This is a genomic window from Paenibacillus sp. J22R56 (assembly GCF_056269375.1).
Genome location: NZ_JBWDNV010000003.1, coordinates 230,686 through 346,028, shown reverse-complemented (window position 1 = coordinate 346,028; position 115,343 = coordinate 230,686). Strand labels below are relative to the sequence as shown.

At 48.5% G+C, this 115,343-nt stretch carries 103 protein-coding genes and 2 riboswitches (2 of these 105 only partly in view); of the genes, 33 read left to right on the top strand and 70 right to left on the bottom strand.

The features are described from left to right. Window positions 1-28 carry the 3' end of an alpha/beta-type small acid-soluble spore protein gene (locus AC0YNT_RS09500; protein ID WP_475804354.1) on the top strand. 254 nt of this gene lie to the left of the window's left edge, so 28 of the gene's 282 nt are visible here — the last part of the coding sequence; its start codon lies beyond the left edge, outside the window; the stop codon is at window positions 26-28. A 37-nt stretch (window positions 29-65) separates the two neighbouring features. Here AC0YNT_RS09500 and AC0YNT_RS09495 read toward each other — a convergent pair whose 3' ends face one another. From AC0YNT_RS09495 to AC0YNT_RS09435, 13 genes are all read right to left on the bottom strand, one after another. Then, on the bottom strand, window positions 66-488 hold the full coding sequence (locus AC0YNT_RS09495; protein WP_475804353.1) for a DUF1284 domain-containing protein: 423 nt from the start codon (window positions 486-488) through the stop codon (window positions 66-68). A 65-nt stretch (window positions 489-553) separates the two neighbouring features. Continuing rightward, window positions 554-880 (bottom strand): MGMT family protein, encoded by a 327-nt coding sequence (locus tag AC0YNT_RS09490; protein ID WP_167281132.1) that lies wholly within the window; start codon window positions 878-880, stop codon window positions 554-556. A 246-nt stretch (window positions 881-1,126) separates the two neighbouring features. Beyond that, window positions 1,127-2,743 (bottom strand): beta-galactosidase, encoded by a 1,617-nt coding sequence (locus AC0YNT_RS09485; protein WP_475804352.1) that lies wholly within the window; start codon window positions 2,741-2,743, stop codon window positions 1,127-1,129. Beyond that, window positions 2,740-5,154, bottom strand: coding sequence for an alpha-L-rhamnosidase-related protein (locus AC0YNT_RS09480; protein ID WP_475804351.1), 2,415 nt, complete (start codon window positions 5,152-5,154; stop codon window positions 2,740-2,742). The genes AC0YNT_RS09485 and AC0YNT_RS09480 overlap by 4 nt, the downstream gene beginning before the upstream one ends. Before the next feature lie 18 nt (window positions 5,155-5,172). Further along, entirely contained in the window at window positions 5,173-6,738 is a 1,566-nt protein-coding gene (locus AC0YNT_RS09475; RefSeq protein ID WP_475804350.1) for a response regulator, read from the bottom strand. Then, window positions 6,713-8,509, bottom strand: coding sequence for a sensor histidine kinase (locus AC0YNT_RS09470; RefSeq protein WP_475804349.1), 1,797 nt, complete (start codon window positions 8,507-8,509; stop codon window positions 6,713-6,715). The genes AC0YNT_RS09475 and AC0YNT_RS09470 overlap by 26 nt, the downstream gene beginning before the upstream one ends. Before the next feature lie 101 nt (window positions 8,510-8,610). Next, complete coding sequence (locus AC0YNT_RS09465) at window positions 8,611-10,347, bottom strand: extracellular solute-binding protein (RefSeq protein WP_475804348.1); 1,737 nt, start codon at window positions 10,345-10,347, stop codon at window positions 8,611-8,613. Between the two features lie 71 nt (window positions 10,348-10,418). Further along, entirely contained in the window at window positions 10,419-11,309 is an 891-nt protein-coding gene (locus AC0YNT_RS09460) for a carbohydrate ABC transporter permease (RefSeq protein ID WP_475804347.1), read from the bottom strand. A gap of 32 nt (window positions 11,310-11,341) precedes the next feature. After that, window positions 11,342-12,310 (bottom strand): ABC transporter permease, encoded by a 969-nt coding sequence (locus AC0YNT_RS09455; protein ID WP_475804346.1) that lies wholly within the window; start codon window positions 12,308-12,310, stop codon window positions 11,342-11,344. 41 nt (window positions 12,311-12,351) lie between these two features. Further along, a complete protein-coding gene (locus tag AC0YNT_RS09450; RefSeq protein WP_475804345.1) occupies window positions 12,352-14,349 on the bottom strand; it encodes a beta-galactosidase in 1,998 nt (665 codons plus the stop codon). A gap of 162 nt (window positions 14,350-14,511) precedes the next feature. Next, on the bottom strand, window positions 14,512-15,231 hold the full coding sequence (locus AC0YNT_RS09445; protein ID WP_475804344.1) for a glycosyltransferase: 720 nt from the start codon (window positions 15,229-15,231) through the stop codon (window positions 14,512-14,514). Window positions 15,232-15,360: 129 nt separating this feature from the next. After that, window positions 15,361-16,905 (bottom strand): DHA2 family efflux MFS transporter permease subunit, encoded by a 1,545-nt coding sequence (locus AC0YNT_RS09440; RefSeq protein ID WP_475804343.1) that lies wholly within the window; start codon window positions 16,903-16,905, stop codon window positions 15,361-15,363. 171 nt (window positions 16,906-17,076) lie between these two features. Then, window positions 17,077-18,444, bottom strand: coding sequence for an aldehyde dehydrogenase (locus AC0YNT_RS09435; protein WP_475804342.1), 1,368 nt, complete (start codon window positions 18,442-18,444; stop codon window positions 17,077-17,079). An 86-nt stretch (window positions 18,445-18,530) separates the two neighbouring features. On the opposite strand from AC0YNT_RS09435, the gene AC0YNT_RS09430 reads away from it, so the two are divergent. Further along, complete coding sequence (locus AC0YNT_RS09430) at window positions 18,531-19,193, top strand: lysoplasmalogenase (protein ID WP_475804341.1); 663 nt, start codon at window positions 18,531-18,533, stop codon at window positions 19,191-19,193. Window positions 19,194-19,364: 171 nt separating this feature from the next. Here AC0YNT_RS09430 and rlmN read toward each other — a convergent pair whose 3' ends face one another. Next, window positions 19,365-20,435, bottom strand: coding sequence for a dual-specificity RNA methyltransferase RlmN (rlmN, locus tag AC0YNT_RS09425; RefSeq protein ID WP_475804340.1), 1,071 nt, complete (start codon window positions 20,433-20,435; stop codon window positions 19,365-19,367). 731 nt (window positions 20,436-21,166) lie between these two features. Further along, window positions 21,167-21,360, top strand: a riboswitch (cyclic di-AMP (ydaO/yuaA leader). Window positions 21,361-21,482: 122 nt separating this feature from the next. Next, a riboswitch (cyclic di-AMP (ydaO/yuaA leader) is annotated at window positions 21,483-21,661 on the top strand. A 117-nt stretch (window positions 21,662-21,778) separates the two neighbouring features. Here rlmN and AC0YNT_RS09420 point away from each other — a divergent pair. From AC0YNT_RS09420 to AC0YNT_RS09395, 6 genes are all read left to right on the top strand, one after another. Further along, complete coding sequence (locus AC0YNT_RS09420; RefSeq protein WP_475804339.1) at window positions 21,779-22,198, top strand: hypothetical protein; 420 nt, start codon at window positions 21,779-21,781, stop codon at window positions 22,196-22,198. A gap of 186 nt (window positions 22,199-22,384) precedes the next feature. After that, entirely contained in the window at window positions 22,385-22,462 is a 78-nt protein-coding gene (gene kdpF / locus AC0YNT_RS09415) for a K(+)-transporting ATPase subunit F (protein ID WP_475804553.1), read from the top strand. A gap of 27 nt (window positions 22,463-22,489) precedes the next feature. Then, window positions 22,490-24,169, top strand: coding sequence for a potassium-transporting ATPase subunit KdpA (gene kdpA / locus AC0YNT_RS09410; protein WP_475804338.1), 1,680 nt, complete (start codon window positions 22,490-22,492; stop codon window positions 24,167-24,169). A 25-nt stretch (window positions 24,170-24,194) separates the two neighbouring features. Further along, entirely contained in the window at window positions 24,195-26,225 is a 2,031-nt protein-coding gene (gene kdpB / locus AC0YNT_RS09405; RefSeq protein ID WP_475804337.1) for a potassium-transporting ATPase subunit KdpB, read from the top strand. A gap of 26 nt (window positions 26,226-26,251) precedes the next feature. Continuing rightward, complete coding sequence (gene kdpC, locus AC0YNT_RS09400; protein WP_475804336.1) at window positions 26,252-26,857, top strand: potassium-transporting ATPase subunit KdpC; 606 nt, start codon at window positions 26,252-26,254, stop codon at window positions 26,855-26,857. Between the two features lie 71 nt (window positions 26,858-26,928). Further along, window positions 26,929-29,250: a histidine kinase gene (locus tag AC0YNT_RS09395; RefSeq protein ID WP_475804335.1), complete on the top strand. Its 2,322-nt coding sequence runs from the start codon at window positions 26,929-26,931 to the stop codon at window positions 29,248-29,250. Here the strand turns inward: AC0YNT_RS09395 and AC0YNT_RS09390 are convergent. Then, complete coding sequence (locus AC0YNT_RS09390) at window positions 29,222-29,911, bottom strand: NAD-dependent epimerase/dehydratase family protein (protein WP_475804334.1); 690 nt, start codon at window positions 29,909-29,911, stop codon at window positions 29,222-29,224. The genes AC0YNT_RS09395 and AC0YNT_RS09390 overlap by 29 nt on opposite strands. Before the next feature lie 105 nt (window positions 29,912-30,016). Beyond that, window positions 30,017-31,069 (bottom strand): NAD(P)/FAD-dependent oxidoreductase, encoded by a 1,053-nt coding sequence (locus AC0YNT_RS09385; RefSeq protein WP_475804333.1) that lies wholly within the window; start codon window positions 31,067-31,069, stop codon window positions 30,017-30,019. Between the two features lie 211 nt (window positions 31,070-31,280). Here AC0YNT_RS09385 and AC0YNT_RS09380 point away from each other — a divergent pair, with 211 nt between their 5' ends. Genes AC0YNT_RS09380 through AC0YNT_RS09370 form a run of 3 tightly spaced genes read left to right on the top strand, consistent with a single transcriptional unit; the run spans window position 31,281 to window position 34,283 of the window. Next, window positions 31,281-32,261 (top strand): iron-hydroxamate ABC transporter substrate-binding protein, encoded by a 981-nt coding sequence (locus AC0YNT_RS09380; protein WP_475804332.1) that lies wholly within the window; start codon window positions 31,281-31,283, stop codon window positions 32,259-32,261. A gap of 4 nt (window positions 32,262-32,265) precedes the next feature. Then, window positions 32,266-33,279 (top strand): FecCD family ABC transporter permease, encoded by a 1,014-nt coding sequence (locus AC0YNT_RS09375; RefSeq protein WP_475804331.1) that lies wholly within the window; start codon window positions 32,266-32,268, stop codon window positions 33,277-33,279. Beyond that, a complete protein-coding gene (locus AC0YNT_RS09370) occupies window positions 33,276-34,283 on the top strand; it encodes a FecCD family ABC transporter permease (RefSeq protein WP_167281153.1) in 1,008 nt (335 codons plus the stop codon). Before AC0YNT_RS09375 ends, AC0YNT_RS09370 begins: the two co-directional genes overlap by 4 nt. Before the next feature lie 331 nt (window positions 34,284-34,614). Here the strand turns inward: AC0YNT_RS09370 and AC0YNT_RS09365 are convergent, their stop codons facing one another. The 12 genes from AC0YNT_RS09365 to AC0YNT_RS09310 all read right to left on the bottom strand — a co-directional run bounded on the left by AC0YNT_RS09365 (window position 34,615) and on the right by AC0YNT_RS09310 (window position 47,035). Beyond that, window positions 34,615-36,270: an FAD-binding dehydrogenase gene (locus tag AC0YNT_RS09365; RefSeq protein ID WP_475804330.1), complete on the bottom strand. Its 1,656-nt coding sequence runs from the start codon at window positions 36,268-36,270 to the stop codon at window positions 34,615-34,617. Between the two features lie 128 nt (window positions 36,271-36,398). Then, window positions 36,399-38,264 (bottom strand): LTA synthase family protein, encoded by a 1,866-nt coding sequence (locus tag AC0YNT_RS09360; protein WP_475804329.1) that lies wholly within the window; start codon window positions 38,262-38,264, stop codon window positions 36,399-36,401. A 51-nt stretch (window positions 38,265-38,315) separates the two neighbouring features. Next, on the bottom strand, window positions 38,316-38,933 hold the full coding sequence (locus AC0YNT_RS09355; protein WP_475804328.1) for a TetR/AcrR family transcriptional regulator: 618 nt from the start codon (window positions 38,931-38,933) through the stop codon (window positions 38,316-38,318). 161 nt (window positions 38,934-39,094) lie between these two features. Beyond that, window positions 39,095-39,829, bottom strand: coding sequence for a polymer-forming cytoskeletal protein (locus AC0YNT_RS09350; protein ID WP_475804327.1), 735 nt, complete (start codon window positions 39,827-39,829; stop codon window positions 39,095-39,097). Between the two features lie 18 nt (window positions 39,830-39,847). Then, window positions 39,848-40,519, bottom strand: coding sequence for a polymer-forming cytoskeletal protein (locus AC0YNT_RS09345; protein WP_475804326.1), 672 nt, complete (start codon window positions 40,517-40,519; stop codon window positions 39,848-39,850). A 17-nt stretch (window positions 40,520-40,536) separates the two neighbouring features. Beyond that, window positions 40,537-41,166, bottom strand: a complete 630-nt coding sequence (locus AC0YNT_RS09340) for a YhbD family protein (protein ID WP_475804325.1) — start codon at window positions 41,164-41,166, stop codon at window positions 40,537-40,539. A gap of 108 nt (window positions 41,167-41,274) precedes the next feature. Further along, entirely contained in the window at window positions 41,275-42,372 is a 1,098-nt protein-coding gene (locus AC0YNT_RS09335; RefSeq protein ID WP_475804324.1) for a glucuronyl esterase domain-containing protein, read from the bottom strand. Window positions 42,373-42,395: 23 nt separating this feature from the next. Beyond that, a complete protein-coding gene (locus tag AC0YNT_RS09330) occupies window positions 42,396-43,634 on the bottom strand; it encodes an MFS transporter (RefSeq protein WP_475804323.1) in 1,239 nt (412 codons plus the stop codon). Further along, entirely contained in the window at window positions 43,634-44,065 is a 432-nt protein-coding gene (locus tag AC0YNT_RS09325; RefSeq protein WP_475804322.1) for a MerR family transcriptional regulator, read from the bottom strand. Before AC0YNT_RS09325 ends, AC0YNT_RS09330 begins: the two co-directional genes overlap by 1 nt. A gap of 190 nt (window positions 44,066-44,255) precedes the next feature. Next, the gene (locus AC0YNT_RS09320) at window positions 44,256-45,224 is read right to left on the bottom strand and encodes a quinone oxidoreductase family protein (protein WP_475804552.1); all 969 of its coding nucleotides are present in this window, start codon (window positions 45,222-45,224) and stop codon (window positions 44,256-44,258) included. A 28-nt stretch (window positions 45,225-45,252) separates the two neighbouring features. Beyond that, window positions 45,253-45,762: a GntR family transcriptional regulator gene (locus AC0YNT_RS09315; protein ID WP_475804321.1), complete on the bottom strand. Its 510-nt coding sequence runs from the start codon at window positions 45,760-45,762 to the stop codon at window positions 45,253-45,255. Between the two features lie 286 nt (window positions 45,763-46,048). Then, complete coding sequence (locus AC0YNT_RS09310) at window positions 46,049-47,035, bottom strand: phosphotransferase (RefSeq protein WP_475804320.1); 987 nt, start codon at window positions 47,033-47,035, stop codon at window positions 46,049-46,051. Between the two features lie 142 nt (window positions 47,036-47,177). Here AC0YNT_RS09310 and AC0YNT_RS09305 point away from each other — a divergent pair, with 142 nt between their 5' ends. After that, window positions 47,178-48,011: a pentapeptide repeat-containing protein gene (locus tag AC0YNT_RS09305; RefSeq protein ID WP_475804319.1), complete on the top strand. Its 834-nt coding sequence runs from the start codon at window positions 47,178-47,180 to the stop codon at window positions 48,009-48,011. Between the two features lie 93 nt (window positions 48,012-48,104). Here AC0YNT_RS09305 and AC0YNT_RS09300 read toward each other — a convergent pair whose 3' ends face one another. The 4 genes from AC0YNT_RS09300 to AC0YNT_RS09285 all read right to left on the bottom strand — a co-directional run bounded on the left by AC0YNT_RS09300 (window position 48,105) and on the right by AC0YNT_RS09285 (window position 52,182). Continuing rightward, a complete protein-coding gene (locus AC0YNT_RS09300; RefSeq protein WP_475804318.1) occupies window positions 48,105-48,962 on the bottom strand; it encodes a M15 family metallopeptidase in 858 nt (285 codons plus the stop codon). Between the two features lie 83 nt (window positions 48,963-49,045). Further along, window positions 49,046-50,143 (bottom strand): sensor histidine kinase, encoded by a 1,098-nt coding sequence (locus AC0YNT_RS09295; RefSeq protein ID WP_475804317.1) that lies wholly within the window; start codon window positions 50,141-50,143, stop codon window positions 49,046-49,048. Continuing rightward, window positions 50,127-50,831 (bottom strand): response regulator transcription factor, encoded by a 705-nt coding sequence (locus AC0YNT_RS09290; protein ID WP_475804551.1) that lies wholly within the window; start codon window positions 50,829-50,831, stop codon window positions 50,127-50,129. Before AC0YNT_RS09290 ends, AC0YNT_RS09295 begins: the two co-directional genes overlap by 17 nt. A 178-nt stretch (window positions 50,832-51,009) precedes the next feature. Next, the gene (locus AC0YNT_RS09285) at window positions 51,010-52,182 is read right to left on the bottom strand and encodes a YhgE/Pip domain-containing protein (protein WP_475804316.1); all 1,173 of its coding nucleotides are present in this window, start codon (window positions 52,180-52,182) and stop codon (window positions 51,010-51,012) included. 179 nt (window positions 52,183-52,361) lie between these two features. On the opposite strand from AC0YNT_RS09285, the gene AC0YNT_RS09280 reads away from it, so the two are divergent. Continuing rightward, a complete protein-coding gene (locus AC0YNT_RS09280; protein WP_475804315.1) occupies window positions 52,362-52,979 on the top strand; it encodes a TetR/AcrR family transcriptional regulator in 618 nt (205 codons plus the stop codon). 35 nt (window positions 52,980-53,014) lie between these two features. On the opposite strand, the gene AC0YNT_RS09275 is transcribed toward AC0YNT_RS09280, so the two are convergent. Then, window positions 53,015-53,935: an aminoglycoside phosphotransferase family protein gene (locus AC0YNT_RS09275; protein WP_475804314.1), complete on the bottom strand. Its 921-nt coding sequence runs from the start codon at window positions 53,933-53,935 to the stop codon at window positions 53,015-53,017. Next, entirely contained in the window at window positions 53,928-54,461 is a 534-nt protein-coding gene (locus AC0YNT_RS09270; RefSeq protein WP_475804313.1) for a hypothetical protein, read from the bottom strand. The genes AC0YNT_RS09275 and AC0YNT_RS09270 overlap by 8 nt, the downstream gene beginning before the upstream one ends. Window positions 54,462-54,692: 231 nt before the next feature. Between AC0YNT_RS09270 and AC0YNT_RS09265 the strand changes: the two genes are divergently transcribed. Beyond that, complete coding sequence (locus AC0YNT_RS09265) at window positions 54,693-55,757, top strand: LLM class flavin-dependent oxidoreductase (RefSeq protein WP_475804312.1); 1,065 nt, start codon at window positions 54,693-54,695, stop codon at window positions 55,755-55,757. Window positions 55,758-55,814: 57 nt separating this feature from the next. Here the strand turns inward: AC0YNT_RS09265 and AC0YNT_RS09260 are convergent, their stop codons facing one another. Together AC0YNT_RS09260 and AC0YNT_RS09255 are read right to left on the bottom strand one after the other, a co-directional pair. Next, window positions 55,815-56,609 carry a phosphotransferase family protein gene (locus tag AC0YNT_RS09260; protein WP_475804311.1) on the bottom strand — a complete coding sequence of 265 codons (795 nt, stop codon included), beginning with the start codon at window positions 56,607-56,609 and terminating at the stop codon, window positions 55,815-55,817. An 11-nt stretch (window positions 56,610-56,620) separates the two neighbouring features. Next, window positions 56,621-57,265 (bottom strand): sterol desaturase family protein, encoded by a 645-nt coding sequence (locus AC0YNT_RS09255; protein ID WP_475804310.1) that lies wholly within the window; start codon window positions 57,263-57,265, stop codon window positions 56,621-56,623. Between the two features lie 158 nt (window positions 57,266-57,423). Here AC0YNT_RS09255 and AC0YNT_RS09250 point away from each other — a divergent pair, with 158 nt between their 5' ends. Next, the gene (locus AC0YNT_RS09250; protein WP_475804309.1) at window positions 57,424-58,629 is read left to right on the top strand and encodes an MFS transporter; all 1,206 of its coding nucleotides are present in this window, start codon (window positions 57,424-57,426) and stop codon (window positions 58,627-58,629) included. Between the two features lie 103 nt (window positions 58,630-58,732). Beyond that, window positions 58,733-59,098: a FlxA-like family protein gene (locus AC0YNT_RS09245; RefSeq protein WP_475804308.1), complete on the top strand. Its 366-nt coding sequence runs from the start codon at window positions 58,733-58,735 to the stop codon at window positions 59,096-59,098. A 43-nt stretch (window positions 59,099-59,141) separates the two neighbouring features. Here the strand turns inward: AC0YNT_RS09245 and AC0YNT_RS09240 are convergent, their stop codons facing one another. The 4 genes from AC0YNT_RS09240 to AC0YNT_RS09225 form a co-directional block, all read right to left on the bottom strand. Beyond that, entirely contained in the window at window positions 59,142-61,130 is a 1,989-nt protein-coding gene (locus AC0YNT_RS09240; RefSeq protein ID WP_475804307.1) for an ATP-binding protein, read from the bottom strand. A 186-nt stretch (window positions 61,131-61,316) separates the two neighbouring features. Continuing rightward, a complete protein-coding gene (locus AC0YNT_RS09235) occupies window positions 61,317-62,912 on the bottom strand; it encodes a histidine kinase N-terminal 7TM domain-containing diguanylate cyclase (RefSeq protein WP_475804306.1) in 1,596 nt (531 codons plus the stop codon). A gap of 74 nt (window positions 62,913-62,986) precedes the next feature. Then, on the bottom strand, window positions 62,987-63,718 hold the full coding sequence (locus tag AC0YNT_RS09230; protein WP_475804305.1) for a class I SAM-dependent methyltransferase: 732 nt from the start codon (window positions 63,716-63,718) through the stop codon (window positions 62,987-62,989). 30 nt (window positions 63,719-63,748) lie between these two features. After that, window positions 63,749-64,648, bottom strand: coding sequence for a LysR family transcriptional regulator (locus tag AC0YNT_RS09225; RefSeq protein WP_475804304.1), 900 nt, complete (start codon window positions 64,646-64,648; stop codon window positions 63,749-63,751). Window positions 64,649-64,767: 119 nt separating this feature from the next. Here AC0YNT_RS09225 and AC0YNT_RS09220 point away from each other — a divergent pair, with 119 nt between their 5' ends. The 3 genes from AC0YNT_RS09220 (at window position 64,768) to AC0YNT_RS09210 (ending at window position 67,989) form a co-directional block, all read left to right on the top strand. Then, window positions 64,768-66,228, top strand: coding sequence for an MDR family MFS transporter (locus AC0YNT_RS09220; RefSeq protein WP_475804303.1), 1,461 nt, complete (start codon window positions 64,768-64,770; stop codon window positions 66,226-66,228). A 106-nt stretch (window positions 66,229-66,334) separates the two neighbouring features. Further along, the gene (locus AC0YNT_RS09215) at window positions 66,335-67,006 is read left to right on the top strand and encodes a response regulator transcription factor (protein ID WP_475804302.1); all 672 of its coding nucleotides are present in this window, start codon (window positions 66,335-66,337) and stop codon (window positions 67,004-67,006) included. Then, window positions 67,003-67,989: a sensor histidine kinase gene (locus AC0YNT_RS09210; protein WP_475804301.1), complete on the top strand. Its 987-nt coding sequence runs from the start codon at window positions 67,003-67,005 to the stop codon at window positions 67,987-67,989. Before AC0YNT_RS09215 ends, AC0YNT_RS09210 begins: the two co-directional genes overlap by 4 nt. 57 nt (window positions 67,990-68,046) lie before the next feature. Here the strand turns inward: AC0YNT_RS09210 and AC0YNT_RS09205 are convergent, their stop codons facing one another. From AC0YNT_RS09205 to AC0YNT_RS09185, 5 genes are all read right to left on the bottom strand, one after another. Further along, the gene (locus tag AC0YNT_RS09205; protein ID WP_475804300.1) at window positions 68,047-70,011 is read right to left on the bottom strand and encodes an ABC transporter permease; all 1,965 of its coding nucleotides are present in this window, start codon (window positions 70,009-70,011) and stop codon (window positions 68,047-68,049) included. After that, window positions 70,008-70,754: an ABC transporter ATP-binding protein gene (locus tag AC0YNT_RS09200; protein ID WP_475804299.1), complete on the bottom strand. Its 747-nt coding sequence runs from the start codon at window positions 70,752-70,754 to the stop codon at window positions 70,008-70,010. Before AC0YNT_RS09200 ends, AC0YNT_RS09205 begins: the two co-directional genes overlap by 4 nt. 192 nt (window positions 70,755-70,946) lie before the next feature. After that, entirely contained in the window at window positions 70,947-71,681 is a 735-nt protein-coding gene (locus AC0YNT_RS09195; protein WP_475804298.1) for a GDSL-type esterase/lipase family protein, read from the bottom strand. A 397-nt stretch (window positions 71,682-72,078) separates the two neighbouring features. After that, window positions 72,079-72,936 (bottom strand): class II fructose-bisphosphate aldolase, encoded by an 858-nt coding sequence (locus tag AC0YNT_RS09190; protein WP_475804297.1) that lies wholly within the window; start codon window positions 72,934-72,936, stop codon window positions 72,079-72,081. Between the two features lie 617 nt (window positions 72,937-73,553). Continuing rightward, on the bottom strand, window positions 73,554-75,527 hold the full coding sequence (locus AC0YNT_RS09185; protein WP_475804296.1) for a YhgE/Pip family protein: 1,974 nt from the start codon (window positions 75,525-75,527) through the stop codon (window positions 73,554-73,556). A 136-nt stretch (window positions 75,528-75,663) separates the two neighbouring features. Here AC0YNT_RS09185 and AC0YNT_RS09180 point away from each other — a divergent pair, with 136 nt between their 5' ends. The 8 genes from AC0YNT_RS09180 (at window position 75,664) to AC0YNT_RS09145 (ending at window position 83,354) form a co-directional block, all read left to right on the top strand. Continuing rightward, on the top strand, window positions 75,664-76,554 hold the full coding sequence (locus tag AC0YNT_RS09180; RefSeq protein ID WP_475804295.1) for an S-layer homology domain-containing protein: 891 nt from the start codon (window positions 75,664-75,666) through the stop codon (window positions 76,552-76,554). Window positions 76,555-76,658: 104 nt separating this feature from the next. Continuing rightward, window positions 76,659-77,309 (top strand): GntR family transcriptional regulator, encoded by a 651-nt coding sequence (locus AC0YNT_RS09175; protein WP_475804294.1) that lies wholly within the window; start codon window positions 76,659-76,661, stop codon window positions 77,307-77,309. A 146-nt stretch (window positions 77,310-77,455) separates the two neighbouring features. Continuing rightward, window positions 77,456-78,433, top strand: a complete 978-nt coding sequence (locus AC0YNT_RS09170; RefSeq protein ID WP_475804293.1) for a metallophosphoesterase family protein — start codon at window positions 77,456-77,458, stop codon at window positions 78,431-78,433. Window positions 78,434-78,468: 35 nt separating this feature from the next. Then, a complete protein-coding gene (locus AC0YNT_RS09165; RefSeq protein WP_475804292.1) occupies window positions 78,469-79,293 on the top strand; it encodes a metallophosphoesterase family protein in 825 nt (274 codons plus the stop codon). 19 nt (window positions 79,294-79,312) lie between these two features. Next, window positions 79,313-80,098, top strand: coding sequence for a tyrosine-protein phosphatase (locus AC0YNT_RS09160; protein WP_475804291.1), 786 nt, complete (start codon window positions 79,313-79,315; stop codon window positions 80,096-80,098). Between the two features lie 34 nt (window positions 80,099-80,132). After that, window positions 80,133-81,497, top strand: coding sequence for an ABC transporter substrate-binding protein (locus tag AC0YNT_RS09155; RefSeq protein WP_475804290.1), 1,365 nt, complete (start codon window positions 80,133-80,135; stop codon window positions 81,495-81,497). Between the two features lie 50 nt (window positions 81,498-81,547). Further along, complete coding sequence (locus AC0YNT_RS09150) at window positions 81,548-82,516, top strand: carbohydrate ABC transporter permease (RefSeq protein ID WP_475804289.1); 969 nt, start codon at window positions 81,548-81,550, stop codon at window positions 82,514-82,516. Window positions 82,517-82,535: 19 nt separating this feature from the next. Further along, the gene (locus AC0YNT_RS09145; protein ID WP_475804288.1) at window positions 82,536-83,354 is read left to right on the top strand and encodes a carbohydrate ABC transporter permease; all 819 of its coding nucleotides are present in this window, start codon (window positions 82,536-82,538) and stop codon (window positions 83,352-83,354) included. A gap of 240 nt (window positions 83,355-83,594) precedes the next feature. Here the strand turns inward: AC0YNT_RS09145 and AC0YNT_RS09140 are convergent, their stop codons facing one another. The 6 genes from AC0YNT_RS09140 to AC0YNT_RS09115 form a co-directional block, all read right to left on the bottom strand. Continuing rightward, on the bottom strand, window positions 83,595-84,413 hold the full coding sequence (locus AC0YNT_RS09140; RefSeq protein WP_475804287.1) for a DUF4358 domain-containing protein: 819 nt from the start codon (window positions 84,411-84,413) through the stop codon (window positions 83,595-83,597). Window positions 84,414-84,441: 28 nt separating this feature from the next. Next, window positions 84,442-85,593: a DHHW family protein gene (locus tag AC0YNT_RS09135; protein ID WP_475804286.1), complete on the bottom strand. Its 1,152-nt coding sequence runs from the start codon at window positions 85,591-85,593 to the stop codon at window positions 84,442-84,444. Between the two features lie 17 nt (window positions 85,594-85,610). Beyond that, window positions 85,611-87,026 (bottom strand): MBOAT family O-acyltransferase, encoded by a 1,416-nt coding sequence (locus AC0YNT_RS09130; protein WP_475804285.1) that lies wholly within the window; start codon window positions 87,024-87,026, stop codon window positions 85,611-85,613. Between the two features lie 6 nt (window positions 87,027-87,032). Then, entirely contained in the window at window positions 87,033-87,521 is a 489-nt protein-coding gene (locus AC0YNT_RS09125) for a DUF4358 domain-containing protein (RefSeq protein ID WP_475804284.1), read from the bottom strand. 167 nt (window positions 87,522-87,688) lie between these two features. Then, entirely contained in the window at window positions 87,689-88,231 is a 543-nt protein-coding gene (locus AC0YNT_RS09120; RefSeq protein WP_475804283.1) for an NADPH-dependent FMN reductase, read from the bottom strand. 87 nt (window positions 88,232-88,318) lie between these two features. Beyond that, window positions 88,319-89,197, bottom strand: a complete 879-nt coding sequence (locus AC0YNT_RS09115; RefSeq protein WP_475804282.1) for a LysR family transcriptional regulator — start codon at window positions 89,195-89,197, stop codon at window positions 88,319-88,321. Between the two features lie 129 nt (window positions 89,198-89,326). Between AC0YNT_RS09115 and AC0YNT_RS09110 the strand changes: the two genes are divergently transcribed. Beyond that, a complete protein-coding gene (locus AC0YNT_RS09110; protein WP_475804550.1) occupies window positions 89,327-90,067 on the top strand; it encodes an SDR family NAD(P)-dependent oxidoreductase in 741 nt (246 codons plus the stop codon). A 4-nt stretch (window positions 90,068-90,071) separates the two neighbouring features. On the opposite strand, the gene AC0YNT_RS09105 is transcribed toward AC0YNT_RS09110, so the two are convergent. The 4 genes from AC0YNT_RS09105 to AC0YNT_RS09090 all read right to left on the bottom strand — a co-directional run bounded on the left by AC0YNT_RS09105 (window position 90,072) and on the right by AC0YNT_RS09090 (window position 95,245). Continuing rightward, entirely contained in the window at window positions 90,072-91,220 is a 1,149-nt protein-coding gene (locus AC0YNT_RS09105) for a Ger(x)C family spore germination protein (protein WP_475804281.1), read from the bottom strand. 14 nt (window positions 91,221-91,234) lie between these two features. Further along, on the bottom strand, window positions 91,235-92,695 hold the full coding sequence (locus tag AC0YNT_RS09100; protein ID WP_475804280.1) for a spore germination protein: 1,461 nt from the start codon (window positions 92,693-92,695) through the stop codon (window positions 91,235-91,237). Next, on the bottom strand, window positions 92,692-93,795 hold the full coding sequence (locus tag AC0YNT_RS09095; protein ID WP_475804279.1) for an endospore germination permease: 1,104 nt from the start codon (window positions 93,793-93,795) through the stop codon (window positions 92,692-92,694). Before AC0YNT_RS09095 ends, AC0YNT_RS09100 begins: the two co-directional genes overlap by 4 nt. A gap of 163 nt (window positions 93,796-93,958) precedes the next feature. Beyond that, window positions 93,959-95,245 (bottom strand): glycosyltransferase, encoded by a 1,287-nt coding sequence (locus AC0YNT_RS09090; RefSeq protein WP_475804278.1) that lies wholly within the window; start codon window positions 95,243-95,245, stop codon window positions 93,959-93,961. A 123-nt stretch (window positions 95,246-95,368) separates the two neighbouring features. Here AC0YNT_RS09090 and AC0YNT_RS09085 point away from each other — a divergent pair, with 123 nt between their 5' ends. Both AC0YNT_RS09085 and AC0YNT_RS09080 read left to right on the top strand, forming a co-directional pair. Next, window positions 95,369-97,900 carry a choice-of-anchor A family protein gene (locus AC0YNT_RS09085; RefSeq protein ID WP_475804277.1) on the top strand — a complete coding sequence of 844 codons (2,532 nt, stop codon included), beginning with the start codon at window positions 95,369-95,371 and terminating at the stop codon, window positions 97,898-97,900. 260 nt (window positions 97,901-98,160) lie between these two features. Beyond that, complete coding sequence (locus AC0YNT_RS09080) at window positions 98,161-99,654, top strand: DHA2 family efflux MFS transporter permease subunit (protein ID WP_475804276.1); 1,494 nt, start codon at window positions 98,161-98,163, stop codon at window positions 99,652-99,654. A gap of 56 nt (window positions 99,655-99,710) precedes the next feature. Here the strand turns inward: AC0YNT_RS09080 and AC0YNT_RS09075 are convergent, their stop codons facing one another. Further along, window positions 99,711-100,679, bottom strand: a complete 969-nt coding sequence (locus AC0YNT_RS09075; RefSeq protein ID WP_475804275.1) for an iron-hydroxamate ABC transporter substrate-binding protein — start codon at window positions 100,677-100,679, stop codon at window positions 99,711-99,713. A gap of 150 nt (window positions 100,680-100,829) precedes the next feature. Here AC0YNT_RS09075 and AC0YNT_RS09070 point away from each other — a divergent pair, with 150 nt between their 5' ends. Beyond that, window positions 100,830-101,351 (top strand): YfiT family bacillithiol transferase, encoded by a 522-nt coding sequence (locus AC0YNT_RS09070; protein WP_475804274.1) that lies wholly within the window; start codon window positions 100,830-100,832, stop codon window positions 101,349-101,351. A 15-nt stretch (window positions 101,352-101,366) separates the two neighbouring features. Here AC0YNT_RS09070 and AC0YNT_RS09065 read toward each other — a convergent pair whose 3' ends face one another. The 14 genes from AC0YNT_RS09065 to AC0YNT_RS09000 form a co-directional block, all read right to left on the bottom strand. Beyond that, complete coding sequence (locus AC0YNT_RS09065) at window positions 101,367-101,744, bottom strand: MmcQ/YjbR family DNA-binding protein (RefSeq protein WP_475804273.1); 378 nt, start codon at window positions 101,742-101,744, stop codon at window positions 101,367-101,369. Between the two features lie 20 nt (window positions 101,745-101,764). After that, complete coding sequence (locus AC0YNT_RS09060; RefSeq protein WP_475804549.1) at window positions 101,765-102,187, bottom strand: SRPBCC family protein; 423 nt, start codon at window positions 102,185-102,187, stop codon at window positions 101,765-101,767. A gap of 188 nt (window positions 102,188-102,375) precedes the next feature. Further along, window positions 102,376-102,951, bottom strand: a complete 576-nt coding sequence (locus AC0YNT_RS09055) for a GNAT family N-acetyltransferase (protein WP_475804272.1) — start codon at window positions 102,949-102,951, stop codon at window positions 102,376-102,378. Window positions 102,952-103,040: 89 nt separating this feature from the next. After that, window positions 103,041-103,478, bottom strand: coding sequence for an SRPBCC family protein (locus AC0YNT_RS09050; protein ID WP_475804271.1), 438 nt, complete (start codon window positions 103,476-103,478; stop codon window positions 103,041-103,043). 113 nt (window positions 103,479-103,591) lie between these two features. Next, complete coding sequence (locus tag AC0YNT_RS09045; protein ID WP_475804270.1) at window positions 103,592-104,077, bottom strand: MerR family transcriptional regulator; 486 nt, start codon at window positions 104,075-104,077, stop codon at window positions 103,592-103,594. Between the two features lie 59 nt (window positions 104,078-104,136). Further along, the gene (locus AC0YNT_RS09040; RefSeq protein WP_475804269.1) at window positions 104,137-106,023 is read right to left on the bottom strand and encodes an FtsX-like permease family protein; all 1,887 of its coding nucleotides are present in this window, start codon (window positions 106,021-106,023) and stop codon (window positions 104,137-104,139) included. A gap of 96 nt (window positions 106,024-106,119) precedes the next feature. Then, a complete protein-coding gene (locus tag AC0YNT_RS09035; protein ID WP_475804268.1) occupies window positions 106,120-106,896 on the bottom strand; it encodes a helix-turn-helix domain-containing protein in 777 nt (258 codons plus the stop codon). A gap of 396 nt (window positions 106,897-107,292) precedes the next feature. Then, the gene (locus AC0YNT_RS09030; protein ID WP_475804267.1) at window positions 107,293-108,189 is read right to left on the bottom strand and encodes a 3-hydroxyacyl-CoA dehydrogenase; all 897 of its coding nucleotides are present in this window, start codon (window positions 108,187-108,189) and stop codon (window positions 107,293-107,295) included. A gap of 110 nt (window positions 108,190-108,299) precedes the next feature. Continuing rightward, window positions 108,300-109,055 carry an SDR family NAD(P)-dependent oxidoreductase gene (locus tag AC0YNT_RS09025; RefSeq protein WP_475804266.1) on the bottom strand — a complete coding sequence of 252 codons (756 nt, stop codon included), beginning with the start codon at window positions 109,053-109,055 and terminating at the stop codon, window positions 108,300-108,302. Window positions 109,056-109,124: 69 nt separating this feature from the next. Beyond that, window positions 109,125-109,913: an SDR family NAD(P)-dependent oxidoreductase gene (locus AC0YNT_RS09020; RefSeq protein WP_475804265.1), complete on the bottom strand. Its 789-nt coding sequence runs from the start codon at window positions 109,911-109,913 to the stop codon at window positions 109,125-109,127. Window positions 109,914-110,205: 292 nt separating this feature from the next. Further along, entirely contained in the window at window positions 110,206-110,850 is a 645-nt protein-coding gene (locus AC0YNT_RS09015; RefSeq protein WP_475804264.1) for a GntR family transcriptional regulator, read from the bottom strand. 156 nt (window positions 110,851-111,006) lie between these two features. Continuing rightward, a complete protein-coding gene (locus AC0YNT_RS09010; RefSeq protein ID WP_475804263.1) occupies window positions 111,007-112,833 on the bottom strand; it encodes a carbohydrate-binding domain-containing protein in 1,827 nt (608 codons plus the stop codon). A 30-nt stretch (window positions 112,834-112,863) separates the two neighbouring features. Next, a complete protein-coding gene (locus AC0YNT_RS09005) occupies window positions 112,864-113,544 on the bottom strand; it encodes a DUF4956 domain-containing protein (protein WP_475804262.1) in 681 nt (226 codons plus the stop codon). Continuing rightward, window positions 113,541-114,281 (bottom strand): polyphosphate polymerase domain-containing protein, encoded by a 741-nt coding sequence (locus AC0YNT_RS09000; protein ID WP_167281569.1) that lies wholly within the window; start codon window positions 114,279-114,281, stop codon window positions 113,541-113,543. The genes AC0YNT_RS09005 and AC0YNT_RS09000 overlap by 4 nt, the downstream gene beginning before the upstream one ends. A gap of 191 nt (window positions 114,282-114,472) precedes the next feature. On the opposite strand from AC0YNT_RS09000, the gene AC0YNT_RS08995 reads away from it, so the two are divergent. Then, the gene (locus AC0YNT_RS08995) at window positions 114,473-115,150 is read left to right on the top strand and encodes a response regulator transcription factor (RefSeq protein WP_475804261.1); all 678 of its coding nucleotides are present in this window, start codon (window positions 114,473-114,475) and stop codon (window positions 115,148-115,150) included. Continuing rightward, window positions 115,150-115,343: the start of a sensor histidine kinase gene (locus AC0YNT_RS08990; protein WP_475804260.1), read on the top strand. It continues 1,096 nt past the right edge of the window; only the first 194 of its 1,290 coding nucleotides appear in the window; the start codon lies at window positions 115,150-115,152; the stop codon falls past the right edge of the window. The genes AC0YNT_RS08995 and AC0YNT_RS08990 overlap by 1 nt, the downstream gene beginning before the upstream one ends.

The following is a 115,343-nucleotide window of genomic DNA, read 5'->3' as shown; positions in this document are numbered from 1 at the left end:
GGAGAAGCTTGCAAAGCGGCAGCCTTAAGCTGCCGCTTTGTTCCGTTCTGGTTGGAGGCGCAGTTTTAAGGCAAGGCTCTGAGCGCTTTCGCCTCTCGCATATGCGCTACCCCTTCTTGACAGAGACCATACGGCTCCCAGGGGCAGTCATAGCACAGCCGATGGATGTCACTTGGCTCGATTGCTTCTGCCACGAGGCTGCAAAGCTCTTCCCAGTGAAGACGGCTTCCGATCGTAAGTCCAAGCACGCCTAATATCTCGCTGTCTTTGCGATACACGCTTGGATTCTGACAGTGGGACGGCTGATCCGTCGGGAACGCAGCACAGATCACATCCGGACCTTCGATGATCTCAATAATCGTTTGCGGCTGCTGGCGCAGCGTCTCGTATACAGTTGTCATATTGGTACAGAAGCTATCTGAATAACCCTTGCCCCGATAACCAAGCAGACAAAACAAATGATGTCCTCTTAATGATATGCTCTGCATTCGATCGCTCCTTCCTATGTTTATGTTAACCTAATTTTATCACATAGGTTAACATATGAGGAGTCCTATAATTCCGGTGCAACATCCGGCTCATAGCGGAAACGAGCAAGATCAATTCGGCCGCTTCGCCCCACCTCTACCCCTTCAGCCTCCAGTAGATGCTGCTGAATCATACGAGATTCATCCTCTTGTATCGCAATCTCTCCTTTTGCATTAACGACCCGATGCCAAGGCAGCTGATGGATGCTGCTTAATGAATGCAAAATCCGAACGACCTGCCTCGCCCCTCTGCTGCTGCCAGCGAGAGCTGCAATTTGACCGTAAGTCATTACTTTGCCTTCCGGGATTTGTTTAATCGTCTCGATAACTCTCATCGTATATGGCTGTAACATGTGTTTCGCCCCCATCCTCTCTGTTCGCTTGCTTTCCTTTTTACTTGTCCATTTATCATACAATGAAAAATGATAAGTTACCTCTTAAGCTGTATCGTTAAGACCTGCTAACATCGTAAAGAGTAACTAATACTCCTCCTATGATGCTTTTTTGGACTATTTTAGAACGCAACGGTATCGTTAAGGGGCAGCGCACAAAATAAAACACCCGACAGCAGGTTGAAGCCCGCTGTCGGGTGTTATTTATTAAGCGTATTCCATAATGCCAGCTAATACGTCCTTCCACTGCTCCGCAGTTGAGTTGCGATGAACAAGCCATGTCTCGCCTTTCCCGCTCTTATGCTTGCGAATCATTACAGTGCCTTCGGTAATTACGTCACCTGCAAAGTTATTTTCCTGCCAGTCGAGCAGCTCGGCGAATAGAAGAGGTACTTCCCGAAGATAGACATTATCCGCATTCTTGCGGAACAAATCGGAGGTAACGATAAGCCTGCCGCCTGCCTGCACGAAAGCAATGAGACGCTCCTCTAGCGCCGCATCATAGATTTGGTGAAGAGGAATAATCAACGTTTCCAGCCCATCCAGCTGCTCGCCTGAGTAAACAACTTCCGTACGAATACCCGCTTCAAATAGATGACGATAGACGTTATGAACGATGTAGTCCGGATAAGCGATTCGGTCAGCTACGGAAAGTTGATAGCTCCATGAGCTGTCGAAATGATAATACACACCAACTGCTGCCCGCCCTGTCTCCGTTAGTTCCGGTTCATGGGCATGTTTCGCCGTATACGACTGTACGACATGATAATTCCGGGAAGGCTCTCCGGTTAACGTCACAAGCTCCGGCTGTCCGCCGCCTTGTTCCTGTCCCCAAGGGAACGGCTTCATCTTGAACAGATAGAACCGGCTGCAGCCCCGCTCACTGACCACATTCATATCCCGCTCCAGCTCCGTAGTTCCGGTACCATACTCCATCATCCAGAAAGGTTTGCCAAGCACGCCGCGGCAGGCATCCGCATAAAAAGCAATCTCATGCGGCTTATTGCTGTAAATATCCATACCCACAACATCCAGATCTGCGAACAGGTCCGGCCAGTTCAGATTATCTCCCCAACAGAACATAAAAGCATTGGTTGTAATAGGTCTGGCCCCAATAAAGGGACGAAGGGCAGCCGCTTGAAGACTTGCAAAACGAACCATACTGTCCGAGGAGAACCGGGCAAAATCCAGCTCCAGGCTCGGGTGCTGCCACATGTTTACGTCTGCGCCAATTGGAGCAGGCAGCGGAACCTGATCGAATCGCTCATAACGCTGCGACCAGAAGGTTGTTCCCCATCTTTCATTCAGCTTCTCAATCGAGCCGTAACGCTCTTCCAGCCAACGATGGAAGGCAATCCTTGCTGGATCACTGAAGTCGTATTTGGTTTCACCGCCAAATTCATTATCCAGCTGCCAAGCAACAACATTCGGATGATTGCCATAACGCTCAGCCATTGCTTCTACGATCCGCAAGGAATATTTCACATAATTGTCCGATGAGTAAGACCGGTGCTGGCGGGCGCCAAAACCAATGACACGTCCCTGTTTATTAACGGGGAGGACATCAGGATGTTTCTCCACCAGCCAGACTGGCGGACATGCCGTTGGCGTACATAGAACAACGTTAATACCGTGTGAAGCGGCTCTTTCAATTGAGGCATCTAGCCATTCCCATTCAAATTGGCCGTCACGGGGCTCGAGCACCGCCCAGGCAAATTCAGCGATTCGAACGGAACGGATGCCCGCCGCTGCTAGTTTGCTATAATCGATATCCCATTGCTCCGATTGTTCATGCTCTGGATAATAAGCGATTCCAAGCTTCATGGTGCAAGCTCCTCTACATGTTCATTTTTCGTAATCTCACATTCACATACAATCGGTCCGGCTTCCGTACAATAAAGCATTTCACCATTAGGCAGCTTGATCTGAACCGGAATCGCATCTGGCCGTTCAACCCGTAAGTTAAACCGACCTTCGTGCATACTCCATGCAATATGAACCGCTCCATGCGGCGTCATTGCACAGCCCGATACCTCCTGCAAGCCGCTAATTCTATGTGCTACCGATATACTCGCGAAGCCAGGAGTTAACGGCTGGACACCAAGCAGCTCCGTCGGGAATTCGTACAGCGGCAGGGCTCCCCAAGCATGACAATCGCTCCGAACCGAGACCGGATCCTCCACCCAGGAGGTCAAATGCAGATCCACCTGAGCTTTCCAGTCATCCCATAAAGGTAACGATCTAGCATACAGCCCGGTCTTCGCCAGCACACGGAACAAATAAAAAGCCATCGCAAACGACACTTTGGCAAGTCCCTTTGTCTCCAATGTCCGTACAGTCAGCTCCTTCGCTTCCTCACCAGTAACCGTATCGGTCAGTACCGCCCATATCTGAGCATGCTGACTAAATGCATCTACACCTGGACTATCCGCGAATAAACCTTGCTCCGCCGACCAGCAATGCTTCCGGACAGCCTGCTGCAAAGCTTCAGCACGCTGACGGTATTCCAGTCCCGTATCCCGCCGCCCTGTTGCTTCATTTATCTCCGCTGCTTTAAGCAGTGCATCTACAACCATCAAATTATAAATCGTATTAGGTCCTGACCTGCCTGAAGGCGGCGCACCAGCGTTAGCACGCCATTCCTCTGTCCAATCCACGAAGGACCAATAAGCTTCCGGCATAATGCCGACCAGCCCAGACTCCGGCTCTATCCGTGCATCAAACCAAGCAAGTACGGCATCCATCGAAGCTCTGTACTGCGCAGCATGCTCCAAATCACCGGTATACCAATAATGATCATGAACCATCATGATCCAGAAGAGAGCAAAACCAGGGATAATCTGACGATTTACAGACGGGTATCGACTTTGCAGCATGCCTGTCGGCAGCAGCGAGCTGTGGAAATCATAGATTGCCTTGCGTGCCAGACGGTCATCCCCGCTTACATAATAGGTAAACAACGCCTGCAGCCTGCTGTCCATTTCATATTGCATTTGCTCATAAAAAGGGGTATCTTCATACGTTTCATGCATGCAGTTGCGAAGCGTATTCAAGCTGATCGTCCATAAAGGCGAGAGTGATGGGTCCGAGCTCTGGAAGGCTGCTCCAACATCCAGCGGATACCCCGTTCTAAGGTAGGTTAAGCCCTCAACAACAACAGGCTCATCAGCCGCCTCTACAGTAAGACGGATAAATCGGAACGCTCTCCGGTGAAAAGGTTCATACCTTTCATGCTCGCCAGCGCGTCTTCCATATCCCGCTATCCGATACGTATCCTCAAATCCATATAATTTCTTACCTTCCGGCTCATCACGTACTCCCTTGTTGCGCTGCCCGTTAGGGAATGGCTCATATTCATAACATTCTGAATACAACAAATACGCTGTACCGCCTGCTCCACCACTAAGTACAAGCTGAGGGAAACCAGCCACTAGCTCGCCTGCATCAAGCTCAAGAACCAAACGGCCGCCTGCAGGCACCTCAATCTCAAGCAGTCCCCCATCTTTCATTGGCTCGCTTGCGTAGACCTTGTCACCACATTCCCCTTGGACGATCGTCTTAAATGCCAGAGTTTCCTCTCTCATGAAAGGAATAGGACGCGGAGTGAGCAGCCAGCTGCTCAAGCCACCGTACATTTTGTCATGCGTCTCCGCCACAACCACTGCAGCCGGCCAGTCTGTATCGGCAAAGGCACCTTCTCTCCAACCATAAGGCCAGTCGGTGCCATCTATCATTTCTCCGCCGCCAATAAAGAGAGTAGCGGTTTCTGGTGCCAGCATCGCCGACTGTGCCGGGATCCGGTGACAATCCCAGCCCGTAAGACCGCTATCCAGCTTCTCTAACTCCGCACCGCTGCGATCCTTCAGGCTGCCCTCCAGCAAAAACACACCACGGTCTTTACGCCATACTGATGCCGGCCCTTTATCCCCTTTATAATGAACGACATGTGCCGCCAGCACATTTGTACCCGGACGAAGGAAAGGTGTTACATCTACCGAATCATAATAATGAACATTAAGATCTCCCTTGCACGGCCCGTATGCAATGGATTGTCCATTTACATACAGCCGGTATCGGCTGTCCGCGGATACATGGATCTTAAGCTGTGAGTCCCCATCTGCCGCAACTTGAAAGCTCCGCCGAAAAAGCACGGTCTCCATAGTCCCATTACCATCCACCGCCTGATCAGGTCCTGCCCAAATCCACTTCGCCGTCCACGCTCTATTCTCGTCCATCTTCTCCTCCGTTTCCCGTCAGCGGGCATTCCGGTAATCGCTTGTACTTACGCCCGTATACGTTTTGAACCGTTTATAAAACCAGTCGAGCTCGCTAAACCCCACTTCCAGCGCGATTTCATATACTTTCTTATCCGTATGAAGAAGCAGCTCCTTCGCCTTTTCCATTCGAACCTGCAGCACATAGTCGTTAAAAGACTGCTCCGTATTGGCTTTGAACAGCTTGCCAAGGTAATTCGGGTTCATATAGATCATGGCGGCCACACTTCGCAGGCTTACATTGCCAGCGTACTGCTCCTGTACGATCTGCTTCACTTCCAGAACGATTTTATTCGGTCTGATTTCCTTCGTCCGCTGCAAGGCATCGAGTACATCTCCACACTTGCTCTCCATAAAACGCAGCAGCTCATCCATCGTCTTGATCCGCATGATCCGCTCGTAATCCCCTAAAGCGGGATCAAACAACCGGTCATGGCTGGCGCCCTGCTCCTTCACGAGACGGAACAGCTGAATAAACAACTCCAATACCGACAGCTTTGCTCGGCCCTCTGATATTTGCTCCGTCTTGAAGCATTCCCACAGTCTGGCTAATGCCCGTAGTGTGTCTGCACGCCGGCTGCTGCGTACCATCTCCAGCACTTCCGACTCCAAAGTTCTGAGCATGTCGGGTTCACCATCTGACTCGGCTTTCCCATGAGGCAGCAGAACCGTTCCTGCTCCCGACAAAAACTTCCTGTCGAGCGCCTCTTCCGCTTCACTCCAGGAATGCTTAATCTCCATGATTGATCCCACGCTTCGGCCAATGCCGATCGTAACAGAGGCTTTGGCGTACCTCATTGTCGAGGATCGCAGAGACTCTGCCCAAAGCCGGCATTCTTCTATGTCCATTTCCTTGGCGTTGCCGCCTAACAGTACGCCGATTCGTTCCTCTGATTCTTCAAATATATAGCCCCGCCCATCTGCTAATTCCTCTGCGATATTGCGGATCGCAAAACGCATGAGCTCGGTATCCCGATCCGGCATTTCGCCGTCAGCAAGGAAATCAAGTTCCAGCAGCAAACAGGCATATCTCTCATGCTGTGAAGGAAGCTCCATCAGCAGAAGCTGCTCCTCCAGCTCTCGGGCAGCTACCTGGCCATGTGCCAATCGGCGAAGAAGCTGATCCCGTCCAGCCGACAAACCAAGCCGCTGCCGTTTTTCCAGAAGCTGCTGCTCGCGCAGCTCTGCAGCAAGCTTTTGCAATAAGGCAATAAGATCTTCCTCATCAACAGGCTTTAGCAAATACTCCTTCACGCCAAGGCGAAGCCCCTCCCGGGCATAGGCAAAATCATCATAGCCGCTTAAGATCACGACCGGTGTATCGGTGAACTCCTGCATCGCCGCCGCCATCTCAAGACCGTTTAAGACAGGCATCCGAATATCGGTAAGCACAAGAGCATAGCGCTGGCTCCGCAGCATTTCTAGCGCCTGCTGTCCATCCTGCGCTTCACCCTTAACCGTAAAACCAAGCTCCTCCCAATCAATCAGATAACGCAGCGATTGCCTCGCCACCGGCTCATCATCCACGATCAACACGTTGTACATCCGGCGTCTCCCCCTGTCCGTCTCTTGGCAAACTCATGGTTACGATTGTCCAGGCCCCAGCCTCGCTGGTAATTTCAAGCCCGTGTCCTTCTCCGAACAGATGCCGCAGCCGGTGCTGCACATTTTGAAGACCGATATGTGCGTCACCTGTAAGACTCTCATCACTATTCAACCGCTGCTGAATTTCTGCCAACCGTTCTAGAGAGATGCCAAGACCGTTATCCCTGATGGTCAGCAGGAGGAGATTCCCGCTCCGCTGCCCGCTAATCCGAATGTGGGAAGGATTTGGACTTAGCTCAATCCCATGGGATATGGCATTTTCAACGATTGGCTGAATACACAGCTTTGGTACCAGGACATCCATCTCTTCTTCCGGCACATCAATCTCGTAGGTAAATTTGTCACCGAACCGGTATTGCTGAATTTGCAGATAGCTAGATATGAAATCAAGCTCCTCCGACAGCCGAATTGTTGGGCCGCCCTTCTTCAGCATCATGCGGAACGACTTCGCAAGCAGGCCAATAACCTTCGCATTCTCCCGGTCACCCGCAATGAGCAGCTTACCTCGGATCATATTAAGCGTATTGAATAGAAAATGCGGATTGATCTGAGTCTGCAGGGCGTACAGCTCCACTTCCTTCGTCCGAAGTGCATTCTCCCTGCGGTCGAGCTCTGATTGATACACCTCACCGATTAGTTCTCGCAGTCTTCGCACCATCAGATTAAACATCTCGCCAAGCTGCGCGACTTCATCACTGCCCTTGACCTCAACAAAGCTATCGAACTTATCACGGTTTAGCCGCTTCATCTTCACTGCCAGCTCCGACAAACGCCGGGTCAGACTGACAGACATGATCGAGATCAGCAGGACGGAAGCTACAAGCGCCATTGCAAAAAGCAGCACGGCCATTGAACGAAGCTGCTGCAGCTTCGCGGATAACTCCTGCGTCGGAATAAAGGCGATCACCTTCATGCCTTTGACAATATTGCGGGAGTCGAGCGTTTGATACAGAATTTGATAGGAATCTTTGTTCATCATCTGATCGAAGCTGCCATTTGTACCGTTCATCACCTGGCTGCCGAATGACAGCTGGCTAATATTCTCGACTGCATTCTCCTTATCACTATCGATCAGCACCGTTCCGTCAGATAACGCGAAGATGACGCGTTTGTTCTTGCTCTCCAGATCCACAAGCTGTGCGAGATTCTTGAGCCGAACCTCCAGCGACACAACACTTGGTGAGTCCCGGTTCACATTGTTGAGCCGTTTGCGGAAGCTGATGACGGGTTCTTTTTTCGGAAAAGTCAGATAAGGCTGCGTCCAGTAACCTCCCGTGTTATTCGTCATCACTTCCTTGTACCAGTCGGAAGAACGGATATCATTGTCGATGAGCTGCACATTGGAGAAAAAGAAGGACGGATTGTCCGTAAACACATCAACCTTCATCACATCGCGGGTCGATTGGATTGCGGATAGAAACGGCTGGAATTGCTCGGAGTATACTTCATAAGCTTCAAGTTGATCGGCGTAACGCTGATCAAGAATCAAGTTAAGCGATGGGTTCAGGAATAAGGTATTGGCCACATCCTCATAGGAGGCAAGCCGGTTATCGAGGTTCTGACTGATCTGAGAGAGGGATAAAACGGCGTTCTCCACGATATGTTCATGCACAAGATCACTGCTTCGCTTAGTCAGCACAAACGTAACGGAGCCGAGTAGAAATAAGACGATGAACAGGTTAGCTAGAATGAGTTTCGTCCGGATTTTCATACATCTTATCCCCCGCCATTAAAGAAAGGTTTATGAACAAACGAGCGTACGCCTTGCACGTGAGTTCAAGGCGTACGCACATGTAATTGGATTTTCCGCGCTTACTCGCTGATGGAAGCTTTAAACTTGGTGTTAAAATCAGCCCATAACTGCGTATAGGCGCCATTCACTTCTTTTAGCCCTGCCTTTTCCATGGTTGACTTCATGCCATCCCAGCTGTTGTCAAAGTCTGCTTGATTCTTCGACATAATGAGCTTCGGCAAGTATTTCTTCCACGCTTCTTCGATTTTCTTTGCCTGCAGACTGATATTCTCCGGCGGCGAAAGCTGCCACAGATAACCTGGCACGACTTCAGCTGGCTGCAGGAAATCCGCCCAGATCTGCTTGCCGTAATGTGACAGAACATCCTTAGTCATGTCGTCATAGATACTCATTTGATAGTCTTTCGTCAGCGGAGTCGCATAGTCACCATCACTCAGCTTGGCGCCGTCGCCAACGTTGAACCAGTAACCGCTCCCCGTTCCGTTGCCCTTAAAGCCTTCTTTGTTAGCATGGTCGGGGTCTGTTCTTCGAGCTTCCAGTTCAGCCGGCAGCAGCGTACGCTTGCCGTCCTTCACTTCATAATGCGTTCCTTCAATGCCCCATTGCGATAAAATCTGGCCTTCATCCGAGAACAGGTAATCCACGAGCTGGATGAAACGTTCCGGATTTTTCGCAGTTTTCGTCACAACCCACTGTAAGCTGCCTGCGAATGTTGGTACAACCGAATTGGATGTATCAACAGTATCCTCTGTGAAATGGAGCGGCAGATACGCGTATTGACGTTCCGGATGACCATCTTGGCGGAACTGTGTTTCGATATCGCCAACCATCCATTTTGGTGCATAAGCGGCTAATACACGGCCTTGCGCCAGCTTTTTCGACAGATCATCCTGCGAGAAGGCTTCTTTGTCATAGAGGCCGTTCTGATAAAGCTTATTAAGGAATCCGTAATACTTTTTGGCATCTTCCGATACCGGGTTATATTCTACGTTGCCGTTCGTGTCGATTCGGAAGTTGCCATGGTCAGGCAGCCCCGAAGCGCTAATAATCGGATTGTTGTACTCAATGTTGACCTGCCAGCCGGTCATCGCACCGGAGAAACCGATTGTATCTTTACCGTCAACCTGAGGATGATTATCTTTGTAAGCTTTAAGGATGTCGTACAACTGATCGAGTGTCTTGATCTCCGGATAACCCGCTTCCTTCAGCACATCGTACTGGACGATAAAGCTGGCGGCAGCATCAGCTTTCGCTTCACGGCTTTTGTTCACACCGTAGATCGACCAGATCTTGCCGTCAGCATCCTTGAGGAGATTAAAGTATTCGCCAAACTTCTCTTTAATGTTGGGGCCGTATTGATCGATTAGATCATTAAGCGGAATAAGTGCACCGCCGTCTTTATACTTTTGTATTTCCTGCGGGCCCATGGCCATAATGTCCGGGTAGTCGCCGGAAGCGAGCCATAGATCTTCCTTCTGTGTTTCATCACCAACGATCAAATCGTATTTCAAGGACACGCCTGTTTTCTCGGTAAAAACTTTCTGGATCGGTGTATCCCAAGTCAGCTTCTCATCTGTCGTATTCATCGAGTACGTGATTGGCTCAACCGGTGCTTTTGTTTCTTCTGTCGTGGAAGCGCCTTCATTTGTAGCGTTAGTCGCCTTCGTATTACCTCCGTTGTTCGAAGCAGACGTATTGTTTCCTCCATTGTTGTTGGAGGAACAGCCGGCCATTACCCCTGTGAGCATGACTGAAGCAGCCATCAGTGTTAACCCTTTTTTCCATGTCTTAGACATTTGGACACCCTCTCATCTTGTCATGATAATATCACCGGATTCAATGATCCGACAACACTAATCTTTGCTGCCTATTCCTTCATGGCAGCGACGGTCATGCCTTTTACAAAATACTTTTGCAGGAACGGATAAACGAGCAGAATCGGAAGCGTGACGATGATCGTCATCGCCGCCCGGATCGTCTCCGGGTTTGTCCTTCTGGCGTCCGTAGCATCGATGTGAGTATTGGCGCTCATAACTTGATTGACGGAGCTGATCAGAATTTTCTGCAGCTCGTATTGCAGCAGGTTCAGGTTCTCGTTGCGGCTGGCGTACAGATAGTTATCGAACCAGGAGTTCCAATGCTGAACAGCGATGTACAGCGTAATCGTCGATAACACAGGCAAGCTGATTTGCAGCACGATGCGGAACAAAATCTGAAAATCCGATGCGCCGTCAATTCTGGCAGACTCTACAATACCTTCCGGCAGCTGCTCGAAGTAACTTCTCATGATGATGACGTTGAAAACGCCGATCAGCAGCGGCAGGATATACACAGCTGCATGATTCATAAGTCCAATGTTTTTAATCAACAGATAAAGTGGAATCAGACCGCCGTTCACATACATCGTAATGATCAGAATGATGTTGTACGTCTTACGGAGGAAAAATTCCTTCCTACTCAGCGCATAAGCTAGCATCGCGGTACAAATGACGCCAAGCGCCGTACCCACAATTGTCCGGACGACCGAACGGATCGCCGCTGCCGCCAGACCATGATTAGCGAAGATCGTGCTGTAGTTCTCCAAGGTGAAGACGCGGGGCCAGATATAGATTGTGCCTTTCAGCGTATCGCCCGCATCGTTCAAGGAGATGGCAGCCAGATTGAGGAACGGGAACAACGTTCCGATTCCAAGCACCAGCAGCAGGATGTAATTGAATGCACTAAAGATGACATCTCCTTTGGACCGCCTGACTAACATGTTCTCTCACCTCCTTGGCAAGCCGGCTTCGCTTAGAACAAACGGCTGCCGGATGTTTTCTTTGCCGTGTAATTGACCAGCAGAACGAGTACAAGACTCACAATTGACTTGAACATACTGACTGCCACGCCGTACGAATAATCACCGATACTGGTTGAATAAGTCAGGGCGTATAGATCGAGCACCTCAGATCGGTTGATGACAACCGGATTGCCAAGCAGGAACTGCGATTCATATCCGCTTTGCACAATCCATCCGACATTCAGAATGAGCAGCAGCACGGCTGTGGGCATAATGCCCGGAATCGAGATGAAACGCATCTTCTGCCACCGCGTTGCCCCATCGACCTCAGCTGCCTCATAGTGCTCCGGATTAAGGCCTACGAGCACCGCGAGGTAGATGATCGTATTCCAGCCAAGCTCCTTCCAGAAGTTCGCTGCCGTATGAATCCACCAGAACCATTTCTCATGACCGAGAAAATATAATGGATCATGGATGAAGCCCAGCTTCAGCAGAACGGCGTTCACGACACCGCCGTCCGGGGAAAGCAGCGTAGCGAATATGTTGGCGATAACAACCCAGGACACGAAATGCGGGATGTACGTCAGCGTCTGAATAACCCGTTTGAAGAAAACAAATCGCACTTCATTCAGCAGTAACGCCAGAAAGATTGCTCCGACAAAGCCCGTGACTAGATTCAGTACCCCCATGACAACGGTATTGCGCAATGCGTTGAAGAACTGGGGATCCTTGAAGAGCAGCTCGAAGTTATCGAAGCCGGTCCATGGAGAATGCCACAGCCCCAACGCTACCTTGTAATGTTGGAAAGCCATGATCCAGCCCCATAGCGGGCCAAAGGAAAATAGCATAACGAGAAGCACGAAAGGCGTTGACATCAAAAGCAGCTGATACTGTCTTCGTATGACGAGGCTTTTGCCCGCCTTCTTCCCGGCCGTTTGGACAATCTCCTGATTCGTTAGTGTATTGGCGGGTTTGGCCATGTTAGTCTCCTTTCTTGACAGCAGGTTGGTCGTTCATCGAACTAGCTAAGCGAAGTAAATACGTACACGCCATAAGCAGGAATGACGGCGGGACCTTCCAGCATACGGTCCGAGATCAGCTCCAGCATTGGTGCTGCCAACTCAATCGCCTGTTCCTCTCCCGCATGATTAATCGCAAAGATAAATCGCTGCGTGCTGCCCGATCTTCGTGCCAGCTCCACCTCTTCCGGCGCCATTACCTCGGTAATCGGACGGATATCGGCAGATTTGCATATTTGTCCCATAAGGCTGCGCATACCATCAGGATCAGCTCCAATGCCAAAATAATAAGCGTTGCCTTGCCCAAAGGAATGACGAGTGGCTGCTGGTGTTCCTGCCATGTAATCCTCACCATACCAAGCAATTGGTTCGGCCTTCTCGGCAGTGATAATGTCATACCAGATCGTTCCGCTTCCGGCATTCTCTTCATCCCTCGTTGTAATCCGGCGGGATTCGCCTTGACGAAGCGTCCCGTAGTCGGTGATGCGGATGCCAAGCAGCTCCCGGAATGCTCCCGGCAATGGGGTATCATCCATTCGGTTGTTCCACAACTTAGTCCCGGCGCGGATATCAAGCACTACCGTACCGCCTGCTGCCGTATAACGCTCCAGCCTTTCGGCAACTCCCGGCTTCGCCATCATATAGTGCGGCAGAACGACCAGCTTATAAGCTTCAAAATCGCAATTATCCGATACGACTTCAACTGGAATCCGATTGTCATAGAAGTGCTTATAATACGCCATAAGCTGTCGGCTATAGCGATGCTCATACGTCTGCGGCTGAATCTCCATCGTCCACTCGTTCTCGTAGGACCTGATAATCGCCACCTCTGCCTGGCTGCCTAAGCCTTCCATGAGAGGTAACAGCCGCTGCAGCTCCTCACCTGTACGTGCCGCTTCCTCATAACGCCGGCCAGGATTGCCGTCATGCGGCAGCAGACCGTGCCAGAATTGCTCGGCTCCGAATAGACAGGTCCGCCAGCGGAAGTAAAGGATGGCATCTGCGCCATGAGCAACAGATTGATAAGTCCATTTGCGAAGCTCGCCTGGCTTTGGTGTTGGGAATAAAATATTACCGCCCGGCGGGCCACTTTGATGCTCCATCACCCAGAAATTCGCTTGCTTGAAGCCGCGGGTAACATCTAGGTTAAGTGCGGTATCCCGAGGGTCAGGCTTATCAGCAAACATCAGATTCGGGTACGTATCCAGCGATGCGAAATCCAGTTCCTTCGACAAATCAAAGTCATCGATTTCATTAAACATGCCCATCATGTTGTGCGTGACTGGCTGGCTCGGAGCGACTGCATGCAAAATGTTTAACTGAAGCTTCTGGAACTGCACAGCCGAATCGGATGAGAACCGGCGGAAGTCCAGCTCCATACCAGGATTGTGAAGCGGAAATACCGTATAGGCAGGCAGCTCGATTTCAGTAAAAGCATTGTAAATCTGGCTCCAAAATACGGTCCCCCACTGCTCGTTCAAGTTATCGATATCGCCATATTTGTTCTCCAGCCATTGTTGGAAAGCGGTGCGGCAGTTGCTGCAATAACAACGTGTGGTATCGGTACAGCCAAACTCATTATCAATCTGCCATGCAACCACATTCTCATGGTGAGCATAGCGCTCCGCCATTGCCGTTACGATCGACTGAACATGGACATGGTAGTTCGGGTTGTTGTAGCAATAGTGTCTGCGATGGCCAAAGCCGCGGACAAGCCCTTTATTATCCTGCATATAAATATCGGGATGACGGTCCATGACCCATTTGGGCGGTGTAGCCGTTGGTGTCCCCAGCACAACCCGAATCCCTTCTGCAGCCAGAATCGACAGACTCTTGTCCAGCCATTCAAAGCTGTACTCACCAGCTCTTCGTTCAAGCTTGGACCAGGAAAACTCCCCGATCCGTACGACATTAATGCCGGCCTCCCGCATCATCTTCGCATCCAACGGCCAGCGTTCTTCCGGCCAATGCTCCGGATAATAACAAACGCCAAAATTCATGTCGTTCTTTCATCTCCAATCTGTGTGCCTGATCTGTTTCTATTATCTAATGAGATAGGCAGCGGCAAAACCCGAGAAGTGAGAGATCAACACCTGACAAACAAGTCTGTTTATACGCAAAAAGAGGCTGCCCCCGGCTAATGGGACAACCTCTTCCTATTATTATGGATTTGCTCGTGGCGCTGCGCTTCCCGCTACCGGACCGTTAAATTTATCAGGGAATTGCTTCACGATGCCCTCGGCTAGCGTATCGGACAACATCATCAGATGCGCCTGTCCTGCATCATAAGCAGCAATATCCTTCTCCCAATCCTTCGCAAGCCTTGCGGTCAGGTTGCCAGCCAGCAGATCCAGATGCTTATCCATCATCTGCTTCAAGTCGGTATAGGCCCAATTCGGATTAGCGCCACTTAGAAACTTCGCGATATCGTCAGCGTTCCGGTACCATTCTTTATTGAACTTCTCGAAGTCTTTCTTGTTGTTGTTTTTAGCTGCTTCGATGACCTTGCCGGCAAGTACGATATGCTCCTTAAGCAGCTCCGCCAGCTTATTGCCAGCTTCTTCACCATAGTAAGGCTTAATGGCATTGCCAATATCCTGCTGATTCCGCAGCAGTCGATTCAGCACCGGCTTGGTGTCCTCGAGCCCTGCAAGCATACTGATCATGGTATTACGTGTCCATACCGCATGATCAATCCATAGCAGCCTTAGATCAGCCTTCAGCTTCTCGGCTGCAGGATTCAGGCATATTCGATGAGCTCCATGCTCACTTGCCTGGCCCGCCTGACTTGCAGCCCAGCCATTTGCCGGTGCAAGACTTAGACTTAGCGCCATAGCAGCGGCAATGACGGTCGTTTTCCAACGTTTGTTCTGTTTCATCATGTTGATTGTTTTCTCCTTCAGGCATGAAATGAGTAGCTTGAACTCGTTATATTGTGAACGTTTCCAGCTATTTCATACCATTTCAGATAAAAAAAAGCACCCGGCTATAAAAGCCGAGCGCTTATAAGTCTATCCTATATGGAGCCCTTCGAGTGCTGACTCCTGCTTTTCTACCGATGTGCTTTCACCTATGTTCTTCTTACCTCTGCGGAGCAGAAGGCCAAGCAGAGCACCAGTAATCGCGACAAACACCATGATGCCAAACGTATAATCAAACGCATCTACAGCAAGGGCCAGCAGTTGCTGAAGCTGCTCCGGATTAGCTTCCGCGGCATTGCCGGAAGTTTGACTAGCAAGCACATCCGGAGATACATTCGCCTCCGTCATCAGAGTTCCGATCCGCTTCGTGAGGATCGTCACTAACAGGGCTACAGCCAGGGAACTGATGACCTGCTGCATCGCGCTGGTAAGCGAGGTTACCCGGCTCACAAGCTCACGCGGCGTCTTATTAATCAGATGAGAGTTAAGCGGCATCATCATAAGCCCCATACCTGCGCCTGCCATAATAAGCGGCAGCAGCAGATCTTCCCTGCCTGTATGAATATCGAGGTTAGAATATTGGAAGATCGCACCTGATACCAGACTCAGCCCGATTACAACGAGCCAGCGAACCCCAATTCGGTCAAACAAATAACCGCCAATCGGCATCATGCAGGCCGATGCCAACGCTTGCGGGAACAAGGTCAGTCCCGTATCAAACGCACCGTATCCACGTCCTTGCTGCAGGAACTGCGGCAAGAGGAAGATTGCGCCAAACAGCGAGAATTGAACGATCCACTGCACCACAATTCCAAACGAAAAGTCGACAGAACGAAATACACGGAGATCAAGCAGCGGATGCTTCACGCGGAGCTCAACAAAGATAAAAGCAATAAGCGCAATACCGCCAACAATAAGTCCGCCGATCGTTTTATCCGAAGTCCAGCTTTCAGCACCTTGGTTAAGACCATAGGACAGCGCTGCGAATGCAAGCGGACCTAGGATCATGCCTGGTATATCGAAGCCGGCAAGTTTCTTGGTATCCAGCTTCGGCAGCTTCCATAGACCAAACAATACGCTGATGATGCCAACCGGCAGATTAATGAGGAATATCCAGCGCCAAGAATGGTATTCGACCAGCCAACCGGAGAGAACGGGTCCAATCGCCGGGGCCAGCAGAATCGGTACCCCAAGCAGCCCCATCACCTGCCCCACCTTATTCGGCGGGCTGAGACGGTAGACATAAGCCATCGCTACTGGAAGCACAAAGCCGCCGCCAAGCCCTTGTATGACACGGAACATGATTAGCATCTGCGGGTCATTCGGAAGCGCACATAGCAGCGACCCCAATGTAAAAAGTACGACCGAGGTCAAGAAAATTGTCTTCGCACCAAACCGGTCAGATAACCAGCCTGCCAGAGGGATAACAGCTGCCTGCGCAAGCATATAGCCCGTTACCGTCCATTGAAGAGTAGGAAGCTGCGTATGGAAATCCTCCACGAGCTTCGACAGTGCCACGTTCATCGCAGTTGTATCGAGAATAACCATAAAGCAGCCTAAAATAATCGCAACAAGCGGGAGAAAAATACTTTTTAATTGAAATTCCTGCTCCGGCTGTGTAGGTGTTTGTTCCATCCGTTCATTACCTCCTCAATTGACTGCTCCATTACGCCAAGGATGTACGGACGAGTGCTGTAAAGTAATGGTTTTGCCTCCCCATGTTACTGAGCAAACCGGGAGAAGTCAATCGAAATTTTGGTAAAAAATAGATATGGGCCTTTCATGCATTTACCGCTATTCCAACCCTTATTTCATCAGTCTCCGAATGATCGCTAGGCCGCCTTTTGCCGACGGATATCGGAATGCGAAATCAAACTTTGTTGTTTGCTTCAGCACGCTTTTCATATGGGAGAACGTACGGAAGCTCTCCTCGCCATGATAAGCGCCTGTGCCGCTCTCGCCTACCCCGCCAAACGGCAAGTAAGGGGTCGCCAAATGCATAAGCGTATCGTTAATACACCCGCCGCCAAACGGTACAGCCTCCGTCACCCGCTTCTGAATCGCCTGATTATCACTGAACAGATACAGAGCAAGCGGCTTTGGTCTCGCATTAATCAGATCAATAGCCTCCTGCAGTTCATCATAGACAAGCACCGGCAGGATGGGGCCAAAAATCTCTTCCTGCATAACCGGCATACTCCAGTCCACATCAGTCAGGACAGTTGGTTCAATACGCTGAGACATTTCATCAACACGCCCGCCTATAGTAATCTCACCATTCTGGAGAAAATCACATAACCTCTGAAAATGACGCCCTGATATGATTCTCCCATAATCCGGATGCTCCAACGGATCTTTGCCGTAAAACTTCGTAACCGACTTGTGCAGGAGTTCTATGAATTGCTCCTTCACGCTGCGGTGCACGAGCACATAATCGGGAGCAATACAGGTCTGCCCAGCATTTATAAATTTGCCAAAGGCAACCCTCTTGGCCGCCAGCTTGAGGTTAGCATCATGATGAACAATGGCCGGACTCTTGCCTCCAAGCTCCAGCGTAACCGGCGTCAAATGCTTAGCAGCTGCCGCCATCACTTGCTTACCTACATTCACACTGCCTGTGAAGAAAATTTTATCAAACGGAAGATCAAGCAGCTCCTTGCTTACTTCAACTCCGCCCTCCATGACGGTAATGTAAGCTGGATCAAACGTATCTTGAATAAGGGAAGACATCACCTCAGACACTGCCGGTGACAGCTCCGATGGCTTGAGCACAGACGTATTGCCTGCAGCGATTGCCCCAACAAGCGGTGCTATCGCCAGCTGGAACGGGTAGTTCCATGGAGCAATAATAAGTGCCGTACCTAGTGGTTCCGGCACGATATATCCTTTACTGCCTATGTGGGTGAAGGCCGTCTTCACTTTGGCGGGCTTCATCCACCGCTTAAGATGCTTTTGCATGAAGGAGATTTCCTTATACACAAGCCCTATCTCGAGCAAAAAAGATTCCTTTTCACTTCGGTTCAGATCCTCGCGAAGAGCCTGCATGATCGCAGCCTCCCGCTCCTCGATCACCTGGCGCAGCTTAGCCAGCTGCCCTAGACGAAACTCCAAGCTCCGGGTTGCACCCGTACGATAATAGGCCTGCTGCTTTTCAAATACTTGTAATCCATTCATCCTAAACCCCGCCTTTTCGATAGAAGACTATGTACTAATAAAAGGAATTTATCTGTGCTATAGTAGGACAAAAGGAGCGATGACAATTGAATAAAATAATGCCAGCACTCATTTTGCTTATGGGCTTGCTTTACATTTTTATCATTCCTTCAGAACCGCATGCCGTCAAGCTAATTTTCAAAAGTATACCGATGCTCCTTATCATCGTTTATGCCTACTTGCAGCCTGGCGATAATGGTAAGCGGTTTCAGCACATCCTGCTCATCGGCCTAATCTTCTGCGTCATCGGCGATGTCACTCTCGACAATTTCATTGTTGGGCTGTCAGCCTTCTTGATCGGACATTTGTTTTATTTGAGCGGCTTCTTCGGGCAATGGCAATTCTCCGTATGGCGGCTTACCGCTATCGTACCTATTGGAGCATATGCCGTTTATATGGGTTATGAGTTACTTGATGCGCTCACTAAATCAGGAGATGGCGGTCTGAAAGGACCTGTCCTTGTTTATGTAACAGCAATTTCCTTAATGAGCTGGTCGGCCATAATGTCCGGCAACAAATGGGCGATAGCTGGCGCATTGCTGTTTATGGCCTCGGACTCCGTACTAGCCTGGAATAAGTTCATCTCGGAGGTTGCGAGCTCCGATGTGATCATTATGACGACCTATTATGCCGCGCAGTTCTGCATAGCAGCCTGTATTGGTCATAAGACCCGCACTGTTCCTAAGCGTAAACGGCTGCACCGTCCTTAGGTCTATGCTTTCGAAGTAAGAATTGCCACAAAGAGCATGTTGAAATTCTTTTAAGAGGAGCAGCATCGTTTCGCGGGTGAAATATAAGCGTAGTATAGAGTAAATTTATACTTTCTTATATTTGAAGCAAAAAGCCATGATCCTCTGATCATGGCTTCTTTTATAGCTGCGTTATCCGACTTTTTCCTTGTTCATCTGCTTACTACGCAGCTGGCCGCAAGCCGCATCGATATCGGCGCCATGCTCCAGACGGACGCTAACGCTAACCCCTTGCTTCTTGAGCGTGTCGTAGAAGCCTTTGATGGAGTCGTTCTCACTGCGCTGGTATTGGCTGTGCTCATCAACCGGATTGTAAGGAATCAGGTTCACATTCACGAGCGAACGGCGGCGGTCACCCACCAGCTCGGCAAGCTCAAGTGCATGCTCACGATGATCGTTAACATCCTTCAGCAAAATATATTCAAGCGTAATCCGGCGGTTCGTCTTCTCGAGGTAATAATCAATCGCCTGCATCAGCTTCTCGATTGGAATGGCCTTGTTAATCTTCATGATCCGCGTACGCAGCTCATTATTTGGTGCATGCAGCGATACGGCAAGATTGACGCCTTGGTCCTTATCAGCAAACTCTCTGATTTTATCCGCGAGTCCGCTGGTCGATACGGTAATATGGCGCGGGCCAATCGCAAGACCTTTGTGATCCTTCACTGTTGTCAGGAAGTTATTAAGGTGTGTGAAGTTATCAAACGGTTCGCCGATACCCATCACAACGATGTGGCTGACCTTCTCGCCTTGACCTGCTTCATCAAGATGAAGCTGAATCTTCATAATCTGTTCCGTAATCTCACCGCTTGTCAGATCTCGGCTCTTCTTAAGCAAGCCGCTCGCGCAGAAGCTGCAGCCGATGTTGCAGCCAACCTGCGTCGTCACACAGACAGATAAGCCGAATTTATGCCGCATCATGACCGTCTCAATTAAGTTGCCGTCATCGAGCTTAAGCAGCAGCTTCACGGTACCGTCCTTCGACACCTGCTTCGTATGCTCAGCGAGTGTCTGAATCGCGAAGTTCTCCTCGAGCAGCTTCACGCAGTCCGAATGGAGCTCCGTCATATCAGCAAAACTCGTAACCCGCTTCCGGTATAGATAGTCCCATACCAGCGAGGCCCGGGATTTTTTATGTCCGTGCTCGCCCAGCCATGCGATTAATTGCTCTAATGTAAATCCATATATGGAAGGTGTACTCATTATTTATCCTCTTTTCACAAACGCGGCCTAAACCGCATACTGACTCCTATTGTCCCAAAATTGTCGGACGAAAACAAGGGGCGATTCCCGCCAATTGACAGAAGCCCGCAACAGCACTATTCGAATAAGACCCCCGGAGGGTCTTATTACTATTTATCTCCAGCAGAACCTTCGAATAAGACCCTGCGAGGGTCTTATTGCTGCCGCAAACCGGCTAGTTCCCCTCACTTTATCGCTTCATTCGCCGTGATAAGGTCCCCAATGGATCTTAAGTCTACTTTATTCAGTTATCGAACATCAGTTAAGGCCCCTTAGGGACCTTAACTCTTCAAAATCCAGCTAGTTTTCCCCCGTTTGACGCTCCATCCGCTGCATTAAGGTCCTCAAGGGACCTTAACCTCGTCGTTTAACCACTCATCGCGCTAGTTAGAGTCCCTAAGGGACCTTAACCTCGTACATCGTGCTTGAGAGGAATATCCTTACCTGGACTGGACCCTTTGAAAAATGCTGGAACCACCTTTTCTCCCTTCTTCATTCATTTTCAAGCAAAGTTTCGGTGCACATTTATCGCAATCAAGAGATACAGAGACTGATAAAGAGCATTCTAGAGTTCGTCTGCGATGTAAACGCTCTAACCAATCTCATTGTGAGAATTAGACAATATGCCGCCTCTATGTTTCATTTACATTAACCTTAGTCAGGCGTAACATACGATTCAGCAAATGAAATGTATGCTTTATTCGCTGAGTTTCCGTCATGGGAAACGGGGGAACCAAACGATAGGCGCTATTGCATCGGTGTGAGAGCTGGTGTGTCTTGCTTATCAGGGGTGAATCCGGGAAAGGCTGCTCACAGCTGGACCTGGTAGGGCGACTCTCACCGTCCGAATCCGTCAGCTAACCTCGTAAGCGAAGAAAATGTCAGCCACGGCACAGCAAGCTTAAAGCTGCGGAGGCATTTTCCAGGTAGAGAGGATGATGTGTTCTTGTGACCTTATGGGGCCGCGGGGGACTTTCCTCTGCGGTCTTTTTCTAATTATATTTGAAAATGTCTTTATCGCTTAATCTCCTTCACAGGGGAACGGGGGAACCAATCGGATGGCATGCTCAAGCAGCTAGCATCCACGGGGTGAATCGCCAGAACGGCTCAAGCGAGCTTTATGGCGTAGGGCGACTCTTACGCCCGAATCCGTCAGCTAACCTCGTAAGCGTAACAAGAGAGGCAACGATGATCGTGAACATAGGTGCGGTTTATTTTCTGCTGCGCTTATAAGCCACGTGAAGAGTCCCTCTTCCGTGGCTTTTTTGTCGTTGATTCCTCTAATAAAAGAGGAGAGAAATAGGATGAACGATTATATTCTCGTATCTGCACCAAATGTACAGGGCGAGGACTTTATTAAACAATTGCAACATCGGAGAATCCCATTTGCAACGATGGTAAATAATAAGGCCGAATATGAGAGAATGCTCGCACTTGATGTGACTACGATCATTGTCATTAGCACAAATGATGAAGCCACATGGCGAGTGCCGGAGCTTCCGATTGGTCGGATTTTCTTATTCGAGAGAAGCTTGAACCTTTGCTGCCGCTACATTCAGATCTGCCGAAGCTGGACGTCGAAATCGATCTGTGTCATTACCGACAGCACAAACCCGCGACTGATCTATAAAGGAATGGGTGCGAATTATGTGGTTCATTCCAGCAGTGGTGAGACTTCTTTTCTCATATCAAATGATTTCATGGCAAACAGCCAAAACGTTTAAAAATTCCATGCTTACGAAGCAATAATTGCTCAATTGGCTAAAATAAGCCATTTGTGTACCAATTCTTAATAAGGAGAGTAGATTTATGCAGGATATCTATATGGTGCTGCTTCTGGCAGCTGTATTCGTACTCTTCGCCGGATTTATGCAATGGTGTGACCGCTCCATTCAGGAGGAGGAGAAACGATGATAATCACACTCTGTCTGGCCTTACTTATCTTTCTCTATTTAGTGTACGCCCTCATTAATCCAGAAAAATTTTAGTCCCTTAAACGATCGCGGGAGGTCAATATGGATATTTTACAGCTTCTTATTGTGATTGGCGTGCTTGTTCTGCTCGTCAAGCCACTTGGCTCGTACGTTTATCACGTCTACTCGAATGAGCCAAACCGAACCGACCGAGTATTCGGGTGGTCTGAACGAATCATTTACAGCGTGATCGGCTTAAAATCGCGAGCAGGCATGACCTGGAAAAAATACGCGCTTAGCTTTCTTCTAACCAATATCGTATTAGTTGCCATCAGCTATGTGATCCTGCGCTTTCAAGGCGGGCTCCCTGGCAATCCGAATAACATCGGCGGTATGGAACAGACCTTGTCCTTTAATACCGTCATCAGCTTCATCACGAATACGAACTTGCAGCATTACAGCGGGGAGACCGGGCTTTCTTACTTCTCTCAAATGGCCGTCATTATGATGATGATGTTCACATCAGCGGCTACAGGCTTCTCGGTTGCGATTGCATTTATCCGTGGTCTGACGAGCAAAGGCACAACAATCGGTAACTTCTTCGAGGATTTCGTGAAGTCGCATACCCGGATCTTTCTGCCGCTGGCTGTGCTTGTCACGCTGGTACTGGTGGCTTTGCATGTGCCACAGACGTTTGATCCGAACATAACCGCAACAACACTAGAAGGAGCCACGCAAAATATCGCGATCGGACCTGTGGCATCCCTAGAATCAATCAAGCATTTAGGTACCAACGGCGGCGGTTTCTTCGGAGTCAACTCGGCTCATCCATTCGAGAATCCAAACCCACTGACGAATGTCATCGAAATTTTATCGATGTGGGCGCTTCCTGCATCGCTGCCTTATGTATTCGGACGATTCGCGAAAAACCGTAAGCAGGGCTGGGTTATATTTTCCGCGATGATGACCTTGTTCCTTGTCTTTCTGGCAACGGTCTATACCGCTGAGCTGCATGGCAATCCAGCACTGAACAATCTTGGTGTGGATGCCTCACAAGGCAGTATGGAAGGTAAAGAGGTACGCTTTGGTATCGCACAATCCGCTCTGTTTACAGCAGTCACAACAGCAGCGACAACCGGTACGGTAAACAACATGCACGATACGCTGACACCAATTGGCGGACTCGTACCGCTTGCCGAGATGATGCTTAACGTCGTGTTTGGCGGTAAGGGTGTTGGTCTCATTAACATGCTGATGTACGCCATACTCGGAGTATTTATCGCCGGACTTATGGTTGGACGTACGCCGGAGTTTCTTGGACGGAAAATCGAGCCGCGTGAGATGAAGCTCATCGCGATCGCCATACTCGCCCATCCCTTTATTATCCTGGTGCCGACCGCTATCGCTTTCCTTACCGACCTAGGCCAAGGCTCAATTAGCAACGCAGGCTTCCACGGCATCTCACAGGTGCTGTATGAGTACACCTCATCAGCAGCAAATAACGGCTCCGGCTTTGAGGGATTAGCCGATAATACACCTTTCTGGAATATTACAACCGGACTGGTCATGCTGTTTGGACGATATATCTCGATGATTGCCATGCTTGCCGTAGCCGGTTCACTGGTCCGTAAGCAGCCTGTGCCAGAGACATCGGGTACATTCCGGACAGATAACGTGCTGTTTACAGGGATTCTTGTAGGAACCGTATTAATTATTGGAGCGCTGACGTTCCTGCCTGCCGTTGTTCTTGGACCAATTGCAGAGTATCTGACGCTTCGCTAACGGATAAGGATGAGGTGAGTAAAAGGTGACTACGAAACGTAAATCTATGCTGGACTCCGCTATTTTAAGCCGTGCGGTCAAGGACAGCTTTATCAAATTAAATCCACTAACAATGATGAAAAACCCCGTCATGTTCGTCGTTGAGGTCGGTACACTTGTCGTACTGCTTATGACATTGCTGCCCGGCTATTTCGGAACAGAAGATCGGGTAGGCTTCAATCTGACGGTGTTTCTTATCCTGTTATTCACGGTACTCTTCGCGAATTTCGCAGAAGCATTGGCCGAAGGGCGCGGTAAAGCGCAGGCCGATTCGCTTAAGAAGAGCAAACAGGACATTACGGCTAACAAAATGGTCGGCAATAGTGTAAAACAAGTCGTATCTACCGAGCTTCGGAAAGGCGATATTGTTATCGTCTCACAAGGCGAGATGATTCCGGGCGATGGCGAAGTCATTGAAGGCCTTGCTTCTGTTGATGAATCCGCCATTACCGGTGAATCGGCTCCTGTTATTAAAGAAGCTGGCGGTGACTTCAGCTCCGTTACCGGCGGTACACGTGTCGTCAGCGACCAGATCAAGGTTCGCATTATGAGTGATCCCGGCGAATCGTTTATTGATCGTATGATCTCACTTGTTGAAGGCGCAAAGCGGCAAAAGACGCCAAACGAACTGGCTCTGAACACCCTGCTTACAAGCCTTACGCTTATCTTCTTGATCGTTGTCGTTACCCTGGCCCCTATCGCCAAATATGTTGGTGTAGAGCTGGATGTGCCCGTGCTGATCGCCCTGCTCGTCTGTCTCATTCCGACCACGATTGGCGGTCTGCTGTCAGCCATCGGGATCGCCGGTATGGATCGCGTAACGCAGTTTAATGTATTGGCGATGTCAGGCAAAGCCGTTGAAGCAGCCGGCGATATTAACACAATGATTCTGGATAAAACCGGTACGATTACATTCGGGAACCGGATGGCCAGCGATTTCCTTCCTGTTAAGGGATCAACCGTACAAGAGCTTGGCGAGTGGGCAGCACTCAGCTCCGCCAAAGACGAGACGCCGGAAGGACGCTCTGTATTAGAGCTGATGAAGACCAAGCAGCTCTCCTACCCAACAGAGCAGATTGAGCAGGCTTCCTTCATTCCTTTTACAGCAGAAACTCGTATGAGCGGTACCGATTTGCCAGATGGAAGAAAAGTACGTAAAGGCGCCGTTGATGCCGTTAAGAAATGGGTATCGTCTCTAGGGGGTACGATCCCAGCCGATCTCGATTCCACCGGTGAAGCTGTTGCTGTCCTTGGCGGAACACCACTTGCTGTTTCCGTTGATAACCGGATTCTAGGTATTATTTATTTGAAGGATACCGTTAAACCAGGCATGCAGGAGAGATTCGCTGAGCTCCGCCGGATGGGCATCAAGACCATCATGTGTACTGGCGATAATCCTCTGACGGCAGCAACGATTGCCCGTGAAGCAGGCGTGGATGACTTTGTGGCGGAGAGCCGCCCTGAGGATAAAATCGCGCTGATCAAAAGAGAGCAGGCTGCAGGCAGTCTTGTTGCGATGACGGGAGACGGGACGAATGATGCCCCTGCTCTTGCCCAGGCCGATGTTGGGCTTGCGATGAACAGCGGTACAATCGCAGCGAAGGAAGCTGCGAATATGATCGATCTGGATTCCGACCCGTCGAAGATTATCGAGGTTGTGGCTATCGGCAAGCAGCTGCTAATGACCCGCGGCGCTCTTACAACATTCAGTATTGCGAATGATATCGCCAAATATTTTGCCATCATCCCTGCGATGTTCATGATTGCGATCCCGCAGATGGATGTCCTGAATATTATGAAACTCGGCTCGCCTTCATCAGCGATCCTCTCGGCGCTTATCTTCAATGCGGTCATTATTCCGCTCCTCATCCCGCTTGCGATGCGAGGGGTTGCTTATAAACCGATGAATGCATCCAAGTTGTTAAGCAAGAACCTGCTTATATACGGGCTTGGCGGCGTCATTGCACCATTCATTGGTATTAAGCTGCTCGACCTTATCGTTCATATTTGGATCTAATGCGTTATTCGAAAGGAAGGGATCTTATGAATCAATCTGCTTCATCATCCGCATCAGGCGGCGGTTCAATCCTGATGATTGCAATCAGGGCAAGTATCGCGTTTATTATATTGTGCGGCATTATTTATCCGCTCGTGTCTACGGGTTTAGCGCAGCTGCTCTTCCCGCATCAGGCGAACGGAAGCTTGATTAAGAACGCAGAAGGCCAGATTATCGGCTCGTCCCTAATCGGGCAAAGCTTCACCGACCCTGCCTACTTCCAAGGGCGCGTTTCGAGCATTGACTATAAAGCAGAAGCTTCTGGATCCAACAACTATGCGCCTTCTAATCCAGATATGCTGAAGCGGACGCAGGAATCGATTGCTGCGTGGAAGGCAGCCAATCCAGATGTTCCAATCAGCAAGCTTCCGATTGCTCTGATTACCAACTCTGGTTCCGGCCTCGACCCGCATATCACGCCAAGCTCAGCTGAGGTTCAAATCCCGCGGATCAGCAAGCTGACCGGTTTATCGACCGATACGTTGGAACAGCTTGTCCAAAAGCATACCGAAGGACGTGACCTTGGTGTATTTGGTGAACCGCGCATCAATGTACTGGAGCTCAATATCGAACTAAGTCAGCTTAGAAAATAAAGAATAACGCCCCGCTTGCACTTAGCAGGCGGGGCATTCACACGCTAAGGGGAAAGGAGGAACAACCCGTCATGGACAACGGTTACCGTCGAAAAACACCCGAGGAGCTTCTGCAAGCCATAACCAAGCTCCATCACGGACGGCTTAAAATCTATATTGGTGCAGTTAGCGGCACCGGTAAAACCTATCATATGCTGCGCGATGGCCAGCAGCTTCAGAAGCAAGGCATTGATGTCGTAGCTTGTGCTGTCTCGACGATGCAAAGGCCCGAGACGATGGAGCAACTCATAGAAATCGAACGTATTCCGAGCATTCACTGGTTTAAGGAAGGAGTCGAATGGAAGGATCTTGACTTGCGGGCCATAAAGACGCGTAATCCCGAAGTCTTGCTCGTTGATGGGCTGGCCCATCGCAACCGCCCAGAGGCAGAGTTTCCTTCCCGGCTTGATGATATCAAGCATCTGCTCGAATGCGGAATAAGCGTCATGACGACGATCAATGTGTATGAACTGGACGGCGTCTGCGATCTTGCTTATCAGTTAACAGGGATCGAAGCCGAATATACCGTACCAGACGATATTTTAGAGCTTGCTGATGAAGTGCGTCTTATCGACGTTTCTCCTGAGACCATTCTGACACGATTAAACGAAGGCCATTTGCGAAACGCCAAGACCCCTCACCTGCTCCGGAGAGGAAATCTTGATAAGCTGCGCGAACTCGCTCTGCGGCTGATGGCTGAGGATGTCAACGGATCATTGGAGCATCATCGGAGGAATCAAGGCCTTATTGGACCCTCCGGCGCATCCGAACGAATACTTGTGACGGTACAGTATCATTGGAACGGCTCCATCCATATCAGGCGCGGCCAGCAAGTAGCGAAGCGGCTGAGCGGGGAACTGCTCGTCGTATCGTTTATATCGGATAACACCTCTTTATCAAAAGAAGCAGCTGCATTTAAGCGTTCGATTGTGAAGCTCACGCAAAAGATTGGGGCATCCTTCGAGGAGCAGGTTGTCCCCCGCCTTCATCGGCGCCTGCTGTCCCAGCATATCACCGAGTATGCGATGGCCCATGGTGTAACCCGCATTGTGCTGGGCCACTCCAAGCATACCTGGCTGCAGGAGCTGCTTCATGGCTCCATCGCTAATGGGATCTTGCAGCAAGCCAAACCAATCGATCTCTTCTTTGTCGCTGATCGGACAGATCAGGAAGGAGAACGTATTCTTCCTGCAAGGCATCGCACGGAGTCCCGCTCTACTTATAAAAGACTCAGCATTGCCGAGAAAAAGCAAACGACCGAGCGTATGAAACGCGGCACCTTCAAAGTATATATTGGTGCAGCACCCGGAGTGGGGAAAACGTACACCATGCTCCGTGAGGGTAATGTCCTCCTCCGCAAAGGCATTGATGTCGTCATTGGTCTTCTTGAGACACATGGTCGCAAGGACACAATAGAGCAGGTGGCGGAGCTGCCCTCCATTCCAAGAGCACAAATAGCCTATAAGGATATGCTGCTGGAGGAGATGGACGTCCCTGCTATTCTTAAGCGATTCCCTGAAGTGGTCCTTATCGATGAGCTTGCCCACACGAATGTGCCGGGCAGCGTGAACAAGAAGAGGTATGAGGATGTGCGTACAATTCTGGATGCCGGCATTTCCGTTATTTCCACCGTCAATGTCCAGCATCTCGAAAGCTTAAATGACGCCGTCGAGCAGATAACAGGGGTACGGGTCAGAGAGACGGTACCCGACAGCATGCTGCGCATCGCCGATGAAGTAGAGCTTATTGATGTATCGCCTAGAGCGTTGCAGGAACGGTTGCGGGAAGGCAGAATCTACGCGATGGGCAAGGTCGAACAGGCGCTTGGTGCCTTTTTTCAGCTTGGCAATCTAATTGCTCTGCGTGAACTGGCCTTGCGCGAAATTGCGGATGATGTGGATGAAAGGCTTGAGGCTTGGGAACGAACAGGATCGCTGCGTGGTCCGTGGCGGAGGCAGGAGGTCATATTCGTAGCCATAACAGACCTTGCACAAGCCGATCGGCTGATTCGCAGAGGCTTCCGTATCGCCCACCGGCTTAAGGCCGAATGGCATGTAATGGTCGTTCATAATGGCGGCGGACACGCAATAGATCGTCGTATGAAGGAGCTCCTTCAATTAACGGAACAGCTAGGCGGAATGTTTGTTGTTAAAGAGATGAGACAGACACAATATCTTTCGGCTTTTCTGCTCACCCATGCCAATGCGCTTCATAGTACGCAGTTCATCATTGGTCAGGAGAAAAGGAGCTGGCTCGCGAGAATGTTCCGACCGTCCATCGTAAAGAAGATATTGCAGAACGGCCGCAACATGGATGTGATGGTCGTTAGCTGCCTTCCTTCGCAAGAGCAATAATATCTTTTGGATCGAGAATATGGCGTTCATAACTCGTGTAAAAGGTTTGGATCATGGCAAGACCAACCTGCCGAAGCGTAATAAGATGATTGGGGAACAAAGGTCTTAAGATCGGATACAGCCACGTCAGCGCATAGGCCCATTTCGGAACTCTCACCTGCCCCTTCGTTGGGTGCATATAACCTGGACGGAACATGAATGCACGGCGGAACGGCAGCTGCAGAAGGTGATTCTCGGTTCTTCCTTTCACTCTAGCCCACATTACTTTGCCCTGCTCTGTGCTGTCTGTACTGGCGCCGGTTACATAGCAGAACACCATGTCCTCATTCAAGCTCGATAGCAAGCGTGCAACATGCATCGTCAGATCATAGGTCACACGAGTGTAGTCTGCCTCCGACATACCAACCGACGAGACGCCAAGGCAGAAATAGCAGGCATTGTATCCTTTAAGCTCATCCTGAATCGGGGTTAAGTCATAAAAATCCTTATGTATGATTTCCTTCAGCTTCGGGTGCGTAACACCACTTGGACGACGAGTAATAGCAAGTACCTGTTCGACATCCGGATGCTGCAGGCATTCCATCAGAACACCTTCCCCGACCATGCCTGTAGCTCCCGTAATAATCGCTCTTATTTTCTCTTTCGGCTGCTTTGTTTCCATTCTCGCATCTCTCCCTTATTAACAGGCACTACAATCATTATGGCATAGGCCTAGCAACAAAAAAAGACGAGGCAGATTCACTCTGACTCGTCTTTCTTCTATATATTAAGCCATCAACTGTTTCACCAGTTCACGGTTCCGTTCTTTAAATATTTCGTTATGGGATGAGACCATTCCGTATGCATTAGCATCCGGTTGAATATAAGATTTCGCTCTGTTCACCGCATTGGCTGCATCTTGGAAAGCTCCCGCGATCAAATGAAGCTTGCCATCATGCATCAGAATATCACCTGCAGCATATAGACCCTGTACGGAGGACTCGCCATTCGGAGTACCTTTTACATACCAGTCATCTACCATCTCAATGTTAAGCTTGCTGTTCTCGAGTAAGGAGGAATCCCGTTCATAACCGTGATTAATAACGACATCATCAATATCCAGGTGCGATACTTCACCTGACTCGCTATGGGTCAGCTCGACGCGTTCCACCAGCTCATCGCCTGCGCTTGCTAGCAGCTTCGTAATTTCGGTATGGAACAAGCATTCCACTTTCGGACTGTTCATTAGTGTTGTTACATTCGCTTCATGCCCGGACAAGGCCTCTTTGCGATATGTAATGTAGATTTTCTTCGCGAATGGAAGTAATTCCATCGCCCAATCCACAGCCGAGTTGCCCCCGCCGGAAATGATCACGTTCTTATCTTTAAATCTCTTCAATGATTTCACAGTATAATGAAGGTTTGTTACCTCAAACTTCTCTGCGCCCTCAATTGCGATCTTCTTCGGATTCAGAATACCACCGCCAACTGCGATGATGACCGTCTTCGAATAATGAATACGTCCCGAGGAGCCTTGCAGCACGAAAATATGATCTTCATTACGTGTAATGGATTCGATCTTCTCATTCAATACAACCTCTGGATCAAACGTCAGCCCTTGCTTCACGATCTGATCAATTAACTGTGCTCCTGGAGTAGGAGTTAAACCGCCGATGTCCCAGATCATTTTCTCAGGGTAAACATGGACCTTTCCGCCTAGAAAAGGCTGGAACTCGATAAGCTTCGTCTTCATTTCTCTAAGCCCGCTATAGAAAGTAGAGTAGAGCCCCGCAGGTCCGCCTCCAATTACCGTTACATCAAACAATTCCTCTTGCAGCATGAACGTTCCTCCTCGGAAAAGCACTGTCATTGATTATCATTATCAATAGTATACGGCTTTTGAGAACATTTTTCAATAAGCATTGACAATCCGACTAAATCACTATAATTTAGTAAATGGCACTAATAGTGATAATCATTATCACACACTCTTAGCTATATGATCCTCACCATGCAATTATTTCACTATAGAAAAGGAGATTTACACCACCATGAAAAAAGCACTTATCTCCCTCATGATGCTCTTCGTTATTATTCTGAGCGCATGTGGAAACAACAGTAACACAAGCAATAACGCAGGAACTGAGAACACTGCCGCAACAAACAATGCCGGGGCAGCCAATGCTTCGCCATCCGCAGACACAGCTACTGAAGCAACAGGCAACATCACGTTCCAATCGGAAAGCGGCCCAATGGAAGTACCTGCTAATCCGCAGCGTATTGTTGATCTTTCTTCTTATACAGGCAGCTTGATCTCCCTAGGCATCACTCCTATTGGCGTCACCTCCTGGGCGAAAGACAATCCTAACTTTACTGAGCAGTTGAAGGATGTAACCGAAGTATCCGAAGAAGATCTCGAGAAAATTCTCGAGCTGGAGCCGGATCTGATTATTGGCACAGAAACAACAAAGAACATAGATAAACTAAAGGAAATCGCTCCAACTGTTATTTTCACTTACAATAAAGTCGATTACCTGCAGCAGCATATTGAGGTCGGCAAAGCCGTTAACAAGGAAAAAGAAGCAACGGCTTGGGTGGAAGACTTCAAAGCACGTGCTGCCCAAATCGGCAAAGATATTAAAGCTAAAATCGGTGAAGACTCTACAGTTACCGTCATCGAGAACTTCGACAAGGAATTGTATATGTTCGGAGATGCTTGGGGCCGCGGCACCGAAATTCTGTACCAGGCGATGGGCCTGAAGATGCCGCAGAAAGTAAAAGACATGACCACGAAAGACGGCTGGTATGCGTTGTCACTTGAGGTGCTTCCTGAATACGCCGGCGACTATATCGTCTTCAGCCAAAGCAAAGATACAGCAGGCTCCATTACTGAAACCGAAACTTACAAGAACATCCCGGCTGTAAAAAATAATCATGTCATCACAGCAGATGCTAGAGGCTTCTACTTCAATGATGCCTATACGCTTGATTATCAACTGAACTTCTTTAAAGAGCAGTTCCTGGGTCAATAATCTCATGATACAAGAAACGAGACGACCTATCCCTTTTGTTATAAAGCTGCTAGTAGGGATCGTACTCTTTATCGCAATCTTCTTCCTGGCCATGGTGTTCGGCGCTGCCGACACCACGGTCCATGAAACATGGCTCGCGCTGACGTCACCTCACGATACAAGTGAGAAAGTGACGCTTTTGCGCGAAATTAGACTGCCGCGTGAAATCGCGGCAATCTTTGTTGGTGCGGCACTTGCCGTATCCGGCGCCATTATGCAAGGCGTGACTCGGAATGCGCTGGCAGATCCGGGGCTTCTCGGTTTATCTGCCGGAGCAAATGCCGCCCTTGCAGTAACGGTTGCGTTATTCCCTGGCATTAATTACTTCGGCATTATGATCGCATGCTTTATCGGCGCTGCCCTTGGTTCGATTCTTGTTATCGGAATTGGTGCAGCAAAACGAGGCGGCTTCTCCCCTATTCGTATCGTATTGGCGGGAGCAGCTGTTTCTACATTTCTATATGCCGTTGCAGAAGGCGTCGGCCTTACCTTTAAAGTATCCAAAGATGTTAACATGTGGACATCCGGTGGTTTGATCGGAACATCCTGGGGGCAGCTTCAAATGATTGTTCCAGTTATCGTGGTTGGTATTCTTATTGCAATCGCAATGTCGAAGCAGTTGACCGTACTTAGCTTGAGTGAAGATGTGGCAACCAGCCTTGGGCAAAAAACCGGTCTAATTAAAGGAATCCTATTCACTGTTACAATTCTGCTTGCTGGCGCTTCTGTTGCACTTGTCGGTAATCTGGCCTTCCTAGGCCTCATGATTCCGCATATGGTCCGCGCTATTGTCGGCCAAGACTATCGTTATTCCGTGCCGATGTCCGCTATTGTAGGTGCTTCCTTCATGCTGCTCGCGGATTTGATCGGCCGGACAATCAATGCGCCTTATGAAACACCGGTAGCGGCGATTATTGCGGTTGTAGGTCTGCCTTTCTTCCTCATTATCGTTAGAAGAGGAGGCAAAGCTCTGAAATGATGTTATCTTATTTGGTTCGAAAACAACGTATTATCCTTGGCATCCTGCTGCTGCTTATTATCGCGACCATCATTACTAGCCTTAGCCTTGGTTATTCAACCTTGACCTTTAAAAGGTTATTACCTGTTCTGTTTGGCGACGGTTCGAAAAAGGAAAACTTCATTCTGTTTGACATACGGATGCCGCGTGTCATCATTACTTTACTGGCAGGTATGGCACTTGCCCTATCCGGCTCGATTCTGCAAGGCGTATCACGCAATGATCTGGCTGATCCCGGTATTATCGGTATTAACTCGGGGGCAGGCGTGGCAATTACAGTCTTCTTCCTGTTCTTTCCGACGGAGGCTGGTCCTTTCGTCTATGCCCTGCCGGTTGTCGCCTTTATAGGCGCCCTGGCAACCGCATGCCTGATTACTCTGTTCTCCTGGAAAAGACATGTGGGCATCCAGCCGGTTAGTATGGTGCTGACGGGCATCGGCTTCCAATTGGCGCTTAGCGGCGTTATGATCGTCCTTATATCCTCAGCTGACCGCGAGAAAGTCGATTTCATCGCCAAATGGATTGCCGGCGGCATCTGGGGAACAGATTGGCCGTTTATTTGGGCCATGCTGCCATGGCTCATCATCTTTATTCCATTTACGCTGTACAAGGCGAACCGCCTCAACATTCTCTCTTTGAATGAGCATATAGCGGTTGGCGTCGGTATCTCACTGACGAAGGAACGTGTTGTTCTGCTCTTCTCGGCTGTTGCCCTGGCAGCATCTGCCGTGTCCGTGACAGGCGGTATCGCCTTCATCGGGCTGCTCGCGCCGCATATAGCGAAAGCCTTAGTTGGCCCGCGTAATCAATTGTTCATCCCGATCTCCATTCTGTTTGGCGGATGGCTGCTCGTACTCGCTGATACGATCGGCCGTCAGGTCGATATTGCCGGCGGCTTGCCAGCCGGGATCGTCGTATCCCTGATCGGCGCACCATACTTCTTGATTTTATTGCTAAAGAAATAGAAGAAATAAAAGAAACAAGCCCTCAAGCAGTGGATCTGCTTGGGGGCTTATTTGGTGTGTTCATGCACGTAAATTCACATACGCTAGACTGTACTTTATCCAACAGAATGGTGCATCCTAGCCAAGTAACCATTGCTGCATTGGATTCTATCCAGCAGATTTCAGCACAAATGGCCGAGAATGCTCATGATGCGCGGAATGGATTGGATGGAATCCAACATAACCCGCAGCTGGCAATCTCAAAATCAATTTTGCTGGATGAAATCCAACGAAATACGAGGGAATTGGTAAACCAACAAACGCTCTTCGAGCTGAGCTGAGCTCCCGTCACTCAACCCAGCTCGCGTGCAATGGCGCGGCCGGCAACTCGGCCGCTGAAGAGGCAGCCACCGAGGAAGGTACCTTCCAGCGCGCGGTAACCATGCATACCGCCGCCGCCAAAACCGGATGCCTCGCCTGCTGCATAAAGGCCCAGGATGGCGTCGCCCGCCGCGTTTAAGACGCGAGCAGAAAGATCTGTCTGCAAACCGCCAAGCGTCTTACGGCTGACGATGTTAAGCCGAACTGCGATCAGCGGGCCGTTCTTCGGATCAAGCAGCTTATGAGGAGGCGCTACCCGAATCAGTTTATCGCCAATGTAGCTGCGGGCTCCGCGAAGAGCGGTAATTTGCAGGTCTTTCGTAAATTTGTTATCGATCTCCCGGTCTCTAGCGATGAGCTGGCGTTCAATTGAAGCATAATCAAGCAGGTTCTCGCCGGTTAGCCGATTCATACCCGCCACAAGCTCCGCCAAATGATTAGCTACAATGAAGTCTTCGCCTTTATCCATGAAGGCCTGCACAGGACCAGACGCACCAGGCAGCGCCCGGGAGAGAACCTGCCGGATGCTCTTGCCCGTCAAATCGGGATTCTGCTCCGAGCCGGAGAGCGCGAACTCCTTCTCTATAATCTTCTGCGTCAATATAAACCAGGAGTAGTCATAGCCCGTTTTCTGTATAGTCTCCAGCGTACCTAATGTATCAAAGCCCGGAAAGTTGGGAGCCAGGAACCGCTGACCACGTGCATCCAGCCAGATCGAAGAAGGTCCCGGTAATATGCGGATGCCATGGTTGTCCCATACGGAATTCCAGTTCTTAATCCCTTCGGTATAATGCCACATCCGGTCACGGTTCACAATCCGTCCGCCCGCTTCCTCCGTAATACCAAGCATTCTTCCGTCGACATGCGCCGGTACACCCGACAGCATACGAGCAGGTGGTGTTCCAAGACGGCTTGGCCAGCTTTGACGGACAAGCTCATGGTTGCCGCCAATACCGCCGCTCGTTACGACTACGGCATCCGCTTCATATTCGAAATCTCCAATTGCCACTCTTGAGCTGGCCTCACCTCGTGCAGCAGTACTTGGTTCCAAGACAATACCAGCCACGCCCGTAATCGCATCGCCGCTGCTCAGCAGCCGGTCTACGCGATGCCGAGGCTTATAGATCACCCTGCCACTTGCCATATGCTCACGAACACGCCTTTCGAAAGGTGCAACAATAGCAGGACCTGTCCCCCATACAATGTGGAAACGTGGTACCGAATTGCCATGTCCTTCAGCCAAATATCCGCCACGCTCCGCCCAGCCAACAACCGGAAAGAACCGTATGCCCATCCCGCGCAGCCATTCTCTTTTCTCTCCTGCTGCAAAAGAGACATAAGACTCCGCCCATTGCCTGCCCCAGTAATCCTCATCCTCATCTCGATCAAAGCCTGCTGCTCCAAGCCAATCCTGCCAAGCAAGCTCCCTCGAATCTTTAATACCAAGCCTGCGCTGCTCCGGCGAGTTCACCAGGAATAATCCGCCAAAGGACCACCAAGCCTGTCCACCGATCGATGCTTCTGGTTCTTGGTCGAGCAATAGCACTTGTTTCCCCGCATCCGCGATCTCTCCCGCTGCCACTAGTCCAGCAAGACCCGCGCCTACTACAATTGCATCAACCTTCATCAGTTATACTCCCCCAGCCGCTACGAACTAGCAGATATTCATAATTTAATTATTAATCACTTCTAATCGATGTCAAGAAAAGAAAAAGGCTCCCCTTCGTGGAAGGGGAGCCTTAGAACTAATACCATTTATTTAAGAGGAAGCTGCTGCACGTAGCTGTCGGACAGATGCAATAGTTCAAGCGCTCTGTTGTATTCATCTTCCGTTACACCACCTTCAGTTGTCTCTGTACCATCAACTACTTTATGGTTCGTGCCGTCTTCATATTCAAGACCCGGTACATAAAGGTTTTCGTTGTCAATCACAGATCCGCTAGGCAGGAAGTGACGCATTGGAATGAGCTCCGAGCTTTGGTTCAGAAGGTCTTCACCAAAGTGGATCTGATTCTTCATCGATGCACCAACCAGATTCGCAACAGTTGGCAGGATGTCGATTTGACCGCCAACTTTATCGTTTACCAACGGTTGAGTTACGCCTGGAACGTGCATAATAAGCGGGATGTTAAACATTTCGGTATGACCGTAGTCTGTACCAAGCATTTCTTTCATCAATGCTTTTTCATCATCATCCAGCGAGTACAATGGCAGACCTTGGTGGTCACCGTACATGAGGACGATACTGTCATCCCACAGACCGCTTGATTTCAAGCCGTCAATGAATTGGCCAAGTGCATAGTCAGCATAGTTTTGTGCTTTAAGATAACGAGTAACCAAGCTGTCATCCTTGAACTCTGCAGGAAGCTCAATCCGGTATTTCGAAGTCGGAATGTTGTATGGATGATGCGCGCTCATCGAAATGACTTGTGCATAGAACGGTTTATCCGCCTGATCCATTTTCGCAAGCTCAGGCAGCGTCTTCGCATACAGCACTTCGTCAGAAGCGCCGAAGGCTACATGGTCTTCATCACCGTAGAACTGTTGATCATAATACTTTTCCCAGCCAAGCGACGAGTACAGTTCTGTACGGTTCCAGAACTCAACGGCGTTCGTATGGAATGTCGCTGTCGAGTAGCCGTTCTCTTGCATCAGCTTAGGTAAGCTTGGCAATACTTTATCTACGTTCACGTCTGTTGCTGCTTTATGCTTAGGAACATAAAGGGACGTATTTACCACATACTCGGCATCGGAAGTTGTACCTTGCCCAGCCATTGCATAGAAGTGCGTGAAATGTGTTGCCTCTTGAACCAGCTTGTTCATGTTTGGCGTAATTTCCACGCCGCCTACTTTAAGGCCAACTAGGAAATCTTGATATGATTCCATTTGAAGAATAATGACGTTCTTGCCTTTGGCAGCACCAAAGTTATTCGGCGATGCAGGCTCTGTAATGCCTTTGAGCTCATCAATCTTCGCCTGCGTAATTTGATCCATCGGCGTAACCGGTTCGTTTTCCAGCATTTTATCAATGATGTTGTACACTTCGTAATCAAGAAGACCCATTTCTTCAGCCTGCTTGTTCTCGTTCATACTTGCGCGGTTAGGCCAAACGTTAACAAGACATACAACAATAGATAATGCGAATGCTGCCATCCATGCTTTGCTGCGCACAGGACGCAGATCAGCCGATTGGCGGGCTTTCTTGAATCTTGGCAGAATCAATACCACCGCAATGACGATTATATCAAGGAAGATCAGCAGATAATAAGGATCCATGAGCGAGTAGGTGCTTTCTCCAACCTCTTTCATTTTGCCAGCTTGGCTTAGTGCATCCGTATTAACAATAATGCCATAATATTTGTAATACATCAGAATCGCGAAGTATAAGGCCGTAAATAACAGGTTAACAATCATGTAGTACAGCATCTTGCGTTTACCTGCAAAAAATTCGATCAGACAGAACACAGCAATAAAGAATGGAACCTCAGTCAGAAGCGTAAGCCAGGAGAAGCCATTATCGAAAACAACATCACGAGCAACGATACTCTTAATCAGCAAAATAATAAGGAAATAGTAGAAACGTCTATTTAAGAATCTAGTTATTAGAGACACCCTTGTCATCACCTTTCATTTCAAATCGCGAAAAATAATCCTTAGCTGTCTATGTGTGGCTTAAGGATTTTTCCATAGATCTATTGTAAAATCCACATTCTCTTCCATGTATTTATAAACATCCGGTTCATTCAGAAGCTGAATGCCAACCGATTTGCTCATAATCGCATGTAAGCTTGTGGACAAGAATTGTCTGGACGCTATCCGAAAATCAAGATCACGAATCTCGCCTCTCTCATGCCGGTCTTTCAGAAAATCTTCGAAGATGGCGCTCTGCTCGCGGAGCAGCGTCGTCAATTGCTCAGCTTCTTCAAAGCCAAGCAGCTCGTTCTCACGGAACAAAATCCGTGTCAAATCCATATCCGCCGTAAATAACTCGTATATCCGGCGCTTGATCGTCATCATCGCGTCTTTTAGATCCAGATCCTCGATGACGCGGTTAATCTGCTGTATTTCTTTTCTACGGTGCTCGAAGCTTTCACGTAGCAACACCGACATGATTTCACGCTTACCGCCCGGAAAATAATGATAAAGGATACCGTCTCCCATCCCGATCTTCCTCGTGATTTCTCGTACTGGGGTGCCATGGTATCCTTTTTCTGCAAACAATGATTTTGCAGCTTCTAGTATTTTTTCACGCGTTTCAGCCGCTTGCTCTTTTCGGATGTTGCGAGACATCGTCGCCACCTCCTTCGCAACAATTCTTACTTCGTAAGCATCAAATTGTTTGGCGACAATTCTTACTCGTAAATATAAATTTCACTGAACGATCGCACAGCGAAATTTTAGCGCAAGGCCGATGTGATGTCAATCGATCTGCCAAAACATCACAAAATCGCCTAAACTTTTCGTTTATCTTTTACGACGGCGCCTTTTTTTTGTTCGAATTGTTCCTTATATTCGACAAATCCAATCTCACAGCCAGGTCCGATCACAACTTTGTTCCCTCTTACTATATCAGCAATTGTGTTTTCCAAATAGATATGATCTCCTTCCAGAACTGACACTGTAAGCCTTGCGCTGGAAGAAGGTTTAAAAAACAAACTGAGCGGATGCAGAAGACTCGCTTTCCGGATTGTGATCTGACCGCCGCCTATCTCATGCGCGCTGCAATCGCGGTACAGTTTAATATCAAGCTTTCCAGCATTAAGCAAGCCTCCGATTTCGAAGATGCCTTTTGCTGTAAATACTTCTGCCTCACAATCGCCTAGCGTCTGCAAACTGCCTCTTAGACGTATTTTCTCACCGTATATATGATCTTTCGAATCAATCGTCCCCGATATTCCCAGCTCCCGAAGACGTGTGATTCCCCCAACGGTAACGGTGCCGGATGTCTTAAGTATCCCGCCCTGCAGTCCACCCTTGACATCGCATGTGCCAACTACGCTCATTTTATCCACCAGAATTGAGCCGTTAACCTCCAGTGTTCCAACACACTTCAGCTTATTGCAGTCTGTATCGCCCTCAATACCGCCTTCTCCAACAATCTTAACGCTGTCATAAGGCCCTCCCATCACACTGGAGCTGCCAGTAATCATTAGATTTCCTCTGCTAATTTTTTTAGTCTGGTTCATATGATCGCCTCCACCCTCTTATACTTGAACATGCTTAATGATCTTGGAGCTGCTGTGCACATCAAGACTTTGCTTGTATTCCACATTGCCAATCGTGCAGCCCGGACCAATCTTAACTTTCCCGCCGCGCACCATATCAGCTGTTGTATATTCAAGGTATATATGGTCGCCTTCAATAACTCCCGCATTCAGTTTATTGCTGAATGGCCCACGAACGGATTGCAGCCACTTGCCGAAGCCCTTGCTCGACATCTCACGGATTTGAATATCTTCGCCGCCAATTTCTTCAATACGGCTTGAGCCCTGCAAGCTGAGCTTAATCTGCCCTGCGTTGAGCATCTCCATTTGCATTCGTCCATTTGCTTCAAAGGTTTCTGACTCACAGTTGCCCTTCACCGTCACCATGCCGTTCATCCGGGTATGCTCACTGATCATGTGGCCTTCTACCTTCAGCTTGCCTTCAAGGTTAAACTTATTGGCATGAAGACTGCCGTGTATCGTAACGATTCCATTAATAGCCGCTGTCACGGTTTTCAGGCTGCCTTGAAGATCGCCTGTGCCATCGACTCGAAACTCCGTGCAGTTAACATCTCCTTCGATTCTTCCTACTCCTTCGATCTTCGCCAAATGTACATCACCGCCATTCGACTTTCCGATTCCGGTAATAATCAGTTTTCGTTTATCTATCATATAATTGTGCACCTCCGTTATATCGCCATTAACTTCAATTTTAATTGCTCGATTAGACCCGGCACATCCACTCTGAGGATGATCTTTACTCCGCTTTCGAAATGAATTTCACTACCGGCAGCGACAAGAAAGAACACCGATACGCCCATCTTACGAAGCAGAATCAGATCACACTGCTGTTCTCTGAACTTTTTATAGTGCTCAAGGAAGGTAGGGATCAACGTCTTACCTTCTTCGAGACTGATCTCGCCCGTCTGCAGACAGTAATCGAGAATGTAAACACATAGCGTCTGCTCGAACGTATACAGCTCCGATTGCCCGATATAGGCCTCTGCTGTTTTCGCCGCATTTGTCGAAACAATGTTTCGTTCTATTAATTGCTTCATGGGGATCGAAATCGCCTTCGAAGCCGGTGAGAACATATCTGCAAGCTCATCTAAGGAAAGATCATCCTTCATATGAACAATTTTATCGATTCTGTCTAATATTTTCTGCTTTGGGAAAAATGTTTCTTGCCCAGTGAATGCTGATTTGCGGATAAACCACTCCTCAGGCAGCAGGTTTTTACGCTTCCACCGGTATAGCTGCCCATAAGAAATGCCAGTAAGCTCCAGCAATTCCTTCTTAGATATCAATTCTTCTTCCATAATAACGCCTCCCTCACCCTTAATATAACATAACATTGTTACGTTGTTAAGCTCGAAAAGAAGCCGTTCACAGAATAGTCTTCTGGAACGGCTTCTTTTAACATTGTATTAGCCTTGCCAGGGCTCGTACAGGTTAGATTTGAAGTCGCAGCTAACCGGCTGAACTCCTCTTAAGCGCCAGTCACAAAACTCGAGCAGATGGTCAAGATCCTCCTGCGTTCGGTTATGTCCGCCAGCTCGGTACGCGATACCAATCTGCTCGGCTGCACCAAGGAAATCAAATACCCGCTCCGCCTCGGCGTAAGAGACATACATCCCTTCGGGATTCACCCAATCATCCTCGTATCCGCCTGTTAAAAGCAGTGCCCTCGGCGCTATTAGAGCCGCCAGCTGATGCTGGTCGAATGGCAGTTCCGCTGGGTCCTTGAACTGAAGAAAGGCTGTGTTAAACCAATGCGCCTCTGCTTCACTATGCAGCGCTTCAAGCGGCTCACTTCTGCCGGCTGTTCCCCAAGGGTAGTTTTTCCCTTCGAAAGAGTGCCGGAAGGAGGCCATTCCTCCCGCTCCCGAAGCATGAGGATTCACAAGCGTGAATCGCTTGTCCATCATCCCAATAACAAGGCTGGCTTTGCCCCACCTGGAGAAGCCGGTAATAATGGTTCGTTCCGCGTCGAGATTAGGATAAAGATGCTGCTGAAACGCATCCATAACTTTTCCCGCCGCCCAGCCTAAAGCAACAAAGATACCTGGATCTGCCTTCTCCGCTGAGTATGGATACAGAGTGAAGAAAGCTCCTGTTCTTGCGGAATTGTCCGAAGCGATCTCGGCTGGCAGCAATGTAACTACTGCATAACCGCGTTTGTTCGCCTGCTCGATGTGATTCGTCACAGCAGTACCTTCCGGGTGCCAACCCTCTAATGAGCCAATCGAGAAGATGACCGGATAGGGTCCTTCCAACGCACAATCTTCAGGCGGCAAGCTAAGCCTAGCGGTAAAGACAGCCTGAGCATCTCCCTGCTTAACATGAACCTGTAATCCCTGCTCTGTTTTGACATAGGATACCTGTTCATCCGATGTATCGGGCATAACGCCATACATATAATAATGAAACAGCTCTTGCAGTTCCTTCGAGCGTTCTTCCCAGTCGGCTTTCGTTAGAACACGTCGGCCATCCTGGAATGTAAACGAATCAGGCAGTTTTCGCATGGTGCTGCACATCCTCCCATGAATTAATGACCACTTGCTTGGTCGACATGCTTCACATGCTTATGATTCACCAGGATGAACAGCACAGATAAGATAACGAAGCCGGCACCCACATAGAAAGGAATATGAGGGTTATACCATTCTGCCAGCTTGCCGGCGAAATAAGGCGCGATCGCTCCGCCGATAAAGCGCAGGAAGCTGTATGCCGCAGAAGCGGTGGAACGTTCAATCGGAGCTGCATTCATAACACCAGTCGTAATTAACGTGTTGTTGTTCCCAAGCAAAGCACCTGCAAAGATAACACTTGCGATAATGACCCATTGTGTATCGGTCCAGATCGCCATCGCAAGCAAAGTAAGGCCAAACAGCGTCAGCATAACCGCCATCGATTTGACAGTACCGAATTTCCGTTGCAGCCAAGGAGCCATAAATACGGAAGTAACGGCAAGCAGAATCCCCCAGCCGAGGAACACATAGCCAAGCTCATGAATACCTAAGCCCATTACAAACGGAGCATAAGCCATCAGCGTAAAGAAACCAAAGTTATAGAAGCAAGCTGTCAGACCAAAGACAACAAGCGGACGATGTCTTAATGCCCGGAATGGGTCAAGCAGAGACGTTTTTCTGACATTCGCAGCAGATGCTTTTGGCGCTCCTGCTGCTTTGGGCATCATAAAAGTAATCGCAAGAAACGCGATAACCATCAGGCCGGAAACCCCAAGAAACGGGCCTCTCCATGAGATCGAACCAAGCTCACCGCCAAGCAGAGGACCTACCGAAATACCAATACCAATAGCGGCTTCATAAAGAATGATTGCTTTTGTCACGCCGCTTTTGGACAAGGATACGATAGCAGTCAAAGCCGTTGCAACAAAGAAAGCATTACCGAGACCCCAGCCGGCACGGTAGCCCACAAGTGCCCATATGTTATTCGACAACCCGCCTAACAGCGAAAAAATCGCAATAATGACGACACCAAGCAGAAGCGTCCATTTGATGCCAATCCGTGAGGTCACAACACCAGTAATCAGCATAGCTACCGCCATAACCGCATTGTAGCTGGTGAACAATAGGCTTACTTCACTAGCTGATGCATGCATCTCTTCGGCAATAGCTTTCAGGATCGGGTCAACAAGACCAATCCCCATGAATGCGATGATACCTGCGAAAAAGACTGCCCATACCGCACGGGGCTGGCTGAAAAACCCGCTTTTCTCTTCTGTTAACGAATCTGATTGAGATGAATTTGCCACGCTCATCATCACTCCTGTTTATATTTCGATTTAGCTTCGGTAATTTTACCCTTCAAGAGGTTAATTTCCGAACGCATATTTTTCATTTTCTCAAGCTTTAGATCAATCAGCTCCAGCTGTCTATCAACTGTCTGTTCAAGCTCATTGATTTTCTGCAGCCGTAATTCCCTGTCTTCCGTCTGTTTGATCTCATCACGCTGATTAATGAACTCCTCGCTCATCGAAACGTACTGCTGCAGCTCCTGCAGCGAGAAACCAAGCACGTCCCGTGCATTAATAAGCTTCTTAAGCCGCTCTACGTGAGCATCGGTATACAGACGAAATCCGCCCTCACTTCTATCTGGAGGAGTCATCAGCCCAATCTCCTCATAATAACGAAGCGTTCGCTTCGTTAAGCCAACCATCTTTGCAACGTCCTCGATTTTGTAAAAGATTTTCATCGCCTCTTTCCTTGCTTTCTGTACCTTTACGATACCACCGGATTAATGTTAACGTCAACGTTAACTTTATAAAATTGACATTAGCTCCTTCTTTTTCCTCTATTGATAAGATGTCCTACTTGCAGCCGCTCCATTCGGTAAAAAAGCCAGGATCACTCCCTCACTGAGAGCGTCCCGGCTTAGCTGATACTTACGGAATAAGAATAATTTTACCGGTGCTTTGCCGACTCTCCAGCAGACGGTGTGCTTCCGCGCCATCCTGAAGGGAGAACGCTCTAGGCGTTTCCAGCCTCAGACTCCCGTCAAGCAGCCCGTCAAACAAATCCGTTGCACGGCGGATTCGATCCTCCCGCGTTGTTACATGATTCCACAGATCGCCGCCGGTTAATGTTTTCGACGAGTCCATCAACATCCGTGGATCTACGAAAGACGGATCTCCTCCCGCCATCCCGTAGAAGACGACCGTCCCCTTGGTCCGCACGGCTGAGAAGCTGTCCATCAGGGTAGAACCAACTGAATCATAAGCAACCGTTACGCCGTCGCCGCCTGATGACCAGCTCTTGGCCGCTTCTACCCAATTGCTATTGTAGAGGAATACCTCGTCTGCACCAGCTGCCAGCGCAGCTCCCTGCTTCACCTCTGATGAGACAAGCCCAAGCACACATGCTCCTTGCCGCTTCGCGAGCTGCAGCAATAGCTGTCCAACGCCACCGGCTGCAGCATGGACAAGTACCTCATCTCCCGCCTGCACCTTGTAGCTGTCATGTGTCAAATAATGCGCCGTCATTCCTTGAAGCAATACTGCTGCTGCTGTCTCAAAGCTGATATCCTCAGGAAGCGGAATGGCCTTCGCGAGCGGCACCTGCACCAGCTCTGCATTTGCAAATGGCACATCGCAGAAAGCGATGCGGTCACCAGGCTTCAGCCCTTCAACCTCTGGGCTAACCTCTTCAACAACGCCAGCTCCCTCATAACCCAATAGATAAGGAGGTTCACCCGCCAAATGATAGTTACCCCGTCTGCGATAAATATCCGCAAAGTTCAGCCCAATCGCCTTCATTCTTACCAATACTGTTCCTGGCTCAAGCGATGGTGTTTCAATTTCCTTATAGACCAATACCTCCGGCCCGCCAAACTGTTCAAATACTAATGCCTTCATCATGCTGTTCATCTTGCTGCCCCCGGGGTTAAAGTTTCGTTAAATTTAATTCGATCATCCGCTTCTTGCCTTGAATCAGCATCTGGTCCATAATCTCACGGATTACATCATATTCACCTGCACTTAGATGATCCAAGATGCTCCGGCTGATCTTACTCGCCGAGAAATGCGGTATATGTGGAGTCTTCTTATATCCAACAATCGAGAACCGCAGCATCTTGTCCTGCAGGGCATCAAACATCTCAAGCACGACCAAATTACGCGATGCGGCAATCAGACATCGGTTGAACTGATAGAAATGCTGAAGGTAGTCGAAATAACCGACCCTTTCCGTCGCCTCGATCTGCCCTTGGAGATGCCTCTCCATCGCAGCAAGATCCGGCTTCTCCCCCAGCTCAGCCACTGCCTTCAGCGCCATCCGTTGAAAAGCATGCTGAACCTCCATCATATCAAGTATTTCCTTTAACAAGACTTCTTTTACAAAGATGCCCCGATTTTGAATGGCGCTCACATAACCCTGCGACTCCAGCTGTGACATAGCGTATCCTTCGTTGAATAGATTTTTTAGGGGATACGGGATCTGTTTGAACATCATAGGTAGACATTTTCTGAAGCGTATAAGGAAAATCAAATCTGTTCATGTCCTCAAGATATTCTTTAATCATCCGGTCACCTTGAAGAAATTGTTCACTTAGCCTATACGATTCTTCTATGCTGGATGGAACCATCTCATATGATTGCTTCGTCCCGAGATCCACCAATCACTCCTGATATGAATACAAGGAGAAGGGTTTAAAAAGCCTCATGTTATCCCCCTATCCTTCTTACTCCCCCATAAGCCCCGCCTCACGAAACTCTTTCAGGAAGTCGTTCAGCCAATCCACATCGAAGTCAAGAATCCCAGATTGGGTAGGAATGAAGAGCACATCCAGACTCATGATCCAAAGTCTACGTACGAGCACGAACAACTCTACTGCCTGCTCATCTTGTTCCGAGAAAGGACGAATCGATCGGTATCCTGCTAAAAGTGCGGCCCAAAGAATGTCTTTGTTCTCTGCAGACTGCCGCTTTCTGATCCGTACCTGTGCCAGATCGTAGGCTCGCCAGCCAGGTGCGGACCACTCAAAATCAAAATGCGTAAACCCTACATCTGTCTCAAACGCATTATTGTTGCCATGCATATCGCCGTGGCAGATGCCCCAGTCCAGTCCTTCTGCAGTGATTGTGGCAACTGTCTCCTTCAAGACATCTGCATATTGACGCAGAAAAGATGCAGCTTGATGCTCCTCCCCAATATAGCGAATGATTCGCTGCAGCGGCTGTTCAATAAGGAACTCGATATCCAATTCTCGTCGCGGCAGCTCTATTTTCACCCGATCCATGGCTTGATGCAGTTGTGCAGCTGATTGTCCAAACGCATAACAGATATCTTCATCCTGAAGCTTATTTTCCGTCCCCTCGACATAATAGAACAGAACGGCAATACGTTCTCCCTCAGGTGCAGCAATGATCGAATAACAGCTCCCATCAGCCTTCGGCACTGGGGACGCTGTGGAAGTTACCGACTCTTTCAGCTGTTCCTCCAATAGATTCAGCAGCTCCATCTCATAAGCCGCATCCTCTTCACGAACCTGCTGACGATAGACCCGCAAAATATAGGTTCCTTCTTCCGTTCGAACCCTGTATGTATCATTTAAGCCACGTAGAAAGTAAACACATTCAGTCCAGCGTCCAAGCGTATATTGTCCACTTAGGACGTTCTCCAAATATTCTGGAGCGAGCACCGAGCTGACAGCCATCTGAGTAGTCATGATCAATCGTTCCCCCTCATCATTTCCTCTATCATAAACGACCACAACTTCCACATAAAGGAATATAATTGTTTTTTCCCTATATCCCTCACTTTGCATCTTATAAAATAAAGAGAATAAGAGAGTAAAAGGAGGGAGTCCGATGCTCCTTGACCGTAAGGATTTAAAAGGGGATTGTGAGCGCTGCTTTGGCATATGCTGCGTCGCACTTCCTTTTGCCGCATCCGGGGATTTTGCAATCGATAAACTCAGCGGGCAGCCCTGCCGCAATCTGCAGGAGGACTTCAGATGCGGTATTCACAATAAATTGCGGAAGCAAGGCTTTCGCGGTTGTACCGTATATGACTGCTTTGGTGCCGGTCAAAAGATTTCACAGGCTACTTTCGGTAGGCGCGACTGGCGGCATAATCCACAAACTGCGAAGCAGATGTTTGACGTTTTCCCTACCCAATGGCATCTTCACGAGCTGCTCTGGTATTTGACCGATGCACTTGAGAAGCAAGCGACCAAGTCCATTCATACAGAGCTTCGAGAGGCAATCGAGGAAACCGAGCAGTTTACCTACTTAAGCGTTGAAGCATTGCTGGAGCTGGATGTCGCCGCCCACCGCGCGAAGGTGAATACATTGCTGCTGAAGGCAAGCGAGCTTGTTCGGGCGCAAGCGCCTCAGATCAAGACGAACGTTCGGTTCAAAAAAGTGATCGGACGTGGTGCAGATTTAATCGGTGCCAAGCTTCAAGGTATGGACCTTCGAGGGGCTAATCTACGGGGAGCTTATCTCATCGCCGCCGATCTCCAGAATGTTGTCCTCCGCCACGCGGATCTCATCGGAGCCGATATGCGCGATACCGATCTAAGTGGAGCGGACTTACGCGACACTCTATTCCTTACCCAGGTCCAGCTTCAGTCTGCAAAAGGCAACTCCAGTACCAAGCTTCCACCGTCCTTCGTCTATCCCGCTCACTGGAACAAATAAAGCCGGTCACGTCTTTGACGATAACCGGCTTACTTCATTTGTGTTTTAACCTTGATCAACAAAAAAAAGCGCACCCGATGTGCGCTTTTCCCCTTATTCATACACCGTCACAATCACACCGTCATAATTGTTACCGGAAATATCATATCGCTTGCCTTGCGGTACAGAGACTGTCGCACTGTCGCCCACAAGCGGATAATAAGTGACCGTATATTTTTGCCCGTCGATGGTGATGGATATCGCCTTTGTCTGCTTAAGCTTGTCCAAATATTGCTCTAGCGTAAGATCCTGCTCCTGCATAATCGCGCTATGCGCCACACCAACATAACGGAAATGCCACGGCTCGTACTGGATGCCCGTTATCTCTTCTTTCCCTTTCGGATAGCGCAAAATGAACCCATATTCGGCCGAATGCTTCTTCAGCCATTTGCCTTCTTCTGCTTCGTCCATCTTTGCTTCCGTTGAGCCAATATCAAGCGACACCCCAAGATTATGCTCGCTGTGATAAGCCGGCAGGGCATAGTCATGGCCCATATCGCGATAAAGCTGATCCTGCTTATCGGCATCTCGATAACCGCTGTTGATCAGAAAATGCTCAACACCGTCTTCTTTTGCCCCTTCCACCATCTTGCCAAACGACTTAACGACCGATTCCGACAGCTGAACGGATTGATCCAGCAAGCCGTAACCCTTCACCAGATCTTGACGGTTCGAGAGCGAGACAATATCGGAGCGGATCCCTTCGGGATGCAGCGCATAGTCGGTATTAACGAGCAGCAGATCACCCTTATAAACCTGTTCTTTGCTGACGGTAATCATTTGGCCGTCCTGCGGCGGCTCCGATGCATCATCTATTTCAACCTTGCTGTCATCGGCATCTTCTGTAATATAGTGTGAGACGCCATAGCTGAGAAGAATAACAAGTAAAAACGCAAAAACCCACTTCCTCATGTTCCATTCCCCTTTGCTTGTTCATGCAACTAAGAATAGCGTTCACTTTTTAAGAAGAAGTGGGGAAAAAGTTAAAGTTTTTCTTAAATTGGTAATCGAACCGTAAAAATGGTACGAATAGCACTGCTCTCTACGGTGATCCTGCCTTGATGCTGCTCGACGATATTTTTAACAATAAATAAGCCAAGCCCCGTGCTTCCTTCCGGAGATCTGGCGCGATCGCCGGTGTAGAACATATCGAATAGATGTGGCAGATCCTCTGGCTTGATCAACTCGCCGTAATTGATCACTTCAACGACAGCCTCACTGTTCTCGATCCGCCCTTTCACATCCACATATTGGCCATCCTGTCCGTAACGGGCGGCGTTCGTCAGCAAATTCTCGAATACCCGCGCGATTAGCTCGCCGTCTGCTTGCATCATCAGTTGAGGAGGGAGCTCCAGCCTCGCCGTTAATCGGTTCTTATTGAACAATGGGTAGAGCTCTTCGTTTAGCTGCAGCAGCAGCCCAGATAAGTCAATCGCCTGCTTGTCCAGCGTTAGCTTGCCATAATTCATTCGGGTCACCTCGAATAACTCATCAATGAGCCGTTCAAGACGCTGCGACTTATTAAATGCAATAGTGGCAAAATGCTTCATCTGCTCGGGGGTCAGCTGCTCATCCCGAAGGATAAAGTCCAGATAGCCCAGTACCGATGTGAGTGGTGTACGAAGATCATGCGCTAGATTCAAGACGAGCTGATGCTTACTGTTTTCCGCAAAATCTCCCCGCTCGACGGCCTTCTGAAGCATTTCTCCCGCCGTATTCAGGTCATTGGCAATGATACCAAACTCATCGTTCGAGGAGATCGATACGCCCCCCTTGAAATCGCCGTTCGCCAGCCGATGAATACCGCTCGATATTTCTTGAAAGTAGGCCACATAAGGCTTGGTAAAGAGATAAAAGAGCAAGAACGATAACGGCAGAAAAACGATAAGGAAGAAATTCAAATCACCAATGTCATAAATCCAGCCACGAGCTTGAGCGATTGGATCATCCGCATAGCGGACCCTCGAGTTATAGTACGACTGCAACAGCCTGTATAACAGGAAAGTTATTGCGCCAGAGATCAGCAGACTCATGACGAACAGCTCAATCATCCGGGTCCGGAAGCTTCGCGTCTTGTTAGCCTTGGAAAGCATAACCGACCCCCCAGACGGTTTTGATCCACTGCTTCTGCTTGTCGTCCTCGCCAAGCTTTTTGCGCAGCGTCCGAATATGTACCATCACCGTGTTGCCGCCGCTCTCATAATAAGCCTCGCCCCATACCTGTTGAAAAATATGCTCCGCACTGAACACCTTTTTGGCATGGCTCGCCAGCAGGTACAGGATATCAAACTCTTTAGGCGTGAGCTCAATACGGTCATTGTACAAAGTAACGGTGCGCTGCTCGAGATCAATGGTCAGCCCTCCTGCGACAATAGTCGCTTGATTGGATGGTGAAGCCGGTTGATTAAGCTGCTTGAACCGCCGCAGCTGGGCATTTACTCTCGCAAGCAGCTCCATCGGATTAAACGGCTTTGTCATATAGTCGTCGGCTCCCATAACGAGGCCTGTTATTTTATCGAAGTCGGATGTCTTGGCACTTAGGAAAATAATCGGCATCCGATACTGCTGCTCCCGGATGACACGAATGACTTCGTAGCCGTCCATATGCGGCATCATAATGTCGAGAATTACCAGATCAATACTGTTCCCTTGAACGAGACGGACCGCTTCCCTGCCATCGGCAGCCTTCAGAAGCTGATACCCCTCTTTGCCCAAATGGAGTGCGATCAGTTCTGCAATATCCGGGTCATCCTCCGCGATTAATATCGTTGTTCGCTGCATCCCCATATACTCAGTCCTTCTCATTTCTTATTTATTCCAAGTTTTATTGTAACCTCTAAGCCCCGCCATTACACGAAAAAATGAAGCAGGCAAAGAAAAAAGGCTGTCCCACTGGGCAATGTCATTAAGTTAAGTTAACTTAATGACATTGTCCCCTAGGGACAGCCTAACCTTTAACTTACGCTGCAGCGGATTGTGCCGCTGCGGCTTTGCCTTTTTTCACACCTGCAGCTAAGAGGAGCACCAAGCAGCCGCCGGCAATGCTCCAAAGCACTGCAGCATTCGTGCTGACGGCCTTCAAACCGCCGAAGTACATAATTTCGCGCAGTCCACCAGCAACGAAGCGAAGCGGAGTCCACGAATACAGCAGGTTTTGTGTTGTATCCGACAGGAATTCTTGCGGCATGTTCAGGATCGGCATCGAGAAGAACATGAGCAGCACGAGAATCGCCATAGCCGGGAAACCAATCCAGTTGAGCAGCATGGACTGCATCAAGTAGAACGCTGAGCCTCCGAGCCATAAGAACAACCATGTATCTACAGCAGACGTCAGCTCCATGCCATACCATCCACTTGCCATCCATACGAGGAAACCGGATGCAGCGCCAACCAATACGATACCGATAATCGGTTGCAACAAATGCGCAGACCACTTACGACCAGTCGCCTTCTTAGCGCTGCCGCTTGCAAGGAACAGGATCATGGCACTAACTAAGCTGCCCATCCACATAATTTGCGTCAGCAGGCCCGGCGCATTCCCGCTAGCATTGTTCGTGCCGACGGGATGGACGGTTTCTTCGTCCACCTGAATCGGAGTGAGCAGTGCTGTTGCTGCATCTACTGATATTTGGTCCGTACGCTGGGACATCTGCTCCAATGTGGACTTCGACATCTCAAGAGAAACCATCTTCATTACTTGACCAAGGCCTTGCTTCACAACGGTCGCTGCCTGCGTATTCATCCCGTCATTGCTGATAATACTCACAGTAGCCGGTGTTGGGGACGGTCCCATCAGCGAAGCCACACCAGCACTCAAATCTGCGGGCAACACCAGCGCCCCATAATAGTCACGGGAGTCGAGCCCTTTGCGAGCCTCTTCCTCAGAACCAACGATTTTCCAGCTGATCGGCAGCTGTTTATTTGACGTTAACTGCTCCTTCAGCATTTCACCAACAGCAAGTTTATCACCAGTTGGCAGATCTACCGGCTGATCGAGTACGACCAGCGCAACGGGTACATGTTGAGGTTTTGTGCCAAGCACAGATCCCATCATCGCGAGTCCAAATACCCCAAGTACAACGATAACGATCAGAATTCCGATCCATAGTATTTTTTGCTTAAAGATAGCCATTTCATCCCCATCTCCCTATCTCTATAAATGAACAATGTGTTGATTAATGATCACATTGTTAATTATAATGAGAGACAGATGAAATATACAATAATCATTCCTCACCGTCCTGTTCATTAATCATCACATAAGCAAGCAAGTGTTCATAAACGCAGCAAAATTGCAGAGGAGTCAAAGCCATGTCAGAGAAAATCGACAGGAGAAAGGCAAAGACGAAGCAGCAGATCTATGAATCGCTTATGGTTCTAATCGGGGAAAAAGGCATCGATCATGTTACCGTCACAGATATTACAAATCACGCGAACCTGAATCGAGGAACCTTTTACCTGCATTACCGGGATGTTCCCGATATGCTGCAGCAATTGAAGGAACATGTATTCAAGAGTATTGAGCAGTATGTGATTAAATTGAACTTCCGCAAAGCAATGGAATATGCCGACCGCGGAGAGCCTTATCCACTAGGTATCCAAGTCTTTGAGGAATTTGCCAAGCACGCGGACTTCCTAAAGGTGATGTTTGGGCCAAACGGCGACCTTTCTTATGCGATCCAATTCCGTAAGCTCATGGCTAACCATATTTATGAGAAGGTCAGCATTCCTGATGCTACCAACTTGAACGTACGGCGAGACTATGTTGTCGCGTATATGACCTCGGCACATTTCGGTATGCTTATGCATTGGCTTGAATGTGATCTGGATCAAACGCCTGCCCAAATGGCCTCGATTATGATGAATGTTGCCAATTATGGACCGTTCGTCACATTTGGACTGAAGGAAATGCCTCAGTCCAGGCCATAAGCAAAGAGCCCTCACTCAAGTGAAGGCTCTTCTTATTATTGTTGATACGAGCTGTACCACTTTGGCACAAGCAGGTCAAAGCCATCATGGTCATCCCATACCTTATTTGTTCTGCTAAGCATGTCATCCAGCTCCTCCGGCTTGACGCGAAGAATCCATACAATAGATGACAGGATGGTCATCGCGGTATAAAGCGAATACAACGCCCAGAATGAATCATCAGGCTTTCCGTTCTCGTAATAGCCATCGATTTGACCGACTGTAAACGGAATACTAACCTCCACGCTGAAGAAGCCTGCCTTCAAAAATTCATGTACGGGATCTCCCCAGTCAAACCGGTTCACATCAATGACACCGGATAGCCTTCCGTCCTTCACAATCAAATTACCCACGTGGAAATCATCATGCTGCATGTTGTTTGGGCGATTCTTCATAAGCAGCAAATTAGCTTCTATAAAAGAAAACAGCTTGTCCTCAAAAGCCAGCTTGACTCCAATTTGTTCATAACGCTCCCGATATCGCTTATATTTCGCAACCGTACGGTCATACCATGGCTCAATTACATCTGGTGCATGAATCTGATGGATTTTGCGAAGCTCCACTCCCGCTTGCAGACCAATCTCGTATTGCTCACTTTCACTTAAGAGCGGCAGCTCGTCAGTCCCATCACCACCATCGATATAGGACAGCAGCATATAGCCTAGTGCATGGTCCTGCAGAACACCAATAGCGATCGGCCGCGAGCAAAGCACATCCTGATCCCTCATCTGCTTGAGCACATGGAATTCCTGCTGCTTACGCGCTTCCTCTTCAAGTGTATAAGTCCGGAGAAGGTATAGCGGCTGATCGTCACGATCATAAGCGATATATTTACTGTCGCTGGAATACCCCTTGTGAATCAGCTCCAGCCTTATACAATCTTGAAGCTCAGGGACTATCGCAAGTAAATCAATCATTCCTGTTCTCTGCCTCCGGTAAAAAGGTTATAAAATCTTCCGCATGAGCGCGGATATATTGAGCCAGCCGGTGCATGCTGCACGGCACCTCCGCCTGGAAACTTCTGTAGCATTCCTGAACCTGTTCATTCAGATCTTCCTGCTGCACCAAATCCTTGAACGTCACTTCACTTAAGTCACGGCCTTTCTGCAGGACATGAATGTCGAGCAGCACCCGAAGCTCTTCCAGAATGACTGACATTTCCTCGTTATCAAAGTACTTGAGTGCTTTCGTAACGCCTTCCCAATAGCCAGGCTGGCTGAGCATTTGAGCCGTCCAGCAGTACAGCTCCATCGGTGATTGCTTGGCATGATCGAACCAAACACCATACATGAACAAGGCCTGCTGTGATGGGTTCAGCCCGGCAAGTGCCTGCGACTTCACCGCAGGACTCTTCCCGCGAATCTGCTCCACGATTGGCCCCATGCATGCCTGCCTTAATTCATCATCACCAAGCACTTCGAATAACTTTCTGCTTATCGTCACGAACAAAGTTAACACCCCGTTTCATAAAAAAGATACGCGAAATAACCGAATTTGTTGCACACCTGTATGTAATTCCCCAATGGCTAAAGTTCGAATTTCATATCTCTACCCTGATTCGATCATCCTAAGACAACTGTCTTTTTGTGCCCTACTTCCGATAATCTTGCTAACTATAATTGAGAAACTCTAAAAAAATTAGTACACTAGAGGAAATGAAGGAGGCGGACTTATATGACCGAATCAGCAGTCAATTTTGAACTAGGCATTAGTACTTTTCTAGAAGCAAAACCTTATCCGGGGATGGGCGGGGCTTACAGCCATGCCGAACGGATCCGTAACAGTGTCGAAGAAATGATCCTGGCCGACCAAGTTGGTCTTGATGTTTATGGAATTGGAGAGCATCACCGCGCAGATTATGCAGCGAGTGCACCTCATGTTATTTTGGCGGCAGCAGCCTCACAGACCAAGCATATTCGCCTCTCAAGCGCAGTTACCGTATTATCCTCGGATGATCCGGTCCGCGTCTACCAAGGATTCTCCACGGTAGATGCCATCTCGAATGGACGAGCTGAAATTATGGCTGGAAGAGGGTCGTTTATTGAATCCTTCCCGCTGTTTGGCTACAGCTTAGAAGACTATGATGAGCTGTTTGATGAAAAGCTGGAGCTGCTGCTTCAGATTACGAAAGAAGAGAAGGTCACCTGGCAAGGCAATCACCGCGCTGCAATGAATAACTTAGCCGTCTATCCGCGTGCGGTTCAGGAGCAGCTTCCAGTCTGGATTGCGACTGGCGGCAACCCGCAGTCGGCAATTCGTGCGGGCGCACTTGGTCTGCCAGTATGCTTCGCTATTATTGGCGGCATGCCGGAGCGATTTGCTCCACTGGTTGAACTGTACAAGGAAGCTTACATTCGTGCAGGCCATGATCCGAAAAAAATGCAGATCGGCACGCACTCGCATGGCTTTATTAGTGATACAGAACAAAGAGCGGCAGAACTCTTCTACCCTGCCCAGCAGGCGATGATGAATGTCATTGGCCGTGAACGCGGATGGCCTCCATACACCTTCGAAGCATTCGACGCGGCGCGCAGCCTGCGTGGGGCTCTCTATGTCGGGGAAGCCGAGTATGTAGCGGAGAAAATTATTTTGCTGCACAAAAATCTTGGCCTCACCCGCTTCTTCCTGCATGTCGACACCAGCTCGATTCCGCATAAAGATATGCTTCGTGCGATTGAGCTGCTTGGCACCAAAGTGGCGCCTATTGTCCGCAAGGAAATTGCCGCGTCTTCGAAATAAGTGAAATTTTCAAAAAAGCCTCCCCTTCTGCTTCACATAGCGGTAGGGGAGGCTTTTTTATTTCAAGGCTTGCAGCTGCTCATCGATATACGCAAGCAGCCACTCTTGCTCGTATGGTACCCGCTCACGAAGTCTTGCAGCGGCGACTGGCAGCCGCCAGCGGTCGATATCTGTCAGGCTCGCTCCTGTGATCCTGCAATATTCGGTCAAGTAATCATTGTTCAGTTGATGGCTAAACGCTGGACTAATAGAGATCGGCGGCATCGCAAGGAATGGCGACAAGAAGATCATTGATGTTCTGGCGACATCGCATAGCGGATCTCCCCTATTGGCATCCATCCAATCAATGGCCGTCAGTTGGCCATCTGATTGCAGAACGTTATCTGGATGCAAATCACCATGACAGATGTATTCTCCTTCCGGCAAACCTTCTAACACCGTTAGCAACAGATGAACTCTTTCTCCCAAGAAGGGAGCAGACTGCTCAATAAACTGTGCCAACCGATCCTTTTGCCGAGGCAGCTTATCCGTCTTGCTGCGATGGATGCTTGCATGCAGCCTCGCAAACACTTCGCCATAATGCTTTACCCGTTCAGGTTCACTTAGCATACTTGCGGACAGGGATTGGCCGGAGATTCTCTCATACAGCAGCCCGCTTCGCCCATCAACCTCCAACTGCTCATAAACAGCCGGTGCAGGTACGCCCGCCTGATGTACGGTCTCACCTATTTCCGCCTCGTATGTCATCCAATCCTTCGGAATACCCTCATAATAGAGCTTCAGCGCATACCTGTCGCTCCATTCATATACTTCAGCGGTCATGCCTTTACCGATTAAAGTCCCTTTTCGCATACTTACCCCTTTCAGGACGACAGCGTTTGCCCGCGCTTCTCCAAATTTTTCACCGTATCACTCGTTGGCACATCCTTCTCATCCTTGAGCGTTCCGAAGAGAGCATCCACTAGCGGTGTAGATACGCCGTACCAATAATTCTCGTTCTTAAAATGATGCAGCAGATGCATCCGCTTATTCCATTTCCAGAACTTTGACTTCGGCTGGATGGGCCGATGCGCCACATAATGCTTCCACTCATACACAAGCAGCATCGCAACAAGCCCTGCGGCGAAGGCAAAGGTAATGTCAATCATCCCCGTAACCAGATAGAACAACAGCGCAAACGCGCCAAGGTTCGGCAAGCTGTACCAGACCGGCAGGAATAGAAGCTTCAAATCATGTGGATCCGTGTGATGATCATAATGCAGCCGCTTCAGAAATTTTAGGAACAACGGATTCCTGGGGGCCTTCAGATGGAAGAAGAAACGATGAGTCAAATATTCGCTGAACATGAAACCAATAAGCCCAATGAGGAAGAACACCAAGCTATAAATCGTGAATTTCTCATAGACAGCCATTGCACACAGGCCAATCAATACCACCGTCATAATCATAATATCCGCATGCAAAAAATATTCACGATAGAGCCCCTTTTTCCCCACCTTTAACCCCATCCCCTTTTTGCAGATAATGTAAGCCCTTTCTTGTTTATCATACCAGCAATTCCTAGCCTTCAGCACAAAAAATGTTCTTGCTTATATGCCTTTGAAGCGAAATAATAGGGGTTATTATTCAGCACGGTGCTCGCGCAACAGAAAGGTTGGCTTTACAAATGGAAGTCTCACAACGATTAACCAGTAATAAAGGATCACAAGGGCAAGCCTCCAAAGAGCGTTTCCCTATATCTGTTCTATCCCTTACCATTGGCGCCTTCGCCATTGGGATGACGGAGTTCGTCATCATGGGTATTCTCCCGAATGTGGCAAATGACCTGAATGTCAGCATCTCCTCTGCAGGACAGCTGATTACGATGTATGCCCTCGGCGTGGCGGTTGGTGCTCCAATCATGACCATCTTGACCAGCCGTATCCCGCAGAAAAAGCTGCTATGCATCCTTATGCTTCTCTTTATCCTTGGCAATGGGTTAGCCGTCGTAGCTCCAAACTACGCGGTGCTTATGGTCGCCCGGATGATTACAGCCTTAACGCATGGCACCTTCTTTGGTGTTGGTGCTGTCATCGCCTCTAATCTCGTAAGAGCGGATAAGCAGGCCGGAGCTGTATCCATTATGATGGCAGGACTCACGATAGCCAATATTATCGGCGTTCCGATCGGTACCTATATCGGACAGAACTGGGGCTGGCGGGCTTCTTTTGGCTCAATTGCGGTCATGGGTGTTCTTGCGCTAATTGGCATTATGATCTTTATTCCAAAATTACGGCTGAGCAAACAGGTCAGCCTGATCCAGCAGCTCTCCGCCATAATCAGACCTAAGCTGCTTGTGTACCTGCTTATTACAGCACTCGGCAACGCTGGGCTATTCGCCGTATTTACGTACATTGCGCCTATGCTGACCGATATTACAGGCTTCGCTGAGCATAGCGTTACCTGGATTCTTATTCTGTTTGGCATCGGCGTAACCGTCGGCAACATTGTTGGCGGCAAGCTGGCGGATTGGAAGCTGATGCCTTCCATCCTTGGCCTTTATCTAGCGATTGCCGTTATTCTGACGATCTTCACCTTTACCATTCATAATGAAATAACAGCGGTTATTACCATCTTCCTATGGGGAGCAGCATCCTTTGCGGTATTCCCGGGACTTCAAGTACGCATTATGAGTCTGGCACAGGCAGCACCTGCCCTCGCCTCAACGTCCAGCCATTCGGCCGGCAACCTTGGCAATGCAGCCGGTGCTTTCATTGGCGGCTGGGTTATTACTCATATTGCTCTTGGTGCTCTTCCATGGATCGGTGCGATTCTGGCTGGTTCTGCTTTGATCCTTGGTTTACTCAGCTATCGCACGGATATTAAGCAATAAAAAGGACATTCAGCTAACTTTCAGACTGTGTTCATGCTCCGTTCATCTTCCAAACCGATATACACCATGTGAACGTAGATCGTACATGGAAGAGGTGAACACATTGAATATTTCATCCGTATCGCAAAGCTCATCATCTTACTCTTCAAGCAGCGCTTCAGACACGACTTCCCTGGAGAAACAACTCGAGAGTCTTGAGAAGCAGCTCAAGGAAGTCGCTCAAAGCAAAGATGATGCTAAAACAAAAGAAACAAAGACGCAACAGCTGCAACAGCAGATTCAACAACTTCAGCTGCAAATTGCGCAAAAGCAATCAAAGGCAGCGGATCAGACGGCTAATCAACAAAGCTCGAATCAGCAAAACATGAATCAACAAGGTGCAGCAAGCAACCAGCTTGGCGTCAACATGATCCGTAATAACCAGGCTCTTAACGGCACTACCGGCAACACGATTGATATTCGTATTTAACAAACAAGAATCCCCTGGAACAGCTCCAGGGGATTCTTGCTGTTTATACCGGTAAACGAATCGTTGCCGTCGTTCCCACGTTTGGTTCACTGCTGATCGTGAGGGTCCCGCCATGCGATTGAATAATCTTGAAGCATACGGTAAGCCCTAATCCTGTCCCCGTCTCTTTGGTCGTATAGAACGGTTCACCAAGCCGATCGATGACATGCTGCGGTATTCCAATCCCTTGATCGATAATATCAATGACAATATACCCCGTATGATCTTTCTTCAGATGAACATGCAACGTACCGCCGCTTGGCATAGCTTCAAGCGAGTTCTTCATCAAATTGACGAGAACCTGCTTGATCTGATTGGCATCACACAACACGATCGGCAAATCCGGGCTTTTCTCAGCTGAAATGATCACATTCGTAATTATCGCCTGGGACTGCATAATCGGAACGATATCATCCAACAGCGACCCCATATCACAGTGAGTCATCTGCTGCCATTGATTAGGCTTCGAGAGCAGCATAAACTCGCCTACAATATAATTAATACGCTCCAGCTCCGTCAGCATCATGTCAAAGTAATGACGGTTATGTACGGCCGAACGGTGCAGCAGTTGAGTGAAGCCTTTCAGCGCAGTCAGCGGATTGCGAATTTCATGGGCAACCCCCGCTGCTAATTGACCGATAACAGACAACTTTTCAGACCGAATCAAATGCTGCTCAGACAGCTTGCTCTCCGTCACATCCAGCAGCAATCCTGATATTGCAGGCTGCCCTCGGAAGTACGCCGGAGCTGCCTGCATTTCGAGGAAGAGATCTGTCTGGTTGGCCTTGCGTGCAGCAATAGCGATCCGTGAAGTTTGCTTGAGGCGGCAGATCGCGGTGAATTCCTGCTTCAATCTGTCGCGGTCCTCCTCCACCATAAAGCTCGCCAGCGGCTGGCCCAGCATCTGCCCCTGCTTGCAGCCAAACATGCTCTCTCCATGCTGATTCATATAGACCAGTCTGCCATTTTGCTCGATAAAGACCCCAAACAAAGAGCTTTCTATGAAATTGCCGTAATTCACGCGAGACTGCATTAAAGCTGCACCTGCAGATTCCAGTTCGTAGATGCCCACCGATAATCGAATACCAAGCAGAACAACCGTCACAATTGCTCCTACGCTAATAATCGAAAAATCACCCAGCCTGCAAATCACGGCAATGAGCGCCGCACAAACAAAGATAATAAGCGCATATCGTTTCACAAACGTTTGTCTCGCTTCATTCCCCGGCCTGAGTGATGCTGTCTCTGTGTCCTTGTCAGGCAATGCAGCAAACCCTAAGAGTAAACTACCAAGAAACCAGCAGAAATCAGACACCCATTCCCATTGATAGCCTACGGTTGTGTAAGGCAGCAAATAGACGAATGCCATGTTGCCTAATAATTTGATTATAAAACCAGATAACAGCAAAAACTGAGATCTTCCTGAGAGTACCTTCTTCCCATACCAGCTGAAAAACAGAAGAAGAAATACCATAACGGCGCTAATCGAAGAGTTAAACATGGTGTAACCAATCGTATCTTGGTCTACATAATGATGAGGCAGGATCGGTTTCATTTGAAAGTTCCAATAGAGGGTGGAAGCAATCGTACCGTACAATAAAATATCAAGGATGAACCGCAGAGCAAGATGCGAGCGGCGCTGATGGTACTGCATATAGATCGCGATAAAATAAAACACATACTGAATCCGCCATAATACTTCTGGGATCCCCATATAATCAGGTTCATGATTCCTCATGATGGTAACGATCGTCCAGATGAGCTGAGCAACGGCATACAACGAGAGTCCGAGACCGTAATAGAACCAGAACCTCGTCTCTTTATACGATGTCCGAAGCAGTAAGAAGGAGGCATAAAATGCAGACAACGTCTGAAGAATATTGCTGACGACTACCCCGGTGAACGATTCATTCCGCAGCAATATCAGCCATCCTGCACATAACACTAGCAGGAGAATACCAAAGTGTAACGAAAAGCTTTTCCCGCGAAACAATGATGCTCCTCCCCTCATCCCCAATCGGCTATTATACACGTTTTCCTTTATTTACTATAATTCCATCTAGGACTATAAAATCCTCCTTATCTCCTAAATCAGACATCACTCTTGGGATTTCGCTATCTTTCGATAGCCCAATATGACAAAAAGAAGCATGTCCTTGTTCAAGGAGCATGCTTCTTCTTAGTTGCTGCCATTCGCTAAGCGAACCGTATTCCGGCCGCTGTGCTTTGCCTCATACAGCGCATTGTCCGCTGACTTCAGCAGTTGATTAATGCCGCCGTCCGTTTCCTCACAGCCTCCCCGGGCAACAGCGATGCCAAAGCTGGCCGTTACGGATATTTCCTGCTCCGAAGTGGCTGCAACCATCGACTGTACCGCGATCTCACTTCGGATCCGCTGTGCGGCCGCTTCCGCTTCTTCCCAAGATAAACCTGGCATTGCCATAACAAATTCTTCACCGCCGTAACGGCCAAACACATCCTCCGGACGCAGCATATTCCGGCATACCTCTACGACATGCAGCAGCGCGCGGTCTCCTACATCATGGCCGTATGCATCATTAATTTGCTTGAAATGATCGATATCAAATAATAACAGGGCAAGTGGTTCGTCCTTGGTGGCCGATTGATGAAGAAGCGCCTCGCTCAAGTGAATAAAATGGAGACGGTTGAATATACCGGTTAAACCGTCATGGTAGGCAAGTTCACGAAGCTGCTCCTGCAGTCTTACCCGCTCCGTCATATCAATCATTACAATCAGTTTGCTTGTCTCCTTGCCCCCTTTGTTCCGAACAAAGGAAGAGCGAATTTGGTAATAGTAAGATTGATCACCAGCCGTCCACTTAATCTCATCATGAACGCGCGGCGTCTCTCCTTCCCCACCTTCATATAGTGTAAGCAAATTAACATCTGTATGAAGGGCAAGAATAGGCTCAATCGCCGTTCCAAGAGAAGAGGTAGTCAGTTCTGGCAGAACGGACGCCGCTGCGGGATTATAATCGACCAGCCGATTGTTCATATCCAGCACGAGTACGCCATCGCTCATACTCTCGAACAAAGTATCCCGGGCAACTGGGGCGACATTCAGCATCCCCTTCGAGACGAGCCCCCACATATATAGTGCAGCAGTAATCGTCATAATGACGGGAATCGGATCAATCCCGCCAGGTGTCAGGTTGCCGAGATAAAGAAAATCACCAAGAAGCGGCAGCAAGAGCCCAACGGTCATAATAATATGCTGAAGACGATAAGAAGACCGCATCCGATTCCAATAGAGCAGCAGTAGAACAACTCCGCCAATCATACAGCCGAAGGTATAGCCGCCCTGGATAATATACCAGGGCCCTACATTCAAATCGACCTTATGGAGATCAGGCTCTATATGCAGTTCAATCGAGCGGTAATAGAAATGATGCAAGTCATTGGTCAAGACAAGCACCAGTGTAATAAGCGGCATCAAATACATAATGAAGCGCAGTCGCCATTTTAAAAACCGTTCCATCCCAAGGAAATGCATAATGAGCATTAGACTAACCGGCGGCAGGAAGGGCATGCCGAAATATTCGACCGTAATCCAAAATTTCACTTCCTTAAGCGTGCCCGCCGACAGCTCAAGAGCGGAACCAAATATATAGATGGCCGATAAGAAGCACATCGTGATAAACGTCTTCCCCATCAACTGCTTAGATCGGTTCGACATCACATAAATGCCCATGATGATATTAATAACACCAGCTGTCACCATAAGAGTCAGGACAGCAGAATAAGGTGTTCCCATACTTGTTACACTCCAATGTGAAAGTTTCGTTCTGCCACTGATCGTAACACAACTAGAAACAAATGTGGGAATTTCTATTTAAGTGCCGCGAGCAGTAGGAAAATCGGCCGGCGGGTCTCATCGATCATATCAGGATATTGCTTCAAAGCTTCCTCGGACGGACCAGGCTCCGCAACCTCTGTGATCCGGAACCCTGCTTGAATAAGAGCATTCATGATCGTTGCCACCGTACGATGATATTTCACGACATCCGAGTCCAGGAATCTCGCGATTCTTTGACCTTCGCTCTGATAGTGATCTACCGGCCAATGAAGCCGCTCCCCGCCATGTCCGTAATGCCAATCCTGTGCAGCAACCGCCGTAAAGATGGGATGCTCCATAGAGAGAATAAAGCTGCCGCCTGGTGCCAGGCTGTCATAAATCTTTCGGCAAGCACTGACGAAATCCTCAATATAATGAAGAGCTAATGAACTGATGACCACATCAAACTGTCCAGGTTCAAAATCAATATCTTCGATTGCTGCCTGACGATAAGTAATATTAGGATCTTCGTTAAACTCCCGCGCCCGTTCAATCATTTTTTCCGAGATATCAATACCTAGTACGCTGCGGGCCCCTTGCTCCCGCGCATAACGGCAATGCCAGCCATAGCCGCAGCCAAGATCAAGCACATTCTTATCTTTCAGTTCAGGGAGCATACCGCGGAGAACATGCCATTCCCCTGCTGCATCCAATCCGCCGATTGAGCGCGCCATTTGGCTGTATTTTTCGAAAAAGTCCGGATCATCATATTTATTTTGTTTCAATTGTCTCAGCCTCCTAAGTTATAATTCACTTTACACTTCGATATACTCCAAGAACTTGCGTACCAGCCGATGCTGGCTGCCTTTCTTCGAATAGATGCCTCCGAATGTGCCGCTCGCATCCAGACTATAACCAACAAGAGGAATCGGAATAATTCGGCCGCTCTCCACATACGGATCATCCCGCAACATTAAGCTGGACATCAGGCTGATACCAAGCCCCTCCGCAACACTTCTTTTAATCACTTCCGGATTGGTCGTTGTGAAGATGACGTTGATGCCACCACAAGCCTGCCTAATATCCTCGGTGACCCCATCCCAGAAGCTGCTCGCTGACAAAATAAACGCATGATCGGCGAGATCCTTCAGCATAAGCTCCTTATTCAGCGCGAGCAATGAATCATTAGGGACGATCACTTGAAGCTCCCCTTTGTATTGAAAGGAATGGAACGCTATCGGTTCCGGCAGCCCGTCACTCGTATAGTGGTTAAGCGAGATTAATCCTAAGTGGGCCTTGTCATGAATGATCTTATCGATCACAATCCGGCTCTCCATTTCGATAATCTTCACTTGAATTTGGGGATAATCCTTCCTGAACCTCGCTAACGCCTTTGGCAAAAAAGTCATGCTTAAGCTTGCGATCGTCGCAATGATCAGCTCTCCCTTATAGATAGAAGTAATCGACTGTACCTCGTCCTTAATCTCATCAACCTTCATCAGTATCTCGAGTACGATCTTGATAATCGTTGTCCCGTCTTCCGTTGGAACCGTTCCATTACGGGAACGCTTGAAGAGCGGAATACCAATCTCCTTCTCTAATAGGGAGATAGACTGGCTGATGGCCGATTGCGATACATGAAGGTTTTGCGCGGCCAGCGACATGGAATTCGTCTCGAATACTTCCTTCACAACCTCTAATTGTTCGATATTCATGGACGACCTCTATTTTTCATATTAGCATTGCTTATATTACCATCAAGAATAGATGGTATGACATCTGAATCCATTATATTATAATCGTCCTCACGTAGATATGTGGAGTGTGAGGTATTGTGAATGCAAAGCAAGGAAACACCAGTTTCTGGTTCGTTATATTAGCCATTTTCTTTGGTAACTTCTCATCCATCTTGAATTCAGGGACAGTAACGGTAGCTCTTCCTTTTATTATGAAGGAGCTTCATGCGGACCTGAATGATACACAGTGGGTGACGACGGGCTTTATGCTCGCCATGGGATCGATCGCTCCGATCGTTGGTTATGTAGGAGATAAGATTAGTTATAAACGGCTTTATATGTTCTCGTTAGTTGGCTTCTTGTTTACTTCTATTTTATGCGGCTTTTCTTGGAACATCGGGTCGCTCATCTTCTTCCGGATTCTGCAGGGCCTCTTCTGCGGAGCGATTCTTCCTGCTACGCTGACTATCGTGTATCAAGCAGTTCCGGCAGAAAAGCAGGCGCTTGGCATTAGTCTATGGAGTGTAGCCAGCATGTTCGCCCCGGCGATTGGCCCTACCCTGGGTGGTCTGCTCACGGAGTATTTTGGCTGGAAAGCTATCTTCTTCATGAACATTCCACTTGCCATCTTGGCGATTATCCTGGCTGCCCGCTATCTGCCTATGCAGCAGGTGAAGAAAAGTGGTTCCCTCGATTACGTTGGACTAATAACCGTCGTAATAGGCAGTACTTCTCTCATGATGTATTTTACACAAGGGAACAAAATAGGCTGGGTTTCCGGTCTGGGACTGATGTGGATATCGCTTGGCGTGATCAGCATCGCGGGCTTCATATGGCGGGAGCTGACCGCCAAATCGCCGCTGCTTAATCTTCGGATATTCAAGTACACAACCTTTACCTTTGGCATTATCGTCAACTGTATCATGACCATTGGTTTGTATGCAGGGGCTTTCTTGCTGCCGATCTTTATGGAAAATGCCCTCGGCTCCTCGTCCTTAACGGTTGGTCTTGCGATGCTGCCAGGTGCTTTATTAATGATCTGCGCCTCTCTTCTGTCGGGAAGGCTTCATGGGAAGATCAACCCGGTCTATCCTTTGCTTGGTGGAGTTATTCTGCTCGTTATCGCCACCTTGGCGTTTAGCCATCTATCGATGACGACTTCGTATACCTTCATCATCGGCTGGATGATCTGCCGTTACGTTGGACTTGGCTTCTCCTCACCAAATATTATGACGCTCTCGATGAGTGCCATACCAAGGGAGTCTACCGGCCATGCATCCGCCATTACGAACTGGCTTCGTCAGGTCATCGCTTCGCTTGCCATCGGGATATTCAGTACGATCTATTCGGTTAAGACGCAATCGTATCTTACTGAACTGAGTGCCGGGGGTTCCGTAAAAGCATCTTTACAGGAAGCTGCCTCTGTCCTTGCCATGAACGATACGTTTATGGTGGCTTGCATCGTTACCGTTGTTGCGATTCCGTTTATTTTCATCTTAAGCTCCCGCAGCAAACCTGCTGTACCTGCCGTGTCCAAATCTCACTCGCAAGGAAAATAGACATCTACTAAGGCCCCCTTTGTACATACGTGCAGAGGGGGCTTTCGCGATCTAGAAATGATATAATTTACCTTATATTTGTTCTTGTGGGGTAGGAGGAATCCTGTTGTTTCGGATCATGATTATTGAAGACGACGAGAAAATTCGGAGAATCGTTGCAGACGCTTTGCGCAAATGGCAATACGAGGTTATTGAGTTAACGTCTTTCGAGAATGTGCTGGGCGAGTTCGAAGCTGGGCAGCCGCATCTCGTGCTGCTTGATGTAAACTTACCTGTGTTTGACGGGTTTTATTGGTGCCAGCAAATTCGTTCCGTGTCCAAGGTGCCGATCATCTTTATCTCCTCACGCAATCAGAATATGGACGTCATTATGGCGATTAATATGGGAGCAGACGACTTCGTTCAGAAGCCGTTCGACCTCGGTGTGCTTGTCGCGAAGGTAAGTGCGCTGCTCAGACGCAACTATACGTATCAAGATGAAAGTCTGCAGCTTACACATCGGCAGCTTATTTTCCACCTGTCGAACTCTTCCGTTCAATATGGGGAACGCACCTCCGAACTGTCGCGTAATGAATTTATCATTCTGCAGACGATGATGCGCCAGATTGGGAAGATCGTGTCACGGGATGATCTCATGCAGGTGCTGTGGAATGATGAACAGTTCATTGATGACAACACCCTGACGGTTAACGTCAACCGGCTGCGCCGCAAGATCGCAATGCTGGGCATTGAAGACTTCATCGTAACGCGCAAAGGAATGGGGTATATCATCGAATGAGCTTCTGGCGTTTCCTGAAATATGAACGGCCTTATTTCATTTTGTATGGTGTTGCCTTCCTGCTTATCATCACCGTATTTGCTACGGACCCGCAGTCGTCTTGGCATTGGCCGACGTTCTTTTATGCATTGGTGCTTGTAGTACTCTGGCTTGCTGCCTTCACTGCTTATCGATATACAAGGAATCTGCAGGCGATCCGCCTGATGCGAAGTGAGGATTCCGAGCCCCTGTCCCTGGAGGCAGAAGCTTACCGCGATACACTTGAAGAGACCGGCATTACCCATATTCGGGCTTTAAATGAGGTGCAGTCGAAGCAAAAGGAATATTATGATTTCATCATCTCTTGGTTCCACGAGATTAAGACGCCCATCTCTGTCCTTCGCCTGATGCAGCAGACCGAAGTCGATCCACAGAGTCTTAATGAAGAGCTGTCGCGTATCGAGCATTATGTGGATCAGGCTTTGTATTATGCGAAGCTCGACAGCTTCAACCAGGACTATGACATTGTGAACTGTGATCTGGAGCCGCTTATGAAAGAGATCATTAAGTCTCATTCTAAGGTATTTATCTCCAAACGAATTCGAGTTCAGCTTGATCTTCCATCGACTGTCGTGCAAAGTGATACCAAATGGCTGCTCTTTATTGTAAATCAAATTGTAACGAACAGCCTGCAATATACCGGCGAGCATGGAGTCATTACGGTGCAAACCGCTGCCACGCCAGAAGAGAAGCTGCTCATTCTCCGTGATAATGGAATTGGCATCGAGGCGAAGGATCTGCCGCGAATCTTCAACCGGGGCTTCACTGGCATGAACGGCCGCAAACATGCAAAGTCGACCGGAATGGGGCTGTATCTAGCTCAAGCGCTGTCGAAGAAGCTTGGGCACTACATCACTTGCGAGTCGGAGACTGGCAGCGGCACAACGTTCACGATTCATTTTCCAAGACATCATGACCCGTATCTGGATACGCTTCAGCGATGAAATATGAGGCTGCCTCACAACAAACAAAACCCGTCCAGTGGACGGGTTTTCGCTTACTTATGAGTTCTTATTGATAATCCGGTAATAGAGATTCGTCGAAGACGCGTAGAACACCAGATAGATCAGGAAGTAGATTCCCATAATGCTCCAAACAATGCCCGGCAGCTCCGGGAAATCCTTCACGGAATCAAGTATGAAATATTTGATAATGGTCCAGCTGTACAGCAGCCCCAGCACGATTGGCGGCAGGAAGACGAACAGCAGCTGCTTACGGATCACACTGCGGAACTGACTATTCTCGGCGCCTAGCTTGCGCAATATCGAATACTGGAGCCGTTCTTCGGTCGCTTCGCGAAGCTGCTTGAAGTAGATCACGCTCGCTAGGGCGAAGGTTGCAATTAGAGCAAGGAATCCAGCGGCGAACAGCATGAGGGAGGAACTCTCGATCTGCTTGGAATACACATCAGCGAAAGAGGAATAGTACGCACCCTCCGTTTGGGCTACAATCGCATGTACCTGCTTCGATAGCTCATCAGCATTTTTCGCATCTGTCAGCCCGTAGATCTCGAATGTCTTCTTATCCGCATGGCTGGCTAATTGTTGATAGGCTTCGTCCGAAATGACGAACACTGCTGCCTTCTTATCCATCGCCAAGATCGGATCGGTAGACCAGCCAAGGTAGGCATAGTCTTTTTTCGCTTTTAGCGTAAACGTCTTCTCTTCATCTGTCTTCACCGTGAAGCTTGGAGACTCACCTGCGGCATACGTCTTTGGATAATCCGATCCTTGCGCTAGAGATACGGCCTCCATACCCTGCAGATTAACCTGCTCTTTATCTCCACGCAGCGCGATTAACTCATTGTAGTCTTTCTCCGCGACGAGCCATAAGCCAGGAATATAATACTCCGGATTATCAAAGGCGATACCCCGATCTGTAACTGGACTTACAACTAATGCCTGCGGCTTCAGATGGTACTGGATTTTATGTTTCGAGCTATCAATCGTTCCCTCAACCTGCTCATTCGTGGAAGGATCAAGCGACTCATACGCGATGTCATTTGGTACATTCATGCCAACTGCATCAAATTGAACCTTATAGTTAATAGTCACAAAACAAAGCAGCATGATAATAACCGCACTAAACAAGGAAATAAAGGTCAGGTTAAGCGTATTCCCTCTGATCTGAAAACGCAGCGAGGACGTCCAAAGCACGGTGTTGCCCTCATGATATTTTTTCCGGCGGCTGATTAGCCGCAAGAGCCATCCTGCGAATTGACGGAAGAACAAATACGTTCCGCCGATAATGCCGACTGCAGTACCGATCATACTGTATGTTCCATAATCCTTCCAGACTGCTGAGCCTTGACCGCTGCAAATCAGTATAAATGCCATTACAATCAAGAAAACAGCTAGAACCGCCATTGCTGCTGATACGCGAACAGGTTTTTCTGCCTTTTGATTCGCATGAAATAACTCGGTCAGCTGCACCCGGTTCACGAGAAAATAGCTCTGCACGCTGACGATAATGGCGATAAGGAGGATGACTCCCACCGCTGTTGCCATTGCCCCAAGCGGGAAGGATAGTGACACCACCTGATCATACTGCATCAAGTTCATGAGCAGCATGCCAAACAGCTTCGATAAGAGCCCTCCAAGCAGTATCCCGACAACCAGTGAGATAGCGCCCATAATAAGCGTTTCATAAAAGACCATCCGTACAATTTGCCGTTCTTTCAATCCGTACAGTAAATACATGCCGAATTCCTTTTTCCGCTGGCGCATGAAGAATGAATTCGCATATAGAATGAAGAAAATATTAAACAGGAAGATAACGACCGAGGCGATCGCCATACCCGTCTGGAACATTTCACGGTTCTGCAAGGCATCAATAATATCCTGGTTGAACATCAATGACGAGAATGTATATTGAATGATGACGCCAATAATCATAGACAGCAAATAAATGGAGTACAGACGGAAGTTCCGTTTCACATTCCGAATCGTAAGGTCGAGCAGGCTCATCGCAGCTTGCCCCCTATTAGGCTTTGCGTCTCCAGAATGCGTTCGTAGAATGCTTTCTGTGGCTGCTCACCGGCATAAATTTCACTAACAATTGCGCCATCCCGGAGGAAAATAACCCGCTTGCAGTAACTCGCCGCATAGCTGTCGTGCGTGACCATCATAATGGTTGTGTTAAATGCTGCGTTAAGCGAGACAAGCTGCTCAAGCAATTGGGTTGCGGAGCGGGAGTCTAGTGCGCCCGTTGGTTCATCGGCGAAAACGATTGCCGGCTCTGTAATGATGGCGCGTGCCGATGCTACCCGCTGCTTTTGCCCACCGGATATTTCGTTCGGATATTTCTCGAGCAGCCCTTCAATATGTAGAGCTTCGAGAATCGGCTTGAGTCTAGCTTCCATCTCCTCTGCCTTGTAGTTACGAAGTGAAAGCGGAAGCAGAATGTTTTCTTTTACCGTCAGAGTGTCGAGCAGATTATAGTCTTGAAAAATAAACCCCATCCGCTCCTGCCGGAATTGTCGAAGCGACTTCTTTTTCATATCGAGCAGCGATTTCCCCTCAATCCATACCTCGCCGCCGCTGAGCTGATCAATCGTAGACAACACATTCATTAAAGTTGATTTCCCGGAGCCCGAAGGACCCATAATCGCAGTCAGCTCACCTGACTGTATCGTTATATCAATGTTTTTCAATACGGGCGTAGCCCCATAGCTCTTGGACAAATTTTTGGTTTGAATAACTGTCTCCATGATAAAGCCCCTCTCCTCTTTCTATCTCTTAATATAGACATATCAAGGGCAGGCATCCATCGAAGTAAGCACTCTCAAGGTGACGTTTTTGTCACACACGGGGTTTAAACACTGTAGTACGGTTTTTCCGTCTTAGGCGAACAGAAACTCAAAAAGCCGTCCCGATGGACGGCCTTCAAATATCCTTGCGCTCTATTTCAACTCAGTACCCAGCACTTTACGGAGCCCATCTGCCCACAGCTGATATCCCTGCTCTGTAAGATGGCAGGTATCAAAGGCGATCTCACGCGGCAGCGTGCCGTCTGCGGCAACCATCGATAGCCCGATATCAAGGAACGTTACGCCCAGCTCCGCAGCCAATTCCGCATACAGCACATTCATTTCCCCAATCAGCTTGCGGCGCGGATCCTCTGGCGATTCTTCTCGCGGGAATACCGCCATCAGAATAATACGAGCCGAAGGAGCATATGTCCGTACTCGCTCTATAATTGCACGTACCCCGTCTCGGACTTCTTCTGCCGTACTCGCGCGAGCATTATCCGTCCCACTCGTGTTGTTTGTACCAATATTGATGATCACCCACTCTGGAGAAAGCCCCTCCATCTGCCCATTATCCAGTCTCCAAAGCACATTCTGTGTCCGGTCCCAGCCAAAGCCAAGATTCAGAACACGCCGCCCGCCAAAGACGGATTCCCATGCTGGTCCCTCACCATGCTTATTTGTTGAATCTGGGAGTCCTCCCCAGAAATGTGTAATGGAATCTCCGATCAGCACGATCTCAGGGTTAATTTCATCCTTAATCTTAAGCACCTGATCATGCCGCTCCCACCAGTCATAGCTGTCCTCTTCCAGCTTTGTCGCCGGAATAACGGCGGTATTCACCGTATCCGCCTTCATCAATTTGTTCCCTTCCGCTGTCTTGTTCATCCCCTGTATCCCCTTGCCCCATTAATTTGACTCTATTATATCGCAATCCAATAACCTATCGACCGATTTTTTGCAGGAACCGAAAAAACCATGAACTCCATCCCTAAAGTGGAGAGTCATGGCTTTTTGTACACGGACTTTCTTTAACGTATCTTTCTCTTCCTACGGTGGTAAATCATCCATCCCATAGCAACGAGCCCTGCCGCCAGCAGCACACCAAACAGAATAATATAAGATAGATGGAACTGACTTTCATTCATTTGCGTAACCTCCCTGCAACAACACTTACACAATAGGATGGATTTACGGCGCCAAATTATACAGATGCAATGATACAACAAAAAAAAGGCTGAACAGCTGCTATTCGCAGTGTTCAGCCTTTTCGTATAAGGATATCTTACGCTTTGTTCGAAGAACCGAACTCACGGATTTTACCCATAACTGTTTGTTTGATCGCTTCACGACCTGGAGCCAAGAATTTACGTGGATCGTAAACTTCGGAATCCGCAGTCAGGATTTCACGAGCAATTTTAGTGAACGCAATTTGGTTCTCTGTGTTCACGTTGATTTTTGCAGTACCCAGGGAAACCGCACGTTTGATGTGCTCAGTAGGGATACCAGTACCGCCATGCAATACGAGTGGCAATTTGATTGTTTGGCAGATCTCTTCCATTTCTTTGAAGCCCAGTTTAGGCTCGCCTTTGTAAGGGCCATGAACGGAACCAAGAGCTGGAGCCAGACAGTCGATACCTGTACGTTGTACAAGCTCTTGGCACTCTTTAGGATCAGCGTAGATTACGCCTTCAGCGATAACGTCGTCTTCTTGGCCGCCAACTGTACCCAGTTCAGCTTCTACGGAAACGCCGCGCTCGTGAGCGTAAGCAACAACTTCGCTAGTGATACGAACGTTGTCTTCGAATGGATCATGCGAAGCGTCGATCATTACGGAAGTGAAGCCAGCATCGATAGCTGCTTTACATTTGTCAAAGCTGGAACCATGGTCCAGGTGGATTGCAACTGGAACAGTGATTTTCATTTCTTCGATCAAAGCGGATACGATGTTCGTAACAACTTTGAAGCCGCCCATATAACGAGCTGCGCCTTCAGATACGCCCAGGATTACTGGGGATTGCTCTGTTTGAGCAGCGTCAAGGATTGCTTGAGTCCATTCCAGGTTATTGATGTTGAATTGACCAACAGCGTAACCGCCTTGCAAAGCTTTGTTCAACATGTCTTTCATTGATTCCAATGCCATTGTTAAATCCTCCTCGAATAAATGACTAGACCTTTCAATCATACCCAATTCAACTGCTGTTATGCGGTTCCAACCGGCAGATTTATCGGCCCGAACGGAATGGGCGTATGTACTCGTTCACGTTCTCTTTAAGTCAATATGTTATCACAAAATTCTACATAAGACTACCTATTGGCGGTCAAGCCTTCCCTTATGGAGAGTAAGCCAGAAAAATTTGTCTGCTGTAAGCGCTATTATAGAAGCAATAAAAATGAGCATGATCTAAGCAAGGATACCCTAAGCTAAGCCCTCATCAAGTATGCTCTTGTATATTCTTATAATAATCAATCACGAACTCACGGAACCGCTAAACCCGTAAGACTGCCAGTTATGCGTCTTACGGGTTTTCAGTTAATATTGCTGATTGAACGCTCTACGTTGGAGTTAGTACAGGCAATCTTAGGTTAATCGTGTGGACGACGTACGTAGATTGTATTTTGTACAGTCTAATTTACTTCAAAGGACTCTGCATCCGCCAGGGAAGGTATTTTCATTGCACAGAATCCAATGTAGACTACCTAACTAACACTCCTATCCCACTTTTCACTGTATGAAATCCAGTCAGCTTGCCAGGTCTTCTACAATTTCACAGGCATTTGCTGCTCATCCCTATCCCGTTTCTTGGTCATTGCGAAATACAGGCTCGTCAGCATGATAAAGATCGCAATGTAAAAGGCAAGCCGCCCGGCCTGCGACCACATATGAGCGAAGTCGCCGCTCGAGATCACATCCCTGTAGCCGCGAATGCTGTAGGTCATCGGCAGCCACGGATTCATCGCCTGCGCCCAGCTCGGCAGCAGCTCATACGGGAAGGTGCCCGCGCTGGAGACAAGCTGGAAGATCATGAGCAGCAGCACCACGAACCGGCCGGGGTTATCGAGCCAGGTCACAAAGGTCTGGACAACAAACATAAACGTAAACCCGGTTAATACGGTGTACATATAAAATAACGGCACGCTCTGCACCTTTAATCCCAGCACGTACAGAATAACCGTGCTTAATATAAGGGACTGCGCTAGACTCATCACCCCGAAGGTGAGCAGCTTGCTGAGAAACAATGGAAAACCGTCTGCCTCGTCCGAGGATGACCGTCTCGCCGAGAACATTGTCGTGAAGACAAGCGAACCAGCGAATAAGGCCATCGATAGAAAATAAGGCGCAATCCCGTTGGCATACAGCCGGACCTTCCGATCATCATTAGCTACGATCGTTACCGGTTCGGCGACCATCTGGATGGTCTTCTCGTCTGCATGAAGACTCGCCGTCTGCTCAGCGGCATCAGACAGCTTATCCGCCAATTGCTGCGAGCCCGATGCCAGCTTCTTAGCACCTGTCCCCAGCTGGTCAGCTCCAGTCGCCAGTTGGGAAGCGCCGCTTGCGAGCGTACCGCTGCCAGCCGAGAACTGACCGATGCCACTTTGAAGCTTCTTCGCGCCCTGCGCGAGTTGGGATGCCCCTTGACCAAGCTGTTTGCTGCCCGAGACAAAGGCAGGAAACTTCGCCCCTAATTGTTTGATCCCATCTCGCATCTGATCTTGTGCAGCGGCGAGCTGCGTCGCACTTTGCAGCAGCTTGCTTTGCCCCTCACTTAACTGCTTGCTGCCAGCGAGCAGCGCCTGCAGCGCAGGATTAGATGCCAGTTCGTCATTGCTGTCTATGAGCTGCTGAATGCCGGCATATAAATCATCTGCACCTTTTTTGGAAGACTGGATGCCGTCCTTCAACTGCCCGGAACCATCCGCCAGCTTGTCCGCCCCCTGCTGCAGCTTCGTTGAAGCAGCGCCTAATTGCTCTGCCCCGCTGGAAAGCTGAGCAGCACTGCTGCTCAGCTTTTGCAGCCCCGTATTTAACTGAGATGCGCCGTCCTGAAGCTGGCCAATGCTGGAATGAAGCTTAGCAGCACCGCTGGATAACTCATGCAGCTTACTGCTCAGCGTACCCGCCCCACTATCCAGCTGAACAGCCCCGTCATGAAGATCGGAGGCACCTTTAGCCAGCTGGGAGAGTCCATCCGATAAGGCCGTGAATTGTGACAGCATGCTTCTCGAGTACGCTTCGGTGAGGTTTTGCGACAGCTTGTTTCGCAGCTCCTTTGTCGCATTTTCGCTGATCTGCCCGGATATAAAGTTGTAGAAGCTGTTTGATTCAAAAATAATATCGGCCTTCTTCGGAGTTTCACTCGTTAAGGAAGCCGCATTCTCCGAGAATCCTTCCGGGATGGTAATCGTCGCGTAATAGCGGTTGCTGACCATCCCCTCCTTAGCAGCCTGTTCACTTACAAAGCGCCAATCGAAGGTTTCATTGTCCTTTAATTCCTCTATAAAATCCTCACCGACATTCAGCGGCTTCCCTTCATACTCCGCTCCTTTGTCCAGATTAACAACGGCAACGGGCAGGTCTTGAAGCTGACCGTACGGGTCCCAATTCCCCTTGATCAGAAAGCCGCCATACAGCATCGGAACGAGGGCAACGCCAATAAACGTCACGATAAGCATCCTATTTTTCAGAAAATAACCTACATCCTTTTTAAATACATGAAACGGATTTGCCATCCATTATCCATCCTTTATCTGTCATTCATCGTCCTCCTATTATTCGCACAGCCTGCCACTTCCATTCGACAGCTATTGCATTTGCGATCTCGTACACTTTAATAGGAGAACAAATCGGGAAGGATGTGATGCGTGGATGAGTCGATGGAAACCTCTGATACCGCTGCTTATAGGATGCAGTCTCCTTACCTTTGCAGTAACGGGCTACGCCGCCTCAAGGACCGCATACGAAGAAGCGGAACAATCGTGGGCCGCCCCGGCATTAAAAGAATGGCTCGACTTAGGCTGGCTTCAAGGTTATCCTGATGGCACAATCAAGCCAAATGAGCCTGTGACACGGGCGGAGATGGTATCGCTGATGAACAGAGCCTTCGCGCTGACGGATACGGCCCCCCTCTCCTTCCAAGATGTATCGACAACGGACTGGTTCTACACCGACTTCTCTAAAGCCGTGAAAGCAGATTACATAACCGACTTCGAAGACGGCAGGATCATGCCTCTGCAAATCATTACACGGCAGGAAGCGGCTGTTATGCTGGCAACCTTCGTCCATCTGGAACTGCCAAGAGAGAAGGTTCCTTCCTTTAAGGATAAGGACCTGATTCTCGAAGCGGATCAGGGAGCGGTTGCTAACCTCGCTGAAAAGGGGATTATTAAAGGCTATCCGGACGGCACTTTCCGGCCTGCTGACCCCGTCACACGTGCAAGCGCTGTCTTCTTAATAGATGCTCTACTGAAATCAGGCCTTGTAAACCGAACTTATTCGGCTCCGGGCACCTACGGGTTAAACTCGACAGTCGAAACGATCTATGGAAACATGACATTGTCCACTCCCGATATTACATTGCGGAATATGCATATTAGAGGGAATCTTATTATTGATGGAGGAAATGGTGACTATCATCTGATTCATGTAACGGTGGATGGACAGATTGTTATACAAGGCGAAGGCTCTCCAACTGTTCATTTGGATGACTCCACAGTCCTTGATAATGGCGGGGATCCGGAGGAGGCTGCTTCACAATAATAACCGCAGAAGACAGGACTGCCATATTGCTTGGTGGCCCTATAGCATTCTTTTTAGAATATTTGTTACTATTAAGCTAAAAACTTACAAAGGAAACTGCTGATATGTCTTCAACCTCTTTGGAAACAATTGCTTACCGTGAAATCCGGGAGCGGATTATGCGGGCAGAATATATGCCTGGCTCTATGCTGTCAGAGAACGAGCTTGCTGTTAATCTTGCCATGAGCAGGACGCCAATCCGCGCTGCTATCTCCTTATTAGAGCGGGAGGGACTTGTGGGATCCTTCCGGGGACGAGGCGTCATGGTGAAGGAAGTATCCGCCCATGAATTCAGCGAGATGTATGAGGTTCTTGTTTCCATGCAGCTGTTCGTGCTGGAAACCGCCGTTAAACGTAAGCTAACCTTTGATTTGGGCACTATGGCACAAATACTAGAACTGCAGCAAGTAGCTATGGAGCAAAGCGATTATTACGGCTACTACACTAACAGCTTGCTGTTCACGGAGACGATCCTCCGTACCATCCATAATGAAAGTATGCTGCAAATTATGGAGCTTTATCGTGGCCGTTATGTGTTCAGTACCGTATCCTATCGCATAAAATATCCGCAATACCAGCCAAGCCGCTCTGTTCAAACGAACCGCGGAATTTATGAAGCTATTAAGATCGGTGATATCGCCGCAGCCAAAGCCGCCATATCCGAGCAATACTCGGATACTCACGAGCATTTTATCGTCCATGGCTTGATGAAATAAGTTCATAGAATACACAAACCGGAAGCTCTCTGAGCTTCCGGTTTTGTTTTTGAATTTTACAAATATTCAATCTCACGATTACACACGACTTACATACAACCTGCATACTAAGCAAGAAGCAAAAAGTTATGAGGAGGAAATACAAGATGACAACCATTCAATTAGGCAAGCAAATATCGGGGATCTGGTTCGATGAAAAAAACTTCTCAACAGATAAACGTCCATGGTTTGGCGAGCTTCCACAGCTTCCTGCAGGAGACTTTTCCTTCGCTGTAGTAGGTGACCGCTGTGGTCTTGCAACACCTGGCGTATTCGAGAAAGCACTGGACCTGCTGACTGACCTCAAGCCTAGCTTTATCCTCTCCGTTGGTGACTTGATCGAAGGTTACTGGCGTGATCCAGCAAACGTTCATGAAGAGTGGGACGAGATTGATGCCAAAATTACGGCGACCGGCGTTCCTTTCTTCCAAGTTGTCGGCAACCATGATTACGGCAATCCCATGATGGCTGACGTCTGGAGAGCCCGCAAAGGCTTCGAATATTATGCATTCCGATTGAATGATGTCCTCTACCTGGTCGTAAATACCGAGAACCCGCCTCATGAGTTCCCTGATCTCGTCCTCGACACCATTAAGAAGGCAACAGAGCTGTTCAAACAAAACCCAACTACACCACTTCAAGAGCTGTTCAGCGGTATGGCGACGATGTCACCAGAGGAAGCCGCAGCACTCAGCAAGCTCGATATCGCCATTGGTGAAGAGCAGCTTGCCTTCTTCCAAGAAGTATTAGAGAACAACCGGGATGTGAAGCACACCTTTGTGACCATGCATAAGCCGGGCTGGAAATCGGACAATGCCGATTTCGCAGAGATCGAGCGCATGCTTGAGGGCCGCTCCTACACAGTATTCGCCGGCCACTTCCACTCCCTTGAATATACGAATAATTCCGAAGCTTCCAAGCAATACATTCAACTTGGCCGTACCGGCGGTTTGACGCATGGCGGCAATCGTTCAGACGAGAACCTGATTCTGTGGGTAACGATGAAGAACGGTGTTCCAACCTACCGGGTTATTCATCTGGACGGCGTTGACGCGATTGAAAATTACGAACCACAGCATCACTAATCTTTTATAGATCCAGACAATAGGAGGCCCTAACCATGGAAAAGCTGAAATTCGTTCACCTGACAGACACGCATATGAATGCACCTCATACCGAGAATATGTTCTCTAAGCTCAATCTAGCTGAAAAAGTAAAAAGTGTATTCGCCCATATTCATGATTCTAAAGTTTCCCCTGCTTTTGTTGTCATTACAGGCGACCTGTCGCATGAAGGAAATGTTCAGGATTATGCATACATCCGCACGATTGTTGACGAAGGTTCGGCGCTGTTGAGTGTACCCGTCTATGTTGTCCTCGGCAACCATGACCACCGTGCTCCATTCCGCGAGGGCTTCCTGCAGGAAGAGGCTTCCGAGCAGCCGTATTTTTACTCCCACACGATTCAAGGCGTTCGTCTGATCGGCCTGAATTCCCAAATCAAAGCCCATCACCACGGTGAGATCGATACTGAGCAATTGGCTTGGCTTGAAGAAACGCTCCGTACACCGGCTGAGAATGGCACAATCGTAGCCCTTCATCATCCACTGCTTAATATTAACGGCATGCCTGCCGACCACCTGCTCGCTAACCGGGAACAACTAGGTGCTGTGCTTGAAGGCACGGACGTCATCGGCGTTGTGGCCGGCCACGTGCATACCAACAATGTAGGCACCTATAAAGGGATCTGCAACGTTGCGGCAACGGGAACAGCCTTTGGCGGTGAAGCAACTGAAGATAATCAATTCAAGATGGTCGACTTCTGCGGCTATAACATCGTCTCCGTCTTTGAAGAAGGTATTACTGTACAATCCGTTACTTTGCCTGGCATGCAGGAAGAGTTTTTCCGCTTCTCCCTTGAAGCAGCAGCTGCCCACAACGAATAGAAAGAAGGTTCCCTTCATCATGACAAATCAAGTTATGCCTGCAAGCTTGCTCCCCCTTCAAGGGGTATTTAATTTCCGCGATATGGGCGGTCACCAAACGGCAGATGGCCGTACCATCAAGAAGGGTCTATTATTCCGCGCAGCGGAACTAACTGGACTGACGACTGAGGATCATCACTTACTTAATGACATCAACTTCCGTCACGTTTTCGATTATCGCAACCTTGGCGAAGCAGAGCAGAAGCCAGATCCGCAGATTGGACAAGCCATCAATATCCGTATTCCTGCAAACCTTGCTTCCGAGGATGCTCCCCATATGGATCTTGAGCAAGTATTCGCAAATGGGCTTCATAAGCAGTTTTCCAATACCATGCTCATCGACTTGTACGCAGCTCTTCCGATTCGGAATGCCTCCTACAAGCAACTGATGGAGCTGTTAAGTAAACCTGAAGTGAATCTGCCGCTTGTTCATCACTGCGCGGGTGGCCGTGACCGTACCGGCGTAGGCAGTATGCTGATCTTGTTGACCCTTGGTGTACCTTATGAAGCGGTATTGGAGGATTACTTGCTGTCTAATGTGACACTTGAGAAATTCCATCAACAAATGTTCGAAATGGCTGCCAAATATCTCAGTACGGAAGATCTCAAAGCCCTTGAAGAAGCGATGCTGCTGCAGGAAATCTACCTGCAGGCATCACTGGACAGCATTATTCGCGAATACGAGACATTCGAGCGTTATTTATTAGAAGAGTTCAGCATTGATGAAGCGCTCAGACAGCAGATTCAGGACTATTGCTTGGAATAGCATTTAACCTAAATTATAGCGGGGGTAATAACAAATGAAACGTTTGGCAAAAGGCGCTATCGCCCTTATGACGGTAGGCTCACTCCTCTTGACCAGTGCTTGCGGAGCGAATAAGGAATCGAATAACACATCCGGTAATGCGAATGCATCGGGGGACAACAACAAGGCAGCTAATCAAGTTGAACTCGGAACGCTCGATCCAGCGAATCCAACGAAAGTGACGTTCTACTCCTACAGCCTTGCATATCCAACGATGAAGGCTGGTATGGAGCAGCTAATCAAAGAGTTTAACGACACGGTCGGCAAAGAAAAAGGCGTTATTGTTGAAGGTGTGCCTGATGCAACCTTCCAACAATACAAAGCGGATATTTCGGCTGGCAAAGAGGTTGACGTTGTTCAGCATACCTTTAACTTATTGGACAGCTCCCGTCTTGGACTTGGCTTTAAAGCTTATGAGGACGTATTCCCAAAAGCTGAGCTTGATGAGCACCTAAAGGGTATTTCGCCAAACGCGCTTGAGCTTGGCAAGATCGACGGCAAAATGTACGGCCTTGCATTCACCTTCAGTACACCGATCGTCTTCATTAACGGTAAGCTGTTCGAAGAAGCTGGTCTTGATCCGGCTAATCCGCCAAAGACTTGGGATGACATTAAAAAAGCTTCGCTTCAAATTAAAGAAAAAACAGGCAAAGACGGATTTGGTCTCTCTCCTCAGAACGGTTGGGTAACGGAGGGCCTGATCTTAAGCAACGGCGGTCACGTCTTGTCCGAAGACCACAAACAAGCTGAGTTTGCGAATAAGGAAAGTGTAGATGCCATCTCAATGTGGAAAGACCTGTACACGAATGGCGCATCAGCTAAAGGTACGGACGCTGAAGTTTCTGAGCAGTTCATGGCTGGAAACCTTGGTATGTATGTTTCTTCTACATCGCTGTACAGCGGCATTAAGAAAGCTTCTGAAGCCGGTGGTTGGAAGGTATACGGCGGAGCGCTTCCGCAATTCGGAGACAAGGAATCGATTCCTGTTAACTCCGGTTCTGTGCTGGCTGTACGTCCAGACTCCCCTGAAAAGAATGCAGCGGTATGGGAGTTTATCAAGTTCGTAACAGGTGACAGAGGTTATACGATCATCACATCGCAAATCGGTTACCTGCCGCTTCGTACTGGTCTTGCTGATGATCCGAACGGTCTGAAGGACTTTATTGAACAAAACCCACTGTACAAAATCAACCTTGAGCAGCTATCCCGCATTCAACCAGTTGCGATCTGGCCAGGTGAAAGTGCAACAGAGATGGTTACTGCCTTCACGGACGCCATTGTGAAATCAGTCAGCACGGACGCAGATGTAGAAAAAACCCTTAAGCAAGCACAAGATCAAATCAACAGTATGATGCCTTAATAGCAGCCATAACACTGGAGAGATTGTTCCTCCATAAGAAAGGAATCGTTATGAGCCAAACTATCGAAAACTCGTATGCCCCCCCTTTAAAGGGGAACCCTGCAATCGCAAGAAGGAGTCTGAATAAAGCTAAGCTGTGGCGGCGTATTAAACCGTTCCTCTACTTGGCTCCTGCTCTTATTTTGCTAAGCGTCTGGATGTATAAGCCGTTAATTACGACCTTCTATCTGGCCTTTCATAAGTGGAACATGGTTCCTGGGACCGAAAAGAAATTTGTTGGTCTCGATAATTTCGATCGCCTGTTCCATAACCCGGCCTTTATCGATTCTATTGGCAACACCGTCTTCTACACGGTAGGGCTTCTGCCGTTCTCGATTCTTATTCCGCTTGTCCTTGCCGTCGTCACGAACAATATGAACGGCAAGATGAAAAACTTTTACCGCGGTATCTTCTTTATCCCGATGATTCTGGCCCCTGTGTCGGTCAGCGCCATCTGGCGGTGGTTATTCCATCCATCCAACGGTGTAGTTAACCACATCCTGCTCAAGATGGGCATGATTGATCAGCCTATCGCCTTTTTCTCAGACGCGCATTATGCAAAGTGGATTATTCTGTTCATTACCGGCTGGAAAATGATCGGCTTCAGCGTCATTATGTTCTCGGCTGCTTTAACCAGCATTAACCGGGAATACTACGAAGCTGCATCCATCGACGGTGCTTCGAGTCTGCGCCAATTTATTAACGTTACCGTTCCACTCATGTCGCCAATGATTATGTTCATGCTGATGATGAGTATCCTGTTCTCCAGTCAATGGACATTTGCTTATATCGATATCTTAACAACGGGCGGTCCATACGGCACTTCAACAAACATCTATTACGAAATGTACCGCTACGCATTTTCGAACTTGAATGTTGGCTTCAGCTCGGCAGCTGCGCTTGTATTCTTCTTCCTATTTGGCGCTATCGCATTGCTGCTCAATGCAGTATCCCGCAAGCTGTCGTTCTACGACAATTAATGGTGAAGGAGAGTTATCGATGAACAAACGATCCCCGGTAGCGGCAATCCTGCGGCATGGGGTGCTGGCTCTGATGTGCATCATTGCGATTATTCCGCTGTACTGGATGGTTAATTCCTCGCTCAAGAACGAGTCTGAGATTTTCACATCCAGCTTTTTCCCGAAAGCACCGACCTTTAGCAACTATACGTATGCTTTTTCCCAAATGCCGATTGTCCGAATGATCTTTAACTCGTTTGGTATCTCGATTCTCATGACGCTTCTCCAACTGGCAACAAGCCTGCTTGCGGCTTACGCTCTCGTCCGCTGGAGATTCCGCGGCAAGGGATTGATCTTCTCGATCCTGAGCCTGACCTGGCTGATTCCGTTCCAGGCCATCATGATTCCGAACTATGTACTCGTTAATAACATGGGACTTAATGATTCCATGCTGGGTATCGTGCTTCCGTTCTGTGTTTCTACCTTTGCGATTCTGTCGCTATATCAATCGTTTCAGTCGTTCCCTAGCGTTCTGATTGAAGCAGCTTGTATCGACGGCATGAATGATTGGGACATTCTGGTGCGGCTTATTATTCCTAATATCAAATCGGGTATCGCCTCGCTTGGCATCATCTCTTTCATCAACGCATGGAACGAGTACTTGTGGCCGATGCTGATCACGAAAAAGATGGAAAACTCGCCGATTCAGATTGGTCTGAAGCTGTTCGTCAACTCGGATACGAATATGTGGGGCTCCTTAATGTCCGCCACTACCGTATCCTGTCTGCCAGTTCTGATCATCTATCTGCTGCTCCGCCGTCATATCGTAGATTCGTTCATTAAGTTCGGCATCAAGTAAATTTTTAAGTTGAACAGGGACTTCCCAAAAGTCATTTCTTTGACGATGAGGCAGTCCCTTGTTACGCGAGCCTACTTCGTTTCTTTCCATTCCTGTTGGACAGAATCCACTCTATGCCCCACTACTTCACCTCTCTACACCTGCTTCATGGATGAAATCCAACATAGCCGCGCGAGATCAAAGTTTCATCCAATCAAAAGGAGCTATCCCGAAATGAGACAGCTCCTTTATCCTCTATATTTATTTTAACGCCGCTTTAAAAGCCTTCACGAGATCATCCGCACTTTCTGAGATAACGAATAGGACGTAGTTGCCTTGTACGACTATTTTATAGTTTTTCGCATTCTCATACTGGTCCTGCAAATAGGTCTCGAACATCTTTTGAACCGTTTCAGCACGACTTACCATACCTTTCTTAACGGCATCGATATCCTTTTCTTTCTTCACTTTAAATACCGCGATCTCGTTCGTCTTCACATTCATCATCGGCATACGTGCGGAGAAGTCAGCAAGGGTTGACGTATCGATGCCATACATATTCTTCACATCATCGGCAGTCATCGCCATCAGAGCGGGCTGCTCCACAGCTTTCAGCATCGCTTCGATCACATCACCTGCACTCGCATCCGCAGCCGGACTTGGACTTGGCTTAACCGTTGGCTTCGGCGATGGCTTTGGCGTTGCAGATGGCTTCGCGCTTGGCGCCGGCGTCGCAGCTGGCTTCTTCGTAGGCTCAGACGGCTTCTTCGTTGCAGCCGGTTCTTTCGTTGCGGCAGGCTCCTTCGTTGGAGCTTTCGTCTTGCTTGGCTCAGGGGTAGCGCTAGGTGAAGGTGATTCACTAGTGCTTGGGCTCGCCGAAGGACTTTCGCTCGGCGTCTCTGCTGCCTCTTCACTTGGCTCGGCATCTGGACTTACCGATGGGCTCTCTTCACTTGGACTCACTGTAGCAGTAGGACTAGGCGATGCCCCCGTATTATTGTTGTTATTGCTGCCGCAGGCGCTTAACACGCCGCCCAGAATCATCGTGGATAGTAGCAGAATAATCGCGCGTTTTTTCATGAAAGAACTCTCCCTATTATGATCTCGTTTATTTGTTTAGCTTTAAGATCTCGCCATTCTCCGCGAACGTCGCCGTGTTAAACAACAGCAGCGTATGGCTGATGCCATTCTGCTCCATGTAATCTCCGATGCTTCCGTTGTAATAGCGCATATCAATGACATGAATCTCTTTCACATGCTGCGTCAAGAAAGGCAGGAAGCTGTGTGCATACGAATCTTTGATCACCAGCAGCTTGTCCAAATCCTCTTCGCCCTGTGGAATATCACTCTTAATGGTCATAAGTGCATGAACCCCGCCTAGAAAATACGAGTACTTATCCTTTTTCGCCAGATAACTGTCGTCGTACAGACTATCTGTTGTTATGTCCGTATCAGCTACATACACCGAGGTTCCAACCGGCTGCTTCGGCAGATATTTCTCTATAGAATCCGGTTTGACAAGGCTGAATTGTCCTCGCGTATCGTAGCTTCCGAGGAAGGAATCGCTGACCGTCTTACTGTCATATTCCGTCACGGGATGCGGCGTCCACCCCATCTGTTTCGCATACGCTTCATAGGCATAATAGGCGCCAAGTGTTGTCCAGTGATGGTCGGTCCGGTAATAAATATCCTCAGAGGCATGCGGCATCAGAACGTCGAACCCATTCATAAACGTCAGATTCGCAAGCCCCTGCAACTGTTCCGCTGCGGCATCATTCACCTTATCCTGCGGATCATAAGGCGCTTTCCATGGCAGTTTGTCCGGATAGAAGCCAATTGAGGTTGGTGCAAGCAGGAACCTCATGTCCGAGTCCGGATGGGCAGCTGCGAATGCTTTTATCGTATCTGTATATTTCGCGAGCAGAGCCGGATCAGGATTCGTAAATTTCTCGAACAAGTAACCGTCTTTCCCTTTGTAGATGCCGTTGTTTTCCTGCTGAAGCCTCAGCTGTTCCGACAGCGACTTCACCCACACCCAGTCGCCACGCTTCGGAAAATGATCCGTGACAAACGTTTCAGCTTCCTCTGCAAACTTTTTGGAGATCAGGTTATCCCACGTTAACTTTGGTGCTGCTTGCAAATATCGATTCTCGAGCTCAGAAAATTTGCTGGCAGGTGAGAAGAGGAAAATCAGAGCTAGAACAAATAGCGTCACGATAAACCAGATGGCGAGCAGTCGGTCGGTTTGCTTTTTCATCATGAATGTCCCCCTTGCTGTCAGAAACGGAAATACAGGAACGGATTAAACGTCGCGTCGACGAGATAAGAGACGGACAGGAAGAACAGTACAATCAGCCACGCGAAGCTTGCCATAAGACGTACAGGACTGGGACTGTTCTCTGCTTCCGCTCCTTCTTCCACAGCACGTCTCTTCCAGGCAATCGATGCCACTATCAACAGAAGGAGCAAAATCACATTCGTATACAGGTAATACACCGTTCCATCATCCCACAGCGGTCGTCCATGAAGACCAAGCATAGCCCCAAGGTAATCGCCAACCTTCGGCAGCTCATCAAAGGCGAACAGCACCCATCCGATCAGAATAAGCAGACTGGCATAGACATGCCTGATCCATCTTGGTGCCCGGGCGAGAAGCCGAAGCCCTGCCCATTTTTCGAAGATAAGAATGACACCAAAGTACAAGCCCCACAGCATAAAGTTCCATGCCGCACCATGCCAAATCCCAGTCAGCACCCAGACGATCAGAATGTTGCGAAGCTGCTTGCCAAGTCCTTTCCGATTGCCGCCGAGCGGAATATACACATAATCCCGGAACCAGCTGCTAAGCGAGATATGCCATCTGCGCCAGAAATCTGTAATGCTCTGAGCCGTGTATGGCTTATTAAAGTTCTCATTGAACCGGAAGCCAAACATAAGTCCAAGTCCAATCGCCATATCGGAATAACCGCTGAAATCGAAATAGATTTGGAAGGCAAATGCAATAATACCAAGCCATGCAGTTAGAACTGGTAAAGTGCCTGCATCTGCGTCCGAGATCGCATGCCAGAGCAAGCCGATGTTATTTGCAAGCAGCACCTTTTTGGCCAGGCCGATAATAAAGCGCTTTACACCCTCCGCAAACATCTCCATCGTCACACGGCGTTCCCGGAGCTGCTCCGCCAGCGTGTTATACTGCACAATTGGCCCTGCGACGAGCTGCGGGAACAAGGCAACAAACGTACCAAAGTCGATCCAGTTACGCTGTGCCTTGGCCGTTCCGCGGTACACGTCGATAATGTAGGACATCGATTGGAACGTATAAAACGAGATGCCGATCGGCAGCGCAAGCTCGGTCAGCGGAATATCTATGCCAAGCAGTGCATTCACATTGCTGATAGCGAAGTCTGCATACTTGAAATAAGAGAGCAGCGCCAGATTCACAATGACCGATGCAACAACGATTACTTTCCTCCGCTTAGGCCCCCACTCTGGTTTGTCTAACAAGAGCCCAAAGCTGTAGTCCGTAACGGTCGAGATCAGCATGATGACAATATAGACAGGCTCACCCCAGGCGTAGAAGACTAGACTTGTCAGGAAAAGAACAAGGTTCTTCATCCTGCGGGGTGACAGGAAGTAGAGCAGGAATACGACCGGCAGAAATACAAACAGAAATAGCAGGCTGCTAAATACCATAGCCGGTTACTTCGTCTCGAAGAATCCGTTGAAGGCGTTTACGATATCTTCCGCATTCTCTCCAATGACAAACAGAACATAGCTGCCTTGGGCGACTACTTTATAATTTTTTGCATTCTCATATTGGTCAGGCAGATAAGTTTCGAACTGCTTCTGTACGTCAGCCGCACGCTGCTTCACGCCTTCTTGAATAGCCTCAACGTCCTTGGCATCCTTCGCTTTCAGCACCGCAATCTCATTGGTCTTCACATTCATCAGTGGAATCTTAATGGTATAAGTGTCAAGAAGAGCCGGGTCCAAATGGTACAGATTCTTTACCCCATCTGTCTCAAGATCGGTTTGGGGTGGCTGCTCGTATTGCTTCGTAAGCTGCTCAATCATCTCTTCAGTCGACAACTTTGGATCGGGGGTTTTGTTGCTGCCTTTTTCAGAACAGGCACTCAGCGTTAGGCCGATGAGGATCGTAAATAACAGAATAAACACTGGTTTTTTCACGTTTAGCACTCTCCTTGATGTAGTGTTGAATTTGCGAAATTCAAGACAGTGCTACAGACGCACGAAAGGACAAGAAGGTTACAAGTTGCACAAAATTAAGATCATAAAAAAACAAGGCCTTCCACCATCGTAATGGCGGAAAGCCTTGTTTACAGCCTAGTAGACAATTATTGTCTAAGCGTTCTTAATGCACCGCTCCAAGCAAGAACTTGGTCGAGCATGCCGTTCACATTCGTCAGATGCAGATCAGCTGGCTTGAATACCGAGCCGTTCTCGAAATCAGTGAACAGCGAGAGAGCCGGGTGAACGCGTACGTCCGCTACCGACAATTCGCCGAGAATGCCGCGCAGATGTTCAGCAGCACGGGCGCCGCCCACCGAACCATAGCTAACGATGCCGGCAGCTTTATTGTTCCAAGCATCACGCGCGAAATCGAGCGCATTTTTCAGAGAAGCGGTAATGCTGTGATTGTACTCCGCTACGATAAATACGAATCCATCCAGACTTGCCAGCTTCGTATTCCAAGCAGTAGCCTGTTCCGTTGCATCTACCTCGCCAAACATTGGCAGCTTGTACTCGGCAACATCAACGATTTCATAGTTTGCATCGCCACGTTTGTCAGCAACGCCCTTCACCCATTCGCCCACTTGAGGACATACACGGCCTTGGCGTGTGCTGCCCAAAATAATTCCGATATTCAGATTAGACATTATTGTTTACCCTCTTCCATTGAAATTTAGATGAACGATCGAACCTTGCTCTATCGTTTCCACTTAATACCTTCTCTATGCAAGGGTTCAAATCCTTTCCAACTTCTGCCTTAAATTCTCGTAAAGCTTCACTGCTGCTTGCCCAAGCGGCGTGGTTCTGCTCAAGAGTCCCGTAAGCATATCGATGGATTCACCATTGATCTCTCTCGTCAACGTGCCGACAGGTAAGGGATCTAAGGCAATACGGGGAACAAGAGCGATTCCAAATCCGCTTGCTACATAACGCTTAAGCGCCGTCATGCTGCCGATCTCCATCGTCGCAATCGAGGGCTGACCGGCGTCTTGCAGCATTCGCTCGAGCCTTTTCCGATAGGGACAGGTCGCCGCTGTAATTAATAATCGGTGTCCTTCCAGATCACTTAACCTAATGCTCTCAGAGTCGGCAAGCGGGTGTCTTTCCGGCAGCAGAGCCGTAAACTCCTCTTGGAACAGCGCATGAAAATACAGCTCCTCACCAGCCTCCGGCGACGAGCATAAAGCAAAATCCAGCTCTCCCTGCTTCAGGCTGCTTACCAGCGCAGGTGTACTCGCAATCTCCAGTGACACTTCAACCTTTGGATACTCTCGCATAAAAGACTGCAGCAGCATCGGCAGCCGGTAGCTGGCCGACGGTTCTGTTACGCCAAGCCGCACTTTGCCGGCTTCGCCATTTTGCATATCCGATAAATGAGCCTGTAACTGCTCCATCCGATGCGTAATATCCAGACTCTGCTCATAGAACAGCCGTCCCGCTTCCGTCAGCTTTATCTTCTTCCCCCGTTCAAACAGCTGTACGCCCAAATCCGCCTCCAGCCTCTGAATTTGCATCGTTACCGTCGACTGCGCATAGTTCAGCTCCTCCGCCGCCTGATGAAAGCTGCCACATTTCACAATCATGTGCAGCGTCTTAAACGTCTTCAGATCCATCCGTTATCTCCCCTTCAGCCCGACCCAAGTTCAATAATATTGAACAAATTATTCATTAAGTTCAATTATACAAATCGGAAGCTGAGAGATACAATTTATTTATAAATGTAATCCATAGGAGGAGATCCCATAAATCTGCAAAATAAAGCAGCGTTAGTAACAGGAGGAGGCACAGGCATCGGCCGAGCAACTTGCCTTGCCCTAGCTAATCGCGGCGCTTCTGTCGTAGTCAACTTTTCCCGCTCCAAAGAAGAGGCCGAAGAAACCGTGAAGCTGATTCAAGACTTAGGCGGACAGGCCATTGCCATACAAGCTGATGTTTCGAAAGACAACGAAGTAAGAAACATGATTGATCAGATCGTCCACCGTTATGGAACAGTGGATCTGCTCGTCAATAATGCAAGCATTACCCGCCACATCCCGCTCCCAGACCTGGAATCCGCAACAGATGAGATATGGGATGAGCTGTTTGATGTCAATGTGAAGGGGATGTTTTACTGTGCAAGAGCTGTCACTCCTCACATGAAGAAGCAGGGACAAGGAGCGATCGTCAACCTTGGCAGTATTGCCGGTACAACCGGCTCCGGCTCTTCCCTGCCTTACGCTGTATCTAAGGCCGCCGTCCATGGCCTCACTAAATCGCTCGCCCGCGCCCTTGCTCCACTCATTCGAGTCAACTGCGTTGTGCCAGGGGCTGTTGCAACTAGGTGGTGGGACGGCAGAGAGGAACAGATGAAATCACTTGCCCCTAACCTGCTGCTGCAGCAAATCTCAACGCCAGATGACATTGCCCAGCTCATATGCGCTGCTCTCGAGCAGGAAGCCATGACCGGCCAGATCATTACCGTCGACAGCGGTCAGACGCTGTAGCCCGTTATTTTACAACCTCTTTATACTTGCCTGTACTTGTAACATTCGCCTCGATATGCAGGCTGCCGAGGGAGTGTTCGTTCAAGAAAAACATTCCCCCTTGACTCAGCTTGTGAAAGACGCGCGGATTCTGGCGATAGAGTGCTTCTTCCAGCTGGAACGGGTCACATTTTTTCGATAAAGCGATCCTGTACGTTTTTCGAATTTCGTCTTCAATTGCCTGCTCCGCTTTCTGCTCAAGCTCCTTTATCGGTGCATTAAAGGATTCCCTAATTGTACCATTTGCCGTTACAGAGAGATCAAAGATCACATCCCTGCTGCCCTTCACCTTCGGCCTGACTTTCAGCTTAGGGTGTGTAAACGAAATAACAGCCTTCTTACCCTCGTCCAGTGGAACTTGAAGCGACGTTCTGACAATCTTCCTTGTCGCCCACCGTATGCCCTTCAGCTCATCCACCGACATCCGGTCCACTAACCGCCCCTGATTGAAAAAGTAAGCTCCGTCCAGCTCAAACATCCCTTTCTGCTTCTCATCCTCCAGCCAGGTGCTTCTATTAATAGCAATGGACGGCATATAGAAAGAGTTGCCTGGCTCATTCATATTCGCAATCAGCCGGTTGCCATAAGCGGAGAGGATATAAGGACTTTGGCTGCGAACCTGCATACTTGTGTACATAATGGTGTCTAGCGGAGATAAGTTGAACAAGGATCTTTGCGTTAGAATATCTGGCAGCTTCTCCCTCGTCCCATATACCAGGACATTATAGCGCACCTCATAAAAGCGGTTCAGCGTGCTGTACGTTTCTTTGCCGTCAATCCGCAAGATGTTCTCACTAAGCACAACCGCCTTCAGATGCCCCCAGAACAGAGGGAATTGGGAGGTTGAATTTGTATTTGCCAGTGCAATGGCCAGGGTATCTCCCTGCCCTTTGCCGATCCAGATCGGCACTTCTGTTCCCAGCTGCGTATTCTCCGACCGGGCAATATTCGAGAAATTAAGCACCTGCACATACGTCTTGTATTTGCCTTCTTCATAGTCGATGCCAAGTGCCGTCACATAAGCCAGGTTCTGAATATCTCTGGAATTGGCACACCCTTGAAGCAGCGGCACCCCTATCAAACAAAGGACACATATTCGTAATAAAGAGCGCATCGTCTTCAACTCCTCTACCGTTCCTCGTCCTGATTCTGCAAGCTGGCAGGCCGCCGTTTCATTAAAAACCAAGGCAGCCTGAGGAACGAGCCGATCAAATCCCGCAGCTTAAGCGGAGATAACGGCGCGAGATAGCTGACTCCGAATGATTTCTGACTGCCCATCACAGCAATAAAAATAACAATACCCAGAATAACTCCATACATGCCAAGGAAAGAAGAGAGCACAAAAAAGAACAGACGGATAATGCTGACCACCGTGCTTAAGGATTGATTAACCAGCGTTACGCCTGAGACAGCCGTTATAGCACCTACAACCACAACCGAAGGAGAGACAAGTCCCGCCCTGATCGCGGCATCCCCGATAATTAGACCGCCAATCGAGGTTAACGTCTGGCCAATTGAGGTTGGAAGACGTACACCCGCCTCCCGGAAGATTTCAAGGAGCATCAGCAGGATAAACATCTCGATTTGCGCGGAGAAAGGCAGCCCAAGCCGGGATACCGAGATTGTCGCCATAATTCGGAATGGCAGCTGATCCTGATGAAAGGCCATTAACGCCACCCATATCCCCGGCAGAAATACCGTCAAGAACAGACTGAACAGCCGAATAAGCCGTGCGAATGAAACGTAGCTGTAATTAAAATGGATATCCTCCGGTGATTTCAACAGCAGACTTAATCCCGCTGGACCCACGATCACAAGCGGATTGCCATCCATAACGATAAGAAAACGGCCGGACAGCAGGGAGTTCACACAATAATCGGGTCGGCCCGTATAATCCAGCAAGGGAAGAAACTTATACCTCGAGCCCGTCAAGGCTTCTTCCAGCTGATTTATGCTGTACACCCCGTCGGTATCAATTGATTCCAGACTTTTATGAACCTCGTCTAATATCTTGGGGCTGATAATATCCGAGAAATAGAGCAGAGAAACCTTCGTCTTCGTTCGCCTTCCTAATGAGTATTCCTTAACATAAAGGGAATGGCTGCGCAGACGCTTGCGGATAAGCGCCACATTGGTCGTCATATCCTCATTAAAGCCATCCTTGGGTCCTTTAATAGAGATTTCAGTACTGGATTCGGTTGGCATTCTCTGCGGACGATTGGCGATTTCCATACAGAAATAGCGTTTTTCCTGCACGAAATAGAGGAATAATCCCCCTTCAAAGATCGTCTCGTCGATCTCCTCATCGGTAGGATTGTCCTTATATGGGAACAGCGACAGTCTAGACACCAGCTGATACATCTCTTCTGTTGTGACCTTGCCACCTCGCTCGTAATACTCAGCCAGGACAGGAAGAGCAAATTCATGAATTTGTCCGGTATCGCATAGACCAATCGCATAGACCAGCACAACAGCAGTCTTATCACTTGTACCAAACCGGCATGGCTTCACACACACATCAGCCGAGCCTTTATATAACTGCTTCAAACGTTCTTCCGACCAGCTCATGCTGGCTGCCGGTGCTGTCATTGAGGCTCATCCTTTCGGAAAGGTTTTGCAGGCTTGGCAAATAGCGTAATGACCATCCAGATCAATGTCACAGCAAACAAGATACCGAAGGATATCGGCAGGAAGAAGGCATACATCCACCGGTAATAGGAGTAATCATTCGTTGGAATGATGCCAACAAACAGATAGCTCACCATGATAATGACGGTAGCCCATTTGCGTACTCTCCCCTTCAGTTTGAAGGTATCCGTAAGCAAATAGACAGCGAGACTAATTCGAATACATGCGCCTGACATCCATTGAAAGATGGAGAAAAAATCGACATGCTCGAGATATTCCCCTACCTTCACCAGCCGCCATTGTTCATATGGAGGAGTCATCTGATTGGATGCTTCTTTAGGTCCAAATTCGGTAATCGCTCCGATAATAGGGCCCAGCATAATGAGGATAATAAACAGACTGTAGGCAAAAACCTGCCATGTCTTGATCTTCTCACTGAGCCGATGCTGAAGCATCAGAAGAAAGATAACTTCAATAAATCCACTCGAAGCATAGAGGACACCGTCAAGAACAGGAGCCCACCCTTTCTCCAAGATGGGGGTAAGGAGACGATAATCTTTTTCCGAATGATTAAAGATGCTGACGAATACCCCCAGCATACAGACGATGGGAAACAAGACTCCTGAAGTAATGGCAATGACCCGGAGACCCCATAATGTAATCATGAAGCAGATGGTCACTAGGGTGAGGGCCAGTACAAACGCGTGTGAGTCCGGCAAGTAGTTTGTTGTATTCCATTTCACGGTATGAACCACCGTTGTAGCTCCAATCAGGTACAGGATCACACAGACTGGCACCATTAATATCCATGAAATAGCGGGATGGGTTTTCTCAGAGATCCACTTATGCCACTTTTGCTGCCCTGATTTTTTGATCATCCATGCCAGCAGCAGGCACCAAACGATAAACATACCGCCAGTCACAAGGACCGTAATCCAAGCATCACGCCCGGAAGAGTCCAGCAGCATCGGGTTAATAATGACATGATCGATAAGTCCATTCGTTAAAGCAAATATCATAAGCAGCTGGGTGATATTGATTTTACTAGCTGTTCCACTCATTGACTGATCATCCCATTCCTCTTGCTCCCATTAAGTCAGGAAAAGATAGGTTAATCATTCCACTGTCCCTTCCAAATTATGCATCATGTGTTAACCGCCATAGCAGAAAAGCTCCCTCATTGCACTTGGCAAGAGAGAGCTTTGGGATACGGATATTATTCAATTAAAGCCCCTCAATTAGCGGCTTCAGCCGGTTCTCCCAAATCCACTGTGGACTGTACCGCTGGCGGGTAATCGTCTTAGCCTGAAGAACGGGATTATTCTCCATCTGTCTGACAATAATCCCTGCATGCTCTCGTAAATAGGCTTCCTCTGAAGGATGGTAGCTTTCTCTTGTATCACAATCAAAGCCTCTTGCATTCCACCGCATAAAATAAGCATTCAGCCCATGTCCAAGCTCCTCCAAGGCAGGCACCGCCTGATTTAGCACAAGCAGATTCCCTCGGCTAGCTGCCTCCAGTACGATCAGTCCAAAGGATTCCGAGTACGACGTGCAAATAAACAGATTGCTTAACGTAAATAGCTCCATCACACCACGATGGGGAAAACCGTCCGGCCAGCCGATATCGGAGGTAAAAACAAGCTCGTCACCGCCAAGCCCGTAACTCTCACCTGCGCTTCGAATTATTCGTTTGTACGACGCTGGTTCAATATCAAGGGAGGGGAAGTCGCAGAAAATCAGTTTGACCTTCTTGCCTGATTCTGCGCCTATTGCACCAAGCAAAGCGGCAGCTTTATCGAATTGCTTGCCTGTCGTCAGCCTCCCAGGATAGACAGCTAGAATGTCCGGTGTAAGCAGGTCCGTCAGACTACCAAGTCTTTGGACTGCTTCGCTCATTCCACCAAATAGATTCAGGCTATTCGGAATAGCCCGGCACTGCTCAAGCGGAACGTTATATTGACGAGCTAAAGCGGGTAATCCTGACTCTGCGGGATAGAGGTAAGTGGTATTAGGAAGCGGCGTATATCTGCCCGAGAGAGGCCAGTCCATTCGAAGTGGTCTCACGGCAGGATAGGAATGATTCATAGCCAGGAATCGCAGTCGTGGAAGCCGCGCCTGCACCTGCCGAATCGCGATGTTATGTACCAAATGCCAGCCCTGATAGAGAATATCGTGAAGAAAGACGACATCGACATCCCGAACAGCTTCACATAAGCTGTCCGCAATGACTTCCGCCTCCTGAAAAAAAGTCGAATGGACCCTGCCGGTCGGCTGGGTATAATCAAGCCAATGAATCTGCTGGCCGTTCAGCCGGTTCGTTATTTTAACCCATTCGATCCTCTCATCGCTGTATATGCCATACCGCTCAGAGTCGGGGCAGTCCTGACTGACAAGCACCTTTACCTTCATTCCTCCGCCAAGCAGCATATGAAGATGCTCCTCCACCACACTCACTAACGAGTAAGTCTTCGACAAGCCGTTAAACATCGTCACAATAGCGACATGCATGAGCTGGCCCCCTCTATTTCCGATTAAATACTCTCTTCTATGCCTTAATTAAAGGGAATATGCATAGGTATCTAAGGTGCACATTATTGGGCTGAGACTGTACTAATGGAGGGGATTAATGGGATGGCCTGTGTCAATCTCGGGATAGCCAATGACTTTAATTTATTTCTGTTTGGCGATCACACACAATCCTTCGTTGATTCGGAGGGGCGAGTGGCCGTTGGAGGCAATGCCACTTATAACAGCTACGGAGTAGGCAATACACTGCCCGTATCAACTACAAGATCGGATCTCATCGTACGCGGAAATATAGACATCACAGCGGGGACAAACTTTGCAGGGAATACCGTTATATTCCCGGGCAGTACGGTCATTAATTATACGATGACCAATAATAACGGAGTGCCGGGCCAGCCTCTTGTTGGTACACCCATTGACTTCGACGGGGCTGAGCAAAATCTGGCACAGCTGTCTCTTAATCTCGCTGCTTTACCGGTCAATGGAACGGTATCCAATAATTTTGGTCAAATCGTACTTACGGGGACAGATCCCGCCATTAACATATTTATGTTCAATGGCAATAACGTGGACGGTAACGGACTGCGGCTGGATACCGCAAACGGCATTAATATCATTGCCCCGGCAGGTTCAACCATTCTCATTAATGTTGGAGATGATCATGTCGGATTTGGCAGCTTTCAGATCTTTCGTAATGGTATTTCTGCTGTCCCTGAGGACGGAGCACTTATTCTGTGGAACCTCTATCAGGCGATCACCGCCTTTAACCAGAACCTATCGATTACCGGTTCGGTTCTTGCTCCTTATGCGAACTGGGAAGCGATTGGCTTCGGCAATATTAACGGTACGCTTGTTGCCCAATCACTCACGAATGTGGGCGGCACGCTTGAGGCGCACAATATTCCGTTCGTAGGCTGCCTGCCCGGCACGGTTCAACCGACAACTTCAACCACCACAACCTCTACCACTTCTACGACGACATCAACTACGACATCCACAACAAGTACAACATCGACATCAAGCACATCATCATCATCCAGTACATCAAGCACATCCAGTACAACAACGGTTGTCCCTCCTACTTCGACAACTACTACAACAACGCCTGTCCCTACCACTACAACGACAACAACGCCTGTGCCGACGACTACAACCACCACAACAACCTCCACTTCAACAACGACACCGGCGGTTGTCACGGGTCCAATCATTACTGCGACCAAAACTCCAAGTGTCACTACCGCACAGATTGGGGACACGATTACTTATTTCATCACAGTCACGAATATAGGGACCGCACCAGGAGAAGTCTTATTAGTCGAAATTCTTCCGCCGAGCGTTCAATTCATTCCATCCAGCTTATTTATTGACGGCGGGCGATTCAGTGGTGTAGACATTACCGAACAAGTTGTCATCGGTTTAATCAATGTCGGGCAGGTCGTGACGATCCAATTCGATGCATTTGTTTCCGGTTATCCACCAAATGGACAAATTACAAATAAGGGCTTTATTGTTACTGTGCCACCGGGTACCGTACCGGCTACTTGTACGCCAGGTGATTTATCCCTTACAACAATGCCGGGTGTAACGCCTATTCCCGGGCTCTTGCTTCCTGTTCTTCCTATCTTTAAGCCTGGTGTAACGCCGGCTCCGGGTCAAGTTCCGAATTTGGGGCCGATCACTGGTCCAGATGGAACTATCTTGCTGAATCAGCAGGTATCTGTTCCAGGCATTACGTTGACGCCGCTTGTTGGCGTGACGATACCGGTTCTGACTGGAACCGTTCAACCGATCATTTCAACCAGCTTTGTTACCGTCCCATGGACAACTGTACAGAATACGCCTAACCTGCTCGTCTCCAAAGCTTTCCTTAATGTTTCCTTATTTGTGGGACAGCGGATCACCTATACCATCTTTGTCGTCAATAATGGCAATGCGGTATCTGGCCGAACCATCTTAACGGATATCCTTCCGGCTAATGCTCTATTCATTCCAGGAACCATTCGCGTTAATAACGTGCTTAGACTGGATGATAATCCGAGTGAAGGCATTAGTCTTGGGCCAATTGCTCAAAATCAAAGCACCCTAGTCCGGTTTGATGTACTCGTAAGAGGTAGCGGGGCTCTAACGAATACGGCCCAGGTTAAAGCTGATTTCCTGCTGCCGAATCAACAGATTTTGACGCAGATCTTCCAGTCCAATACGATATCTAACCCGGTATCCACGATTCGAGCATCAGACTATGCCTCCTTCCTCAAGACCTCAGATGCCCAAATCGTCAAGGTTGGGGATAGCTATCATTACAATATTACCCTCACGAACTTGTCGACGGATATCACCGCAGCCAACGTCATCTTCTACGATCCACTCGACAATCAACTTCAATTTTCATCGGGAAGCCTCACCGTGGATGGAATCCCGCAGCCTGATCCTCAAGCGGGTATTCCACTTGGTACGATTGGTCCGGGAGTAACACGCAGACTGACCTTCCTGGTAAACGTGCTCGCTGAACCGATAGGCGGCATTATCATTAACCAGGCTGCTGTACTTTTCGAATTCCGCTTCGGACCCTCCTGCTTCCGAGCAGGCTTGCTTACGAATACGGTACGGATCATTGTCGAGGAAGAAGAGGAGTAACAACTATAACGGATGAAAGGGCACCCGGCGGGTGCCCTTTCATCCGTTAATCATAAATTAACCAAATTATAGTCGTTTTTTCCCCGAACCGACCCTTTTCTCTGCCTAGCCCCCTGTGATAAAGTGGAAATTGGGCTAATTAAAGATCTATGGAGGGGAAATTAAGGACGCTGTAACCGAGTATACTGTCCATCAAGCCTTAACAAAATAACGTACATACCTTTTCGTCATATGACGAAGGAGAGGACGGCAATTATCCTATGAATGCTTCTAATGCTGGTACGTCCAGCTCTGCACCCGACTTGACGAATATCAAGCGTGGGCCCATTATTGCTACGATTATTATTGGCGCGTTCATCGCGATCCTGAATGAAACTTTGCTTGGAAATGCACTTCCTGAATTAATGAAGGCTTTCGAGGTTGGTCCTTCGACTATCCAATGGCTATCAACAGCTTATATGCTTGTCGTTGGTGTACTCGTTCCGGTCACGGCATTGCTCCAGCAATGGTATACGACCAGGCAAATGTTTATTGGCGCCATGATGCTGTTTTTTGCCGGCACAGTCATTTCGGCTGTAGCTCCTGAATTTGGCGTACTCCTCGTAGGCCGGATCGTTCAAGCGATCGGAACCGGTCTGATGCTTCCTGTATTGATGAACACCATAATGGCCATCTTCCCGCCGGAAAAACGCGGTGGCGCCATGGGCCTGATTGGTCTTGTTATTATGGCCGCTCCTGCTATTGGTCCAACATTGTCTGGTGTTATTATGGACTCGCTGAACTGGCGCTGGCTCTTTATTCTCGTTATTCCGCTGGCCGCGTTGTCCATTATCTTCTCCTTTATGTTCTTAAAGAACGTTTCAGACATTACGAAACCTAAGGTCGATATTTTGTCTATTCTTCTTTCTACAATCGGCTTCGGCGGAATTGTATACGGCTTTAGCTCCACAGGTGAAAAAGGCTGGTCGGATCCTCAAGTGATCTGGTTGATTACGATTGGTGCAATCTCCTTGATCCTGTTCATCTGGCGTCAGCTTGTACTGAAAGCTCCGATTCTGGACCTGCGGGCATTCAAATTCCCGATGTTCACTATCGTAACCATCCTGCTGTTCGTACTGATGATGACGTTGTTCTCAACAATGACGTTGCTTCCCATGTTCCTGCAAGGTGCTTTGCTTATGACCGCGTTCACTTCCGGCCTCATCATGCTGCCGGGTAGTATTGTCAACGGGGTTATGGCTCCGATCTCCGGTATCTTGTTCGACAAGTTTGGTCCACGTATTCTTGTAACACCAGGCCTGATTCTCGTTGCAGTCTCGCTGTGGATGTTCACTGGTATTGATGCAACAGCAAGCAACGGTCATATCATCATGATCCATATTATTATGATGATCGGTATTTCCCTTGTTATGATGCCAGCTCAAACATCCGGTCTGAACCAACTGCCGCGTCACCTCTACCCGCACGGTACAGCAATCCTGAACACGCTGCAGCAAGTATCCGGTGCGATTGGTACAGCGCTGTTTATCAGTATTATGACAAATGGCACGAAGGATTATCTGAGTACATCCTCCGATCCTGGGTCACCTGCAGAGCAAGCTCACGGTATGGTTGCAGGTATTCACGATGCATTCTGGATCGGCCTTATCGTGGCGATCGCAGCTGTCATCATCGGTTTGTTTGTAAAACGTACAAAGCCGCCGGAAGGCGATCAACAGCCTGATGGTGAGAAGAAAGTTAGCATGAGTCACTAAGATACAAAAAGCTCCTTCCCGTTGTACTGGAAGGAGCTTTTTGTTATAGGGTTGAATTATTTAAGGAAGCTTTCCTTGAAGATTGTCAGCAAGCTTTCCAAGGTTGTTGGATCGCTGTAAGTGGAAGCTTCTGTATCAATCTCAATGACATGATTGTTCTTTACAGCAGGAATGTTCTTCCAAGTGTCTGTGTTCATGAAGGCATTGTCATTTGCAGTACTTCTGCTCAGGACGATCCAATCGCCCGAGTAATCAGGAATAATCTCTTGCGATAAGGTGTAATAACCAGGTCCTTGAGCATCCTTTGTTACTTTCTCAGGCATTTTCAGCCCCATTGCTTGGTACAATACTTCTGTACCACGTGCCCAATGATCGCCGAACACGTAGAAGCTCTTCGAGTCCGTCTCAAGTACGGATACAGTTGCGTTCTCGCCAATCTTCGCTTTAACCTCGTCGCCAAGTGCGGCTGCACGGGATTTGAAGTCGTTAACCCAAGTTGTTGCTTCTTGCTCTTTGCCAAGAATCTTGCCGATTTCCACCTGCTGATTCAGGTAATCCAGCTTACCCCATGTGAAAGCAACGGTAGGAGCGATCTCGCTCAGCTTCTCAACGTTCTTGCTTTCTGTACCCACAACGATCAAGTCCGGATCCAGCTCAATGATTTTCTCCAGATCTTCATCGGATACAACCTCTACACCCTTCAGTTTGTCAGTGAAGAGCGGGCTCATATTGGTCCATTGGTCTACGCCAACAATGTTAGCGCCAAGGGAGATCATATTAGGTGCATAAGCCAATGCTACGATACGCTGTGGATTCGCAGGAATTTCTACTGGGCCGCTTTCAGCTTGATACGTTACAGTTCCAGATGCTGGCTGCTCTGCTGCTGCCGATTCTGTTGCCTCAGGTGTTGCTGTCGCTTCTGCAGCTCCGTTGTTAGCGTTGTTCGTCTTGTTTGCATTGTTTCCGCATGCACCAAGAACCAGTACAAGCGCAAGAAGAAAGATAGCGGGAATAAACTTTTTCATGATAAGACCCCTTTACTATTTTTATAATGCATCAACTACGATAATGATTCTCAATATCACATTGAATCTAACTATAAATGGTTAAATGAGAGATGTCAATACATGAAATAGGTACAAGGGATCATCAAAAAAAGAGGAGAGATACACAGGATGGACACCTTACGTTTTCCCATCGGTCACTTCGAAGCGGTATTAGAACCAGACTTAGAGCTGCGCAGAGAGTGGATAAGAAAAATTGCCGAAATGCCTGCGCAGCTTCGACACATCGTGCAGAGCCTGACTTCCGAACAGCTGCTCACTCCTTATCGTCCTGGCGGATGGACCGTACAACAGGTTATTCACCATTTGTCTGATAATGATATGAACGCCTATATCCGGTTCAAGAAAGCACTAACTGAGGATAACCCTATAGCTTCAACTTATCGGGAGGATGTCTGGGCGGAGCTGAATGATTATACAGCGCCTATCGGAACATCGTTGGTACTGATCGAATCGCTGCGCAGCCGGTTCGCCGTACTGCTCCATGCGATGCAGCCGTCCGACTTCCAAAGAACCTTTACCAGTCCTACGCATGGCGTTATGACACTTGATATCGCACTTCAGCGATTTGACTGGCATGGCCGGCATCATCTCGCTCAAATTAGCTCGTTAAAAGAGCGTATGGGCTGGTAGCCCATACGCTCTTTTTTAATTATGAACACTCTCCAGCACCTGTTTCACCAGCCGCTTCGGCGCTGCAAGCAAGTAAGCTTCCTGAATAATCACCGTCAGCTCATCCCAGTTTGGTCCTACCTCCATGTCAACAGAAACCCAGCCGTGATGGCCGATATACGCTGTCTTCACATATCCGCCCTGCTCCAGCAGCAGGAACTGCTGCTCCTTCGTAGCTTTGATCGACAAGCTTGGCAGGTCACTATTATGTCCTTCACCCATCATGATGAAGGTTTTACCTCGCACCTTCATCACATCATGGCCAAATCCATCAACGATTTGTTCCACTTCTGGCAGCGCTGCGCAAATACTCTGCACCCGCTCCAGCATCTCTAATCCAAGCTCTGACTTCATCTTTGTTCCTCCCTATCTTACTACCCCTTCACATGAGCATAAGGCGCCTTATCGTACACAAGGTTCAGTTGAATGCCATGCTCCAGATAAGCCTTCGCTCCACACAGGACAATTGTAAAGCCTTCGGTCGAGCCGATTGCCCGCTGAGTAGTTTCTTCCGCTTCACCTTCAAAGCCGGAATCCGTAATCGTCACGAAGGTTTCTGACTCGGATAGAGCTTCAAACGTCCATTCCGCTTTTGTGCCCCAATCGATAACAATTCGTTTATTTTCCTCAAGCTCAAGAACTTGAACAGGCGCTGCAGCTCCGTACATCTCCCAAGTCCACTCCACCTGCTTGCCTGCTTCCAGTCTCGCGCTTCCCTTCGTGAACCAGAACTTTGTCGTAATCGCAGGATCGATAAAAGCTTCATATACTTCGCTTACTGGTTTTCTGATGAGCATTTCTGCTTTGGCTACTGGATTCAACGCTCTCACTGCCCCTCTCATGTGCCATATTTATTCCTTATTATTTCTATAAAAGATAGTCGGCAACCTGCCGCGACCCTAGTAAAGAAATCGTATATGCCTCAAATTCCTCACATAATGTTACTGTCACAGGATGAGGAATAGATGACTCTCTTTTTCATCCACTATTTTTCAAGCTTCCGGTAAACCGCCTTAATAAATCCTCCAAATACATCATGACTGTATGTAAAGCCTTGCTTCAAGTAGAAATCAAGCGCCTCTTCATTACCGTTCGAGACGTAAATGAAAAGCAGATCGACATCAGAAAAGCTTTCCAGCCATGTCATGGACATGTTGAACAGCTTCGATCCCAGTCCCATACTCCGGTAACCGTCCCGCAAATACAGGTTGCTTAAGAACCCAATCTTCTGTGGGGTCTCTATCCAATCGGGGTAAAAGCCTTTACTGCCTTCCTGCTCCTGATTAGGCGCCCATGCTGGAATCCCAAGATCCTCTTGCTCTACATTACTAACCGACGAAAAAGCATAACCAACTGGTACATCATCATCCTTTACGGTAAGGACATGGGTATGCAGCGCATGGTCATAACTTCTACGCATCCGGGTATCGAAGTTCATCATGTCGAATAATTCCGGTGCCATCACAGCCTTTGACTGTTGAAAAGCCATAAGCTCATCGCATAATACCCTGCAAGGTTCAATATTACCGTCCGTTACGACTTCAATGGTGATAGTAGACAAGCCAACTCCCCCTCTTGTTACTAAAATACCTCGAATAGCAGAACAGATCAAATAAAAAAGAGCCTCTTATAGAGACTCTACATGTTCAACTATCCCTCAACCAACTTGCCAAGTGCATCTAACATCTCGCCTGTGCCATGCTCGCGAATTTCCGGCGTATCATGTCCATCAAAGAAAGCGCCCTGCTCGGTGAAGACCAATTTGGTGCCTCCATCTGCTTCGAATAACTCAATGGTTGTTGTAGATACTGACATCCGCGTTTCATTCATGTCCAATGTGTAGGTGTACACAATGCGCTGATCTGTTATGATATCCTGATAGACAGCATCAAAGGTGAAGACTGGCCCTTCCGGCGGTCCGCCGCTGCTGTACTCACGTCCACCAACTCGAAACTCGAACTGATCAGGCTTCGAGAACCACTTCCCCTTTACCTCAGGGTCTGCAAAAGCCTCAAATACCCGCTCCGCGGATGCTTGATAAGTACGTTCGACAACAAAGGTTGCATGTTTAACAAATCTTTCGCTCATGGTTTTGTCTCCTTAAATGAATTGCGAAGCAATTCATGCTTCGTAAGCATAGACCTAATGAATTGCGAAGCAATTCATGCTTCGTAAGCATAGACCTAATGAATTGCGACGCATTATGGCGCATCATTCCCCCGTTCGAGCAGCGATCCCAGCTTGTCCAAATGCTGAACCCAGCTTTGCTTCCGCTCGATCACGGGCTTCTCGAATTCCATCTTCATTGCCTGCAGTAGGTTCGTAAAATCATCAACGGTTAGAGTTTTCTTCCCAATTAATGCTTTAGACGTATGCTCCAGCTGTTCCAGCAGCTTCTGCTGCTGCTTGATCTGCTCTTTGATCCGCTGCTTCTGCAGCGTCACCATCTCCAGCGGGCTGATCTGCTTGGCAGACAAGGTTTCCTTGATCTCCTCCAGTGATAAGCCCAATTCCTTCAAGGTCAGAATCTGATGCAGACGCGATAGATCGGACTCATCGTACAGCCGGTGGCCGGAATCTGTCTGCCCGGACGGCGAGAACAAACCGATCTGATCGTAGAATCGTAACGTTCTGACCGTAAGCCCCGTCAATTTGGCAAGATCTCCAACTTTCCAAAGATTGTTCATGCTCAGCCCCTTCGTTGTCGCTAGCTCAATTACCGGTAACTCCATTGTAAAACATAACGTTACGTAAGGTGCAAGCCCCATGCTGATTTTACATTCGAAATATATTTTGAACGGATAAATAGGAAGTAGACAGTCTGAATAATGATGAAGGAGCCAAGTACGGTCAGCGACGGCTTCATCATGTTGTACTGGAACATATGCTGCATGGCCGTAAGCGCGATTGCTCCATGAATGACAGCCACAACAATTGGAGCGAAGAATAATACCATCAGCTGTTTGGTCAGAATGACAGACAATTCCCGGTCAGTAAGCCCAATCTTATGAATGGCCTGGAACTTCCGTTTGTCCTCGCCAAGATCCGTATACAACCGGAAATACAAGAAGCTTCCCGCTCCAACAAAGAATACAATACCGATAAAAAATCCGACGAACAAGACAACGCCAAAAATTTGATCCTGCTTATACAGCTCATAATCGACACTCATAAACCAGTTGTCAGAGCTGCCAAGCTTGCTATCGAGCTCTTGCCCCACCTTCTTCAATGCATCATGAGATGCAGAGATGTCAAAGGCATATTGATAAATGACACTCTCCGTCTGCATCATCTGATCAAACCGCTCATCCGTCACCACATAGTAGTCCGGCCCCGCCTGAATAGCAGGCGTATCAATGGTTTGAACAGGCTTCAGCGTAAGTGCTGATTCCTTCAGCGTGACAGGTGTAAGTTCCGGCCCACCTGCTCCCATCAGGGCACTGCTGTAATGGACAATCGCTGTTTCATCTCCCTCAACATCCGCCTTTATCCCTTTAGCCGCGGCTACAAGTTCGTTAAAAGCGGATTCCGCCACGACGGGAATTTGCTTGCCTTCAGACGTTTTCACATTTTTAATCATCAGCTCATATTGGTGGTAAGGCAAACCGGCTTCCTTCAAAGCCTGCTCAATCGTCAAAGCATCCTGCTTGGACGGTTCATCATAAGAGGTATACTTCACCGCGAACGGGTTCTCATCCCGGATGACATCCGTATACATGGATTTGAAGCCGAACAACGAACCGATCGCAGAGAATGCAACCGTCGACAGGATTGCGACCATAAAGAACGTTCTCGCATTATCCTTCATTCGATAAGCAAGGTCCGAGAACAGGATAATGTTTGTTTTTCGCCAGAAGATTGAGCGGCTCTTACGGCTTTTATTGACAACATATACACTCAGCTGCGTGAACAGGAAGTATGTGCCGATAATGACCACGATCGTTACCGGTATCATCGCATAGAAGACGACCATCCCTTTTGCCAACAGAGCTGCGGTGTAGCCTCCAACAATTAAGAGCAGTGCAAACCAAGACAATAGAGCGGACGCTTTAGGCTCCGGTTTTGGCTTGTTTGAACCTTTCAGCAAATCAATAAGCGAGTTATTCCGCAGCACCGTAACCGTAAATAACGAGATAAGCAGGAATAGCGCCATAAAGGCCGATCCGGTCAGAAGAATAGCCTTGGTTGGAACATAAAACGACAGCGACTCATCAAGGCTGAGCAGCTTTTGGGACGACATAAGGATGATTTCGGCAAAGCCTACTCCAATCACAATCCCCGCCACCGTAGCGGCAAGACCAATCACGATATTTTCCATAAAAACAAGTCGTCTTAACTGCATGCTTGTCATCCCGTGCATAATGAGGATACCAAACTCCTTCTTGCGTGTCTTTAGGAATGAACCCATCGAATAAAGCACGAAGAAAAACGAGAACACATAAATAACCGATTCGGCAAATTTCATCGTAACCGATACAGTCGAATGAATATTGCCGTCAGCCAGACCTGGATGGAATGCAAACATCGAATAAACGAAGAACACCATAACCGAAAAAGCACTGCTCAGAAAATACCCCGCGTAAATTCTCCCGTTCCGAATGACGTTATTGAAAGCAAATCGCCGTAAGCTCATAAATAAGCCCTCCCAATTGATTTGTATTCATCGTAACAAAGGAGGGAAATTCGCTGCTATCGATTAACCTTACCTTTCCTTACAATATTGAAAGGTTTATCTTTTCTTCCGATAAGCCCCCGGCGACATTCCGTACCGTTCGCGGAACAAGCGGTGGAAATAAGCGTAGCTACCAAGCCCGGTCTCGGCTGCGATCTGCTCCAGCGATAAAGCGCTGTGATTAAGCAGATTAATGGCACGGCTTAACCGAAGCTGCTGAGCATATCCGATAATCGACACGCCAAAATGCGCCTTGAACAGATGCACCGCCCGCGAGATGCTGAGTCCGGTATGCTGCGCCACCTGCTGGAGCGTCAACGCCTCCGAAGCATGCTCCTCAATATATTGCCTCATGCGAAGGGCATGATAAGCAAGCGGCGACTGGTTATCCGGCACCTCTTCGATTGCCCGGTCAATCAGCATAAGCAGTGACCAGACAAGCGAGGTAATAATGTCAGGATTGCCGCCGTCGAGCCTTCTTTTCTCCAGTACAATCTGATGCCAGACGGCCTTCAGCCTCCGGTCCTCGGCGATCTTCGCAAGCGTCGGCCGCTTCTTCTGCTCCCACCATTCCAACATGCCAGGACCATCGCTAATAACGTAATAATCGAGGGAGAGATCATCCAACCCAATGCGCAGATCATAGATATCACCCGGCTTGAATAACAGCAGGTCTCCTGGGACGATTTCTCTGATGTATCCATCGACTAATGCCTCGCATATCCCTTCCACCTGAAGCCGGATAATATAGCTGTCTAATCCATTTCCAAAATAATGATGAAACGGCACCTCATGCTTCGAATACTCGCTTAAATGGACGCTTATCGCCTTCATTATGGGAGACCCTTCCTTGTCTTTTCTATATATTCAATTAGATCACTACATTGGTCACTTCAGCAAGTTGAATAAAAAAAGGAGATGCCCATGATGATCATGGCGCATCTCCTTTTTCAGAAGCCAACTTCTGACTTTAAGGCCCCCTAAGGACCTTAAAGCTTCCCTTTCCAGACCTTATCCTAGAGTTAAGGTCCTCTGGGGACCTTAACTATAGCCGGCCATCCGAATTCTGGCCTCTTTTTGCCTTTTTTACTGACTTTAAGGTCCTCAAAGGACCTTAAAGGTTCCTATTCCCTGCTTATCACTGGCGTTAAGGTCCTTTCAGGACCTTAACCATAGCCGGCCTCCGAATTTACTATCTTGGCTCAATTGTCGTGGCGGCAATCCCTGCAATCAGCTTTTGAAGTCCGGCTTCAAGAAACTCGGGTCCGGATATTTGTAGAAGCCTTCGCCCGTTGCCCGGCCAAGCTTCCCTTTGTCGATATACTCGGACTTCAGCAGCTCCGCTATTCTCTCGAACTCTGCATTTCCGGTCGCTTTAGCTTTCGCTAGACCAATGTTATAGGCCGTATTGATGCCCACCACATCAAGAATTGCAAATGGACCAAGCGGTGCGCCAGTTGCGACCATCCACGTCTTATCAATTGTCTCCACATCAGCAATTTCCCGGACGAGCAGCTTCTGAGCCGCTTCAAGCAGCGGCACGAGGAGCGAATTAAGAATATAACCCGGCTGCTCCTTCTGCAGAGGCAGAGCCACCATGCCAATTGCTTTGGCAAAAGCAACTACATCTTCGAACACCTGATTATCCGTCCCTGGATGCTTCATAATCTCTGCAGTGTTATTCTTCCAGATCTCATTGGCAAAATGCAGGGCAAGGAATTGGCCTGGGCGGCCCGTTGCTTCAGCAAATTGGCTTGGCAGCAGGGTGGACGAATTCGTCGCAAATATCGTCTTGGCAGGTGCAACCTGACTAAGCTTTTTATAAAAATCGATTTTGATCGATACGACTTCCGGAATCGCTTCAATAATGAGGTCAGCATTCGCCACAGCCTGTGCTAGGTCACTGTTGTACGTAATTCGGTCATAGGCTGCGTTAAGATCGGCCTCCGATGCCTTCAAGTCCGCCACATAATGTGATTTGAGCTCCACCATTCTTTCTTTCGCCTTCGTTAGCGCTTCATCATTTATATCGTAGACCGTTACATGAAACCCTTTGTATGCCGTCTGAAAAGCGATCTGGCTGCCCAGAACGCCACTGCCTGCTACGGTTATTTGTTTGTAGTTCATTGCCCAAGCTCCTTTGTTTAACCATTCTTTTTTAAAATCCCCTAACGAGAATAATCCATACGGTTAAAAAAAGGGCCGCTAACCTTGAAGGGCAGCGACCATAAGAGCAATTATTTGGTTTTGAAGCTGAGGAAGCCATCGTCAACTGGAATGGTCTGACCGTTAATCGCACTAGCTCCTTCGCTAAATAGGAAGGTTACGACACTTGCCACTTTCTCAGGTTCAATAAGTTTGCCGCGCATATGCAGAGCGCCGAGTGCACTTTTCATACCTTCGTCGTCACCAAGGATTGGCGTGTTAATAAAGCCAGGAGCCACACCAACAACGCGGATGCCGTAGTCGGCAAGCTCGAGCGCACCGGATTTGGACATCATAACGACGGCTGCTTTCGCCGCATTATAGTTGAAGCTGCCAAGCGCAGCCGCTGTACCGTAGATGGAAGCTGTGTTTACGATTGTACCCTGTACGTTCAGCTCGACCATTTTTTTCGCGCCATAATACATGCCGTAGTAGACGCTATGCTGATCGACGTCAATTACACGGTGGTAAGATTCCGGATCCATCTCGAGGAATGGCTTAACCAGCCCAATGCCCGCATTGTTGAAGATACCGTTTAATGTACCAAATGTCTCTACCGCAAAATCGACAAGAGCCTTCACTTCATCTCCCTTGGATACATCCACTTTGTATGCTGCAGCCTTGCCGCCTGCTGCCTCAAGTTCTGCGACAACCGATTTAGCACCATCGAGGTTATAGTCAGCAACAACAATAGCTGCCCCTTGAGCGGATAGTTGAAGAGCCGTTTGCTTGCCGATCCCGCTTGCTCCGCCTGTAATAATAATCACTTTGCCTGTTAATTCTGCCATGATGGATTTCCCCTTTGTCATGAAGTATGTGTAGGTATGAAGGAAAACAACCCGATTATTATGCCGCTATTAGGTCAGAACTGATCCGCCGTCAATGACGAATTCTTGTCCAACAATATGTGTAGAGAGGTCAGATACGAGATACATCATCACATTCGCAATTTCTTCTGCTTCTGCATAGCGGCCATCCGGTGTCGTTACAGCCATTTGCTGTCTTGCTGCTTCAGCAGCGTCCTGATTGCCTTTGCCATAGCCGCTTTCGATCGAACGCATCATTTGTGTGTTCACAACTCCAGGACATACCGCATTCACGCGGACACCATGGGGAGCTGCTTCAAAGCCAGCAGTCTTCGTCATACCAAGCACCGCATGTTTGCTTGCTCCATACGCCACCATGTCTGGTGTTGCCAAGAGACCTGCTGCAGATGCGGTGTTAACAATCGCGCCGCTCTTCTGAGCGATCATATAAGGAAGGACATGTTTAAGTCCAAGGAATACGCCACGTACGTTAATCGCCATCAGGCTGTCAAATACTTCTGTTGGATAGTCAACCAGAGGAACGACTTTGCCTTCCCAGCCGGCATTGTTAAGGAAAATATCTATTTTGCCGTAAGTCTTAATCGTTTGCTCTACATACGCTTTGATGTCTTCTTCTTTCGTTACATCCGCTTTTATAAATACGGCATCACCACCGTTTGCTTGTACTTGCTTAACCGTCTCGTTCCCTGCTTCTTCAGATAGATCAACGACTGCCACCTTAGCGCCATTGCCAGCAAGAGCGAGCGATGCTGCACGGCCAATACCTCCGCCGGCACCCGTTACGACCGCTACTTTATTCGTGAAATCAAAACTTTGCATCTAAGATCAACTCCTAAAAAGAATTATCACCTAAACAGCCAGATTCAGGCTGTTCGTGGCTTGCTTCGAAAGCTTACGCTTAAAGAATTAGCATCTAAACAACCAGATTATAGTTGTTCGTGGTGATTCTTACCTCGTAAGCATGTGCTTAAAGAATTAGCACCTAAACAGCTAGAATCCGAGCTGTTCGTGGTGATTCTTGTTTGCTTACAAACCTATCTTAACAGATCACTTTGTCGATTGTCGACAATTTAACCTAAAAAGCTCTTCCATTAACACCAATTCCCGTTTTTTATTTAATCCCTACCATTAGAAACTCATAAATGGCTGCTTGCGCTTTTTCATATTCCGAAGCCAGGATGGATGAAGCAAATACTTGAAAAGGCGTGTGGAATTCCTTGATCTTGCTCTCACTCCATCTTACTTCAACAAACACGTTCAGAATGAGACTAGCTTTCTCATAGAACTTCGCAAGTGCCATGTTATCCGCTACAAACACAACATGCCTAAGCAGACGCTCTGCTTTTCGCTCATAATCCCGAACATCGCCCTGCTCGCATGCCGCATCAGCATCTGCTGCAAATGTCATTAGCATGTCCTTATATTCCGGCGTCCATCTGTGCTGCCCATATTGAACGGCTACACGAAGAAGCTCTGCCATTAAGGTGTTATAATCAACGATCTCCTGCTGGGTGAAAGGCTTCACAATTGTGCCACGTCTTGGAAGCCGCTCCACAATACCTTCGACCTGCAGCAAATAAAGCGCCTCCCGTACGGGCGCCCGGCTCGTATTCAGCTCTTTGGCAATTTCCTCTTCGACGATCTTATCTCCCGCATTCAGCTCACGAGCAATAATTTTCTTCAAAATATGTCGGTATATTTGCTGAGGCAAAGACTCCCCAAATGAAGAATCGGATAGGTCAAATGTGTTGAACATGCTTCGTCTCCCTGTTTATCAAATCAAGCTCTTCTCTTAGTTATCCCAAATTAAGCCGGCAAAATCAATAAGAAACCAGAACAGTGAAATATAAATCAGCATCTCAATCAGTCATCTCAATAGAAAGAGGCGTCCATTTGGACGCCTCTTTCTTGCTTATTGTGTTATTGTAGAGTCAGCATCTGCTGATGCTTCCGGTGGTGCGGCGCCATCTGGAGGTGCTGCTCCATCTGGCATAGTGCCGTCCATTCCACGACCACCTCCGCCGCCCATTCCGCGGCCGCCACGGCCGCCACCCATACCGCCGCCGCCGAAGCCGCTTTGTGCTTCCGTTACCCCGGATTCATTCACCCAAGTGATAAGCGATTCTGCTGTGAAAGATACTACCTTCGTTCCTCCACTGTATTCACCATCTGCATAAAGACCATTTGTTGCTGTTCCCGTCGATTGACCGCCAGAATACAGCGTGTACGCGGTGCTTTTTGCCATATCCGGTGTGCTGATATAGACCGCCTGGAAACTCTTTGTTGGTGCAAATGTCGCAATCGATTTACCGGATTCATCTTCCAGATGAACCAGTGTACCACCCTGCTGCGTCTGCGGGAACGTCATCAGAACGCCAGCTTGTGTCGAGCTGTCCGATGCCGCTTGTACCATACCGGAGCTTCCCGCTGCTACAAGAGTGCCGCCCGTCATATTGAAGGTGCCGTCGTAATCAAGTGAGCCATTGCCATTTTCCGTCGGGCCGTTTACAAAGACTGATCCGCCTGACATCACAATCGAACCATTCGCATCTAATCCGTCACCAGTTGCATCGACCGATAAAGTACCGCCGCTAATGGTCAGCAGACCTTGAGATGCCGATCCACCTTCCTGACCTCCGCCGCCGCCAGGAGCCGCTCCTTCTCCTCCGGATCCATCAACACCAGTCGCTGCATTTACACCGTCATCGCTTGATACGACTTTAATGTCTCCACCTGCAATTGTAATATCTGTCGCTTCGATCCCTTCATTACTTTCCGTAATATCAATCGTACCGCCTGCGATCAGCATCGCCGTTTCTGCATGAATGCCGTCATCACCGGCAGCGATTGTAAAGTCACCAGCCGAGATGGACAAGCCGCCCGTGCTGTGCAGTGCATCCTCACCAGACTTAATGTTATAAGTGCCGCCTTGCAGCACGATAATGCCTTCTTCGCCTTCGGTATCATTCGTTGTCTTAATGCCATGACCAGCTGCATCCAGCGTGAACGATCCGTCCTTCACGGCAACCAGATCACGTCCCATAACCGCATCGTCCGCTGCTTGAATATCAAATGTACCGCCTGTAATTTTCAGCCTATCCTTACTTGCGATCCCGTTATTGTAGTTGCCTTCTACGATCAGCTTGCCGGTACCGTTAATCGTCATATCATCTTTGCTGAAAATAGCTGCATTCGGCTCATCTGTCGAATCATCCGGGAACACATAAGTATCTCCGTCAGTTACAACGTTGTTCGTACCTTCAGGCAAGGACAAAATCAGCTTGCCCGCTTCTTCTACATAGATTGGCGAGCTCTTGCTGTAATGAATCTCCGCTCCATTCAAAACAAGTCTAACCGTTCCTTTGTCCGCTACATTAACTACGATCTGGCCTTCATCCAGCTTGCCGCTGGCCACATAGGTTCCGGCTGCCGCAATCGTCACGATACCGTCCTTCACTTCAGCTCCCGAGCCTTCGACCGTTGCACTGGTGCCGCTTAGCTTAATTGTCGTTACATCGGCTGCGCTCCAATCCGTATAAGCGTCATCCTCGTCATATTCAACGGTATCGTCTAGTTCGAAGCTGGCTGTTTGAACAGCCGCTGCCGTTTCACTTGTATTCGTCGTTCCTGTACTGCCTGTTGTATTTGTTGCTGCATTCGAATTGTTGTTGCATGCCGACAGTGCTGCCGCGCATAATAAAATGAAAGCAAGCTTACTTAATTTTTTCTTATTATTCATGGTTATCTTCCTTTCTATTGTTGGTAGGATCTAGGCTTCTACTACCGTAGGGGTCATCGTTAAGGAAATATCGAGATTTCCGTTTCTGCATCGTATTGCATCAAGCAATTCCTTCTGATTCGTAGAAGGGTCAATGGTGACAGCATAGACAAGCTCGTACAAGCTGCCCAGCTCGGTAGTTCTTACTTTTCTAAGCTCATACTGCACGTTAAAGATGTTAAACACTTCAGCAAATGCTTCTTCGTAGCTGAGGTTTTCCGGAATCGTTACTTTGAGCAGCTTCTGCGTTGAGGATTTGGATCCGAACTTCACTGCTTTAAGCAGGAACATCAAGAGACAGAGAATGATTGTGAACAGAACCGCATATCCGTAAGCTCCAACGCCGCAGGCGAGGCCAGATGCCATTGTGAACAGGACGAAAGCAATGTCCTTCGGATCTCCAGGCGCGCTTCGGAACCGAATAATTGAGAAGGCACCCGCCAAGCTGAATGCTCGTGCGATATTACTGCCGATTAATAGAATGATAATCGCAACGATCGTTGGGAGAACAATCATGGTTAAGGCAAAGCTTTGGGTATAGACGGTTTGTGTTTTCATATACGTAAAGCTGATCATCGCACCAAGTGCAAAAGATAATAAAAGCGTAAGTATAGCATCACTAAACGATAATTCGGTGACGGTTGCGGTGGTTGAAAAGAGTGAATCGATCATAATAAGAGGCGCTCCTTTATTCGTTCTTCATTTCTTATGTTCATTCGGTATTCATTACCGTATTTCGAGAAGCCTGTCCGGAACATTCCGAGCTCGGACAGCAGCTGGGCCAGCCAGACAGGAACGGTCTTCTCGGCTTTCACTTCCATCAGCCATTGACCCTGTGCCATGATCAAGTCTCCATGGTCACCAGCCTCCAGCTTGAGATCATATCTTCTCGACCGGATATTCGTATCGAAGGTAATCCTCAAATCCCGGTTGTTTTTGCAAAACATTGCAATCCGGTCGTATGTGAGATATACCGCTGGCTCAAGCTTATAGCGGCCAAGGAAGTATTTGATCTCCTGAATGACCTGCTTGTTCATGTATGGTGCAAGCTCAGGCTCGACTCCGGTTCGGACAAACTCATAGGCCTCTTCCAGCTTAAGTCCTGTTCTCCGTTTGTTGACGATGCCGAATACTTTCTTCTTCAGCTCCAGGTACACCTTGGCATCCGACTTTGGCACGCCGTAAGCTCTGAGTCTGAGCTTCTCCCGATACTTTGGCTTCGACAAGCTGTTTCTTATAATCGAATGCTGATCGGTATCGAAGTAAAGATTGCTGATGGAGTAGAATTGATCGTTCTTGTTGTATTCATCGAGCTCCATATATTGAAGCAATCGGTTATAAATCTCGTGAAACGATTGAGTGTCCATCAAATACTTGCTTTCATATCGGTTGAATACTTCAATGGCCATCTTCTTGAGGCTCCTTTCATGTGGCCAGCTTGCCGCCTGCTCATGACTGTATCTTAGAGTGGGAACCTTTAATGAATCTTAAATGTTTTGTAAAGTTATTTCAGGTACGTTTGTCCGAGTTAAGATTGATTAAAGGTTCTCTTCCTATAATAAGTTTGCGAGGGTAGCAATAACGAAAAGAGGAATGCTCCATGCGAATACTAATAGTAGAAGACGAAGTGAATCTGGCAGATGCCTTATCTCAAATTTTGAAAAAGAATAATTACTCCGTAGACGTCGTTCATGACGGCCAATCGGGACTCGATAATGCCTTATGCGGCATCTATGATCTCCTGCTGCTCGATATCATGCTTCCGGAGATGGACGGAATTACGGTACTGAAGAAGATTCGGAATGAAGGAATCGCAACACCCGTTATTCTGCTGACAGCCAAGGGAGAGGTTAATGATAAAATTACCGGGCTCGATTATGGAGCTGATGATTATATCTCCAAACCTTTCTCAACTGGCGAGCTGCTTGCCCGCATAAGAGCGGCCTTAAGAAGAAGAGGCGAGGTTGTTCCCGAGGATGGACTTAAGTTCGGCGATATTGAGCTGAATACAGCTAATCTGAAGCTTATGTGCAAGGGGAAAGAGCTGAAAGTCATTTTAAAGGAGAGCGAACTGATGGAGCTGCTTGTTCTGCGGAAAACGGCAGTGACGTCCAAAGAGCAGATTATTGAGAAGCTGTGGGGCTATGATTCGGATGTGGAGCATAATAACGTGGAAGTCTACATCTCTTTCTTACGCAAAAAGCTCGTGTTCCTGCAATCCTCGGTGAAGATTAATACCATTCGAGGCGTTGGTTATGTACTGGAGGCGACCACCTGATGTTTAATCGGCTGCGCAACCGATTTTTGATTGTGAATATGGTCATCATCAGCTTTATTATGATTCTGGCCTTTATTACGATTTATACGATTACTTATCAGAACAACCGTAAGACCATTAATGATGATCTCATGCAAGTGTCGGAGTTTTATCGTAAACAGGATGGTCCTGATGGCGGTAAGTACGGCGGCAG

Bases quoted from the DNA above. Each gene is read 5' to 3' on its own strand.
- AC0YNT_RS09470 (WP_475804349.1), bottom strand. From the start codon at position 8,509: ATGAAAATCCGGACGAAACTCATTCTAGCTAACCTGTTCATCGTCTTA.
- AC0YNT_RS09305 (WP_475804319.1), top strand. From the start codon at position 47,178: ATGCTCCTTGACCGTAAGGATTTAAAAGGGGATTGTGAGCGCTGCTTT.
- AC0YNT_RS09365 (WP_475804330.1), bottom strand. From the start codon at position 36,270: ATGAAGGTTGATGCAATTGTAGTAGGCGCGGGTCTTGCTGGACTAGTG.
- AC0YNT_RS09390 (WP_475804334.1), bottom strand. From the start codon at position 29,911: ATGGAAACAAAGCAGCCGAAAGAGAAAATAAGAGCGATTATTACGGGA.
- AC0YNT_RS09295 (WP_475804317.1), bottom strand. From the start codon at position 50,143: ATGCTTTCCAAGGCTAACAAGACGCGAAGCTTCCGGACCCGGATGATT.
- AC0YNT_RS09395 (WP_475804335.1), top strand. From the start codon at position 26,929: ATGGACAACGGTTACCGTCGAAAAACACCCGAGGAGCTTCTGCAAGCC.
- AC0YNT_RS09100 (WP_475804280.1), bottom strand. From the start codon at position 92,695: ATGACAGCACCGGCAGCCAGCATGAGCTGGTCGGAAGAACGTTTGAAG.
- AC0YNT_RS08995 (WP_475804261.1), top strand. From the start codon at position 114,473: ATGCGAATACTAATAGTAGAAGACGAAGTGAATCTGGCAGATGCCTTA.
- AC0YNT_RS09120 (WP_475804283.1), bottom strand. From the start codon at position 88,231: ATGTCTAATCTGAATATCGGAATTATTTTGGGCAGCACACGCCAAGGC.
- AC0YNT_RS09330 (WP_475804323.1), bottom strand. From the start codon at position 43,634: ATGATGAGCGTGGCAAATTCATCTCAATCAGATTCGTTAACAGAAGAG.
- AC0YNT_RS09385 (WP_475804333.1), bottom strand. From the start codon at position 31,069: ATGCTGCAAGAGGAATTGTTTGATGTAACGGTAATTGGAGGCGGACCT.
- AC0YNT_RS09235 (WP_475804306.1), bottom strand. From the start codon at position 62,912: ATGGGAACACCTTATTCTGCTGTCCTGACTCTTATGGTGACAGCTGGT.
- kdpF (WP_475804553.1), top strand. From the start codon at position 22,385: ATGATAATCACACTCTGTCTGGCCTTACTTATCTTTCTCTATTTAGTG.
- AC0YNT_RS09080 (WP_475804276.1), top strand. From the start codon at position 98,161: ATGAATGCTTCTAATGCTGGTACGTCCAGCTCTGCACCCGACTTGACG.
- AC0YNT_RS09015 (WP_475804264.1), bottom strand. From the start codon at position 110,850: ATGTTCAACACATTTGACCTATCCGATTCTTCATTTGGGGAGTCTTTG.
- AC0YNT_RS09145 (WP_475804288.1), top strand. From the start codon at position 82,536: ATGAACAAACGATCCCCGGTAGCGGCAATCCTGCGGCATGGGGTGCTG.
- AC0YNT_RS09195 (WP_475804298.1), bottom strand. From the start codon at position 71,681: ATGAACAAGACAGCGGAAGGGAACAAATTGATGAAGGCGGATACGGTG.
- AC0YNT_RS09000 (WP_167281569.1), bottom strand. From the start codon at position 114,281: ATGGCCATTGAAGTATTCAACCGATATGAAAGCAAGTATTTGATGGAC.
- AC0YNT_RS09020 (WP_475804265.1), bottom strand. From the start codon at position 109,913: ATGCAAAGTTTTGATTTCACGAATAAAGTAGCGGTCGTAACGGGTGCC.
- AC0YNT_RS09225 (WP_475804304.1), bottom strand. From the start codon at position 64,648: ATGAATATCGAACAATTAGAGGTTGTGAAGGAAGTATTCGAGACGAAT.
- AC0YNT_RS09070 (WP_475804274.1), top strand. From the start codon at position 100,830: ATGGACACCTTACGTTTTCCCATCGGTCACTTCGAAGCGGTATTAGAA.
- rlmN (WP_475804340.1), bottom strand. From the start codon at position 20,435: ATGAGTACACCTTCCATATATGGATTTACATTAGAGCAATTAATCGCA.
- AC0YNT_RS09075 (WP_475804275.1), bottom strand. From the start codon at position 100,679: ATGAAAAAGTTTATTCCCGCTATCTTTCTTCTTGCGCTTGTACTGGTT.
- AC0YNT_RS09440 (WP_475804343.1), bottom strand. From the start codon at position 16,905: ATGGAACAAACACCTACACAGCCGGAGCAGGAATTTCAATTAAAAAGT.
- AC0YNT_RS09455 (WP_475804346.1), bottom strand. From the start codon at position 12,310: ATGGCCAAACCCGCCAATACACTAACGAATCAGGAGATTGTCCAAACG.
- AC0YNT_RS09450 (WP_475804345.1), bottom strand. From the start codon at position 14,349: ATGAATTTTGGCGTTTGTTATTATCCGGAGCATTGGCCGGAAGAACGC.
- AC0YNT_RS09060 (WP_475804549.1), bottom strand. From the start codon at position 102,187: ATGCTCATCAGAAAACCAGTAAGCGAAGTATATGAAGCTTTTATCGAT.
- AC0YNT_RS09135 (WP_475804286.1), bottom strand. From the start codon at position 85,593: ATGATGAAAAAGCAAACCGACCGACTGCTCGCCATCTGGTTTATCGTG.
- AC0YNT_RS09380 (WP_475804332.1), top strand. From the start codon at position 31,281: ATGAAAAAAGCACTTATCTCCCTCATGATGCTCTTCGTTATTATTCTG.
- AC0YNT_RS09265 (WP_475804312.1), top strand. From the start codon at position 54,693: ATGACCGAATCAGCAGTCAATTTTGAACTAGGCATTAGTACTTTTCTA.
- AC0YNT_RS09260 (WP_475804311.1), bottom strand. From the start codon at position 56,609: ATGCGAAAAGGGACTTTAATCGGTAAAGGCATGACCGCTGAAGTATAT.
- kdpA (WP_475804338.1), top strand. From the start codon at position 22,490: ATGGATATTTTACAGCTTCTTATTGTGATTGGCGTGCTTGTTCTGCTC.
- AC0YNT_RS09150 (WP_475804289.1), top strand. From the start codon at position 81,548: ATGAGCCAAACTATCGAAAACTCGTATGCCCCCCCTTTAAAGGGGAAC.
- AC0YNT_RS09445 (WP_475804344.1), bottom strand. From the start codon at position 15,231: ATGATGAAACAGAACAAACGTTGGAAAACGACCGTCATTGCCGCTGCT.
- AC0YNT_RS09050 (WP_475804271.1), bottom strand. From the start codon at position 103,478: ATGAGCGAAAGATTTGTTAAACATGCAACCTTTGTTGTCGAACGTACT.
- AC0YNT_RS09105 (WP_475804281.1), bottom strand. From the start codon at position 91,220: ATGCGCTCTTTATTACGAATATGTGTCCTTTGTTTGATAGGGGTGCCG.
- AC0YNT_RS09165 (WP_475804292.1), top strand. From the start codon at position 78,469: ATGGAAAAGCTGAAATTCGTTCACCTGACAGACACGCATATGAATGCA.
- AC0YNT_RS09375 (WP_475804331.1), top strand. From the start codon at position 32,266: ATGATACAAGAAACGAGACGACCTATCCCTTTTGTTATAAAGCTGCTA.
- AC0YNT_RS09010 (WP_475804263.1), bottom strand. From the start codon at position 112,833: ATGAATAATAAGAAAAAATTAAGTAAGCTTGCTTTCATTTTATTATGC.
- kdpC (WP_475804336.1), top strand. From the start codon at position 26,252: ATGAATCAATCTGCTTCATCATCCGCATCAGGCGGCGGTTCAATCCTG.
- AC0YNT_RS09315 (WP_475804321.1), bottom strand. From the start codon at position 45,762: ATGTCACAGCTGGAGTCGCAGGGTTATGTGAGCGCCATTCAAAATCGG.
- AC0YNT_RS09485 (WP_475804352.1), bottom strand. From the start codon at position 2,743: ATGAAGCTTGGAATCGCTTATTATCCAGAGCATGAACAATCGGAGCAA.
- AC0YNT_RS09250 (WP_475804309.1), top strand. From the start codon at position 57,424: ATGGAAGTCTCACAACGATTAACCAGTAATAAAGGATCACAAGGGCAA.
- AC0YNT_RS09200 (WP_475804299.1), bottom strand. From the start codon at position 70,754: ATGGAGACAGTTATTCAAACCAAAAATTTGTCCAAGAGCTATGGGGCT.
- AC0YNT_RS09085 (WP_475804277.1), top strand. From the start codon at position 95,369: ATGGCCTGTGTCAATCTCGGGATAGCCAATGACTTTAATTTATTTCTG.
- AC0YNT_RS09420 (WP_475804339.1), top strand. From the start codon at position 21,779: ATGAACGATTATATTCTCGTATCTGCACCAAATGTACAGGGCGAGGAC.
- AC0YNT_RS09290 (WP_475804551.1), bottom strand. From the start codon at position 50,831: ATGCAGCGAACAACGATATTAATCGCGGAGGATGACCCGGATATTGCA.
- AC0YNT_RS09335 (WP_475804324.1), bottom strand. From the start codon at position 42,372: ATGCGAAAACTGCCTGATTCGTTTACATTCCAGGATGGCCGACGTGTT.
- AC0YNT_RS09185 (WP_475804296.1), bottom strand. From the start codon at position 75,527: ATGGCAAATCCGTTTCATGTATTTAAAAAGGATGTAGGTTATTTTCTG.
- AC0YNT_RS09360 (WP_475804329.1), bottom strand. From the start codon at position 38,264: ATGACAAGGGTGTCTCTAATAACTAGATTCTTAAATAGACGTTTCTAC.
- AC0YNT_RS09025 (WP_475804266.1), bottom strand. From the start codon at position 109,055: ATGGCAGAATTAACAGGCAAAGTGATTATTATTACAGGCGGAGCAAGC.
- AC0YNT_RS09045 (WP_475804270.1), bottom strand. From the start codon at position 104,077: ATGAACAATCTTTGGAAAGTTGGAGATCTTGCCAAATTGACGGGGCTT.
- AC0YNT_RS09095 (WP_475804279.1), bottom strand. From the start codon at position 93,795: ATGAGTGGAACAGCTAGTAAAATCAATATCACCCAGCTGCTTATGATA.
- AC0YNT_RS09480 (WP_475804351.1), bottom strand. From the start codon at position 5,154: ATGGACGAGAATAGAGCGTGGACGGCGAAGTGGATTTGGGCAGGACCT.
- AC0YNT_RS09465 (WP_475804348.1), bottom strand. From the start codon at position 10,347: ATGTCTAAGACATGGAAAAAAGGGTTAACACTGATGGCTGCTTCAGTC.
- AC0YNT_RS09175 (WP_475804294.1), top strand. From the start codon at position 76,659: ATGTCTTCAACCTCTTTGGAAACAATTGCTTACCGTGAAATCCGGGAG.
- AC0YNT_RS09130 (WP_475804285.1), bottom strand. From the start codon at position 87,026: ATGGTATTTAGCAGCCTGCTATTTCTGTTTGTATTTCTGCCGGTCGTA.
- AC0YNT_RS09355 (WP_475804328.1), bottom strand. From the start codon at position 38,933: ATGTCTCGCAACATCCGAAAAGAGCAAGCGGCTGAAACGCGTGAAAAA.
- AC0YNT_RS09350 (WP_475804327.1), bottom strand. From the start codon at position 39,829: ATGAACCAGACTAAAAAAATTAGCAGAGGAAATCTAATGATTACTGGC.
- AC0YNT_RS09300 (WP_475804318.1), bottom strand. From the start codon at position 48,962: ATGAGGAAGTGGGTTTTTGCGTTTTTACTTGTTATTCTTCTCAGCTAT.
- AC0YNT_RS09275 (WP_475804314.1), bottom strand. From the start codon at position 53,935: ATGATTGATTTACTTGCGATAGTCCCTGAGCTTCAAGATTGTATAAGG.
- AC0YNT_RS09115 (WP_475804282.1), bottom strand. From the start codon at position 89,197: ATGGATCTGAAGACGTTTAAGACGCTGCACATGATTGTGAAATGTGGC.
- AC0YNT_RS09005 (WP_475804262.1), bottom strand. From the start codon at position 113,544: ATGATCGATTCACTCTTTTCAACCACCGCAACCGTCACCGAATTATCG.
- AC0YNT_RS09310 (WP_475804320.1), bottom strand. From the start codon at position 47,035: ATGACTACTCAGATGGCTGTCAGCTCGGTGCTCGCTCCAGAATATTTG.
- AC0YNT_RS09065 (WP_475804273.1), bottom strand. From the start codon at position 101,744: ATGAAGTCAGAGCTTGGATTAGAGATGCTGGAGCGGGTGCAGAGTATT.
- AC0YNT_RS09170 (WP_475804293.1), top strand. From the start codon at position 77,456: ATGACAACCATTCAATTAGGCAAGCAAATATCGGGGATCTGGTTCGAT.
- AC0YNT_RS09160 (WP_475804291.1), top strand. From the start codon at position 79,313: ATGACAAATCAAGTTATGCCTGCAAGCTTGCTCCCCCTTCAAGGGGTA.
- AC0YNT_RS09090 (WP_475804278.1), bottom strand. From the start codon at position 95,245: ATGCATGTCGCTATTGTGACGATGTTTAACGGCTTGTCGAAGACTTAC.
- AC0YNT_RS09340 (WP_475804325.1), bottom strand. From the start codon at position 41,166: ATGGAAGAAGAATTGATATCTAAGAAGGAATTGCTGGAGCTTACTGGC.
- AC0YNT_RS09280 (WP_475804315.1), top strand. From the start codon at position 52,362: ATGTCAGAGAAAATCGACAGGAGAAAGGCAAAGACGAAGCAGCAGATC.
- AC0YNT_RS09210 (WP_475804301.1), top strand. From the start codon at position 67,003: ATGAGCTTCTGGCGTTTCCTGAAATATGAACGGCCTTATTTCATTTTG.
- AC0YNT_RS09345 (WP_475804326.1), bottom strand. From the start codon at position 40,519: ATGATAGATAAACGAAAACTGATTATTACCGGAATCGGAAAGTCGAAT.
- AC0YNT_RS09320 (WP_475804552.1), bottom strand. From the start codon at position 45,224: ATGAAGGCATTAGTATTTGAACAGTTTGGCGGGCCGGAGGTATTGGTC.
- AC0YNT_RS09370 (WP_167281153.1), top strand. From the start codon at position 33,276: ATGATGTTATCTTATTTGGTTCGAAAACAACGTATTATCCTTGGCATC.
- AC0YNT_RS09040 (WP_475804269.1), bottom strand. From the start codon at position 106,023: ATGAGCTTACGGCGATTTGCTTTCAATAACGTCATTCGGAACGGGAGA.
- AC0YNT_RS09155 (WP_475804290.1), top strand. From the start codon at position 80,133: ATGAAACGTTTGGCAAAAGGCGCTATCGCCCTTATGACGGTAGGCTCA.
- AC0YNT_RS09435 (WP_475804342.1), bottom strand. From the start codon at position 18,444: ATGAATGGATTACAAGTATTTGAAAAGCAGCAGGCCTATTATCGTACG.
- AC0YNT_RS09285 (WP_475804316.1), bottom strand. From the start codon at position 52,182: ATGGCTATCTTTAAGCAAAAAATACTATGGATCGGAATTCTGATCGTT.
- AC0YNT_RS09495 (WP_475804353.1), bottom strand. From the start codon at position 488: ATGCAGAGCATATCATTAAGAGGACATCATTTGTTTTGTCTGCTTGGT.
- AC0YNT_RS09030 (WP_475804267.1), bottom strand. From the start codon at position 108,189: ATGAACTACAAACAAATAACCGTAGCAGGCAGTGGCGTTCTGGGCAGC.
- AC0YNT_RS09180 (WP_475804295.1), top strand. From the start codon at position 75,664: ATGAGTCGATGGAAACCTCTGATACCGCTGCTTATAGGATGCAGTCTC.
- AC0YNT_RS09490 (WP_167281132.1), bottom strand. From the start codon at position 880: ATGTTACAGCCATATACGATGAGAGTTATCGAGACGATTAAACAAATC.
- AC0YNT_RS09190 (WP_475804297.1), bottom strand. From the start codon at position 72,936: ATGGCATTGGAATCAATGAAAGACATGTTGAACAAAGCTTTGCAAGGC.
- AC0YNT_RS09255 (WP_475804310.1), bottom strand. From the start codon at position 57,265: ATGGGGTTAAAGGTGGGGAAAAAGGGGCTCTATCGTGAATATTTTTTG.
- AC0YNT_RS09460 (WP_475804347.1), bottom strand. From the start codon at position 11,309: ATGTTAGTCAGGCGGTCCAAAGGAGATGTCATCTTTAGTGCATTCAAT.
- AC0YNT_RS09325 (WP_475804322.1), bottom strand. From the start codon at position 44,065: ATGAAAATCTTTTACAAAATCGAGGACGTTGCAAAGATGGTTGGCTTA.
- AC0YNT_RS09475 (WP_475804350.1), bottom strand. From the start codon at position 6,738: ATGTACAACGTGTTGATCGTGGATGATGAGCCGGTGGCGAGGCAATCG.
- AC0YNT_RS09035 (WP_475804268.1), bottom strand. From the start codon at position 106,896: ATGAAGGCGATAAGCGTCCATTTAAGCGAGTATTCGAAGCATGAGGTG.
- AC0YNT_RS09205 (WP_475804300.1), bottom strand. From the start codon at position 70,011: ATGAGCCTGCTCGACCTTACGATTCGGAATGTGAAACGGAACTTCCGT.
- AC0YNT_RS09140 (WP_475804287.1), bottom strand. From the start codon at position 84,413: ATGAAAAAACGCGCGATTATTCTGCTACTATCCACGATGATTCTGGGC.